102 protein-coding genes, 1 tRNA gene and 1 other RNA gene are annotated in these 113,102 nt (G+C 72.9%); 62 read left to right on the plus strand and 42 right to left on the minus strand.

The window, feature by feature from the left end:
- Positions 1-181 precede the first annotated feature (181 nt).
- The 7 genes from panB to ACIP98_RS20350 all read left to right on the plus strand — a co-directional run bounded on the left by panB (position 182) and on the right by ACIP98_RS20350 (position 6,298).
- Positions 182-1,063: a 3-methyl-2-oxobutanoate hydroxymethyltransferase gene (gene panB / locus ACIP98_RS20320; RefSeq protein ID WP_401977152.1), complete on the plus strand. Its 882-nt coding sequence runs from the start codon at positions 182-184 to the stop codon at positions 1,061-1,063.
- Positions 1,064-1,265: 202 nt separating this feature from the next.
- Positions 1,266-1,814: a hypothetical protein gene (locus ACIP98_RS20325; RefSeq protein WP_401977154.1), complete on the plus strand. Its 549-nt coding sequence runs from the start codon at positions 1,266-1,268 to the stop codon at positions 1,812-1,814.
- On the plus strand, positions 1,814-2,407 hold the full coding sequence (locus ACIP98_RS20330; protein ID WP_319662217.1) for a sigma-70 family RNA polymerase sigma factor: 594 nt from the start codon (positions 1,814-1,816) through the stop codon (positions 2,405-2,407). The genes ACIP98_RS20325 and ACIP98_RS20330 overlap by 1 nt, the downstream gene beginning before the upstream one ends.
- A complete protein-coding gene (locus tag ACIP98_RS20335; protein ID WP_319662218.1) occupies positions 2,404-3,114 on the plus strand; it encodes a zf-HC2 domain-containing protein in 711 nt (236 codons plus the stop codon). Before ACIP98_RS20330 ends, ACIP98_RS20335 begins: the two co-directional genes overlap by 4 nt.
- Positions 3,115-3,424: 310 nt before the next feature.
- A complete protein-coding gene (locus tag ACIP98_RS20340) occupies positions 3,425-4,408 on the plus strand; it encodes an ATP-binding cassette domain-containing protein (RefSeq protein ID WP_319662219.1) in 984 nt (327 codons plus the stop codon).
- Positions 4,405-5,229: an ABC transporter permease gene (locus ACIP98_RS20345; protein ID WP_319662221.1), complete on the plus strand. Its 825-nt coding sequence runs from the start codon at positions 4,405-4,407 to the stop codon at positions 5,227-5,229. The genes ACIP98_RS20340 and ACIP98_RS20345 overlap by 4 nt, the downstream gene beginning before the upstream one ends.
- A 10-nt stretch (positions 5,230-5,239) precedes the next feature.
- Positions 5,240-6,298: a PHP domain-containing protein gene (locus ACIP98_RS20350; protein ID WP_401977157.1), complete on the plus strand. Its 1,059-nt coding sequence runs from the start codon at positions 5,240-5,242 to the stop codon at positions 6,296-6,298.
- Here the strand turns inward: ACIP98_RS20350 and ACIP98_RS20355 are convergent.
- From ACIP98_RS20355 to ligD, 3 genes are all read right to left on the minus strand, one after another.
- Positions 6,289-7,845, minus strand: a complete 1,557-nt coding sequence (locus ACIP98_RS20355) for a M48 family metalloprotease (RefSeq protein ID WP_401977159.1) — start codon at positions 7,843-7,845, stop codon at positions 6,289-6,291. The genes ACIP98_RS20350 and ACIP98_RS20355 overlap by 10 nt on opposite strands.
- Positions 7,846-7,976: 131 nt before the next feature.
- A complete protein-coding gene (locus ACIP98_RS20360) occupies positions 7,977-8,849 on the minus strand; it encodes an ATP-dependent DNA ligase (protein ID WP_401977161.1) in 873 nt (290 codons plus the stop codon).
- Positions 8,846-9,745 carry a non-homologous end-joining DNA ligase gene (gene ligD, locus ACIP98_RS20365; RefSeq protein WP_319662226.1) on the minus strand — a complete coding sequence of 300 codons (900 nt, stop codon included), beginning with the start codon at positions 9,743-9,745 and terminating at the stop codon, positions 8,846-8,848. Before ligD ends, ACIP98_RS20360 begins: the two co-directional genes overlap by 4 nt.
- 32 nt (positions 9,746-9,777) lie before the next feature.
- Here ligD and ACIP98_RS20370 point away from each other — a divergent pair, with 32 nt between their 5' ends.
- Positions 9,778-10,689, plus strand: a complete 912-nt coding sequence (locus ACIP98_RS20370) for a Ku protein (protein WP_401977163.1) — start codon at positions 9,778-9,780, stop codon at positions 10,687-10,689.
- Positions 10,690-10,702: 13 nt separating this feature from the next.
- Here ACIP98_RS20370 and ACIP98_RS20375 read toward each other — a convergent pair whose 3' ends face one another.
- Positions 10,703-14,029: a BTAD domain-containing putative transcriptional regulator gene (locus ACIP98_RS20375; protein WP_401977165.1), complete on the minus strand. Its 3,327-nt coding sequence runs from the start codon at positions 14,027-14,029 to the stop codon at positions 10,703-10,705.
- 752 nt (positions 14,030-14,781) lie between these two features.
- Here ACIP98_RS20375 and ACIP98_RS20380 point away from each other — a divergent pair.
- Positions 14,782-15,567: a site-2 protease family protein gene (locus ACIP98_RS20380; protein WP_401977167.1), complete on the plus strand. Its 786-nt coding sequence runs from the start codon at positions 14,782-14,784 to the stop codon at positions 15,565-15,567.
- Here ACIP98_RS20380 and ACIP98_RS20385 read toward each other — a convergent pair.
- The 6 genes from ACIP98_RS20385 to ACIP98_RS20410 form a co-directional block, all read right to left on the minus strand.
- A complete protein-coding gene (locus tag ACIP98_RS20385) occupies positions 15,564-15,791 on the minus strand; it encodes a hypothetical protein (protein ID WP_401977169.1) in 228 nt (75 codons plus the stop codon). The two genes, ACIP98_RS20380 and ACIP98_RS20385, sit on opposite strands and share 4 nt — an antisense overlap.
- A 69-nt stretch (positions 15,792-15,860) precedes the next feature.
- The gene (npdG, locus tag ACIP98_RS20390) at positions 15,861-16,577 is read right to left on the minus strand and encodes an NADPH-dependent F420 reductase (protein WP_319662230.1); all 717 of its coding nucleotides are present in this window, start codon (positions 16,575-16,577) and stop codon (positions 15,861-15,863) included.
- A 42-nt stretch (positions 16,578-16,619) separates the two neighbouring features.
- A complete protein-coding gene (locus ACIP98_RS20395) occupies positions 16,620-17,462 on the minus strand; it encodes a carbohydrate ABC transporter permease (protein ID WP_401977170.1) in 843 nt (280 codons plus the stop codon).
- Entirely contained in the window at positions 17,459-18,415 is a 957-nt protein-coding gene (locus ACIP98_RS20400) for a carbohydrate ABC transporter permease (protein WP_401977403.1), read from the minus strand. The genes ACIP98_RS20395 and ACIP98_RS20400 overlap by 4 nt, the downstream gene beginning before the upstream one ends.
- Before the next feature lie 47 nt (positions 18,416-18,462).
- The gene (locus tag ACIP98_RS20405) at positions 18,463-19,770 is read right to left on the minus strand and encodes an ABC transporter substrate-binding protein (protein ID WP_401977171.1); all 1,308 of its coding nucleotides are present in this window, start codon (positions 19,768-19,770) and stop codon (positions 18,463-18,465) included.
- Positions 19,767-20,885 (minus strand): exo-alpha-sialidase, encoded by a 1,119-nt coding sequence (locus ACIP98_RS20410; protein ID WP_401977173.1) that lies wholly within the window; start codon positions 20,883-20,885, stop codon positions 19,767-19,769. The genes ACIP98_RS20405 and ACIP98_RS20410 overlap by 4 nt, the downstream gene beginning before the upstream one ends.
- A 125-nt stretch (positions 20,886-21,010) precedes the next feature.
- Here ACIP98_RS20410 and ACIP98_RS20415 point away from each other — a divergent pair, with 125 nt between their 5' ends.
- From ACIP98_RS20415 to ACIP98_RS20430, 4 genes are all read left to right on the plus strand, one after another.
- Positions 21,011-21,685, plus strand: a complete 675-nt coding sequence (locus ACIP98_RS20415; protein WP_319662235.1) for an FCD domain-containing protein — start codon at positions 21,011-21,013, stop codon at positions 21,683-21,685.
- A 67-nt stretch (positions 21,686-21,752) separates the two neighbouring features.
- Positions 21,753-22,346 (plus strand): hypothetical protein, encoded by a 594-nt coding sequence (locus tag ACIP98_RS20420; RefSeq protein ID WP_401977174.1) that lies wholly within the window; start codon positions 21,753-21,755, stop codon positions 22,344-22,346.
- A gap of 20 nt (positions 22,347-22,366) precedes the next feature.
- Complete coding sequence (locus ACIP98_RS20425; protein ID WP_319662281.1) at positions 22,367-23,305, plus strand: dihydrodipicolinate synthase family protein; 939 nt, start codon at positions 22,367-22,369, stop codon at positions 23,303-23,305.
- Positions 23,306-23,396: 91 nt separating this feature from the next.
- Positions 23,397-24,674 carry an MFS transporter gene (locus ACIP98_RS20430; protein WP_401977176.1) on the plus strand — a complete coding sequence of 426 codons (1,278 nt, stop codon included), beginning with the start codon at positions 23,397-23,399 and terminating at the stop codon, positions 24,672-24,674.
- Between the two features lie 49 nt (positions 24,675-24,723).
- Here ACIP98_RS20430 and ACIP98_RS20435 read toward each other — a convergent pair whose 3' ends face one another.
- From ACIP98_RS20435 to ACIP98_RS20445, 3 genes are all read right to left on the minus strand, one after another.
- A complete protein-coding gene (locus tag ACIP98_RS20435; protein ID WP_401977404.1) occupies positions 24,724-26,373 on the minus strand; it encodes a carbohydrate binding domain-containing protein in 1,650 nt (549 codons plus the stop codon).
- Between the two features lie 243 nt (positions 26,374-26,616).
- On the minus strand, positions 26,617-27,261 hold the full coding sequence (locus ACIP98_RS20440) for a hypothetical protein (RefSeq protein ID WP_401977177.1): 645 nt from the start codon (positions 27,259-27,261) through the stop codon (positions 26,617-26,619).
- A gap of 390 nt (positions 27,262-27,651) precedes the next feature.
- Positions 27,652-27,885, minus strand: a complete 234-nt coding sequence (locus ACIP98_RS20445) for a hypothetical protein (protein WP_319662240.1) — start codon at positions 27,883-27,885, stop codon at positions 27,652-27,654.
- Positions 27,886-27,949: 64 nt separating this feature from the next.
- Here ACIP98_RS20445 and map point away from each other — a divergent pair, with 64 nt between their 5' ends.
- The 4 genes from map (at position 27,950) to efeU (ending at position 32,255) form a co-directional block, all read left to right on the plus strand.
- Positions 27,950-28,798, plus strand: a complete 849-nt coding sequence (map, locus tag ACIP98_RS20450; protein ID WP_319662242.1) for a type I methionyl aminopeptidase — start codon at positions 27,950-27,952, stop codon at positions 28,796-28,798.
- A gap of 152 nt (positions 28,799-28,950) precedes the next feature.
- Positions 28,951-30,078 carry an iron uptake system protein EfeO gene (gene efeO, locus ACIP98_RS20455; RefSeq protein ID WP_319662244.1) on the plus strand — a complete coding sequence of 376 codons (1,128 nt, stop codon included), beginning with the start codon at positions 28,951-28,953 and terminating at the stop codon, positions 30,076-30,078.
- A 19-nt stretch (positions 30,079-30,097) separates the two neighbouring features.
- Positions 30,098-31,351, plus strand: coding sequence for an iron uptake transporter deferrochelatase/peroxidase subunit (gene efeB, locus ACIP98_RS20460; RefSeq protein WP_319662245.1), 1,254 nt, complete (start codon positions 30,098-30,100; stop codon positions 31,349-31,351).
- 16 nt (positions 31,352-31,367) lie between these two features.
- The gene (gene efeU, locus ACIP98_RS20465) at positions 31,368-32,255 is read left to right on the plus strand and encodes an iron uptake transporter permease EfeU (protein ID WP_319662246.1); all 888 of its coding nucleotides are present in this window, start codon (positions 31,368-31,370) and stop codon (positions 32,253-32,255) included.
- Positions 32,256-32,536: 281 nt separating this feature from the next.
- On the opposite strand, the gene ACIP98_RS20470 is transcribed toward efeU, so the two are convergent.
- Positions 32,537-33,268: a bifunctional DNA primase/polymerase gene (locus ACIP98_RS20470; protein WP_401977180.1), complete on the minus strand. Its 732-nt coding sequence runs from the start codon at positions 33,266-33,268 to the stop codon at positions 32,537-32,539.
- Between the two features lie 331 nt (positions 33,269-33,599).
- Here ACIP98_RS20470 and ACIP98_RS20475 point away from each other — a divergent pair, with 331 nt between their 5' ends.
- A complete protein-coding gene (locus ACIP98_RS20475) occupies positions 33,600-34,229 on the plus strand; it encodes a biliverdin-producing heme oxygenase (protein ID WP_319662248.1) in 630 nt (209 codons plus the stop codon).
- Positions 34,230-34,243: 14 nt separating this feature from the next.
- Here the strand turns inward: ACIP98_RS20475 and ACIP98_RS20480 are convergent, their stop codons facing one another.
- Entirely contained in the window at positions 34,244-35,638 is a 1,395-nt protein-coding gene (locus ACIP98_RS20480) for a serine hydrolase domain-containing protein (RefSeq protein ID WP_319662249.1), read from the minus strand.
- A 126-nt stretch (positions 35,639-35,764) separates the two neighbouring features.
- Here ACIP98_RS20480 and ddaH point away from each other — a divergent pair, with 126 nt between their 5' ends.
- Together ddaH and ACIP98_RS20490 are read left to right on the plus strand one after the other, a co-directional pair.
- Positions 35,765-36,580, plus strand: a complete 816-nt coding sequence (ddaH, locus tag ACIP98_RS20485; protein WP_401977181.1) for a dimethylargininase — start codon at positions 35,765-35,767, stop codon at positions 36,578-36,580.
- Between the two features lie 19 nt (positions 36,581-36,599).
- On the plus strand, positions 36,600-38,153 hold the full coding sequence (locus ACIP98_RS20490) for a phytoene desaturase family protein (RefSeq protein ID WP_401977182.1): 1,554 nt from the start codon (positions 36,600-36,602) through the stop codon (positions 38,151-38,153).
- Between the two features lie 329 nt (positions 38,154-38,482).
- On the opposite strand, the gene ACIP98_RS20495 is transcribed toward ACIP98_RS20490, so the two are convergent.
- On the minus strand, positions 38,483-39,466 hold the full coding sequence (locus ACIP98_RS20495) for a small ribosomal subunit Rsm22 family protein (RefSeq protein ID WP_401977184.1): 984 nt from the start codon (positions 39,464-39,466) through the stop codon (positions 38,483-38,485).
- 407 nt (positions 39,467-39,873) lie between these two features.
- On the opposite strand from ACIP98_RS20495, the gene ACIP98_RS20500 reads away from it, so the two are divergent.
- Positions 39,874-41,358, plus strand: coding sequence for a sugar transferase (locus ACIP98_RS20500; RefSeq protein WP_401977186.1), 1,485 nt, complete (start codon positions 39,874-39,876; stop codon positions 41,356-41,358).
- Between the two features lie 41 nt (positions 41,359-41,399).
- Here the strand turns inward: ACIP98_RS20500 and ACIP98_RS20505 are convergent, their stop codons facing one another.
- Positions 41,400-42,350 (minus strand): GDP-L-fucose synthase, encoded by a 951-nt coding sequence (locus ACIP98_RS20505; protein WP_319662254.1) that lies wholly within the window; start codon positions 42,348-42,350, stop codon positions 41,400-41,402.
- A 95-nt stretch (positions 42,351-42,445) separates the two neighbouring features.
- On the opposite strand from ACIP98_RS20505, the gene gmd reads away from it, so the two are divergent.
- The 6 genes from gmd to ACIP98_RS20535 all read left to right on the plus strand — a co-directional run bounded on the left by gmd (position 42,446) and on the right by ACIP98_RS20535 (position 53,221).
- Positions 42,446-43,459: a GDP-mannose 4,6-dehydratase gene (gene gmd / locus ACIP98_RS20510; protein ID WP_319662255.1), complete on the plus strand. Its 1,014-nt coding sequence runs from the start codon at positions 42,446-42,448 to the stop codon at positions 43,457-43,459.
- Between the two features lie 203 nt (positions 43,460-43,662).
- The gene (locus ACIP98_RS20515; RefSeq protein ID WP_401977187.1) at positions 43,663-46,389 is read left to right on the plus strand and encodes a LamG-like jellyroll fold domain-containing protein; all 2,727 of its coding nucleotides are present in this window, start codon (positions 43,663-43,665) and stop codon (positions 46,387-46,389) included.
- 129 nt (positions 46,390-46,518) lie between these two features.
- Positions 46,519-49,317 (plus strand): LamG-like jellyroll fold domain-containing protein, encoded by a 2,799-nt coding sequence (locus tag ACIP98_RS20520; protein WP_401977189.1) that lies wholly within the window; start codon positions 46,519-46,521, stop codon positions 49,315-49,317.
- Positions 49,318-49,425: 108 nt separating this feature from the next.
- Complete coding sequence (locus ACIP98_RS20525; protein ID WP_401977191.1) at positions 49,426-51,660, plus strand: LamG-like jellyroll fold domain-containing protein; 2,235 nt, start codon at positions 49,426-49,428, stop codon at positions 51,658-51,660.
- Positions 51,657-52,388, plus strand: coding sequence for a hypothetical protein (locus ACIP98_RS20530; RefSeq protein ID WP_401977192.1), 732 nt, complete (start codon positions 51,657-51,659; stop codon positions 52,386-52,388). The genes ACIP98_RS20525 and ACIP98_RS20530 overlap by 4 nt, the downstream gene beginning before the upstream one ends.
- Positions 52,385-53,221, plus strand: a complete 837-nt coding sequence (locus ACIP98_RS20535) for a glycosyltransferase family 2 protein (protein ID WP_319662261.1) — start codon at positions 52,385-52,387, stop codon at positions 53,219-53,221. The genes ACIP98_RS20530 and ACIP98_RS20535 overlap by 4 nt, the downstream gene beginning before the upstream one ends.
- Here ACIP98_RS20535 and ACIP98_RS20540 read toward each other — a convergent pair.
- Positions 53,166-54,329 (minus strand): glycosyltransferase, encoded by a 1,164-nt coding sequence (locus tag ACIP98_RS20540; RefSeq protein WP_319662262.1) that lies wholly within the window; start codon positions 54,327-54,329, stop codon positions 53,166-53,168. The genes ACIP98_RS20535 and ACIP98_RS20540 overlap by 56 nt on opposite strands.
- A complete protein-coding gene (locus ACIP98_RS20545; protein ID WP_319662263.1) occupies positions 54,326-54,871 on the minus strand; it encodes a WcaF family extracellular polysaccharide biosynthesis acetyltransferase in 546 nt (181 codons plus the stop codon). Before ACIP98_RS20545 ends, ACIP98_RS20540 begins: the two co-directional genes overlap by 4 nt.
- Before the next feature lie 128 nt (positions 54,872-54,999).
- Between ACIP98_RS20545 and ACIP98_RS20550 the strand changes: the two genes are divergently transcribed.
- Positions 55,000-56,490, plus strand: a complete 1,491-nt coding sequence (locus ACIP98_RS20550) for a hypothetical protein (protein WP_319662264.1) — start codon at positions 55,000-55,002, stop codon at positions 56,488-56,490.
- Positions 56,491-56,508: 18 nt separating this feature from the next.
- On the opposite strand, the gene ACIP98_RS20555 is transcribed toward ACIP98_RS20550, so the two are convergent.
- Positions 56,509-56,955 (minus strand): adenylyltransferase/cytidyltransferase family protein, encoded by a 447-nt coding sequence (locus ACIP98_RS20555; protein ID WP_319662265.1) that lies wholly within the window; start codon positions 56,953-56,955, stop codon positions 56,509-56,511.
- A gap of 166 nt (positions 56,956-57,121) precedes the next feature.
- Between ACIP98_RS20555 and ACIP98_RS20560 the strand changes: the two genes are divergently transcribed.
- From ACIP98_RS20560 to ACIP98_RS20575, 4 genes are all read left to right on the plus strand, one after another.
- Positions 57,122-58,378, plus strand: a complete 1,257-nt coding sequence (locus tag ACIP98_RS20560; protein ID WP_401977406.1) for a glycosyltransferase family 4 protein — start codon at positions 57,122-57,124, stop codon at positions 58,376-58,378.
- Between the two features lie 23 nt (positions 58,379-58,401).
- Complete coding sequence (locus tag ACIP98_RS20565; protein WP_401977195.1) at positions 58,402-60,114, plus strand: lipopolysaccharide biosynthesis protein; 1,713 nt, start codon at positions 58,402-58,404, stop codon at positions 60,112-60,114.
- Positions 60,111-61,373 (plus strand): hypothetical protein, encoded by a 1,263-nt coding sequence (locus ACIP98_RS20570; protein WP_319662499.1) that lies wholly within the window; start codon positions 60,111-60,113, stop codon positions 61,371-61,373. The genes ACIP98_RS20565 and ACIP98_RS20570 overlap by 4 nt, the downstream gene beginning before the upstream one ends.
- Before the next feature lie 67 nt (positions 61,374-61,440).
- On the plus strand, positions 61,441-61,905 hold the full coding sequence (locus ACIP98_RS20575) for an N-acetyltransferase (protein WP_319662500.1): 465 nt from the start codon (positions 61,441-61,443) through the stop codon (positions 61,903-61,905).
- Positions 61,906-62,277: 372 nt separating this feature from the next.
- Here the strand turns inward: ACIP98_RS20575 and ACIP98_RS20580 are convergent, their stop codons facing one another.
- The 6 genes from ACIP98_RS20580 to ACIP98_RS20605 form a co-directional block, all read right to left on the minus strand.
- On the minus strand, positions 62,278-63,885 hold the full coding sequence (locus ACIP98_RS20580; RefSeq protein ID WP_401977198.1) for a methionine--tRNA ligase: 1,608 nt from the start codon (positions 63,883-63,885) through the stop codon (positions 62,278-62,280).
- 201 nt (positions 63,886-64,086) lie between these two features.
- On the minus strand, positions 64,087-64,827 hold the full coding sequence (locus ACIP98_RS20585) for a CDP-alcohol phosphatidyltransferase family protein (protein WP_401977199.1): 741 nt from the start codon (positions 64,825-64,827) through the stop codon (positions 64,087-64,089).
- 49 nt (positions 64,828-64,876) lie between these two features.
- On the minus strand, positions 64,877-67,015 hold the full coding sequence (locus ACIP98_RS20590; protein WP_401977201.1) for a SpoIIE family protein phosphatase: 2,139 nt from the start codon (positions 67,013-67,015) through the stop codon (positions 64,877-64,879).
- Positions 67,016-67,121: 106 nt separating this feature from the next.
- Positions 67,122-68,228: a serine hydrolase domain-containing protein gene (locus ACIP98_RS20595; protein ID WP_401977203.1), complete on the minus strand. Its 1,107-nt coding sequence runs from the start codon at positions 68,226-68,228 to the stop codon at positions 67,122-67,124.
- Entirely contained in the window at positions 68,194-68,391 is a 198-nt protein-coding gene (locus tag ACIP98_RS20600) for a hypothetical protein (protein WP_319662505.1), read from the minus strand. Before ACIP98_RS20600 ends, ACIP98_RS20595 begins: the two co-directional genes overlap by 35 nt.
- Before the next feature lie 38 nt (positions 68,392-68,429).
- Positions 68,430-69,722 carry a multidrug effflux MFS transporter gene (locus tag ACIP98_RS20605; protein ID WP_401977407.1) on the minus strand — a complete coding sequence of 431 codons (1,293 nt, stop codon included), beginning with the start codon at positions 69,720-69,722 and terminating at the stop codon, positions 68,430-68,432.
- Positions 69,723-69,870: 148 nt separating this feature from the next.
- Here ACIP98_RS20605 and ACIP98_RS20610 point away from each other — a divergent pair, with 148 nt between their 5' ends.
- The gene (locus ACIP98_RS20610) at positions 69,871-70,863 is read left to right on the plus strand and encodes a Gfo/Idh/MocA family protein (RefSeq protein ID WP_401977409.1); all 993 of its coding nucleotides are present in this window, start codon (positions 69,871-69,873) and stop codon (positions 70,861-70,863) included.
- A gap of 494 nt (positions 70,864-71,357) precedes the next feature.
- Here the strand turns inward: ACIP98_RS20610 and ACIP98_RS20615 are convergent, their stop codons facing one another.
- Positions 71,358-71,672, minus strand: a complete 315-nt coding sequence (locus ACIP98_RS20615; RefSeq protein WP_319662507.1) for a 4a-hydroxytetrahydrobiopterin dehydratase — start codon at positions 71,670-71,672, stop codon at positions 71,358-71,360.
- Here ACIP98_RS20615 and ACIP98_RS20620 point away from each other — a divergent pair.
- The 6 genes from ACIP98_RS20620 to ACIP98_RS20645 all read left to right on the plus strand — a co-directional run bounded on the left by ACIP98_RS20620 (position 71,671) and on the right by ACIP98_RS20645 (position 78,166).
- Positions 71,671-72,468, plus strand: coding sequence for an SDR family oxidoreductase (locus ACIP98_RS20620; protein ID WP_401977205.1), 798 nt, complete (start codon positions 71,671-71,673; stop codon positions 72,466-72,468). The two genes, ACIP98_RS20615 and ACIP98_RS20620, sit on opposite strands and share 2 nt — an antisense overlap.
- Before the next feature lie 134 nt (positions 72,469-72,602).
- Entirely contained in the window at positions 72,603-73,238 is a 636-nt protein-coding gene (locus ACIP98_RS20625) for a hypothetical protein (protein ID WP_401977206.1), read from the plus strand.
- Positions 73,239-75,350, plus strand: coding sequence for a bifunctional polysaccharide deacetylase/glycosyltransferase family 2 protein (locus ACIP98_RS20630; protein WP_319662510.1), 2,112 nt, complete (start codon positions 73,239-73,241; stop codon positions 75,348-75,350).
- Complete coding sequence (locus ACIP98_RS20635) at positions 75,347-76,666, plus strand: acyltransferase (RefSeq protein ID WP_401977207.1); 1,320 nt, start codon at positions 75,347-75,349, stop codon at positions 76,664-76,666. Before ACIP98_RS20630 ends, ACIP98_RS20635 begins: the two co-directional genes overlap by 4 nt.
- A gap of 79 nt (positions 76,667-76,745) precedes the next feature.
- Positions 76,746-77,204, plus strand: coding sequence for a lamin tail domain-containing protein (locus ACIP98_RS20640; RefSeq protein WP_319662512.1), 459 nt, complete (start codon positions 76,746-76,748; stop codon positions 77,202-77,204).
- Between the two features lie 122 nt (positions 77,205-77,326).
- On the plus strand, positions 77,327-78,166 hold the full coding sequence (locus ACIP98_RS20645) for an alpha/beta hydrolase (RefSeq protein ID WP_401977209.1): 840 nt from the start codon (positions 77,327-77,329) through the stop codon (positions 78,164-78,166).
- A 92-nt stretch (positions 78,167-78,258) separates the two neighbouring features.
- On the opposite strand, the gene rnpB is transcribed toward ACIP98_RS20645, so the two are convergent.
- Positions 78,259-78,661: RNase P RNA component class A (rnpB, locus tag ACIP98_RS20650), an RNA gene on the minus strand.
- Between the two features lie 28 nt (positions 78,662-78,689).
- Positions 78,690-80,132: an RNB domain-containing ribonuclease gene (locus tag ACIP98_RS20655; RefSeq protein ID WP_401977210.1), complete on the minus strand. Its 1,443-nt coding sequence runs from the start codon at positions 80,130-80,132 to the stop codon at positions 78,690-78,692.
- Positions 80,133-80,197: 65 nt separating this feature from the next.
- On the opposite strand from ACIP98_RS20655, the gene yaaA reads away from it, so the two are divergent.
- Both yaaA and eda read left to right on the plus strand, forming a co-directional pair.
- Positions 80,198-80,983, plus strand: coding sequence for a peroxide stress protein YaaA (yaaA, locus tag ACIP98_RS20660; protein ID WP_401977212.1), 786 nt, complete (start codon positions 80,198-80,200; stop codon positions 80,981-80,983).
- A gap of 68 nt (positions 80,984-81,051) precedes the next feature.
- Positions 81,052-81,666 carry a bifunctional 4-hydroxy-2-oxoglutarate aldolase/2-dehydro-3-deoxy-phosphogluconate aldolase gene (gene eda, locus ACIP98_RS20665; RefSeq protein ID WP_319662517.1) on the plus strand — a complete coding sequence of 205 codons (615 nt, stop codon included), beginning with the start codon at positions 81,052-81,054 and terminating at the stop codon, positions 81,664-81,666.
- A gap of 14 nt (positions 81,667-81,680) precedes the next feature.
- Here eda and ACIP98_RS20670 read toward each other — a convergent pair whose 3' ends face one another.
- Positions 81,681-81,833 (minus strand): hypothetical protein, encoded by a 153-nt coding sequence (locus tag ACIP98_RS20670; RefSeq protein ID WP_319662518.1) that lies wholly within the window; start codon positions 81,831-81,833, stop codon positions 81,681-81,683.
- Positions 81,834-81,946: 113 nt separating this feature from the next.
- Complete coding sequence (locus ACIP98_RS20675; RefSeq protein WP_401977214.1) at positions 81,947-83,095, minus strand: hypothetical protein; 1,149 nt, start codon at positions 83,093-83,095, stop codon at positions 81,947-81,949.
- A gap of 181 nt (positions 83,096-83,276) precedes the next feature.
- Between ACIP98_RS20675 and ACIP98_RS20680 the strand changes: the two genes are divergently transcribed.
- From ACIP98_RS20680 to ACIP98_RS20730, 11 genes are all read left to right on the plus strand, one after another.
- Positions 83,277-84,161, plus strand: coding sequence for a Nif3-like dinuclear metal center hexameric protein (locus ACIP98_RS20680; RefSeq protein WP_401977216.1), 885 nt, complete (start codon positions 83,277-83,279; stop codon positions 84,159-84,161).
- Positions 84,158-84,901: a C4-type zinc ribbon domain-containing protein gene (locus tag ACIP98_RS20685; protein ID WP_319662700.1), complete on the plus strand. Its 744-nt coding sequence runs from the start codon at positions 84,158-84,160 to the stop codon at positions 84,899-84,901. Before ACIP98_RS20680 ends, ACIP98_RS20685 begins: the two co-directional genes overlap by 4 nt.
- Positions 84,901-86,097, plus strand: a complete 1,197-nt coding sequence (locus tag ACIP98_RS20690) for a bifunctional RNase H/acid phosphatase (protein WP_401977217.1) — start codon at positions 84,901-84,903, stop codon at positions 86,095-86,097. The genes ACIP98_RS20685 and ACIP98_RS20690 overlap by 1 nt, the downstream gene beginning before the upstream one ends.
- A gap of 171 nt (positions 86,098-86,268) precedes the next feature.
- On the plus strand, positions 86,269-87,210 hold the full coding sequence (locus tag ACIP98_RS20695; protein ID WP_319662522.1) for an ABC transporter ATP-binding protein: 942 nt from the start codon (positions 86,269-86,271) through the stop codon (positions 87,208-87,210).
- Complete coding sequence (locus ACIP98_RS20700) at positions 87,210-87,941, plus strand: ABC transporter permease (RefSeq protein WP_319662523.1); 732 nt, start codon at positions 87,210-87,212, stop codon at positions 87,939-87,941. The genes ACIP98_RS20695 and ACIP98_RS20700 overlap by 1 nt, the downstream gene beginning before the upstream one ends.
- Positions 87,941-89,197: a sensor histidine kinase gene (locus tag ACIP98_RS20705; protein ID WP_319662524.1), complete on the plus strand. Its 1,257-nt coding sequence runs from the start codon at positions 87,941-87,943 to the stop codon at positions 89,195-89,197. The genes ACIP98_RS20700 and ACIP98_RS20705 overlap by 1 nt, the downstream gene beginning before the upstream one ends.
- A complete protein-coding gene (locus tag ACIP98_RS20710; RefSeq protein ID WP_319662525.1) occupies positions 89,194-89,808 on the plus strand; it encodes a response regulator transcription factor in 615 nt (204 codons plus the stop codon). The genes ACIP98_RS20705 and ACIP98_RS20710 overlap by 4 nt, the downstream gene beginning before the upstream one ends.
- A 632-nt stretch (positions 89,809-90,440) precedes the next feature.
- Positions 90,441-91,100: a class I SAM-dependent methyltransferase gene (locus ACIP98_RS20715; protein ID WP_319662526.1), complete on the plus strand. Its 660-nt coding sequence runs from the start codon at positions 90,441-90,443 to the stop codon at positions 91,098-91,100.
- Between the two features lie 22 nt (positions 91,101-91,122).
- Positions 91,123-92,001, plus strand: coding sequence for an N-acetylmuramoyl-L-alanine amidase (locus tag ACIP98_RS20720; protein ID WP_401977411.1), 879 nt, complete (start codon positions 91,123-91,125; stop codon positions 91,999-92,001).
- 129 nt (positions 92,002-92,130) lie between these two features.
- Complete coding sequence (locus ACIP98_RS20725) at positions 92,131-92,964, plus strand: hypothetical protein (RefSeq protein ID WP_319662528.1); 834 nt, start codon at positions 92,131-92,133, stop codon at positions 92,962-92,964.
- 164 nt (positions 92,965-93,128) lie between these two features.
- The gene (locus tag ACIP98_RS20730; RefSeq protein WP_401977220.1) at positions 93,129-93,524 is read left to right on the plus strand and encodes a hypothetical protein; all 396 of its coding nucleotides are present in this window, start codon (positions 93,129-93,131) and stop codon (positions 93,522-93,524) included.
- A gap of 98 nt (positions 93,525-93,622) precedes the next feature.
- Here ACIP98_RS20730 and ACIP98_RS20735 read toward each other — a convergent pair whose 3' ends face one another.
- Positions 93,623-94,159 carry a hypothetical protein gene (locus tag ACIP98_RS20735; protein ID WP_319662530.1) on the minus strand — a complete coding sequence of 179 codons (537 nt, stop codon included), beginning with the start codon at positions 94,157-94,159 and terminating at the stop codon, positions 93,623-93,625.
- Positions 94,160-94,304: 145 nt separating this feature from the next.
- On the opposite strand from ACIP98_RS20735, the gene ACIP98_RS20740 reads away from it, so the two are divergent.
- Positions 94,305-94,592: a hypothetical protein gene (locus ACIP98_RS20740; RefSeq protein WP_319662531.1), complete on the plus strand. Its 288-nt coding sequence runs from the start codon at positions 94,305-94,307 to the stop codon at positions 94,590-94,592.
- A gap of 42 nt (positions 94,593-94,634) precedes the next feature.
- Here ACIP98_RS20740 and ACIP98_RS20745 read toward each other — a convergent pair whose 3' ends face one another.
- From ACIP98_RS20745 to ACIP98_RS20755, 3 genes are read right to left on the minus strand one after another with little or no spacing between them, the layout of a single operon-like run.
- Positions 94,635-95,738, minus strand: a complete 1,104-nt coding sequence (locus ACIP98_RS20745; RefSeq protein WP_319662532.1) for a prenyltransferase — start codon at positions 95,736-95,738, stop codon at positions 94,635-94,637.
- Complete coding sequence (locus ACIP98_RS20750; protein ID WP_401977222.1) at positions 95,735-96,472, minus strand: class I SAM-dependent methyltransferase; 738 nt, start codon at positions 96,470-96,472, stop codon at positions 95,735-95,737. Before ACIP98_RS20750 ends, ACIP98_RS20745 begins: the two co-directional genes overlap by 4 nt.
- 43 nt (positions 96,473-96,515) lie before the next feature.
- Positions 96,516-97,847, minus strand: coding sequence for a glycosyltransferase family 4 protein (locus ACIP98_RS20755; protein WP_401977223.1), 1,332 nt, complete (start codon positions 97,845-97,847; stop codon positions 96,516-96,518).
- Positions 97,848-98,218: 371 nt separating this feature from the next.
- On the opposite strand from ACIP98_RS20755, the gene ACIP98_RS20760 reads away from it, so the two are divergent.
- Both ACIP98_RS20760 and ACIP98_RS20765 read left to right on the plus strand, forming a co-directional pair.
- Positions 98,219-98,839, plus strand: coding sequence for a TetR family transcriptional regulator (locus ACIP98_RS20760; protein WP_401977225.1), 621 nt, complete (start codon positions 98,219-98,221; stop codon positions 98,837-98,839).
- A 444-nt stretch (positions 98,840-99,283) separates the two neighbouring features.
- Positions 99,284-100,399 carry a prenyltransferase/squalene oxidase repeat-containing protein gene (locus ACIP98_RS20765; protein ID WP_401977227.1) on the plus strand — a complete coding sequence of 372 codons (1,116 nt, stop codon included), beginning with the start codon at positions 99,284-99,286 and terminating at the stop codon, positions 100,397-100,399.
- A gap of 21 nt (positions 100,400-100,420) precedes the next feature.
- Here the strand turns inward: ACIP98_RS20765 and ACIP98_RS20770 are convergent, their stop codons facing one another.
- Positions 100,421-101,590, minus strand: coding sequence for a steroid 3-ketoacyl-CoA thiolase (locus tag ACIP98_RS20770; RefSeq protein WP_401977228.1), 1,170 nt, complete (start codon positions 101,588-101,590; stop codon positions 100,421-100,423).
- A gap of 150 nt (positions 101,591-101,740) precedes the next feature.
- On the opposite strand from ACIP98_RS20770, the gene ACIP98_RS20775 reads away from it, so the two are divergent.
- The 4 genes from ACIP98_RS20775 to ACIP98_RS20790 all read left to right on the plus strand — a co-directional run bounded on the left by ACIP98_RS20775 (position 101,741) and on the right by ACIP98_RS20790 (position 105,164).
- Positions 101,741-102,355: a dihydrofolate reductase family protein gene (locus ACIP98_RS20775; protein ID WP_401977229.1), complete on the plus strand. Its 615-nt coding sequence runs from the start codon at positions 101,741-101,743 to the stop codon at positions 102,353-102,355.
- A 138-nt stretch (positions 102,356-102,493) separates the two neighbouring features.
- On the plus strand, positions 102,494-103,753 hold the full coding sequence (locus ACIP98_RS20780) for a cytochrome P450 (RefSeq protein WP_401977231.1): 1,260 nt from the start codon (positions 102,494-102,496) through the stop codon (positions 103,751-103,753).
- A gap of 64 nt (positions 103,754-103,817) precedes the next feature.
- Positions 103,818-103,889: transfer RNA gene (locus tag ACIP98_RS20785), tRNA-Val, on the plus strand.
- Positions 103,890-104,555: 666 nt separating this feature from the next.
- A complete protein-coding gene (locus ACIP98_RS20790; protein ID WP_401977232.1) occupies positions 104,556-105,164 on the plus strand; it encodes a GntR family transcriptional regulator in 609 nt (202 codons plus the stop codon).
- Here ACIP98_RS20790 and ACIP98_RS20795 read toward each other — a convergent pair.
- The 4 genes from ACIP98_RS20795 to ACIP98_RS20810 all read right to left on the minus strand — a co-directional run bounded on the left by ACIP98_RS20795 (position 105,154) and on the right by ACIP98_RS20810 (position 107,690).
- The gene (locus tag ACIP98_RS20795; RefSeq protein WP_401977234.1) at positions 105,154-105,957 is read right to left on the minus strand and encodes an aminoglycoside phosphotransferase; all 804 of its coding nucleotides are present in this window, start codon (positions 105,955-105,957) and stop codon (positions 105,154-105,156) included. The genes ACIP98_RS20790 and ACIP98_RS20795 overlap by 11 nt on opposite strands.
- Positions 105,958-106,030: 73 nt before the next feature.
- Positions 106,031-106,207: a hypothetical protein gene (locus ACIP98_RS20800; RefSeq protein WP_401977236.1), complete on the minus strand. Its 177-nt coding sequence runs from the start codon at positions 106,205-106,207 to the stop codon at positions 106,031-106,033.
- Positions 106,204-107,364: a radical SAM protein gene (locus ACIP98_RS20805; RefSeq protein ID WP_401977238.1), complete on the minus strand. Its 1,161-nt coding sequence runs from the start codon at positions 107,362-107,364 to the stop codon at positions 106,204-106,206. The genes ACIP98_RS20800 and ACIP98_RS20805 overlap by 4 nt, the downstream gene beginning before the upstream one ends.
- Positions 107,361-107,690 carry a recombinase family protein gene (locus ACIP98_RS20810; RefSeq protein WP_401977239.1) on the minus strand — a complete coding sequence of 110 codons (330 nt, stop codon included), beginning with the start codon at positions 107,688-107,690 and terminating at the stop codon, positions 107,361-107,363. The genes ACIP98_RS20805 and ACIP98_RS20810 overlap by 4 nt, the downstream gene beginning before the upstream one ends.
- Positions 107,691-107,955: 265 nt before the next feature.
- On the opposite strand from ACIP98_RS20810, the gene ACIP98_RS20815 reads away from it, so the two are divergent.
- Positions 107,956-109,236, plus strand: a complete 1,281-nt coding sequence (locus ACIP98_RS20815; RefSeq protein ID WP_401977240.1) for an XRE family transcriptional regulator — start codon at positions 107,956-107,958, stop codon at positions 109,234-109,236.
- A gap of 1 nt (position 109,237) precedes the next feature.
- Here ACIP98_RS20815 and cutA read toward each other — a convergent pair whose 3' ends face one another.
- Positions 109,238-109,570: a divalent-cation tolerance protein CutA gene (gene cutA / locus ACIP98_RS20820; RefSeq protein ID WP_401977241.1), complete on the minus strand. Its 333-nt coding sequence runs from the start codon at positions 109,568-109,570 to the stop codon at positions 109,238-109,240.
- A 113-nt stretch (positions 109,571-109,683) separates the two neighbouring features.
- Here cutA and ACIP98_RS20825 point away from each other — a divergent pair, with 113 nt between their 5' ends.
- Positions 109,684-111,036: a helix-turn-helix domain-containing protein gene (locus ACIP98_RS20825; protein ID WP_401977243.1), complete on the plus strand. Its 1,353-nt coding sequence runs from the start codon at positions 109,684-109,686 to the stop codon at positions 111,034-111,036.
- Between the two features lie 295 nt (positions 111,037-111,331).
- The gene (locus ACIP98_RS20830) at positions 111,332-111,550 is read left to right on the plus strand and encodes a DUF6233 domain-containing protein (protein WP_401977413.1); all 219 of its coding nucleotides are present in this window, start codon (positions 111,332-111,334) and stop codon (positions 111,548-111,550) included.
- Positions 111,551-111,875: 325 nt separating this feature from the next.
- On the opposite strand, the gene ACIP98_RS20835 is transcribed toward ACIP98_RS20830, so the two are convergent.
- On the minus strand, positions 111,876-112,934 hold the full coding sequence (locus ACIP98_RS20835; protein ID WP_401977245.1) for a hypothetical protein: 1,059 nt from the start codon (positions 112,932-112,934) through the stop codon (positions 111,876-111,878).
- Between the last annotated feature and the right edge of the window lie 168 nt (positions 112,935-113,102).

Below are 113,102 nucleotides of genomic sequence, written 5' to 3' on the forward strand. Positions count from 1 at the left end.
GACGTCATCCCACAGCAGGTCAGGCATCACGCCATGCTGCCTTGCCACTCACCGAAACGCAGCCCGATTCCCTTGACGAAACCCATAGGGGCACCTTTGCGCGGACGGCAGGTCGTGTCAGCATGGAAACGGTCCGGGGACGCCGTCAGGGCGCCTCGAGATGAACACAAGGAGCGTTGCGATGACGCACGCCGTTTCGGCTGCCCAGGCGCCTGCCCAGCCCGCGTCCGACAGCAGCAGGGCGCTGTACGGGGGCAAGGGGACCCGCCGCATCACGGTCCGGGACATCGCCGCCGCCAAGGAGCGCGGCGAGAAGTGGCCCATGCTCACCGCCTACGACGCGATGACCGCCTCCGTCTTCGACGAGGTCGGCATCCCCGTTCTGCTGGTCGGCGACTCGATGGGCAACTGCCACCTCGGCTACGACAGCACCGTCCCGGTCACGCTGGACGAGATGACGATGCTCGCCGCCGCCGTCGTGCGCGGCACCAAGCGCGCGATGGTGATCGGCGACCTGCCCTTCGGCTCGTACCAGGAGGGCCCGACGCAGGCACTGCGCACCGCGACCCGCCTGCTGAAGGAGGCCGGTGTCGGCGCCGTGAAACTGGAGGGCGGCGAGCGTTCCGCCCACCAGATCGAGCTGCTGGTCCAGGCCGGCATCCCCGTGATGGCCCACATCGGCCTCACCCCGCAGTCGGTCAACGCCTTCGGCGGCTACACCGTCCAGGGCCGCGGCGAGGAGGCGGCGCAGCAGCTGCTGCGCGACGCCAAGGCCGTGCAGGACGCGGGCGCCTTCGCCGTCGTCCTGGAGCTGGTCCCGGCGGAGCTGGCCGCGGAGGTCACCCGCAGTCTGCACATCCCGACGGTCGGCATCGGCGCCGGCGCGGAGTGCGACGCCCAGGTGCTGGTGTGGACCGACATGGCGGGGATGACGGGCGGCCGCGTGCCGCGCTTCGTCAAGCAGTACGCCGCCCTGCGCGAGACGCTCGGCGACGCCGCGAAGGCCTTTGCGGAGGACGTGACCGGCGGCGCCTACCCCGCCGCGGAGCACAGCTTCCACTGAGGTCCGCCACCGAGGTCCGGCCCACCGAGGACCCCCCTGTGCGGCGGTGCGCCCTGCCGCCTGCTTCCGCCCCGGGAATCCCCCTCCCCGGGGCGGAAGTTTTTTCCGGGACGGTTGAGTACACCCGGCCCCCCGCGCGTATGAGTGGGCAACCGCCCACCAGGGGGCGGTTGCACCGACCAGGAATGCCGGGGGCCTTGGCATGAGCCTTAGCAAGCTGCACCGATCAGTGATCGCGGGGGCCTTCGCCGCCGCGATGCTGATCGCTGCCACCGCCTGCAACGCGAGCGGCGGCAGCGGCCCCCCGGTGGACGCGGTCCTTCCCCTCCCCTCCGCCCCGCAGTCGGCGGTGGGACTGCGGACCGTGGACAACGCCCAGCTGGGCACCCTCGTCACCGACAACCAGGGTTGGGTCCTCTACCGCTTCGACCAGGACAAGAACGTCCCGCCGACCTCGACCTGCGCCGGCCCGTGCGCGACCCGGTGGCAGCCGGCCGCCGCGGTCTCGGACACCCAGGTGCAGGGCGTGGACCAGAACCTGGTCGGCAGCGTCAAGCGTCCTGACGGTTCCCTCCAGCTCACGCTCAACGGCTGGCCGCTCTACCGCTTCACGGGCGACAAGAACCCGGGCGACACCAGGGGCCAGGGCCTGGACAGGGTCTGGTTCGCGGCCGACATCCAAGGCGGGAAGGCCGTGCCCGGTGCACGGGCGAAGAGCGCCACCACCCAGAACGGGTCGGACGGATACTGATGGGACAGCAGGCATTGCGAGGACTCGACCCGCAGCGATCAGTAGGGCAGGATGCGCTAGTGGCCGACCATCGCTCAGGTGGGGTCCCCGAAGAGGACCTCATGCGGGCGCTCTACCGCGAACACGCGGGCGCGCTCTTCGCATACGTCCTTCGGCTGGTCGGCGGTGACCGATACCTCGCCGAGGACGTCGTGCAGGAAACCCTCCTGCGCGCGTGGAAGAGTGCGTCCCGGCTCGACCCCGGCGCCCGGTCATTGCGGCCCTGGTTGGTGACGGTCGCCCGAAGGATCGTGATAGACGGCCACCGCAGCCGTCAGGCACGGCCCCCGGAGGCCTCCCCGGCCGCCCTCGACCAGCTCCCGGCCGAGGACGAACTCGAACGCTCCCTGAGGCTGATGACGATCTCCGACGCACTGGAAGATCTCACCGAGGCCCACCGCCAGGTGCTGATCGAAACGTACTTCAAGGGCCGGACGGTCAACGAGGCCGCGGCGGCGCTGGGGGTACCGCCCGGCACCGTGCGCTCGCGGGTCTTCTATGCCCTCCGCTCGCTGAAAATCGCTCTTGAGGAAAGGGGTGTGACCACCTCGTGACGGTCTACGGTTACGGTTCCGGGGCGGGTACGCCTCACGACCCGCACGTCGACGTCGGGGCCTACGTCCTCGGCGTGCTCGACGACGCCGACATGGCGCGCTTCGAGGAACATCTCGCCATCTGCCACCAGTGCGGGCAGCAGCTCGACGAGCTGAGCGGGCTCGTGCCCGTGCTCGCCGAACTCGCCCCCGCAGGGGCCGGCGCACCGCTGCCGTCCAGCGACGACGCGGTCCTCGGCAAGCTGCTCGGCAAGGTCTCCGACGAGCGCAGGACCCGCGCCCGGCGCAGGATGTTCGCCCTCGCCGCATCGGTCGCCCTGATCATCGGCGGCCCGACGGTGGCGGTGCTGGCCTCCGGCGGCTCGGACACCCCGGCGACGCACGCCTACGCCCAGGAGTTCAAGAGCTCCGACAGCTCCACGGGCGTCAAGGCCACGGTCGGCGTCAACGAGAAGAAGTGGGGCAGCGAGGTCGGGCTCAACCTCTCCGGCGTCCAGGGCCCGCTCACCTGCCGCCTCGTCGCCATCGGCAAGGACGGCTCCCAGCAGACCGTCTCCACCTGGAGCGTCCCCACGGCGGGCTACGGCACCTCCGCCCAGCCGCAGCCGCTGACGCTCGACGGGTCGGCGGGGATGCAGCCGGACGACATCGCGCGCTTCGACGTCATCACGGCGCAGGGGCAGCGGCTGGTGTCGGTGAACGTCTGAGCCCCACGGGGCCGACGGCCGGAGGGGAACGCGCGGCGCGCGTCCCCCTCCGGCCGTTCGCTGCCCGGGCGCCGGTGAGGACGGGGCGGAGCCGCCGTCGACGACCGCGGGCCGGGCCGAACCCGGCCGCCCTGCCGCGACCGCGAGACCGAAGAGTCCGGCCACACGATCGGGCGGCGGCGCCGGCGGACGCGGGCGCTGCGGCGGGATGCCGACGCCGGCGGACTTCCGGGGTACGCGCCGACCGCCCGTCGGCGCCGCGTCGGCACGATATCGGTGTCATGTCAGCGGACCCGGCGACAGTGGGGGCATGACACAGCGAGACGTGAAGAGCGCGGACGCCGCCGTGAGGGTGCGGGGACTCGTGAAGCGCTACGGGGAGACGAAAGCCCTCGACGGAGTGGACCTGGAGGTGCGGCAGGGGACCGTGCTCGGGGTGCTGGGACCGAACGGGGCCGGGAAGACGACGCTGGTGCGCATCCTGTCCACGCTGATCCGGCCCGACGCGGGCACGGCGATGGTGGCGGGGTACGACGTGTTGACGCAGCCGCGGCAGCTGCGGCGGGTGATCGGGCTCACCGGGCAGTACGCCTCGGTGGACGAGTCGCTGTCGGGCCGCGAGAACCTGTACATGATCGGCCGGCTGCTCGACCTGCCGCGCCGCGAGGCCCGGTCGCGGGCCGACGAGCTGCTGGAGCGGTTCTCGCTCACCGAGGCGGCCCGCAAGCCCGCCAAGGAGTACTCCGGCGGTATGCGCCGCCGCCTGGACCTGGCGGCGTCCATGATCGGCCGCCCGGCCGTGCTCTACCTGGACGAGCCGACGACCGGCCTGGACCCCCGCACCCGCAACGAGGTGTGGGACGAGGTGCAGAACATGGTCGCGGAAGGGTCGACCGTGCTGCTGACCACGCAGTACATGGAGGAGGCCGAGAAGCTCGCCCACGAGCTGACGGTCATCGACCGCGGCCGGGTCATCGCCGGCGGCCGGGTCGAGGAGCTCAAGGCCAAGGTCGGCGGCCGCACCCTGCAGGTGCGGCCGGTCGACCCGGGCACGCTGGACGCCATGGCGACCGCCCTCGGCACGGGGGCGCAGGCCGTCCCGGACCACGCGCGCGGCGTGCTCAACGTGCCGATCATCAGCGACGAGCAGCTGACCGGGATCGTGGCCGCACTCGGCACGCACGGCTTCGCGATCGCCGGCATCGACACCCATCTGCCCAGCCTGGACGAGGTGTTCCTGGCCGTCACGCACGGCAGCGGCACCGCCAAGGACCGAGAGGAACTCGCCGCATGACCGCCATCACCGCCCCCGCCGCGCCCACCGCCGCGGCCGTGGACGCCGATCCGCGGATCGGGCTGCGGGCCAACCTCCGGCACGTCGGCGCCCTCGTGCGGCGCAACGTCCTGCAGATCCGGCAGGACCCGGAGTCGATGTTCGACGCGCTGCTGATGCCGATCGTCTTCACGCTGCTGTTCGTGTACGTCTTCGGCGGCGCGCTGGAGGGCAGCCAGGAGAAGTACGTCAACTACATGGTGCCGGGCCTGATGGCCATGATGGGCATGAACATCGCGATGGCCGTCGGCACGGGCGTCAACTCGGACTTCAAGACCGGGGTCATGGACCGCTTCCGGACCATGCCGATCGCCCGCTCCTCCGTGCTGATAGCGAAGATCGTCGTCGAGATCGGCCGGGCCCTGGTCGCCACGGTCATCCTGCTCGCGATGGGCTTCATTCTGGGCCTGCACGTGGACAACGGCGTCTTCGGCCTGGTGAGCGCGGTGGCGCTCTCCCTGACCTTCGGTGCCTCGCTGATGTGGGTCTTCATCCTCCTGGGTCTGGTCGCCCGGACCCCCCAGTCCGTCCAGGGGCTGTCCATGATCGTCGTCCTGCCGCTGCAGTTCGGAAGCTCGATCTTCGCCAAGCCCACGACCATGCCGGGCTGGCTGGAGGCCTTCACCCGCTACAACCCGCTGTCCAACCTCGCGGACGCCTCCCGCAACCTCATCAACGGGGGCGCGGTGGCGCACTCGGTGATGATGACGCTGATGTGGGCGGTGGGCATCACGGTGATCAGCGCGCCGCTGGCGGTGGCGAGGTTCCGCAACAAGACCTGATCCTGGAGACATGGACCCCGTCGAGGCGCTGGACCGGATCGCCTTCCTGCTGGAGCGGGACGGCGCCCCGACGTACCGGGTACGGGCCTTCAGGGGCGCCGCCGCCGCGGTCGCCGCGTTGCCGCCGGACGAGCTCCGGCGGCGCGCGGCCGTTCCCGGCGGCCTGGAGGAGATCAAGGGGCTCGGCCCGAAGACCGCCGCCGCCGTGCGGGAGGCGCTCGCGGGCGCCCGGCCCGGCTATCTCACCCGGCTGGAGGAGGGCGGCGGAACGGATGCCGTGCCCCGGCCCGAGGGGAACGCGGGGCAGCGGCTGCGGGCGGCGCTGCGCGGCGACTGCCATCTGCACTCCGACTGGTCCGACGGCGGCAGCCCGATCGAGACCATGGCCCGCACGGCGGCCGCGCTCGGCCACGAGTGGGCGGTGCTCACCGACCACTCCCCGCGGCTGACCGTCGCCCGCGGCCTGACCGCGGACCGGCTCCGGGCCCAACTCGCGGTCGTCGCCGAACTGAACGAGCGGCTGCCCCCGCCCTTCCGGCTGCTGACCGGCATCGAGTGCGACATCCTCGCGGACGGATCACTCGACCAGAGCGCGGACCTGCTGGACCGGCTGGACGTGGTGGTCGCCTCCGCCCACTCCAAACTGCGCATGGAACGCGACGAGATGACCCGGCGCCTGGTCTCCGCCGTCAGCAACCCGCTGGTGGACGTGCTCGGCCACTGCACGGGCCGCCTGGTGCGCGGCAAGTCCCGCCCCGAGTCGGAGTTCGACGCGGACCTGGTCTTCGCCGCCTGCGAGCGCTTCGGTGTGGCGGTGGAGATCAACAGCCGCCCCGACCGCCTCGACCCGCCCCGCCGGCTCCTGCGCAAGGCGGTGGACGCCGGCGTCCTGTTCGCCGTCGACAGCGACGCCCACGCGCCCGGCCAGCTCGACTGGCAGATCTTCGGCTGCGCCCGTGCCGAGGAGTGCGGCGTCCCGCCGGAGCGGGTGGTCACCACGTGGGACGCGGACACCCTGTTGCGCTGGACCCGCACCCGGCAGGTGCCGGCCGGGGCGGCTCAGGCCTGAGCCGGGGTCCGCTCGGCGGGGCTCCCGACGAGACCCCGCAGAGCGCTGGTGTCCGGCCCCGCCCCGTCCTGCGGGTCGATGGCGGCGTCCACCGCGCGGTCCAGGGCGGCGTGCAGGCCCTCGTCGAACTCCAGGTGCCTGCCGCGCTCCCAGTCCAGCTCCCAGCGGACCCGGCCGTCCTCGGCCAGCGCCGCGAGGGCGAGGGAGTACAGCGCGTCGGCGGCGTCGGCGCGGGCCCTGGCCCGCAGGGAGTCGTCGAGCAGCATGTGGCCCCCGTAGCCGGGGCGCGGCATGCAGTCGACGATCTCCGGCCACTTCGAGGCGTCGACGGCGTCCAGAAGTGCCCCGAGGTCCGCCGGTCCCCGCAGGGCCGCGCGGGCGGCCCGCAGCAACGGAGCCGTCTCGGCGTCGAGTTCCGCCGATCCCACCGCCACGGCCAGTTCCCGCCAGGGCAGCTGACGCATTCCCACCGCCCAGGGCAGCGCCCGCACCGTCTGCGCGGCGGTGCCGGCGGGATCCACGAGGAGGCCGATCGCCGCGCGCCGCGTCTCCTCGGGGCGTGACCCGCCGAGGTCGGCGGGCAGCGCCTCGATCGCCGCGACCCGTTCGCGCATCGGCGGGTGCGAGTCGTAGGGCGAGCTCTTCTCACGCGGCGGGTCCGCGAGCAGGCGCCCCTCCTCCTCGCGCCAGGTGTCGCTGTCCAGGAACGCGGCGAACCCGGAGTGCACCTCCTCGACCGGGGGGAGGAGCCCGAGCCCCGCGTCGATGCCGATGCCGGCGTACTCGCGGATGTAGCGGGTGTGCGCGGCGGCGAGCAGCGGGATGCGGCGGAGCGCGGCGGCGGTGGTGTCCCGCCCGGCGAAGCGCGCGGCGGCGCGGTCCGCGGCAAGTTCGCCGAGGCGTGCCTCGGCCTGGGTCATCCGCAGGCAGAAGCGCGCGTACCCGGCGAACAGCGAGCCCATCGCGTGGCCGATGGAGTGGCCGTCCTCGGCGTACCGTTCCATGATCCGCAGCAGGCCCACGCGGTTGCGGGCGGCCAGGCCCGACAGGAGGGTGTCACCCCGGGCGAAGTGGCCGAGTTCATGGGCGACGACCGTGTCGAGTTGACGCTCCGTCAAGCCGACCAGGTACGGGACGCCCAGCGCCATACGCCGCTGTCCGGGAACGAGCCCGAGCACCCAGGAACTCTGCCAGACCGCGGCCACCGGCTCCGCCACGAGCCAGAGCTCGACGGGGGCCACCGTGCCCACGGCCGCGGCCACCGCACGGATCCGCGCCCACAGCTCCGGTTGCTCGTCCTCGGTCACCCGCACGCCCGCGGGCCGGTGACGGTTGGCACCCCGGACGGAGGCGACCAGTCCCGACACCACCGGTGAGGCGAAGGCGACGCTGACGCCCAGGAAGACGACCACCGCGTACCCCTGCTTCATCGCGGCCCCGGCGAGGGCGACGTTCACGGTGACGATCGCCGCGAGCAGGCCGAGGCTCATGGCGTAGAAGCCGAGCAGGAACGCGAGCAGCCGGAGGGCGTGCAGGAACGCGCGCATGGCGGAAGGGATCTCCTGAGGAGCGGGGAATCACGGGCGGTGGCGGCCGAGTGGCGACGCGCCATCGTATGCGGGCACCGGCCGCCGCTCAACGGCCTTTCCCCACGGAGTGCCGGTCCTCTTCGGCGAGGTCACGGCGGGCGCAGGCGCAGCACCGTGGTGAGGGCGTGGCGGCCGGCGCCCTGGAGGATCTCGACGGGGAGGGGGGCGGGCAGCGGGCGGTAGGGGGTGCCGTCGTCGAGGGCCGCCGTGGCGGGGCGAGCGGGGGTGAGCAGGGTGGCGAGTTGGGCGCGCAGGGGGGCGTCGAGCGGGGCGGAGGCCAGCGGGCCGTCGCCGAGGTCGAGGACGAGCGCGCGCGGGGTACGGGGGGTGCCGGTGAAGCCGATGGCGACGGCGTCCTGCGGGACGGAGTGCCGGAGCTTGAGCCAGTCGCGGCGGCCGGGCCGGTAGCGCTGGGCACGCCCCTTGACGACCAGGCCCTCGATGCCCGAGTCGGCCAGGGAGGCGTACCAGTGCAGCGCTTCGGCCCGGTCGGTGGTCGCGGGGACGGGCTGCAGCGGCGGGCCGAGCGGGGTGAGCAGGGCGATCAGGGCGGCTCGGCGCTCGTCGTAGGGGCGGCCGCGCAGGTCGGTGCCGGCGGCGGCGAGGAGGTCGAAGGCGGCGTAGTTGGCCGGTGGTGCGGACAGGCGCCGCCGGGTGCTGCCGAGGGCTCGGCGCTGGAGGGCGCCGAAGTCGAGCCGCCCGTCGCGCCAGATGACGACCTCGCCGTCCACGACGGTGCCGGGCGGCAACGCCCGCGCGGCCTGGGCGAGTTCGGGGAAGGTGTCGGTGACGATCCTTCCGGAACGGGTCTGCAGGCGCACCGGGTCGGTGAGGACGACCATGCGGTGGCCGTCGAACTTCGGCTCGTACGCGCAGCCGCCGGGCAGCGCGTCCGCCTCCGGGACGGTCTCCACCCGCCGGGCGAGCATCACCACCACGGGCAGCGGGACGGGGTCGGTCACGGCAGCCGGCCCCGGGCGGCGCCGTCGTCGAGGCCGGCCAGCAGGTCGCCGAACCGGTCGACGCGGCCGAGCACGTCCTCGGGGCCGAAGACCAGGTCCCCCGGCGCGCGGCAGGCGGCGACCTCGTCCCAGGTCACGGGGGCGGCCGCACCGGGGCGGTCCCGCAGCCGCAGGGTGTAGGGGCACGCGGTGGTCTTGGCCGAGGCGTTCTGCGACCAGTCGATGAAGATCTTGCCGGGGCGCAGGCTGCGAGTCATGGAGACCAGGACGAGCCCGGGGTGCTCGTCGCGCATCCGCCCGGCCAGCGCCTTGGCGTAACCGCTGACCGCCCGCCCGCTCGCGCGCTCGATCGGCGCGTACAGGTGCAGCCCCTTGCTGCCGGAGGTGACGGGGAAGGCCGTGAGCCCGTCGTCGTCCATCATCTGGCGGAGCCGTTCGGCGACCCGGCAGCACAGGACGAGGTCGGCGCCCTCCCCGGGGTCGAGGTCGAGCACGAGCCGGTCGTGGGCGTCGCGTCCCGCGGCCGCCGTCCACTGGGGGACGTGCACCTCCCAGCCGCCGAGGTTGGCCATGGTGACCAGGGTGGCGGTGGAGTCGACGACGACGTGCGGCTCCTTCGGGTCGCCGGCCGTGGTCACCCAGGAGGGCGTGCCGGCGGGGGGCCGTTTGGCGAACCACGCCTGCCCGTGCGGCCCCTCCGGGGCCCGGACGAACGAGGCGAGACGGCCGGTGGCGTGCGGCACCATCACCGCGGCGACCTGGGCGTAGTACCGCAGCAACTGCGCCTTGGTGTGACCGGTCGCCGGGAAGACGACCTTGTCCAGGTGGGTGAGGACCACCTGGCGGCCGTCCACCTCGGCCGGCTGCCGGTCGGGCGAGGCTGACGGGGCGGGCATAGTGTGGAAAGTCCCCGGAAAGGGACGAAAGTATGCGATCCATGTGGAAGGGTGCGATCGGCTTCGGGCTGGTCTCCATTCCCGTCAAGCTCTACGCGGCCACCGAGGAGCACGGCGTCTCCCTGCACCAGGTGCACGCCGAGGACGGCGGCCGCATCCGCATGAAGCGGTTCTGCGAGAAGGAGGGCAAGGAGGTCCCCTACTCGGAGATCGCCAAGGGGTACGAGGACGAGAGCGGCCGCACGGCGGTCCTCAGCGACGCGGACCTGGCGGAGCTGCCGCTGCCGAGCCGCAAGCTCATCGACGTCCTCGCCTTCGTCGACACCGACGAGATCGACCCGCTGTCGCTGTCCCGCGCCTACTACGTGGGGGCCGAGGCCGCCGCGTCCAAGCCGTACGTCCTGCTGCGCGAGGCGCTGGCCACCAGCGGCAAGGCAGCCGTGACGAAGATCGCCCTGCGGACCCGCGAGTCGCTGGCGCTGCTGCGCGTCCACGAGGAGCTCCTGGTCCTGCACACCATGTACTGGCCCGACGAGGTACGTGACGCGGGGGGCCTGGCACCGCCGGAGAACGTCGTCGTGCGGCCGCAGGAACTGAAGATGGCGCAGAGCCTGATGGAGACCCTTTCCGAGGACTTCGACCTGGAGTCCCAGCACGACGAGTACCAGAAGGCGCTGGACGCCCTGGTCGCCGCCCGTCTGGAGGGTGAGCCCGTGCCCGAGACGGCCGAGGTGACCTCTGCCCCCGACAACGTGGTGGACCTGATGGCGGCGCTTCAGGCCAGCATCGACGCCCGCGGCGGGAAGTCGCAGTCTCCCAGGAAGACGACCGCGGCGAAGAAGACGGCCGCGAAGAAGGCCCCCGCGAAGAAGGCGGCGGCCAAGAAGACCACCGCGAAGAAGACGGCCGCCAAGAAGACGGCGGCCCGCAAGAAGGCCGGCTGACCACCGGCCGGTGTCACACGGGTTCTCGCAGCAGCCCGACCGCCTCGGGGAAGGTGAGGGTCCCGCCCTCGCGGTAGGCGTCGTCGTACGCCTCCTCCCCCAGGTGCGCGCGCAGCCGGACCGCGTCCTCGTCGAGGCTGTGACGCTCCCACGGGGTGCAGGCGGTCTGCCGCAGGTTGTCGTGGGCGCCGAGCACCACCGCGGCTCGGCGCGCCGGCTCCCGCGCGTCACCGTCGTCGCGCAGTCCGGCGATGCCGGTGAAGAGCGTGACGGCGGGCGGGAAGAGCAGGACGCCCATGCGCGGCCCGATGACCGGGCTCAGCGGATGGGCCTCCATGTAGTCGACCGCCTCGCGCAGATGCGGCAGTCCGCCGTACGGGTCTCCGGCCATGCCGGTCAGCCAGCCGCGGATCGCGGCGAGCAGCCCGAAGATGAACGAGGGCATGCCCCGCGGGGGATCGGCCTGCATGGCGTCGAGCAGCTCGAAGCCCTCGTCCAGTTCGCCGCGCCGGGAGAGCATCGCGACGAGCAGCACCTTGCCGTAGTAGCTCGCGTCGTCGCCGACCGGACGGAACCGCTGGGCGTCGGCGATCCCCTCCCGGACCAGCCGCTCGCCCTCCTCCTCCTGGCCGCTGTTGGCCAGGGCGTCGCCGAGGCGGACCGTCATCATCGGGACCTGCTGGTGGGCACCGAGCTTGAGCGCGAGGCCGATGGCCTCGCGGCAGCTCTCCGCGGCGCGGGCCCAGTCGCCGGAGTTGGCGGTCGCCTCGGCCTCCGCCGCGAGCACTTCCGCCAGGCCCCAGTCGTCGCCGGCCCGGCCGAACAGGGCCCGGGCCTCACGGATGTCCTCCATGGACTGGGCGAACCGGTCCTCGACATCGTTCATGACCTTGGCCCGCAACTGCAGCGCGAACGCCAGCTCCCACGTCCGGCCGTGCTGCCGGCAACTGCTCACCGTGGAGTCGATCAGCTCGGGCATCAGGTCGAAGCGGCCGGTCAGCATGGCGCCCAGCATGCGGAACAGCCCGGGCCGCCGGCTGGACTGCGGCAGCTCCGGCGGGTAGGCCTCGATGATCGCCTCGCCGAGCGCGACGAACCGCGGCTCGCTCCAGGCGTCCGTCTCCTCCATGTGGGCGAACACCTCGGCGGTGCGCACCCAGCGCCGGGCCTCGGTGAGCAGATGGGGCGTCATCGGCAGCGGGTCGTCCAGCGGCCCGCGGTCCAGCGGCGGCAGCGCGTGGGGTCCCGCGAAGGCGTCCACCGGACTCATCTTCGCCACGACGCCGGGCCAGTAGCCCATCTCGCTGCGGTAGTTGCGCATCTCCCAGAACCAGCTGGAGGCCAGGACCAGGCAGAGCGCCTCCTGCTCGTCGTCCGTCTCCACCGCCCGGCGGATGGCCGCCCGCAGATTCTCGTGCTCGCGCTCCAGGCGGTCCAGCCACAGCAGTTGGCGCGAACCGCGCAGTTCGGGGTCGGCGGTGCGGACGTACTCGCGGAAGTACGAGGTGTGGCGGCGCCCCACCGTGCCGCGCTCGCCTGCCTCGTCGAGCCGTTCGGCGGCGTACTCGCCGATGGTCTCCAGCATGCGGTAGCGGGCGCCGTCCTCGGTGAGGTCGGCGACCACCAGCGACTTGTCGACCAGCGAGGCCAGCAGATGCGCGACGTCGCGCGCGTCCACGAAGTCACCGCCGTCCCCGCCGCTCACGGCCTCGGCGGCGGCCAGGTCCCAGCCGCCGGCGAAGACCGCGAGGCGGCGCAGCACGGTCCTTTCGGCCTCGCTGAGCAGGCCCCAGCTCCAGTCCACGACGGCGCGCAGCGTCTGCTGGCGGGGCAGCACGGTGCGGCTGCCCGCGGTCAGGATGCGGAAGCGGTCGTCGAGCCGGTCGGCGAGCTGACGCGGGGTCATCATCCGCAGCCGGGCCGCCGCGAGTTCGATGGCCAGCGGCAGGCCGTCCAGACGGCGGCACAGTTCCGCGCACGCCTCCGGGTCCTCGTCCGGGGTGAAGCCGGGGCGGGCCGCGGCGCCGCGGTCGGCCAGCAGCCGCAGCGCGGGCGACTCGGGCAGCGGGTCCAGCGGCCGGATCGACTCCCCCGGTATGCCCAGCGGTTCACGGCTGGTCGCGAGCACCGCCAGGTCCGGGCAGTGCGCGAGCAGCCGCTCGGCCAGCTCGGCGGCGGCGCCGATCACGTGCTCGCAGTTGTCCATGACCAGCAGCAGCCGGCGATCGGCGCAGTACTCGGTCAACTGGAGCAGCGGGTCCTTGGCGACCGCGCCCTTCGCCTCCGCGGCGAACGCGGCCTCGGCGGCCGAGCCCGGGTGCAGCAGGGTCTCGCGCAGACCCAGCGCGTTGACCACGGCGACGGCCACCGTGCGCGGGTCCTCGACGGGGGCGAGTTCGGCGAACCACACGCCGTCCGGCCACTGACCGGCGACCGCGTCCCCGACCTCCTGCGACAGCCGGGTCTTGCCGGTACCGCCGGGCCCGGTGATCGTCACCAGCCGGGAGGCGGACAGGTCGGACGCCAGCGCCGACAGGTCCGCCTCCCGCCCGACGAAGCTGGTCAGCCGGGCGCGTGCGTTGCCCTGACGCGGCGGCGGGACGGGCGCGGGGGCCGGCGCGGCCGGCATGAGCAGTTCGGCGTGGAGCGCGCGCAATTCCGGGCCCGGATCGGTGCCGAGCGTGTCCGCGAGCTCCCGGCGCACGTCCTCGTACGCGACCAGGGCGTCCGCCGCCCGCCCCGCCCCGCGCAGCGCCCGCAGCCGCAGGGCCTGCACCGGCTCGTTGAGCGGATGGGCGGCCGCCAGCTCCGTGATCTCCGGCAGCACCTGCTCGGCGCGGCCGAGCGCGACCTCGGCCGTGATCCGCAGACGGCGGGCGTCGAGCCGCAGCGCGTCGTAGCGGGACGCGACGGAGGCCCGGTCCGGGAGATCGGCCAGCACGGGTCCGCGCCACAGCGCGAGCGCGCCGTCCAGCGCGTCGGCCGCCTTGGCGGCGTCGCCGTCGGCCAGCGCCCGCCCGCCGTCCTCCACCAGGCGCTCGAACCGGAACAGGTCCACGGCGTCCGGCGCCGCGGCCAGCCGGTAACCGCCGTCCACGGACGCGACCGCCTCGTGCCCGAGCGTCCGGCGCAGCCGCGCCACCAGCGCCTGGAGCGCCCCGGTCGCGTCGGCGGGCGGCTCGCCCTCCCACACCTCGTCGATCAGCGCCTCCGTCGTGCGCACCCGCCCGGGGCGGAGGGCCAGCGCCGCCAGCAGGGCGCGCAGCCGGTTCCCGGCCAGGGGTACGGCGGTGCCGTCGTCGCGGTGGGCCTGTGTGGTCCCGAGGATGCCGTAGCGCACGCCCCCATTGTGTCCGAGTCCCGCGCGCCGCTTGCCCTCCGGGCAGCTTTTGTTCCCCGCCCGCCCTGCCGGGTGCCCCGTGAAGTCAGTGACCCCGGCGCGCGTGCGGGGCGCGTTTCCAGCACCTGCTCATCCCGTCCCTGCCCGGATGGCGCGCACAAATATCCCGCACCGTCCAGAACATCCACCCTCCCCCAGCCTCCGGTGCCCCCACCTCCCCCGCCCCCTCCGTGAGCTGTCCCGCCTGATCCCCAGTGGGGGATGAAGCGGTCCGGGTGACCGCAGTTGCCTGAATCCCCCCGGTGTGTGGGCGGTGACGGCTGCGCCCTTGGACAGCGCCGCGCCAACGGTGGCCCGAGCACGGTGCCGTCTCCACCCCCCACCGGGGATCAGGCGCTCGCAACTACGGAGGGGGCGGGGTCGTAGGGGTGGGCGTTCTGGACTGTGGAGCATATTTGGGTGCATGACCCGGGGTGATCAACAGATCGTGCCCGAGGCACCTAAATGTGCTGTCCAGAATGCCCAGCCCCGGAGGCCCCGCACCCGGCCCACCCCGCACGCGCGTCGGGGCGCCCAGACTTCCTGGGGCACACGGGAGGGCGGGCGGGGGAACAACCCCCACGGCCCCCCATGGAACGTCTCGCGTTCGCAGGACGTTATCGCCCCGATGGGTGTGCCCGGCGCCAGCCGAGTGGCATGATCGGGCGGCCACCACGACCGCCCCCGTACCGCCCTCCGCAGGAGCCCGCACGATGACCACCGCAGCAACCCGCAGTGAGCGGCAGATCAGTCCGATTTTCCTGGGGCTGGTCGCGATCATGGCAGTCTCCGGGTGGGCGGTGTGGACCGGCTTCTCCTCGAACACCGGCTTCGCCGTCTTCCTGTTCGTCGTGTCCGGCTGGATCGTCTCCCTGTGCCTGCACGAGTACGCGCACGCGCGCACCGCCCTGCACGGCGGCGACATCTCGATCGGCGCGAAGGGCTATCTGACCCTCAACCCGCTGAAGTACACGCACGCGCTGCTCAGCATCGTGCTGCCGGTGGTCTTCGTGATCCTGGGCGGCATCGGCCTCCCCGGCGGCGCGGTGTTCATCGAGCGCGGCCGGATCAGCGGCCGATGGAAGCACAGCCTGATCTCGGCGGCGGGCCCGCTGACGAACATCCTCTTCGCGATCGCGCTGATGCTGCCGTTCACGCTCCACCTCGTGGACCCCTTCGACCCGGGGCAGACACCCTTCGCCGCGGCGCTCGCGTTCCTGGCCATGCTCCAGGTGACGGCGGCGATCCTGAACCTGCTGCCGGTGCCGGGGCTGGACGGTTACGGGGTCATCGAGCCCTGGCTCTCGTACAAGGTGCGGCGCCAGATGGAGCCGTTCGCGTCCTTCGGCCTGCTGGCCGTCTTCGGCGTGCTGTGGATCCCGGAGGTCAACGCGGCCTTCTTCGGCTTCATCGACTCCGTGACGCACGCCTTCGGTCTGCCGGACGGCCTGTCGGGCCTGGGCTACCAGCTCTTCCGCTTCTGGGACAGCGCCCTCTAGTCCCCGGAGCCGGCCGCGGAGACGGCCGCCGCCCTCTCGATCCTGGCCTTGCGCGCGTAGTACCAGCACATGTTGCTGGTCAGGCCGGTGATCGCGATCCAGAGGACGCCGAGCCAGCTGCCCTCGACGAAGGAGACGACGGCGGCGACCGCGGACAGGACGCACACGATGAGCGCGTAGACGGCGAGGCGGGGCATGGGGGCGGCTCCTGTCGGATCGGTCACGAACCCGCTCATTGTCCCCCATGCCCTCGCGCGGCCCCACGGCGGCCGCGCGCACCGGTCGGACGCCGGTCAGAGGTCCGTCATGCGCACCCCGGCGTGGGCCTTGTAGCGGCGGTTGACCGAGATCAGGTTGGCGACCAGCGCCTCGACCTGGTGGGCGCCCCGCAGCCGGCCCGCGAAGACCCCGCGGACGCCGGGGATGCGCGCGGCCAGCGCCTGCACCACATCGGTGTCGGCGCGGGACTCGCCGAGGACCAGCACGTCGGTGTCGATCGTCTCGACCTCCGGGTCCTCCAGCGTCACCGCCGACAGGTGGTGGAAGGCGGCGGCGACCCGGGAGTCGGGCAGCAGGACGGCGGCCTGCTCGGCGGCGCTGCCCTCCTCGGGCTTCAGCGCGAAGGCGCCCTTCTTGTCGAAGCCGAGCGGGTTGACGCAGTCGACGACCAGCTTCCCGGCGAGTTCCTCGCGCAGCGACTCCAGCGTCTTGGCGTGGCCCTCCCACGGCACCGCGACGATGACGACGTCGCTGCGCCGGGCGGTCTCCGCGTTGTCCGCGCCCTGGACGCCGTGACCCAGCTCGTCCGCCGTGGCCTGCGCACGCTCGGCGGCGCGGGAGCCGATGATCACCTGCTGGCCCGCCCTGGCGAGCCGGTAGGCCAGGCCGCGGCCCTGCGGCCCGGTGCCGCCGAGGACGCCGACGACGAGGCCGGACACATCGGGCAGGTCCCAGGGGTCCTTGGCGGGAGCCTTCGCGGCGGGGGTGTCATTGCCACTGTCAACAGTCATGTACGTGATCCTGCCAGCAAGCGGCGGCCCGCGGCGTGCCGGTCAGGCTGTGACGCTCCCCTCGCTGAGGCCGCCCCGCCAGTGGCGCTGGAGCACCACCATGAGCAGCATCAGCGGCAGGACGGACAGCAGCGCGCCGCCGACCGTGTACTGGTAGAGCTCGGGCTGCCGGTCGGCGTAGCCCTGCCAGGACGTCAGCCCGAGCGTCACCGGGTACAGGTCGCTGTCGGAGAGCATGACCAGGGGCAGGAAGAAGTTGTTCCAGATGTGGACGAATTGGAACAGGAAGACGGTGACCAGCGCCGGTGACATCAGGCGCAGGCCGAGCCCGTGGAAGATCCGCCACTCCCCCGCCCCGTCGAGCCGGGCGGCCTCCAGCAGGGAGCGCGGGATCGCCGCCGTGGCGTAGATCCGGCACAGGTACACCCCGAACGGGCTGACCATGCCCGGGACGAGGACCGACCAGTAGGTGTTGGCGAATCCGAGGTCGGTGAAGAGCAGGTACAGCGGGAGGGCCAGCGCCGTGGACGGCACGAGGACGCCCGCGACGACGGCGGTCAGCACCGCCTCGCGCCCCGCGAAGCGGTACTGCGCGAGGGCGTAGCCCGCGGCGGCCGACAGCCAGGTCGCCCCGAGGGCGCCGACTCCGGCGTACAGCAGGCTGTTGCCGAACCAGCGGACGTACACGCCGCCGTCGTAGGTCAGCACCCGGCCCAGGTAGTCGACGGGGTGCGGGTGCGCGAACCAGAGGCCGAAGCTGCCGAAGAGGTCGGCGCTGGACTTGGTCGCGGAGACCGCGAGCCAGTAGACGGGGACGAGGAAGTAGACGGCGGCCAGCGTCAGCGCGGTCGCGGTGAGGACGCGGTGGCGGAGGGGGACGGTCATCGCAGCGCCCCGTCCCCGCCGCGCCGGCCGACCAGGCTGAGGAAACCGAAGGACAGCGCGCACGCGACGAGCGCGAGCAGCACGGCCTCGGCGGCGGCCACGTGGTAGTCGTTGGCCGAGAACGCCTCGTTGTAGGCGTGCAGGTTGGGCGTGTAGCCGGAGTCGATGGCCGGGGAGAGCGGACGCAGCACGAGCGGCTCCGAGAACAGTTGCAGCGTGCCGATGATGCTGAAGACGGCGGTCAGCACGAGGGCCGGCCGGATCAGCGGCAGCTTGATGTGCCAGGCGATCCGCGCCGCGTTCGCGCCGTCGAGGCGGGCCGCCTCGTACAGCTCGGCGGGCACGGCCTTGAGCTGGGCGATCAGCACCAGCATGTTGTAGCCGGTGAACTGCCAGGTCACGATGTTGGCGATGGACCACAGCACGGTGGAGCGGGACAGGAAGTCGACCTGCCAGCCGGCCGAGTGCAGGATCTGCACGATGGGGCTGATGCCGGGGACGTACAGGAAGCCCCACAGGATCGACGCGATCACCCCGGGCACGCCGTAGGGCAGGAAGTACGCGGTGCGGAAGAAGCCGATGCCGCGGGCGGAGGCGCTGTCCAGGAGCAGGGCGAGTCCGGCGGCCAGCGCGAGCATGAGCGGCACCTGCACGACCCCGAAGAGCAGCACCCGCCCGAAGCCCGCGAGGAACGAGCCGTCACGCAGCGCGTGGGCGTAGTTGCCGAGGCCCGCGAACACGTCGTGCGAGCCGCCGAAGCCGAGCGGCCCGGTGCGTACGGTCCGCAGCAGGCTCTGCTGCACGGCGTAGCCGATGGGCACGACGAAGCAGAGCAGGAACAGTGCGCAGAACGGCAGGAGGAACGCGGCCGCGGTGCGCGCCTCGCGGGAGCGGGTGCGGGAACGGCTCCGGGGGCGGGTGGGGCCGGCCCGGCCGGGCCGGGCCCCGGGCACCGGGGCGGAACCGGGCACGGCCGGCGGCACGACGTCCGCCCGCGCGGTCACGCGGCCTCCGCCTTCAGGCCCTTGTCGCGCAGGTCGGCGAGGGTGCGGGCCTGGAGGCCCGGCAGGGTGGCGGTGAGCGGGGTGCCGTCGCTGACGGCGCCGCTGAGGGCGTCGGTGAGCCGTTGGAAGAAGGTGTCCATGGTGGGCCCCCAGGTCCAGGCGCGGTCCACCGCGGCGCCGGAGGCGGCGACCACCGCGCCGTAGTCCTGGCCGCCGAAGTAGGCCGCGCGGTTGTCGAGTTCGGCCGGGGTGAAGCCGGAGACCGGGGCGGGGTAGCCGTAGCCGCCCCGGATGAGCAGGCGGACGCTGGCGGGGTCGCTGTTGAGCCACACCGCGAAGTCCAGCGCGGCGCGGGGGTTGCGGGTGCCGGTGAAGACGGCGGTGGTGGAGCCGCCCCAGTTCCCCGAGGACGGGGCGGCGCCGGAGCCGGGGGTGTGCCACTGCGGCATCGGCCGGACCCGCCACTTGCCCGCGCCCCCGGGGGCGTTGCCGGTGAGCAGCGCGTCGCCCCAACTGCCGCCGGTCCAGCTGACGAGGTCGCCGGACTGGAGGCCGGCGTACCAGGCGCTCTGCATCATGGGCTGGGTGGTGACCAGCCGGTCCTTGATGAGCCGGTCCCAGTAGCGGGTGACGCGGCGGGTGGGCTCGTCGTCGACGGAGACCAGCCAGGTGTCGCCGCCGGCCCGGAACCAGCGGGCGCCGGCCTGCCAGGCCAGGGCGGTGAACCAGCCGGGGTTGGACGGCGAGAAGGAGGTGAGGTGCGCTCCGCGGCGGCGTACGACGCGGGCGGCGGCCGCGAAGTCGTCCCAGGTGGCGGGGGTCTCGATGCCCCACCGGTCGAGCAGGTCCTGGCGCTGGAACAGCACCATCGGCCCGGAGTCCTGCGGGATGGCGTAGACGCCGCCGGCGTACACGGTCTGCTGCCAGAGCCAGTCGGCGAACCGGGCGCGGTAGCGGTCGGCGCCGTGCCGGGCCAGGTCCACCAGGCCCTGGTCGAGCAGGAATCCGGGCACCATCTGGTACTCGACCTGGGCGAGGTCGGGCGGGCTGCCGGCCTTGAGCGCGGCGTGCATCTTGGCGTACTGGGCGCCGCCGCTCGCGGCCACCTTCTCCAGTTCGACGCGGACCCCGGGGTGCAGCCGGTTCCACAGCGCGACGTTGCGCTCGATGCCGGGCACCCAGGACCAGAAGGTGAGGGTCGTGGTGCCCTGCCCCGTCGCGCCGGTGGAGGGGGCGCAGCCGGGCAGGGCGAGCGCCGCCGCCGTGCCCCCGGCCGCCGCCAGCACGCCGCGCCGGCCGATCAAGAGACCAGCTCCGCGAGGGGGACGCGGCGGAAGGTGATCGTCTCGTAGGGGCCGAAGTCGCCGGTCTCGTACAGCAGTCCGACGGTGTCCTCGTCCAGCCGCACCAGGTCGGAGTAGGCGGCGGGCAGGCCGTCCACGGTGTGCGCGGTCCGCCAGGTGACGCCGCGGTCGTGGCTGGCCCGGATGGTCATCCCGGCCCGTGCGGTGGGATGCCCGGGGCCGGAGAAGAGCAGTACGTCGGGTGTGCCGAGGTGCAGGACGCTGCACTGCACGACGGGGGCGACCAGGCCGGCCTGCGGGCGGAAGCGGCGCTCCAGCGTGGCGCCGCCGTCGGCCGAGACCGCGTCGGCGCGGTTGCCGGGGCTGCGGGAGTCGGTGCGGGTGTTGAAGTAGACCGTGCCGTCGGGCAGTTCCGCGGCCGTGGTCTCGTTGGGGTTGACGTAGTCGTCGGACGTGTCGTCGACGTAGCCGAGTTGCCAGGTCTCCCCGAGGTCGTCGCTGTACAGGCAGTGACCGCCGTTGTAGCGGGGCTCGGCGCCGGTGTCGGGACCCTCGGGCGGGCAGGTGTGGTTGCCGGCGACGACGATCCGGCCGGCGTGCCGGCCCGCGCGCAACTGGAGTGCGTGGCCCGGGGTGGTGGCGTACCAGCGCCAGCCGGGGCGCTTGACGGCGGCGGTGATCTCGCGCGGCACCGACCAGGTGACCCCGTCGTCGTCGCTGTACTGGACCCAGACCCGGCGGCCGTCCTCGTCGGGCACCTTGCCGCGGATGATGGCCCGTTCCTCGGCGGTCCCGGCGTTGCGCACGTGGACCAGGACGAGCCGGCCCTCCGCGGTGACGACCGGGGCCGGGTTGCCCGCCGTGCCGGAGCCGTTGGACGTCACCACCCGCAGGTCGTCCCAGGTGCGGCCGCCGTCCGCCGACCGCCGCAGGACGAGGTCGATGCGCCCGGTGTCCGCCGCCGACTCGTGCCGGCCCTCGGCGAAGGCGAGCACGGTGCCGGTGCCCGTCACGACGACCGCGGGGATGCGGAAGCTGGCGTAGACGGCCCCCGGGTCTTCCCCGGAGGTTCCCCGGGTACCGGCTCGGTAGGGGACGGATGTGAGGTATGACATCGGTGTTGCCTCCGATGCGCCCTTGCATGGCAGACGTAGGACGTCCCTTGTCGTCAAGGGACGGTAGACAAGACACTGACGGCACGTCAAGAAAGCACGACAGCACGAGGGAAAGGCGGCCACTTGTGACCAGAACCGCCGGCGGGGGCCGCGGCCCGACGCTCCAGGATCGCATCATCGAGCTCATCCACGAGCAGCGACTCGCCCCCGGCGCCACTTTGCCCACCGAGCCCCAGCTGATGGATCTGCTGGGCGCCGGCCGCAACAGCGTGCGCGAGGCGGTGCGCGCGCTGCAGGCGCTGGGCATCGTCGAGATACGCCACGGCACCGGCACCTTCGTGGCCGACGCGCCGCTGCGGGTGCTGCTGCCCTCGCTCACCTTCCACATCCGCTCCCGGGTACGGGCGCTGGCCGACCTGGTGGCGGTGCGCGAACTGCTGGAGGTCGGGCTGATCGGCGAGGTGGCCGGCACGATACCGGCGGAGCGGCTGGACGAACTCGACGCGCTCGCCTCGCGGATGGTCACCGATCCGGACGCCGACCGCACCTTCCACGCGCTGTTGTACGCGACCTGCGACAACGAACTGGTGCTCCAGCTCATCGATCTGTTCTGGAGCGTCTACCAGGACGTCGGCTCCGCCCTCGCGCCCGCCGACGACCCCGTCGAGCGCATCATCGCCAACCACCGCGCGGTCGTCGGCGCCCTGCGCACCGGGGACGCGGGCGCGGCGCGGGCGGCGATGCGCCGGCACTTCACCGACGTGCGGGCCAGGGTCGCGCGGGCCGTTCCCGCGCACTGACCCCCTTCGGGTGAGCCGGGCGGGAAGCCCCGCCGGACGGCGCGGGCCTGCGCCAGGATGCCGTGGCATGGATGCCGTACGGGTCGAGGTCGTCCGTGAACTGCTGGCCGGCAGCGAGTGGCCGGAGCGGGCCCGGACGTTCGCGGGGGCGTTGCGGGGCGCGGTCGGCCGCGGGTCCCCGGGCGGGCTGCTGCTGGTGGGCGGCGGCGGGTACGAACCGTGGCACATGGCCGCCCATCTGGACGACGAGGCGGCCTGGAGCGGGCTGCCGGAGCTCTCCCCCACGCTGGTGCGGCAGCGCGTGCCGCCGGGCGCGCCCGCGCATCTCGCGGTCGGCACGGCGCGGCTGGAGGCCGTGCGGCGCGGCGAGACGGTGCTGGTGGTCACGCCCCAGCGGGCGGAGGCGGCGCTGCTGGAGCGGGTGGACGGCGCCCGCCGGGCCGGGGCGACGGTGCTGGCGATGGACGCGGGCGACCGGGAGCTCGCCGGCCTCGCCCATGAGGCGCTGTCCGTGCCGCCGGAGCCGGGCGAGGTCGGGCTGGATCTGCTGCAGCACCTCGTCAGTGCCGCCGCGGGGCGGCGGGTGCGGCTGCGGGACCGGCTGCCGCGGCTCGCGCGGCTCGCCGAGCAGTTCGTGTCGCCGCCCCCGGCAAGCTGGTAGAAGTGGGCGTTATGACCGTTATGCACGCCCCTCTGCGTGGCGTCGTACCTCCTCTGTGCACTCCTCTCACTCCCGCGGGCGACGTGGACACCGACGGGCTGCGCGCCCTGGTCGGCCATGTGCTGTCGGCGGGCGTCCACGGCGTCTTCGCGCTCGGGTCGAGCGGCGAGACGGCCTATCTGTCCGACGCGCAACGCCGGCTCGCGCTCACCACCGTCGTCGAGGCGGTCGGCGGGCGCGTCCCCGTGCTCGCCGGGGTCGTCGACATGAGCACGGCGCGGGTGCTGGACCATGTCCGCGCGGCCGTCGCGGCGGGCGCGGACGGTCTGGTGGCGACCGCGCCCTTCTACACCACCACGCACCCGGTCGAGATCGCCGACCACTTCCGCCGGGTGCGGGACGGCGCCGACGGCCTGCCGCTGTTCGCGTACGACATCCCCTCCGCCGTGCACACCAAGCTGCCCGCGGCGACGGTACTGGCGCTGGCGGAGAACGGCACGCTGGCCGGTCTCAAGGACAGCAGCGGCGCCGACGGCGGCATGCGGCGGCTGCTCGTGGAGCTCCGCCGGCGCGGTCTGGCCGGCTCCTTCTCGCTGCTCACCGGTTCCGAACTCACCGTCGACGCCGCTCTGCTGGCCGGGGCCCATGGCGTCGTGCCGGGACTCGGCAACGTCGACCCGCACGGCTATGTGCGGCTCTACGAGCACGCGCTGGCCGGGCGCTGGCGGGAGGCCGCCGCGGAGCAGGACCGGCTCGCGGCGCTGTTCTCCATCGTCGACATCGGCGCGGCGGCCGCCCCGATGAGCGCGAGCGCCTCGGCGCTGGGCGCCTTCAAGGCGGCGCTGCACCTGCGGGGTGTCATCCCCTGCCCGGCCACGGCCGCGCCGCAGACCCCGCTGGACGACACCGCGGTGAAGGCCATCGGGGAGCGCCTGGAGGCGGCCGGCCTGATGGCGTGACCCCTGTCCCGGCCGTTCCGGCACGCACCGGAACGGCCGGGAGGGCGGCGGAAAATGCGTTGCGCCCCGGCGCCCGCCCGCCAAACATGCCATGGTGCGCAATCTCCTCCCCGACCTCGCTCCGTGGCGCAGTTCCCGCGACTTCCGCCTGATGTGGTGCGCCGGACTGATCACCAGCTTCGGCAGCTTCCTGACCTTCGTGGCGCTCCCGGTCCAGATCAAGAACCTGACCGGTTCGACCCTGGCGGTCGGCGCCCTGGGCGCGGTGGAACTGGTCCCGCTGGTGGTGTTCGGGCTCTACGGGGGCGCCTTGGCCGACGCCCTCGACCGGCGGAAGCTGATCCTGTGGACGGAGGCGGCGCTCGGCCTGATGTCGGCCCTGCTGCTGGCCAACACCCTGCTCCCGCGTCCGCTGCTCTGGCCGCTGTACGTGGTGGCGGCGCTGACGAGCGCGCTCGGGGGCCTGCAACGCCCCGCGCTGGAGGCGATCGTGCCCCGCATCGTGCCGCACGACCAGCTCACCGCGGCGGCCTCGCTGAACGCGCTGCGCTGGCAGCTCGGCGCCATCGCGGCACCCGCGCTGGCCGGTGTGCTGATCGCCTACGCGGGCCTGCGCTGGGCGTACGCCATCGACACCCTGACCTTCGCCGTGTCGCTGCTGCTGGGCCTGCGGCTGCGACCGTCCCCGCCCTCGCGCGACGCGGAACGCCCGTCGCTGCGCTCGATCGGCGAGGGCGCGCGCTACGCGTGGAGCCGCAAGGAACTGCTGGGCACGTACGTGGTGGACATCGCGGCGATGGGCCTGGCGTTCCCGATCGCCGTGTTCCCCTTCATGGCGGACGACCTCGGCGCCCCGTGGTCACTGGGCCTGATGTACGCGGCGCTGCCGGCCGGGGCGATGCTGATGAGCCTGACGAGCGGCTGGTCCAGCCGGGTGCACCGGCACGGTGTGGCGATCGTGCTGGCCGCGTCGGGCTTCGGGCTGTGCATGGCGGCGGCCGGACTGACCCGCGACGTGTGGCTGGTGCTGCTCTTCCTGGTGCTGGCGGGAGCGCTGGACATGATCAGCGGGGTGTTCCGCTCGACGATCTGGAACCAGACCATCCCCGACACCCTGCGCGGCCGGCTGGCCGGCATCGAGCTGCTGTCGTTCATGACAGGCCCTCAGCTGGGCCAGGTGCGGGCCGGTGGCGCGGCGGCGGCGCTGGGGCTGCGGACCTCGGTGTGGACCGGCGGCCTGGCGTGCGTGGCGGCGGTCGGGACGCTGGCGGTGTGCCTGCCGACCCTGATGGCGTACGACGCGCGGACCAACGAGCACGCGGTGAGCATGCGGACGGCGGCGGAGGACGCGGTGTCCCCCGCCGCCTGACCCGTGGGGCGGTCGCTGGGCCCGGCCGGGTCACCGGCCGGGCCGGGGATCAGCCGGTGAAGCCGGCGGTGATCGAGGTGAACTGCCAGGTGCTCTGGTTGATGCCGGAGCAGTTGCTGGTCACGCCGCCGCCCGCGCAGGGGCGGTCACGGTTGACGGCCCAGTAGGCGAGCCGGGCGATGTGGTGGGAGTTGGCCCAGTCCCGGATCTGGGTCCAGATGGCCGGGGTGGTGTTCTCCTGCTGGTCGCTCAGACCGTTCATGCCGGAGATGCCGATGTGGGCGTAGGCGGTGGCGTCGTCCCAGCCGAAGGCGGACTTCAGCTTGGTCTTCAGCCCCTCGGCGGCGTTCACGGTGTTGCCGTACATGTCGGCGCCGCCGCCGAAGTCGAACGGCATGATCGTGAAGACGTCGATGTTGGCGCCCAGCGCGTTGGCCCGGTCGATGAGCCGGCCGCCCCAGTAGGTCGGGCCGGTCGTCGAGGTGCCGAAGGTGAGGATCGTCCGGATGCCGGGGTTGTTCTGCTTGACGATCTTCAGCGCGTTCAGGACCCGGTCCTGGACGACCTCGCTCTCGAACTCGTCGGTGTTCTCGATGTCGACGTCGATCGCCTTGAGCCCGTACGCGTTGATCACCTGCTGGTAGGCGCCGGCCAGCGCCTCGGGGGTCGCGCAGTTGGGCCCGAGCTTGTTGCCGCTCCAACCGCCGATGGACGGGACGATGTCGCCGCCGGCCGCGCGGATGGCGTTGATGGTGGACTGGTCGGTGCCGCCGGTCAGCGGACGGGAGCCGTCCCAGGCGGGGTTGCAGCCGCCCGAGGAGAGGATGAAGGCCATCGTGAACCACTTGACGCCGGTGGCGCTCATCACCGTGGACGGGCTCGGCGGGTCGCCCCAGCCGAGGTAGAGGTAGGGCGCGGCCTGCTTGAAGCCGGTGCCGCCGCCACCGCCCGCGCTGGTGGTGACGCTCACCGCGTTGGAGGCCGCCGAGGTGTTGCCCGCGGCGTCCCGCGCCTTGACGGTGAAGGTGTACGCGGTGCTGGCGGCCAGGCCGGTGACGGTGGCGGAGGTGCCGGTCACGGTGGTGGCCAGGGTGCTGCCGCGGTAGACGTCGTAGCTGGTGACGCCGACGTTGTCGGAGGAGGCGTTCCAGGACAGCGAGACGCTGGAGGAGGTCTTGCCCGTGGAGGTCAGGCCGCTGGGCGCGGTGGGCGCCTGGGTGTCGCCGCCGCCCCCGCCGCCCGGCCCGTCGAGGCTGATGTCGTCGGCGTTGTAGGTGCCCTGGGCGTACCAGCCGTGGACGTACAGCTGCACGCTGGTCTGCGAGGCACCGGTGGTGAAGGGCACCGTGAGCTGGGTGTACGAGGCGGCGGACGGCGTCCAGGTGGAGGCGCCGCCGGTGACACCGAGGTAGACGTACGCTCCGCGCACCCAACCGGTCAGCGAGTAGGCGGTGTTGGGCTGCACCGAGACGGTCTGGGTGCACTGGGCGGTGTCACTGCTGCTGACGGCTCCGGCCAGCGCCTTGGTGCCGCTGTGCACCGGGCTGCTGACGACGGATCCGCCCGAGCAGGACCAGCCCGACAGGCTGCCGCTCTCGAAGCCGGGGTTGCTGACGAGGTTGGCCGCCTGGGCGGTGCCGGGCAGGGCGATCAGGCTGCCGGCGGCGGCCAGGAAGGCGGCGGTGACGACGGAGAGGATGCGGGATCTGCGCGATCCGGTGCGCGGGACATGACGACGGAAGAGCACGTGACCTCCCAGTGGGGGGCGGGGGGTTCAGACGGTGCCGGGCAAGTGGTCTGGACCGTTGGTCTGGACCATCACGCCGGATTGAAGCGGAGTGTCGTGCCCCCGTCAAGAGGTCCGGGCCACCGCCGCTTCCTGGTTCGGCGGTGGCCCGGACGGCTGGGTGGTCGCCGGAGAGCGGCGCGGGGTGGGCGCCGATCAGCCGACGCGCTCGATGCGCGCCTTCCGGATCAGGAACTTGCCCGGCTCGCGGACCTGCTCGAAGGCCGCGTTGTTGAGCAGTACGCAGCTTCCGGACGTCGATGTCACGGCGACCGTCGTCGACGTGCCGTTGTCCAGGTTCGTCACCTTGAGCCTGGTGCCCATCGGGAACTGGTTGCTGGACGCGGCCGGAGCGCCCGCCTCGCCGGACAGCGTCACCGTCGAACCCGGGCAGACGACCTGGCCGTTCACGGCTCCCGCGGGCGGCGCGGCGGGCGGCTGCGCCGCGTTCTGGCCCTGGTTCTGGCCCGCGGGCGCCGCGGGCGCGGCGGGCGGCGCCGCCGGGGCCGCGGCCGCGGGAGCCCCCGGGGCCGCACCGCATCCCGAGGCCTGGCGCTGCACGTTGATCTGCTGGATGACCGCCTCGCGGTTGGCGATGCGGGCCGCCGACTGCGCGTCGGGATTCGCCCGCTGGCCCGCGATGAAGGCCTGGTTGTTGCGTATCGCCTGGTCGAGGCCGTCGCACACCACGGAGGCGTGGCCGCTGGCCATCGTCGCCGCGGCGAAGCCGCCGGCGAGCGTCGCCGCACCCGTCATCAGCGCGATCTTCTGCTTGGTCCCGAGCCTGCGTTTCCTGGACATGGGGCCCCTTTTCTCGGGTTTCTCGGGTTTCTCGGGTTTCTCGGGTTTCTCGGTTCCTCAGGTTCTCCGGCTTTCCCGGGTCTTCCTGGTCTTCCGGTCTCCTCCGGCTCCGTCCGACCTGTCGTGGTCGGATCCGGTCCGCATGTCCTGAGAAACGGAGCGTCCTCGGTCCGAACCTCAATACGTTCGGAACCTCGGACAGAAAAGGGGGTGGTGTGCTACGCACGGGTAGCCGGCGGACCTCCGGGCCGGCTGCCCGCGACTGGCCAATCGGGTGAAGCGCCGGGCGCGCGGTGGGAACGCGAGGGAACAGGCCGCCGCGCGCCGGCCGGGACCCCGGCCGGCGCGGGCCTCAGCCCCGCGGCGTGCGCCTGGTCACCACCGGGCGGTTCAGCCGCCCTCGCCCTCGCGCGGCTGGTCCTTCCACCGCGGGTCGTTCTCCCACTGCAGGTTGCGCTCGGCGGCGGTCTCCATCGCGCGCTCGGCGTCGGCCCGGCTGGGGTACGGCCCCATGCGGTCCTTGGCCGGGCACTCCGGCCCCTCCTCCACCTTTCTGTGCTCGATGCAGTAGAACCACTCACCGGGCTTGCCCGCCGGCTTGCGGACCCTCCTGAACGGCGCCATCGCTCCTCCTCCTACGACGTCCTGCCGCCATGCTGCCCGACCGGCCGCCGATACACTCGCTGACATGTCTGTCCTGGTGCCCGGCAAGCTCTCCCCCACGCGTCACGTCCCCGCCTCGATCCCGCGGCCCGAGTACGTGGGCCGTCCGGCCCCGCGGCCGTACGACGGGCCGGAGGTGCAGTCGGCGGAGACCGTCGAGAAGATGCGCGTCGCGTCCCGGATCGCCGCGCGGGCGATGGAGGAGGCTGCGAAGGCCATCGCGCCCGGCGTCACCACCGACGAACTGGACCGGATCGCCCACGAGTACATGTGCGACCACCAGGCCTACCCCTCGGACCTGGGCTACCGCGGCTTCCCCAAGTCGCTGTGCGCCTCGATCAACGAGGTGATCTGCCACGGCATCCCCGACTCGACCCTGCTGCGCGACGGCGACATCGTCAACCTCGATGTCACCGCCTTCGTCCACGGCGTGCACGGCGACACCAACGCCACCTACTTCGTCGGAGAAGTCGACGAGACCTCACGGCAGTTGGTGGACCGCACCCGGGAGTCGCTGAATCGCGCGATCAAGGCCGTCAAGCCGGGCCGGCAGATCAATGTGATCGGCCGGGTGATCGAGTCGTACGCCAAGCGCTTCGGGTACGGAGTGGTGCGCGACTTCACCGGCCACGGCATCAACACGGCGTTCCACTCGGGTCTGATCGTTCCGCACTACGACGACCCTCGCGCCACCACGGTAATGAAGCCGGGCATGACCTTCACCATCGAGCCCATGCTGACGCTCGGCACCCACGAGTACGAGATCTGGGACGACGGCTGGACGGTGGTCACCAAGGACCGCAAACGCACGGCGCAGTTCGAGCACACCCTGGTGGTCACCGACACGGGCGCCGAGGTGCTGACCCTGCCGTGACGCCCTGAAGCGCACCGGGCACCGCCACGCCCTTCATTACCTTTTCTTTACCCTAAAGTGGGCAAGGCGAGATGAGGCTCGGATAGGTTAGGCAAGCCTTTCCACAGGAAGGCATGCCTAAGTCCTCGCCGCACCGATCGCCAGGAGCCTGTATGTCCGCCGTCCGCATGTCCGCAGTAGCCGCCGCCGGCATAGTGGTCGCCGTCACCGCCGTGACCGGCTGTGCGAAGAAAGCGGACAGCGCCTCCTCGGACGCGATCACGGTGACCGCCTCGGACACCGCCTGCGACATCTCCAAGGCCACCTTCCCGGCCGGGCACGTGCAGCTCGCCGTGGAGAACAAGGGCTCCAAGGTCACCGAGGTCTACGTCTACACGCCCAGCGACAAGATCGTGACCGAGCGGGAGAACATCGGCCCCGGCACCAAGGCCACCATCACCGCCGAGATCAAGGCCGGCTCGTACGAGATCGCCTGCAAGCCCGGCATGCAGGGCGACGGCATCCGCCAGAAGATCACCGTGACCGGCAAGGGCGCCGTGACGTCCGACCCGCGCCTGGACGCGGCCGTCGCCGCCTACCGCAAGTACGCCCAGGAGCAGGCCGACCAGACCATCCCGGTGGTCCAGCAGTTCGCCGACGCCGTCAAGGCCGGCGACGTGGAGAAGGCCAAGTCGCTCTTCGCGCCCTCGCGCGTCGGCTGGGAGCGCACCGAGCCGGTCGCCGAGTCCTTCGGCGACATCGACCCCCTGACCGACACCCGTGAGGACGGTCTGGAGGACGGCCAGAAGTGGACCGGCTGGCACCGCCTGGAGAAGTCCCTGTGGAAGGACAAGAAGGCCGGCGCCGAGGAGGGCACCCTCGCCGACCAGCTCGTCACCGACCTGAAGGACTGGCAGACCCGGGTCGGCAAGGCCGACATCACCGCCACCAGCATGGCCAACGGCGCCAAGGAGCTGCTGGACGAGGTCGCCACCGGCAAGATCACCGGTGAGGAGGACCGCTACTCCCACACCGACCTGTCGGACTTCCAGGCCAACGTCGAGGGCGCGCAGAAGGCGTACGAGCTGCTGAAGCCGGTCGCCGCCGAGAACGACGCGGCGCTCACCACCGAGCTGGACAAGCAGTTCACCGCCCTGAACGGCCTGCTGGCCAAGTACCGCAAGGGCGACACGTTCGTCTCGTACGACACCGTGGGCAAGGCCGACCGCAAGGACCTCTCGGACAGCGTCAACGCGCTCGCCGAGCCGCTGTCCAAGCTCGCCGCAGCCGTCGCCAAGTAATCGCAGAGGACTGGGGAGCATGTCCGAGGAAACCACCACCTCGCGGCGCACGTTGCTCGGCTGGACCGGCGCCGGGGTCGTTCTCGGCGCCGCCGCGGCCGGCAGCGCCGTGGCCGCCGTGCGCTCCGGGAACGACGCGGTGCCCGCGGCCTCCGCGGGCAGCGCGATCGCCTTCCACGGCGCGCATCAGGCCGGTATCACCACCCCGGTCCAGGACCGGCTGCACTTCGCGGCCTTCGACGTCACGACCGAGGACCGCGAGGAGCTGGTCGCGCTCCTCAAGGAGTGGACCGAGGCCGCGCGCAGGATGACGCAGGGCCGGCCGGTCGGCGAGGGCGCGGTCGGCGGTCTCGCCGAGGCCCCGCCGGACGACACCGGCGAGGCGCTGGGCCTGCAGCCGTCACGGCTCACCCTCACCATCGGGTTCGGGCCCTCGCTCTTCCGGGGCGCGGACGGCAAGGACCGCTTCGGGCTCGCCGGGAAGCGTCCCGAGGCCCTGGTGGACCTGCCGAAGTTCCCCGGCGACAACCTGGACGCGGGCCGCAGCGGCGGGGACCTGTGCGTGCAGGCCTGCGCCGACGACCCGCAGGTGGCGGTGCACGCCATCCGCAACCTGGCCCGCATCGGCTTCGGCAAGGTCGCGATGCGCTGGTCGCAGCTCGGCTTCGGCAAGACCTCCTCGACCACGCCCGACGAGCAGACCCCGCGCAACCTGATGGGCTTCAAGGACGGCACGCACAACGCCGCCGGCTCCGACAAGTCCGTCCAGGACAAGCACGTGTGGGTCGCGTCCGCCGACGGGCCGGCCTGGATGTCCGGCGGCTCGTACCTGGTGGCCCGGCGGATCCGGATGCACATCGAGACCTGGGACCGGACCTCGCTGCGCGAGCAGGAGGACGTCTTCGGCCGGACCAAGGGCGAGGGCGCCCCGCTCGGCAGGAAGCACGAGCGGGACACACCGGACTTCAAGGCGATGAAGCCGGACGCGCACGTCCGGCTCTCGCACCCGGACAACAGCGGCGTCACGATCCTGCGGCGCGGCTACTCCTTCACCGACGGCACCGACGGCCTCGGACGGCTGGACGCCGGGCTGTTCTTCCTCGCCTACCAGCGCGACGTGCGCGACGGCTTCATCCCGCTGCAGATGCGGCTGGCCAAGACCGACGCGCTCAACGAGTACATCCAGCACGTGGGTTCGGCCGTCTACGCCGTGCCGCCGGGCGTCCGGGACACCGGCGACTGGTGGGGCCGCGCGCTCTTCGAGAACAACTGAAAGGAAGTGACGGCGGGTGTTCGGCAACTACCTGATCGGACTCCGTGAGGGCCTGGAGGCCAGCCTGGTCGTCTGCATCCTGGTCGCCTACCTGGTGAAGACCGACCGCAAGGACAAGCTGCCGCCGGTCTGGCTCGGCGTCGGTGCCGCGGTGCTGCTGAGCCTGGGCTTCGGCGCCGCCCTGCAGTTCGGCTCCTCCGAGCTGACCTTCCAGGCGCAGGAGGCCCTCGGCGGCTCGCTGTCGGTCGTCGCGGTCGGCCTGGTGACCTGGATGGTGTTCTGGATGCGGCGCACCGCGCGGCACCTGAGGGCCGAGCTGCACGGCAAGCTGGACGCCGCGGTCGCCATGGGCACCGGCGCCCTGGTCGTCACCTCCTTCCTCGCGGTGGGCCGCGAGGGGCTGGAGACCTCGCTGTTCATCTGGACCGCCGTGCAGGCCACCGACGACGGCGTGCGGCCGCTGGTCGGCGCGGCGCTGGGACTGCTCACGGCCGTGGTGCTGGGCTGGCTGTTCTACCGCGGCGCGGTGCGCATCAACCTGGCCAAGTTCTTCACCTGGACCGGCGCGATGCTGGTCGTCGTCGCGGCGGGCGTGCTCGCCTACGGCTTCCACGACCTCCAGGAGGCCGACTGGCTGCCCGGCCTGGGCGCGCGGGCCTTCGACATCAGCACGACGATCCCGGCCGACTCCTGGTACGGGACGCTGCTCAAGGGCGTGTTCAACTTCCAGCCGGATCCGACCTGGCTCCAGGTCACGGTCTGGGCGGTGTACCTCGTCCCGACGATGTTCTTCTTCCTGCGCCCCGGCAGGGCCGCGGCCCCGGCCGCGAAGGCGCCCGCCGCCGACGCGGTGCGTGACGGTGCGCGGGAAGCGGACGCTCGTCCCGTCGGCGAGAAGGGCTGACACCGCCGAGGCCCGGGCGCGATCCCGGCGTACGCGACTGGTCACCGCCGTGAGACCGGCCCCTCGGCAGTGCCGACGAGGCCGGTCTCACGGCGTATCGCCCGGCCTTGGGTGACGCCGCCCGCGCTGTCCCGGCCTCGGAAGGGGGGCGGGCTGGGCGCCGAGCACGGCGGGGCGCCGGCCGGGGCGGCACGAAGAAGACGCTCACGCCCGACCGGGTGACCCGGCGCGGAAAACGGCGGCGAGGCGCCCACCGCCGCCGGGACCGGGCGGGCGCGGGGTCAGCTGATCCAGCCGGCGGTTTCCGGCTCGTGCTCCACCTGGGCGCAGGCGTCGGTGAGGACCGCGAGCAGCGGCAGGGGGTCGGGCAGCGGCCGGTCGGGGCCGTGGCCCGGCAGCCAGGACACGACCGCGCCCGACGGCAGGCGCGAGGGCGGCATCAGGACGTAACTGGCGCGGCAGTGCCAGCGCAGGCCGGGGTGCTCGTCCAGGGTCTCGGGATGGCAGTCCAGCTCACAGGGCCACCACTCGTCCTCGTCGGCGGTGGCGCGGGTGCCGGTGAAGAAGAGCGTCCGGCCGTCGGATACGGCCACCGGCCCGGTGGCGGCGCCCTCGGCGGCCAGCCGGTCCAGTGCGATCCGGCCGGCCTCGGCGGGGACGTCGAGGACGTCGTGGGCGATGCCGGTGGCGGTGATGAAGTTCGCGAGGGGCTGGGTGCGCAGCCAGCGCTGGATCTTCTCCGGGTCCGTGGTGGCCTGGGTCTGCCAGGCGAAGGAGACCGGGTGGCTGCCCGGGGTGGGACAGCCGATCCGGTCGCAGGAGCAGCGGTAGCCGGACTCGGCGGACGGGTGCGCGGCAGGGGCCAACGGCAGGCCCGCCACGGCGGCCGCCAGCAGCAGGTCGTCCCGGTCGCGGGCGCCCGGGGTCCGCTGGGCGAAGCCGTCCTCGCCCTCGGCGTCCCGCTCTCCCGCCTTCCGGCGCAACCAGCCGGACAACCTGCCCTTGGTGACCATCGAGCCCCTTCCCTCGCCCCGTGAACCCTCGCTCCACCCTACGTAACGAAGGAAAAGCCGTAAGCGGAATCCACGGATGGTGGATTTCCATCCTGCGCCCTGTACGGATCCGGTCCGCACCCGGGGTGCCCGGAAGGTCCCCCGATTGGGGGATGGGAACCCGCAAATGACCCCATACCGCTCCACCCGGACGTAGCCTGGTTTCCGACAGGTTGTCGGCAAGCCCATTGACTTAGGTCAGCCTAAGTCGGCATGATCCCTGCAAGGCGCCCGACGCAGGAGGATCCCCTTGACGCCCGCCAGCCCTGACGGAGCCGCACCCTTCTCGGCGGTGATCCGCACCGCCAGCCACGACCGCCACACCGACGCGGAGAACTCCACCTTCATCGGCGACCTGCTCGGGGGCCGCTTGGCGGTGGCCGCCTACGCCCGCTACACCGAGCAGCTGTGGTTCGTCTACCGGGCTCTGGAGGACGCGGCAGGGATGCTGGCCGGCGACCCCGTCGCGGGCCCCTTCCTGCGGCCGGAGCTGCCGCGGGTCGCCGCCCTCGAACGTGACCTCGGCCACCTGCTCGGGGCAGGCTGGCGGGAGCGGGCGGCGGCACTGCCCGAGACCGCCGCCTACGCCGCCCGCATCACCGAGACCGCCCGTGACTGGCCGGCCGGCTATGTCGCCCACCACTACACCCGCTACCTCGGCGACCTCTCGGGCGGCCAGGCCATCCGGGGCATCGCCGAGCGGACCTGGGGTTTCCCCCGCAAGGGCGACGGCGTGCGCTTCTACGTCTTCGAGACGATCGGCAACCCCGCCGCCTTCAAGCGCGAGTACCGGGCCCTGCTGGACGCCCTGCCGGCCGACGAGCTGGAGAAGCAGCGCGTCGTCGAGGAGTGCCGCCGGGCCTTCGCCCACAACGCGGCGGTCTTCGCCGCGCTCGGGCGGGAGTTCCCGCTCACCGCCTGAGCGCGTCCCCGCCGCTAGGCCCCGTGCGTCCCCCAGCCGGTCGGGTCGACGCCGCCCGGGACCGGGGCGGCGGGGTCGTAGGGGGTGCGGGTGAAGACGAACGAGCCGACGTCGAGGTGGGTGACCGTGCCGTCGGCCGAGCGGACCGCGCGCAGCGTCTCTCCGTCGTAGTAGCCCTCCAGGCCGGTCCAGGTCCCGTCCCGGCCGGCGCGGAAGCGGGCGCCGCGGCCGGCGCCGGGGGTGGCCGGGGCGATTTCGAGGTCACGGCCCGCGGCCAGCCGCAGCACGTGCGGGGAGGTGCCCCAGTACCAGGGGCCGGTCAGCGCCAGCAGTTCCGGGTCGGGGTCGGAGACCGGGCGCCAGGGTTCGGGGATGCGCGGCTCGCGCTCGGTCACGATGGCCAGCAGGTCGCGGGCGATCACCCCGGTCGGGGCGCCGGTGGTGGAGTTGGCAAGGACGGCGGCGCCCAGCCCCTCGGCGACGTCGCACCACAGCGCCGCCACGAAACCGGGCATGGAGCCGCCGTGCCCGACGAACTGCCGCCCGTCGGGCGCCGTCGCCACCTGGAGGCCGAGGCCGTAGTCGCCGGAGGGCGCGGCGGGCCGGCGCATCTCCTCCAACGTGGCTGCGGACAGGACGTGTTCGTCGCCCGCGGCCAGGAAGGCCGCCCAGCGGCACAGGTCGTCCGCCGTCGACCACAGCTCACCGGCCGGGGCCATCAGCCCGGTCTCGTGGACCGCCTCGGGCAGCATCAGCTCTGCATAGGGGTGCACGGCCCAGCCGCCCGCGTGCGGGGCCTGCGGGCGGCGCGAGGTACGGGTCATGCCGAGCGGTTCCAGCACCTGGGACCAGAGCACCTCGTCCCACGGCCGTCCGTCGTGGAGCCGCTCCACGACGGCGCCGAGCAGAGCGAAGCCCGGGTTGGAGTAGTGGTGCCGCTCCCCCGCCGGGTGCAGCCGGGCGCGCTCGCCCAGCACCCCGTCGAGGTCCGGGCGCAGCGCGCCGGGGGTGCGCTCCCACCACGGGCCGGGGCTCTCGGAGGCCAGACCCGCCGTGTGCGCCAGCAGTTGACGGATCGTCACCCCGTCCGCGGCCGTGGCGCCGAGGTATTTGTCGACCGGGTCGTCCAGCCCGAGCCGCCCCGCGTCGCGCGACCGCATCACCAGCACGGCCACGAAGGTCTTGGTGATCGAGCCGATCCGGTACTGCGTGTCCCCGTCCGGCGCGTGCCCGTCCACGCAGGACCGGGCGCCGGTCCACACGGTGCGGCCGTCCCGGACGACGGCCGCCACGAGGGAGGGCGTGCGGGAGGTCGACTGGGCGACCGCGATCCGGTGCATCAGGGCCCGGCGGGTCTCGGGGAACAGGGCGTCGGAGGATGCGTCGGACGCGGGACTGGGTGTCGGCATGCGCTCACCTTAGAGGCCGCCCACAAGGGCCGAACGGGCATTTTTCCGTCCGCAATCCGGTGCGGGATGTCCGCGGGGGGTCCACCATGAGCACAACGGTCTCAACGACACCGCGAGGAGCTTTCATTGAGCGCTGCGCGAACCGCTTCGTTCCGGCGGTACCTGATGTGTCCTCCCACGTACTACCGGGTCACCTACTCCATCAACCCCTGGATGGACCCCGCCAAGCCGGTCGATCCCGCGCTGGCCCTCTTCCAGTGGGAGGACCTCCGCGACCGGTACCGCTCGCTGGGACACGCCGTCGAGATCCTGCAGCCGCTCCCCGGCCTGCCGGACATGGTGTTCGCGGCGAACGGCGCGACCGTGGTGGACGGACGGGTCTTCGGCGCCCGCTTCGCCAACATCGAGCGGAAGGCGGAGGCCCCGGCGCACCGCGAATGGTTCCTCAGCCGCGGCTACACGCACGTCCACGACCCGCAGCACATCAACGAGGGCGAGGGCGACTTCGCGGTCACCGAGAGCTGGCTGCTGGCCGGCAAGGGCTTCCGCAGCAGCCCGCTGTCGCACTCGGAGCTCCAGGAGTACTTCGGCAGGCCCGTGATCGGCCTGGAGCTCACCGATCCGCACTTCTACCACCTGGACACGGCGCTGTGCGTGCTCTCCGGCGACGAGATCATGTACTACCCGGACGCCTTCTCCCCCGGCAGCCGGTCGGTGCTGCGCCGGCTGTTCCCCGACGCGCTGGTCGCCACCCGCGACGACGCGCTCGCCTTCGGCCTGAACTGCGTCAGCGACGGCCTGAACGTCCTGGTCCCGGCCGCGGCCAAGGGGCTGCTCAAGCCGTTGCGGGAACGCGGTTTCGAGCCGCTGCCGGTGGACATGTCCGAACTGCACAAGGCGGGCGGCAGCGTGAAGTGCTGCACCATGGAGCTGCGGGACTGACCGTGATACGAAGAGGCCCATGCCTCAGCAGCCGCAGCCCCACCGGCCCCTCCGGACCACCTACGACGCCGTGATCGTGGGCGGTGGCCACAACGGACTGGTCGCCGCCGCGTACCTCGCCCGCGCGGGCCGCTCGGTGCTGCTGCTGGAGCGGCTGCCCTCGACCGGCGGCGCCGCCGTCTCCACGCGGGCGTTCAGCGGTTTCGACGCGCGGCTGTCGCGCTACTCGTACCTGGTGAGCCTGCTGCCCCGGAAGATCGTCGACGACCTGGGGCTGCGCTTCGCGGTGCGGCGGCGCCGGATCTCCTCGTACACCCCGCACGGGGACGGCGGCCTGCTCGTGGACGCCGGGTCTGCCGCCCGCACCCGGGAGAGCTTCGTGCGGCTCACCGGCTCCGACCGCGACTTCGAGGCGTGGCAGCGCTTCTACGGGATGACCCAGCGGGTCGCCGAGCGGGTCTTCCCCACGCTGACCGGTCCGCTGCCCTCGCGCGGCGAACTGGAGCGGATCGTGGACGACCCGCGGGCCTGGGAGGCGCTGTTCGAGCGCCCGCTGGGCGAGAGCGTCGAGGCGGCGTTCGACGACGACGTGGTGCGGGGCGTGGTGCTCACCGACGCCCTCATCGGCACCTTCACGCACGCCCACGACCCCTCGCTGCTGCAGAACCGCTGCTTCCTGTACCACGTGATCGGCGGCGGCACGGGCGACTGGGACGTGCCCGTCGGCGGCATGGGCGCGCTCACCGACGCCCTCGCGGAGGCGGCGCGGGCGGCCGGGGCGGAGATCGTCACGGGCACTGAGGTGACCGCGATCGCCACCGACGGGACCCGGGCCGAGGTGGACTTCGACGGCGGCCGGGTGTCGGCCCGGCACGTGCTGGTCAACGCCTCGCCGCACGCCCTCGCGGGACTGCTCGGCGAGGCCGTCCCGGACCGGCCCGAGGGCGCCCAGCTCAAGGTCAACATGCTGCTGCGGCGCCTGCCGCGACTGCGGGACGCGGGCGCGGACCCGCGCGAGGCGTTCTCCGGGACCTTCCACATCGCGGAGTCCTACACCCAGCTGCAGACGGCCTACGAGGAGGCCGCGGCCGGTGCGGTGCCCACGGCCCCGCCCTCGGAGATCTACTGCCACTCGCTGACCGACCCGACGATCCTGGCCCCCGGGCTCGTCGCGGACGGCATGCACACCCTCACCCTGTTCGGCCTGCACGCCCCCGCGCGGCTCTTCGCGGCCGACCCCGCGGGGGCGAAGGACGCCCTGCTCAAGGCCACGCTCGCGCAGCTGAACGCGGTGCTCGCGGAGCCGCTGGCGGACTGCCTGGCGGTCGACGCGGACGGGCGGCCGTGCATCGAGGCGAAGTCGCCCCTGGACCTGGAACGCGAGGTCGGTCTCCCCGGGGGGCACATCTTCCACCGGGACCTGTCCTTCCCGTACGCACAGGAGCGCGCCGGCGCCTGGGGCGTCGCGACGGCCCACGCCAACGTGCTGCTCTGCGGCGCGGGCGCGGTGCGGGGTGGCGGCGTCAGCGGCATCCCGGGCCACAACGCGGCCATGGCGGCACTGAGCGCCTGACGGCGCGGCCCGCCCCGGGAGCGCACCCCCGGCCCCGCGCCGAAGCCCGCCGCGCAAGGCGCACGAAACGACCCGGCGCCCCCGGGCGCCCGGCATCCCGGGCCGCAACGCGGCCACGGCGGGACTGAGCTGCGGCGTGGCGTCCGGGCCGGGCCAGACGTCTCCGCACGGCCGCGACCACCGGGCCCGGGGCGGGCGGTCGCACGCCGCGGGCCGGCCGGACACCGTGACGTCCGGCGAAGCGACTCCCCGGCCCAGCGGGACGTGGCCGGAACGGGCCGCCCGGCCGCATCCCTGGGCAACGCGACGACCGGAACCGCGCGGACCGGCTACTCGGCCGGGTCCGGGGGTGGCCAGGCGTCGCCCCAGGCCACGTCGCGGGCCGATCGGTACAAGGAGCCCTGCCGTTTGCTGACCGTGGTGCGGCGCAGGCCGTCCTCCACCGTGCACAGGTCGATCAGCACCTGCCCCTTGCGGATCTGGGGGTGGCGCACCACCCGGTCCGGCGCGGGCCCGGCGGGGAAGCGCGCCGCGGCGACGTAGCTGAACTTCTCGTCCTCGTAGGGCAGCGAGCCGCCCTTGACCTGGCGGTGCAGCGAGGTGCGGGCGACCCGGGCGGCGAAGTGGCACCAGTCGGGGGCCTGCACCGGGCACACCTCGTCGTGCGGGCAGGGCGCGAGCACGTGGAGGCCGGCCGCGACGAAGGCGTCGCGGGCGGCGAGCACGCGGGCGTAGCCGTCGGGTGTGCCGGGCTCGACGACGAGCACCGCGCCGCGCGCGGCCCGCGCGGCTTCGGCGACGACGGCCTCGCGGTCGGCGTCCGGCAGCTCGCCGATGACATAGGAGAGCGTGATCAGGTCGGCCTCGGGCAGCCGCGCCCCGGTGCCGAGCGGCGCCCTGAGCCACCGCGCCTGCCGTACGGCCTCGTGCCCGGCGGAACCGGCCAGGTCGCGGCCGAGTGCGAGGGCGGCCTCCGACCAGTCCAGGACGGTGCTGGTGTGGGTGCCCTCGTCCCAGGCGTCGGCGACCGCCCAGGTCGCGGCGCCCGTGCCGCCGCCCACGTCGAGATGGCTGTCCGGCGCCCACGCGCCCGCCCGGTCGCGGAACTCCGCCAGCGCCGCGCACACGGCCGTGTAGGTCGCGGGCATGCGGTAGGACGCGTAGGCCGCCACGTCGGAGCGGTCGCGGAGGATCGGCGTGCTGCTGGGCGTACGCCCCCGGTACGTGGCGATCAGGCGGTCGACGGCCTGGGCGGCGCGGCCCGGCGGGAGCCCGTCGAGGAGATCGGCGAGGGCGGCATGCAGAGTGGACACAAAGGACAAGGGTAAGGGCCCCCTCCGCGCCACCGGTCCCGTCGGCGGCCCCCGCCGCGCGGTCCGCTCGTCACCCTGACGGCCGAACGGGTGGCCGAATCATTGCCCTCCGCGCCCCGCCGCCGCATTCAGGGCCGTTTGTACACAATGCGGGCCCGTCGCGGGCAAACCCGCAGGTCGATCTCCGCACGCCGCAACATACGCGCAATCAGCCACAAAAAGGCAGACGCTTCACTGGAGTGCGCAGATCCAGCCGAACGTGAACTTCAGGACAACGGACCTCCGAAATTTCGTAAACCGCAGCGAACGTACAACTGTTTGGCATAGCGTTCCGGCTTACTACGGCACACCGCTGCTTGGGGAAGTGGCAGGTGTGCCCACTTTGTCGCGTTGTGCCAGGGGGGTCCATGCGGCGGGTCGGTATACCCAGTTCGGAAGAGACGGATACAACTCCCGCGCCGGGCCGCGTGGTCGCGGCTCCGCCGGGGTCGAGCGACAAGGCGCGCTGGTATCTCCCGGCGGCGCTCGTCACGGATGCCGCAGGCGTCGGCGTACCCGTCGAGCTCGTCTTCGACGCCACGGGCCAGCCGCATCCCGTGCTGTGCGCGGGGACCGCCGCGCTGGCGTGGACGTGCGTCCTGGCGGGCCGGCACCGCTACGCGGCCCGGGTGCTGGGCGAGTCCCGCAGCGCGCGCTCGGTGCTGTACGACTGGCTGATCCTGCTGGGCGTGCTGGCCATGGTCCGCACCGTGGTGGGCGAGGCCTCCGAGCCCCTGGTGGCGCTGCTGGCGCTCACCCCCGGGCTCCTGCTGACCGCCGCCTGCCGGAAACTGACGTACCATCACCTGATCGCCTCGCGGCGCGAGGCCCACGCCGTGCGCCGGGTGCTCGTGGTGGGCGAGCCGAGCGCGGCGGACTACGTGGTCGACCATCTGGCGGCGCGCACCGACCACGAGTACGTGGTCGTCGGCGTCGTGCCGGTCGGCCTCGCGAACCTGGAGTGCGGTGCCCCGGTCGCCACCCGGCTGGAATCGCTGCCGCCGGCCCGTCCGAGCGGCGACTCCGGCGCCGTCCTGGCCTCCGCCCGCGAACTCGGCGCGGACCTGCTGCTGGTGGCGCCCGGCCCGCGCATGGCCGGGGAGCGGCTGCGCAGGCTGTCGTGGGCGGTGCACGACGCGGGGGTGCCGCTGGCCGTCCTGCCCGGCCTGACCGACGTCTCCGAGCGCCGGGTGGAGCTCACCTCCGCCGCCGGGCTCACGCTCCTGCACATCAGCCCACCGGTGCGGCGCGGGGTGCAGGTCACCCTGAAGTCGGCACTGGACCGGGTCGGGGCGGCGGTCGGACTCCTGCTGCTCTCCCCGCTGTTCGGGATCATCGCGGCGGCCATCCGGCTGGGCTCCCAGGGCCCGGTCTTCTACCGGCAGATCCGGCACGGGCTGGACTGCGCGCCCTTCACCATGTGGAAGTTCCGCACGATGGTGGCCGACGCCGACGACCGCAAGCCGGAACTGGCGCCCGCCAACGAGAACGACGGCCTGATGTTCAAGATGCGCCGCGACCCCCGGATCACCCGGGTCGGACGTTTCCTGCGCCGCTGCTCGCTGGACGAACTGCCCCAGCTCTTCAACGTCCTCCGGGGTGACATGTCCCTGGTGGGCCCGCGCCCGCCGCTGCCCGATGAGGTCGCGCGCTACGACGAGGTCGAGCTGCGAAGGCTCGCGGTGAAGCCGGGCCTGACTGGCCTGTGGCAGGTCAGCGGGCGCTCCGAGCTCTCCTGGGACGAGACCCTCCAGCTCGACCTGCGCTACGTGGACAACTGGACCTTCACCAGCGACGTCGACCTGATGGCCCGCACGCTCCGGGCCGTCGTCGACGGCCGCGGAGCGTACTGATGCCCGGCGGGCGGGGGGCGGAGCGGTCGGCGCGGGTGAGGTCAGTCCGCGCCGTGCTCCCGCCACCAGGCGTACGTCGAGGCGATGCCGTCCCGCAGGGCGATCTCCGGCTTCCAGCCGAGGCCGGTCAGCCGCGACACGTCGAGCAGCTTGCGCGGTGTGCCGTCGGGCTTGCCGGTGTCCCAGGCGATGTCGCCCGCGTAGCCGACGACCTCCCGTACGGTCTCGGCGAGTTCGCGGATGGTGAGGTCGCTGCCGCAGCCGACGTTGACCGGCTCGTCTCCGTCGTAGGAGCGCAGCAGGAGGGCGCAGGCGGCGGCGAGGTCGTCCACGTGCAGGAACTCACGGCGCGGTGTGCCGGAGCCCCACAGGACCACCTCGGGGACCCCGGCCCGGCGGGCCTCGTGGAAGCGGCGGATCAGGGCCGGCAGCACGTGCGAGGACGTCAGGTCGAAGTTGTCGCCGGGCCCGTAGAGGTTGGTCGGCATGGCGGAGACGAAGGACGCGCCGTACTGCCGCCGGTAGGACTGGACTTGGACGATGCCCGCGATCTTGGCCAGTGCGTAGGCCTCGTTCGTCGGCTCCAGCGGGCCGGTGAGCAGCGCGTCCTCGCGGATCGGCTGGGGCGCGTGCTTGGGGTAGATGCAGGACGAGCCGAGGAAGAGCAGCCGCCCCACCCCGGCGGCGTGGGAGCCGGCGATCACGCTCAGCTGGATCCGCAGGTTGTCCTCCAGGAACTGCACCGGGTAGGTGCTGTTGGCCATGATGCCGCCCACCTTGGCGGCGGCCAGCACCACCGCGTCCGGGCGTGCCCCGGTCAGGAACGCCTCGGTGCTCGCCGCGTCCCGCAGGTCGAGCTGGTCGCGGCCGCGGGTGATCACCTCGTGCCCGTCGGCCTCCAGCCGGCGCACCAGCGCCGATCCGACCAGTCCGCGGTGGCCCGCGACGAAGATCCGGGCACGCTCCGGCAGGGTTGCGTTCGCTTGGGTCATGACAGCGGATTCTGCCAGCCCGGGTCACCCCATAGGGGCTGAATCCAAACATCAGTACGCAAAGGAAACATATCCGACCCCAGGGGGGACAGCGCATGGGCAAGAGCGCCCTGATCACGGGTGTCACCGGCCAGGACGGCTCCTATCTCGCGGAGCTGCTGCTGAGCAAGGGATACACGGTGCACGGCCTCGTCAGACGGTCGTCCAGCTTCAACACCGAACGGATCGACCACATCTACCAGGGGCCGCAGGAGGCGAATCGTTCCTTCACGCTCCATCACGCCGATCTCTCCGACGGCGTGGCCCTGGTCAACCTGCTGCGCGACCTGCGCCCCGACGAGGTCTACAACCTGGGCGCGCAGTCCCACGTCCGCGTCTCGTTCGACGCCCCGCTCTACACCGGCGACGTCACGGGCCTCGGCTCGATCCGGCTGCTGGAGGCGGTGCGGGCCAGCGGCGTCGACACCCGCGTCTACCAGGCCTCCTCGTCCGAGATGTTCGGCGCGACCCCGCCGCCGCAGAACGAGCGGACCCCCTTCCACCCGCGCAGCCCGTACGGCTGCGCCAAGGTGTACGGCTACTGGGCGACCGTCAACTACCGCGAGGCGTACGACATGTTCGCGGTCAACGGCATCCTCTTCAACCACGAGTCCCCGCGCCGCGGCGAGACCTTCGTGACGCGCAAGATCACCCGCGCCGTCGCCCGCATCAAGGCGGGGCTGCAGGACCGGCTCTACCTGGGCAACCTCGACGCGGTCCGGGACTGGGGCTACGCCCCCGAGTACGTCGAGGCGATGTGGCTGATGCTGCAGCGCGACACCCCGGACGACTACGTGGTGGCCACCGGGGAGGCGGCCACCGTGCGGCAGTTCCTGGAGACCTCCTTCGCGCACGCCGGCCTCGACGCGGCCGAGTACGTCCGCTACGACCCCAAGTACGAGCGCCCGAGCGAGGTGGACGCCCTCATCGGTGACGCGAGCAAGGCCGAGGAACTGCTCGGCTGGAAGCCCTCGGTACGGGTGGACGAGCTGGCCCGGATCATGGTCGACGCCGACTGCGAACAGGTCGAGCAGCAGCTCGCGGGCGCGACGGTACGCATCGACCGCTGACGCGGCCGCCGGGATCCCGGCGGCTCCGCCGGCGACCCGGCGGACCCCGACCCGCCGGAGGCGTCCGGCAGATGACGTCCGGTCGGGTATTCAGTGAACACAAATTCGTCAAACTTTCTACCGGCCCTGTTCACATACCCCTACGCTGCCGTCCACAGGCGGGCGATTGGGCCGCTTGTGCACGAGTGGGCCTTGGGGGGCACATGCGAAGACTTGGGGCAATAACGGCCGCCGGTGCGCTGGTGGCGGGCGCACTGGCCGGGGCGGGCGCGGCGGTGGCACCCGCCGCCACCGCGCTCACCGCGCCGGTGGCCATGACCGCCGACGATCTGCCGACCTGGCAGACCAACGGCATCGTCTGGGCGATGGCCCAGGCACAGGGCGTCGTCTACGCGGGCGGCACCTTCTCCACCGTCCGCCCGCCGGGCTCCGGGGCGGGCAGCAACGAGCAGCCGGCGGTGAACTTCGCCGCCTTCGACACCGCGACCGGGGCACCGACCGGTTGCCGGCTGTCGTTCACCATCGGCGCGGGCAGCACGGCCACCGTGCGCGCGCTGGCGGTCTCGCCGGACGGCGGGACGCTCTACGCGGGCGGGTACTTCAGCGCCGTCAACGGTGTCCAGGTCAACAGCCTGGCCGCCATCGACACCGCCACCTGCACCCCGATCGCCTCCTTCCACCCGGCGGTCTCCGCGACCGTCCGGGCGCTGGACGCGACCGCGGACACCGTCTACGCGGGCGGCGACTTCACCTCCGTCGCCGGCCAGTCCCGCCGCTACTTCGCGGCGCTGACCTCCTCGGGGTCCCTGACCGCGTGGAACCCGACCGGCGACGAGCCCGGGCGGGCGGTGCAGGTCACCCCGGACGGCGCGAACGTCATGATCGGCGGCGACTTCGACACCATCGGGGGCGCCGACTCGCACGCCCTGGCCGTGGTGGACTCCGCCACCGGAGCGCTGACGAAGGCGTACCCGGTGGGGTTCTTCCCCGCGACCTCGGTCGTCAAGGACATCACCGTCGACGCCACCGGCCTCTACACGGGCAACGAGGGCACCGGCGGCGGGGTCTTCGACGGCCGGACCGCCTTCGAGCTGAGCGACTTCGGCCAGCGCTGGCGGGACAACTGCCTGGGAGCCACCCAGTCGGTCGAGGTCTACCAGTCCGTCCTCTACAGCGGCTCGCACGCGCACGACTGCAGCAGCATGGGCGAGTACCCCGACCAGCGGCGCAAGCACCTGCTGGCCGAGCCCGTCAACGACCCGCACCTGCTCGGCTGGTTCCCCGACACCAATGACGGGCTGGGCGAGGGCATCGGCCCGCGCGTGATGGCCGTCTCGTCGAAGAACAGCACCGACTACCTGTGGGTCGGCGGCGAGTTCACCACCGTCGACGGCAGCCCGCAGCAGGGCCTGACCCGCTTCGCGTCCGGCCCGGACACCGGCAACCCGACCACGCCGGAGGCCGGCGCGGCCAGCCTGTCGGCCGGCAAGGCCAAGGTGACCTGGCAGGCGAGCCTGGACAACGACGACAGCGTGCTGACGTACAAGGTCTACCGGGACGGGGGCGCCACCCCCGTGTACACGACCACCGGCACCTCCCTGCCGTGGGTGCGTCCGCAGCTGAGCTTCACCGACACCGGGCTCACCCCCGGATCGGTGCACAGCTACCGGGTGTCCGCGAGCGACGGCACCAACACCAGCCCGCTGTCCTCCACCGCCACGGTGACCGTGGCATCGGGCAGCAACAGCTACGCGGCGGCGGTGCTGGACGACGGCGCCACCCTGTACTGGCGCTACGACGAGGCGGGCGGCACCTACGCCGCCGACGCCTCCAGCACGGACGACAACGGCGACTACGTCGGCGGGCCGTCCTACCGGCAGACCCCGGCCGCGGTGACCGGGCCCAGCACCGCGATCGGCTTCAACGGCTCCAACCAGTGGGTCTACAGCGACCGCAGCCACGGCCGGCCGGCCACCTTCAGCGTGGAGACCTGGTTCAGGACCACCACGACGGCGGGCGGCAAGATCGTCGGCTTCGGCAACTCGACGACCGGCACCAGCGGTCAGTACGACAAGCACGTCTACATGACCAACGACGGCCGGCTGGTCTTCGGCGTCTACACCGGTGCCACCAACACCATCACCAGCAGCACGTCCTACAACGACGGCACCTGGCACCACGTGGTGGCCACCCAGGACGGCGGCGGCATGAAGCTCTACGTCGACGGCGCCCTGACCGGCACCAACCCGCAGACCAGTAACGAGAACTACACCGGTTACTGGCGCGCGGGCGGGGACAACCTCAACGGCTGGCCCCTGCAACCGTCCAGCAACTACTTCAACGGGCAGATCGACGAGACGGCGGTCTACCCGGCGGCGCTCACCGCCGCCCAGGTCGCGCACCACTACGACCTGGCCAGCGCGCCCGCCGACACGGTGACCACGCTGACCGCGGCCGAGGACACGTACGTCAACGCCGGGGCGCCGTCCACCAACTACGGCACCTCCGGGTCGCTCGCCGTGCGCGGCAGCTCGGCGTACCTGACCTACCTGCGCTTCAGCCTGCCGTCGGCCCCGGCCGGCCAGACCCTGAAGAGCGCGGTCCTGCGGCTGACCACCAGCAGCGACCCCACGGCCGGCACCAACGACACCGCCAACGTGGTGCCGGTGACCGGGACGTGGACGGAGACCGGCACCACGTACACCAGCCGTCCCGCGCTGTCCTCGACGGTGCTCGGCAGCCTGACCGGTGCCACGGCCGTCTCCACGGCCTACACGGTGCCGCTGGACGCCGCACAGCTCAGCGGATCGCTCGGCGGCTCGTACGGCATGGCGGTGACCAGCACCGGGACCGACGCGCTGTGGCTGTGGTCGAGGCAGGCGCCGTCCTCCGCGAACACCCCGAAGCTGGTGCTCACCTTCGGGTCCTAGCAGGGCATTCCGGAGACCCCGGCGGAAAGTACGCGTCGGGGTCTCCTCCGGGCCGCCTGTCACGGCGTACGCTGCCGTGCCAGGCGGTTCGTTTCTGCGCCGCCGGGGGTCGCGAGGGCTGGGGGGCTCATGCGCACTGCGGGAACTGCCGAAACGACCAGCACGACCAGCGCGGCGAGAACGGCGAGAACGGCGAGAACGCTGTCGGCCGCGCTCGCACTGACGGCGGCGTCGCTCGCCGGGGCGGCGGTCGCGACCGCGCCGCCCGCCGCGGCCCTTACAGCGCCGGTCGCGATGACCGCCGACCCGCTGCCCACCTGGCAGACCAACGGCGTGGTGTGGGCGATGGCCCAGCAGGGCGGCACCGTCTTCGCCGGCGGCACGTTCTCCGTCATCCGCTCCTCCGGCGCGGGCACGACCACGCAGCCCGCCGTCAACTTCGCCGCCTTCGACGCGGCGACCGGCGCGCCCACCGGCTGCCGGCTCTCCTTCACCATCGGCTCGGGCACCGCGACCGTGCGCGCCCTGGAGGTCTCGCCGGACGGGCGGACGCTCTACGCGGGCGGCTGGTTCAACGCCGTCAACGGCGTCACCGTCAGCAGCCTGGCCGCGATCGACATCGCCACCTGCACCCCGGTCGCCTCCTTCCGGCCGACGTTCTCGGCGACGGTGCGGGCGCTGGCGGTCACCGGGGACACGGTCTACGCGGGCGGCGACTTCACCTCCGTCGCCGGCCAGTCCCGACCGCGTTTCGCCGCCCTGTCCGCAGCCGGGGCGCTGCGCGCCTGGAACCCGGACGCCGACAAGCCCGGCCGGGCGATCCAGCTCACCCCGGACGGCGCGCACGCCGTCATCGGCGGCGACTTCGACACCGTCGGCGGCACCGGCTCGCACGCGCTGGCCGTGGTCGACACCGCGGGCGGCGCCCTGACCCGGGCCTACCCGGTGGGCTTCATACCGCCCACGTCGGTGGTCAAGGACCTCACCGCCGACGCCACGGCGGTCTTCACCGCCAACGAGGGCACCGGCGGCGGGGTCTTCGACGGCCGCATCGCCCTGAACACCACCGACTTCGGGCAGCGCTGGCGGGACAACTGCCTGGGCGCCACCCAGTCCGTCGTCGTGTACCGCACGGTGCTCTACAGCGGCTCGCACGCGCACGACTGCAGCAGCATGGGCGAGTACCCCAACCAGCGGCGCAAGCACCTGCTGGCCGAGTCGGTGGACGACCCGACGCTGCTGCCCTGGTTCCCCGACACCAACGACGGCATCGGCGAGGGCCTGGGGCCGCGGGTGATGACGGTGGCCTCATCCGGCGGCACCGACTACCTGTGGGTGGGCGGCGAGTTCACCACCGTCGCCGGGGCGGCCCAGCAGGGTCTGACCCGCTTCGCCTCCGGCCCCGACACCGGGGCGCCGAGCGTGCCCGAGGTGAACGTCTCCAGCGTGCGGGCCGGCGAGGTCGCGGTGCGCTGGCGGTCCGGCCTGGACCTGGACGACGGGCCGCTGACGTACCGCGTCTACCGCAACGGGTCGAGCACTCCGGTGTACACCACGACCGGCCCCTCGCTGCCCTGGTCGCGCCCGCAGCTCACCTTCACCGACACCTCGGTCACCCCGGGCACCACGTACTCCTACCGGGTCAGCGCGAGCGACGGCACCAACACCAGCGCCCAGTCCGCCGCTCAGTCGGTGACGGCGGCAGGCGGCACGCAGGCCTACCCGGCGCGGGTGGTCGCCGACGGCGCGACGCTGTACTGGCGCTACGAGGAGGCCTCCGGCCAGTTCGGCGCCGACTCCTCGCCGGGCGACGACAACGCGGTCTACCTCAACGGCCCGCTGTACCGGCAGGCCCCGGGCGCGGTGCCCGGCGGCGGCACGGCCATGGGCTTCAACGGGACCAACGACTACGCCTACAGCGACGCCCGGCACCCGCGCCCGGCCGCGTACAGCATCGAGACCTGGTTCCGGACCACGACCACCTCCGGCGGCAAGCTGATCGGCTTCGGCGACCGGAACGTGGACGACAACCTCAGCGCCAGCTACGACAAGCACCTCTACATGACCAACAACGGCCGGCTGGTCTTCGGCGTCTACAACGGCGGCACCCGCACGGTCACCACCACCGCCGCCTACAACGACGGCGCCTGGCACCACGTGGTGGCCACCCAGGGCGGCGGCGGCATGCGGCTGTACGTCGACGGGGCCCCGGCGGGCAGCGGCACGACCACCACCAGCCAGGACTACGCGGGCTACTGGCGGGTCGGCGGCGACAACCTCAGCGGCTGGCCCGAGCAGCCGGCGAGCAACTTCTTCGCCGGACAGCTGGACGAGACCGCCGTGTACCCGCTCGTGCTGACCGCCGCCCAAGTCGCCGAGCACCACGCCCTGGGCACCGGTGGCGGCGGCACACCGCCGCCGCAGGACACCCAGGTCACCGTGGCAGCCGACGCGGACACCTACGTCAACGCCGGGGCGCCCTCCACCAATTACGGCACCTCCGGGTCGCTGGCCGTGCGCGGCGGCTCGGCGTACGTCACCTACCTGCACTTCGCACTGCCGTCCGCGCCCGCCGGCACGGTGCTGAAGTCCGCGACGCTGCGGGTGCGCACCAACTCCGACCCCACCGCGGGCTCCGCCGACAGCCAGAACGTCGTCCCGGTCACCGGGGCCTGGACCGAGACCGGCGCGACGTACGGCAACCGCCCGGCCCTGTCCTCCACCGTGCTGGGCACGCTGAGCGGCGCGACCGCCTCCCAGACCACGTACACGGCGGCGCTGAGTCCCTCGGGGCCGAGCGGGGCGCTGGGCGGCTCCTACGACCTCGCGCTCACCGGCGCGGGCACGGACGCCTTGTGGCTGTGGTCGAGCGAGGCCGCGGGCACCGGGAACCACCCGGAACTCGTTCTGACGTTCGGCGCACCTTAGTGCTCACTTTTTCTTCAAAGCACGTCCATCGGACGTATGCCACGCCCTACCCTGCGGTGCACGGGCACCGCAGGGGGCGCCCGGGCTCTGGGGGCCTTTGGGGGGCACATGAGAAAGCGCAAGCTCAGATCCATATCCGCCGCCTTGACCGTGGCGGCGGGCTCGCTGGCGGCCGGCGCGGTGGCACCGCAGCCGGCCGGCGCGCTGACCGCGCCGGTGGCGATCACCGCCGACAACCTGCCGACCTGGCAGACCAACGGCATCGTCTTCGCGATGGCACAGGCGAACGGGACCGTCTTCGCGGGCGGCACCTTCTCGTCGGTGCGGCCGTCGGGGGAGGCGGCGGGGGGCGCCGGTGAGCAGGAGGCGGTCAACTTCGCCGCCTTCGACGCGGCGACCGGCGCGCCGACGGACTGCAAGCTGTCCTTCACCGTCGGCTCGGGTACCGCGACCGTCAGGGCGCTGGCCGTCTCGCCGGACGGCACGACCCTGTACGCGGGCGGCTTCTTCGGGGCGGTCAACGGGACGCCGGTGAGCAGCCTGGCCGCGATCGACATCGCGACCTGCGCCGTGAAGTCCGGGTTCGGGGTGTCGGTCAACGCCACCGTGCGCGCCCTGGCCGTCAGCGGCGACACCGTCTACCTGGGCGGCGACTTCTCCTCCGTCGGAGGCCAGCCCCGCAGCGACTTCGCGGCCGTGAGCACCTCCGGCGCCGTCACCCCCTTCACCGCCGACGGCGACGCGCCCGGCCGCGCGCTCGCGCTCACCCCGGACGGGAGCAAGGCGATCCTGGGCGGCGACTTCGACCGGGTCAACGGGACCGCCTCGCACGCGCTGGCCGTCGTGGACGCCGGCACCGGCGCGGTGGTCAAGGGCTACGGCTCCTCCTTCATCCCGTCGACCTCGGTCGTCAAGGACATCGCCACCGACGCGACCGGCTTCTACACCGGCAACGAGGGCACCGGCGGCGGCGTGTTCGACGGCCGTATCGCGATCAACCTCAGCGACCTCAACCAGCGCTGGCGGGACACCTGCCTGGGAGCCACCCAGTCGGTCGAGGTCTACAAGACCGTGCTGTACAGCGGCTCGCACGCGCACGACTGCAGCACCATGAACGAGTACCCCAACCAGCGGCGCAAGCACCTGCTCGCGCAGGGCGTCGACAACCCGGCGAAGCTGGGCTGGTTCCCCGACACCAACGACGGCCTGGGCGAGGGCATCGGCCCGCGCGCCATGAGCCTGGCCTCCTCCGGCGGCACCGACTACCTGTGGGTGGGCGGTGAGTTCACCACGGTCAACGGGGTGGCCCAGCAGGGCCTGACCCGCTTCGCCTCCGGTCCCGACACGGGGGTCCCGACGACGCCGAACGTCAACGTCTCCAGCGTGACGCCGGGTTCGGTCGCGGTGCGCGTGCAGACCAGCCTGGACCTCGACGACAGCTCGCTGACCTACCGCGTGTACAAGAACGGCGGCGCGACGCCGGTGTACACCACGACCGCGTCGTCGCTCCCGTGGGTCCGCCCGCAGTTCACCTGGACCGACACCGACGTGACCGCGGGCGCCACGTACACCTACCGCGTGACCGCGAGCGACGGCACCAACACCACTGTCAAGTCCCCGACCCAGACGGTGACCGCGGCGACCGTGCCCGAGGCCTACCCGACCCAGGTCCTCGCCGACGGCGCGACGCTGTACTGGCGCTACAACGAGACCGCCAACACCTTCGTCGCCGACAACTCCCCGGCGGACGACGGCGGCAACCACGTCGGCGGCCCGACCCGCGGCGTCAGCCCGGGCGCGCTGACCGGTTCGGCCAGTACGGCCGTGACGTACAACGGCACGACGCAGTGGTCGTACAGCGACGCCAAGCACAGCCGGCCGTCCTCGTACAGCATCGAGACCTGGTTCAGAACGACGACCACCGCCGGCGGGAAGCTCGTCGGCTTCGGCGACCGGACCTCCGAGATCAGCGCCACCACGGACAAGCACGTCTACATGACCAACGCGGGCCGGCTGATCTTCGGTGTGCGCAGCGGCAGCAACCGCACCGTCACCACCTCCGCGGCCTACAACGACGGCCAGTGGCACCACGTCGTCGCCACGCAGGGCTCGACGGGGATGCGGCTGTACGTCGACGGCGCGCTGCAGGCATCCAGTCCGTTCACCACCGGGGGCACCGACTACACCGGCTACTGGCACGTCGGCGGGGACAATCTGTCGGGCTGGACCAGCCGCCCGACCAGCAACTACTTCGCCGGCTCCCTCGACGAGACCGCGATCTACCCGAGCGTCCTGTCGCCCGCGCAGATCGCCCTTCACTACTCCCTGGGGACGAACGGATGACCCGTACGCACCGCCGGGTCCGCCTCGCCGCCGCCGTCCTCGTGACGGCGGCGGCGGTGCTGCTCACCGGCTGCTCCAGCGGTTCGGACGGCCCCGGCGGGTCCGGCGGCTCCGGCACGAAGGACGCCGCGCGGGGCGGATCCGCCCCCGCCGCGACCGCACCCGCCACGGCGTCCACCGGGTCCGCCGGTGCCACCTCCGCGCCCTCCGCGCCGGCGGACCCCGCCTCCGACACCGTCCCCAGCGGGCCCAAGGTCCCCCAGGGCGAACTGACCCCGGTCACCGGCTCCTTCACCAAGAAGGAGAAGGCCTATCTGACCGGACGGGTTCCCAAGGGCACCGATCCGGCGGCCGTGCTCCAGCTCGGCCAGGAGACCTGCGACCGCATCGCCTCGGTCGCCCGGATCGACCGGGACGCCGCCATCGGCGGCATCATCACCGGCCAGATCGGCGGCGCCAACGGCGCGGTCACCCATCTGTGCCCGAAGCAGGAGGACATCCTGCGGGCCGCCGAGACCGGCTTCGCCGACGGCTCCTACACCGTCGGCGCCAAGGCGAAGGCGGGCAGCGTCATCACGCCCGGCACCTACCGCGCCCTGACCCCCACCAAGGACTGCACGTGGACGGTGGGGACGAAGTCCGGCACCGCCCGCAAGGTCACCGTCACCGCCGCCGCCAGGACCTTCGGCTCCCGCGGCTGCTTCGCGTGGGCGAAGGAGGACCGATGACCGAACTCGTCAGCAGACTGCCCGTGGTGGTGGCGATCCCCACCAAGAACGAGGCCGAGAACATCGCCACGACCGTCGACGCGGTCGCCGGCCACTTCGAGGCGGTCGTGGTCGTCGACTCCGGCAGCACCGACGACACGCAGGCGATCGCCGTGGCGCACGGCGCCGAGGTCGTCCCGTACACCTGGGACGGCGGCTACCCGAAGAAGAAGCAGTGGTGCCTGGAGAACGTGTACCCGGACGTGCCCTGGCTGCTCTTCCTGGACGGCGACGAGGTGCCGACGCCGGAGCTCATCGCCGAGCTGCGGGAGCTCTTCGCCCGGCCGGTCACGGCGGCCGCCTTCGACATCCCGCTGCTGTACTGGTTCGCCGGACGCCCGCTGCGGCGCGGCCACACCGTGGTCAAGCGCTCGCTGCTGGACCGCACCCGGGTCTCCTACCCCGAGGTCGACGACCTGGCCGCGCCCGGCATGGGCGAGCAGGAGGGCCACTACCAGCCGACGGCGGACGGCCCGGTCGGGCGGCTGCGGGGGCGCATCGAGCACCGCGACCTGGACCCGGTGCGCACCTGGTTCGACCGGCACAACCGCTACTCCGACTGGGAGGCGTGGCTGGAGCACCACCCGGGCGCCAAGGAGCAGGTGCGCGGGCTGAAGACCCGGCAGGGTCGGCTGTTCCAGAAGGTGCCGTTCAAGCCGCTGCTCTTCTTCGGCTACACCTACGTCGCCCGACGGGGCTTCCTCGACGGCCGCGCCGGGTTCGACTACGCGCTGGCGCTCAGTTTCTACCGCTGGCAGATCGGGCTGAAGACGCGCGAGCGGGCGCCTTCATAGCCGTCTCGTACACCTCCTGGAGGGTGTCGAGCACGGCGTCCAGCGACAGTTCGTCCCTGATGAGGCGCCAGGCGGCCTGCGAGGCCGCCTGGTTGGCCTCCGGCCGGAGCAGGTCCAGGACCGCCGCGCCGACGTCGCCGGGGCGGTGCACGACACGGCCTGCGCCGGCCCGATCGATGTCGGGGGCGAGGCCGTTGGACTCCCGAACGACGACGGGCGTGCCCACCGACATCGACTCCAGCAGCGACATCGCGAACGGCTCGTCCACGGAGGGCAGGACGTAGACGTCGGCGGCGCGGAAGGCCTCCAGCGCCTCGGCGTGGCTGAGCGGCCCGACGTGCCGCACCGCATCCGTCACGCCGAGCTCGCGGACGGCCTCCAGGGTGCCGGCCAGCTCGCCCGAGTCGGGTCCGGCCAGGACGAAGCGCGCGTCGGGGTACCGCCCCAGCACCTCCGGGATCGCGGCGGCGAAGTCGCGCGGACGCTTGCGGGTCTGGAACCGCGCCAGGTAGAGGACGGTCGGCGGGCCGCTGCGGGTGCGCGGCTGGTGCAGCGCGGTGCCGTTGGGCAGCCGTACGGGACGGGCCGGTCCGCCGGGGCCGGCGACGGCCTCCAGGTCGCCGCGCTCCCACTCGGTGAGGTGCAGGACGGCGTCCGCGCGGCGCAGCAGGCGCTTGGTGGCGAGGGCGTCCAGCACCTTGGCGAGCGGCTTGTCGCTGGGGTCGATCATGCCGTGGGTCTGCAGCACCAGCGGCCGGCCGCACTGGAGCGCCGCCACCGCCACCGGCAGCGTGATCAGGTCGCGCATCAGGTGGACGTGGACGACGTCGGCCGAGCGCACCAGGCGCCGGGCGCCGGCCAGCAGCGAGGGCGAGGTGATCCCGGAGACCTCGAAGCGCGGCAGGACGTGCCGGGCCTGGAAGACCCGCGCGGGCACGCCCTCCACCTCGTCCGGCAACCGCCCCGGCGGGAACCCGTCGCCCAGGGTGACGAGTTCGGCGTCGACGCCGCGGCCGCGCAGGCCCGCGGCCAGGTTGAGGGCGACCCGGGTGGGACCGCCGAAGGCGTTGGTGGGCGTGTGCAGGGTGACGACGTGCAGGACCTTCACCGTTGCGGCTCCTTGAGCGGGCGCGTGCCGTCGGCCGCGTGCAGGGTGAGCTCGGGCAGGTCCCTGGCGAGCACGGTGCCGGCGGCGACGACCGCGTGCCGGCCGACGGTCACCCCGGCGAGCACGACGGCGCGGGCGGCGACCCAGGCGCCGTCCTCGACGGTGATGGGCGCGTTGCGGTAGCGGAAGTCCACCGCGCGGTGGTCGTGGCTGCCGGTGCAGAGCAGCGCCTCCTGCGAGACGCAGACATGGGCGCCGAGGGTGATGGGCTCCAGGTTGAGCAGCCAGGCGCCCTCGCCGATCCAGGTGTGGTCGCCGACCGTCAGTTTCCAGGGCCACAGCACCCGCACCCGGTGGCGCACGAGCACGCCCTCGCCGATCGTGGCGCCGAAGGCGCGCAGCAGGGCGACCCGCAGCCGCGCCGGGCAGAACCAGGCGGCGAAGACGGTGTTCATCACGGCGAACCACAGGGCCTGGACCACCTTGCCCCGCCCCTTGTCGTACCCGGCCAGTGTGAAGGCCGTCAGATCACGTGCCGTCACGGCGCACCCCCCTGTGTCCCCCGTACCCGTGCCCTCCCCGGCACCGTCCGCACAGATTATCGGCGTACACGGTTGCGGGGCAGCCGGATCTATAGACTGCCCGAGGGGAATCGTTGGGGGGCTGTTGCATGGCGGTTCAGACGCACGAAATCCGGTCACCGGGCCTGCCGCCGGGCAAGGTTGAGGTCCCGGCCGTCTCGCCGCGGGCGCTGCTGTCCCGGGCACTGGCGGTGCCGCTGATCCTCGGTCTGGGACTGTTCCTGCCCGCGCTGGTCGCCGTGCAGCCGGGGCCGGGCGTACGGGACAGCGTCTTCTGGGTGCAGATGGTGCTGACCAGCTATGCGGGCATCCGGCTCGCGGTGATGGCGCTGACGGCCCATCGCAAGCTGATCCAGGGCTCGTTCTGGCTCTTCGTGTACGTGGCGATGGGCGTCGCCCCGCTCGCCCAGGACGTCCTGGACCAGACGCCCACGCCGGTGGTCGGCACCCGGGCGGACCTGCTGGTGGCGGTCGCCCTGGTGCTGATCGGCTGCGCCGCGTTCGACGTGGGCACGCTGCTGTCGCGGCACCGCCCCATCCGGCGGGCCCGGCGGCGGGAGCGCTCGGCGTCCTTCCACCGCAAGCGGGTGTTCCTGCTGGCGGCGGTCGCCTTCGCGGGCAGCGCGCTGCTGGTCGTCAAGCTCGGCGGCCCCGCGGTCTTCTTCAGCAGCCGGCAGGCGATCACCGACACCATCCGCGCCGACGGCGCCGCCTCCGCCGAGTCCAATGTGGGCTCCGCCTTCCTGCGCGGCTTCGGCACCGTGCCGGCGCTGGTGGCCCTGCTGATCTTCACGCGCTGGCTGGTGACCTCGCGGCGGGCCCGGCGCCGGCCGCTGGTCATCGCGACCTGGGGCGCCCTGCTGCTGCTCAACGCGGTGGTGAACAACCCCGTCTCCAACCCGCGTTACTGGTTCCTGACGGTTCTGTTCTCCTTCCTGTTCACGGCCTTCCCGAGAAGCCCCGCGATGTACCGGGCGGCGCTGGCCCTCGGCGTCATCGGCGCCCTGGTGGTCTTCCCCTTCGCCGACCGCTTCCGGTACGACGACGGCGGCTACAAACCGGTGGAGACCACGTCGGTCTTCGAACCGCTCGCCGTCAAGGACTACGACCAGGTGGGCATGTTCGCCAACACCGTCACCTTCGCCGACAGCGGACCCGGCCACTTCTACGGGCGGCAGATCGCGGGTTCCGTGTTCTTCTTCGTGCCGCGCTCGGTGTGGCCGGGCAAACCGCGCGACACCGGCGTCATGATCGGCCAGTGGATGGGCATGAAGAACGTCAACCTCTCCTCCCCCATGTGGGCGGAGCTGTGGATCGACTTCGGCGCGGGGGGCGTCGTCGCGGGCTTCCTGGGCCTGGGCTACCTGTCCGCGCGCGGCGACCGCCTCTATGCCCGGCGGACCGCCGTCGACCGGCGCCCCGGCAATGTCATGGCGATCGTCATCCCGCTGATCGCCGGGTACTCCTTCATCCTGCTGCGCGGCCCGCTGCTGCAGGCCTCGGGCCGCATCGGCGTGGCGCTGATCTGCTTCGCGCTGGTGACCACCCTGCGCTCGGACCCGCGCAGGCTGCTGCGCTGACCGCCGGCCGCGCACCGCCTACTGCGCGGAGGCCCCGGCGGCGGGCGTGGTCAGCGCGTCCAGGGCGCGGCGCAGTTGCGTGCTGGAGGTGTGCACGGTGTACGGGAAGTAGACGACCTCGACGCCGACGGTGGCGAAGTCCCGTTCCAGCCGCAGCCCCTTGTCGGTGCCGCGCCAGTCGTCGCCCTTGAAGATGACGTCGAAGCGGACCTGCTGCCAGGTCTCCAGCTTGTCGGGAACGGTCTCGACGAAGGCGGCGTCCACGAAGCGCACGCTGCGGACGATCTCCAGGCGCTCGATGAGCGGCACAACCGGGGTGCGCCCCTTGGCGAGGGCGGCCATCTCGTCGGAGACCACCCCGGCGACGAGGTAGTCGCACTGACTGCGGGCGTGCCGCAGGATGTTCAGATGCCCGACGTGGAACAGGTCGTAGACGCCGGGAGCGTAGCCCACTCGGTGCGACATGTTGTCAATCCCCCCCACAGGAACACAACCTTCTCGCGAGTTGCGGAGTCTCAGACATTAGCGTGAAGGCGGCATGTTTCTCTGGTGAACGGTTAAGGTGAGCATCTGGTCACTTCTGGGGGGAAGGGGTCCGTCCGTGCCCGAGTTCCAGGGCCGCACTCTGCTGCTGGTCTCCACCAACTACGCGCCCGAGCACGCGGGTATCGGCCCGTACGCCACGCAGATCGCCGAGCACTGGGCGGCGCCCGACGGCGGCGGGGCCGAGGTCCATGTGCTCGCCGGGATGCCGCACTACCCGTCGTGGCGGCTCGACCCGGCCTACCGCGGGGTGTGGCGTGCCGAGGAGCACCGCGCGGGCGTCACGGTGCACCGGCGCCGGCACACCGTGCCGCCGCGTCAGACCGCGCTGCGGCGCGGCCTGTTCGAGGCGTCGGTCCTGGCGCACGGCCTGGTGGCGGCACCGCGGATCCGTCCCGACGCGGTGGTGGCGCAGATGCCGAGCCTGGCGGGCGGTGTGATCGGCGCCCGGGTCGCGGCCCGGCACAAGGTGCCGTACATACCCGTGGTGCAGGACCTCATGGGTGCGGCGGCGGCGCAGAGCGGCATCCGCGGCGGGGACCGGGCGGCGGCCATCGCGGGAGCGGCGGAGGCGTACGCGCTGAAGCGGGCGACGCTGGTCGGCGTCATCCACGAGACCTTCGTCGACAAGGTCGCCGCGATGGGCATCGACCGCGGCCGCATCCGCCTGGTGCCCAACTGGTCGCACGTGGCCCGTCCTTCGCGCCCGCGCGAGGAGACCCGGGCCCGGCTGGGCTGGGCCCCGGAGCGGACGGTGGTGCTGCACTCCGGCAACATGGGGCTCAAGCAGGGCCTGGACGTGCTGGTGGAGGCGGCCCGCCGTGACCCGTCGGTGCGGATCGTGCTCATGGGCGACGGCAACCAGCGCGATCACCTGCGACTGCTGGCCGCGGACGTGCCGAACCTGGAGTTCGCCCCGCCCGCCGGGGACGCGGAGTTCCCCGACGTGCTGGCCGCCGCCGACGTGCTGGCGGTCACGCAGCGCGCCTCGGTGCTGGACATGAGCATCCCCTCCAAGCTCACCTCGTACTTCGCCTCCGGTCGCCCGGTCATCGCCTCCGTCGCCGCCGAGGGGGGCACCGCCCAGGAGGTGGTGCGCTCCGAGGCCGGGCTGCTGGTGGCGCCGGAGGACCCGGAGGCGTTCTTGAAGGCGGTCCGGGCACTGGCCCAGGACCCGGAGGCAGCCGACGAACTGGGCGCCCGCGGCCCGGCGTACGTGGCGGCTCATCTCAGCCGCGAAGCGGGACTGTCACGGATGAGCGCGCTGCTCGCCGAGGCACTGGACACAACGACGCGAGGTGCCGATCCTGTGGGGTCGGACGCATGGGGGGTTCCACGCACGTGAGTGATCAACCGCACGGTTCGCAGATGTCCGAGGCACAGGACGAACCCGATCTCCTCCGGGACCAGTTCCGGCAGCTCATCCGCTACCGCGCGCTGCTCGTGGCGGGTGTGCTGCTCGGCCTGCTGGGCGGCGGCTACCTGGCGCTGACCGGCAGCGACAGCTACGTGGCCACCAGCGAGGTGGTGCTGCGCGCCGCCACGACCGACCCGTTCGCCGCGGGTGCGTCCTCGCCCGACAAGTCGATCAACATCGGCTCGGAGCGGCAGACCGCGATGAGCAACGAGATCGCCAAGCGCGCCGCCAAGCGGCTCGGGCTGTCCTCGCGGGCGGTGCCCGAGCTCCAGTCCGACCTGCAGGTCACCAACCCGCCCAACACCGTGGTGCTGCGCTTCGCGTACACCTGGACCGACGCGGACGAGGCGGCCCGCCGCGCCAACGCCCTGGCCACGGCCTTCATGGACGCGCGCAAGGAGAGCACCGAGAACACCATCAAGAACACCGTGCACGGCCTGCAGAAGCAGCTCGACCCGGTCGTCAAGCAGCGCAAGGAGCTCGACGCCCAGATCGCCGGCCTCGGCGAGGGACCCACCCTGGACGCGGCCACCACCGTGCAGGCCACGCTCGTCGGCCGTATCTCCGAACTCAGCAGCCGCATCACCGAGTTGCAGTCACTGGACACCACCCCCGGCAGCTGGAACCGCGTCGCGACCCCGCCGGACGCGCCCTCCGGCCCCGGACTGGCGATGATGCTCGGGCTCGGCGCGCTCGTCGGCGTCGCCGTCGGCCTGCTCGCCGCCTGGGTACGGCTGGTCTTCGACCCCACCGCGCGTTCCGAGGGCGACGTGGTGCGGGCGCTGCGCGCGCCCGTGCTGGGCACGCTGCCGCGCACCAGGAGCGGCCCGCTGCTCGCCGTCGACCACGCCGACCCGCGCCTGGCCGAGGAGTACCGCTCCGTCGCCTTCCGGCTCGCCTACGACCAGCGCTTCGCCGACCGGCGGCGGCTGCTGGTGGTCGCCCCGCGCGGCACCGGGGACACGGCCGCCGCGGTGGCGGTCAACCTGGCCGCGTCCTTCGCCGAGATGGGCATGGACGTCCTGCTGGTCGAGGCCGACCTGCGCACCCCCGGACTGTCGGCGCGGCTGCGCGCGGCGGACGGCTCCCGGCCCGGCTGGGCGCGCTCCCCGCAGCTCAGCGAGGGCGGCTGGCCGGCCGGCATCCAGGTGCCCGTCGACGCGGGCGAGTCCGGCTCCTTCGACCTCGTGCCGGGACGCCGGGTGCGCAATGTGGCCCGCGCGCTCACCTCGGCCGCTGCCGGGCGGCTGTTCGCGGAGGCCGACGAGCCGGGGTCGGCCGTCGTCGTCCTGGCCCCGGCGGTCCTGACGTACGCGGACGCGCTGGCGCTGGCCGACCGCATCGACGGCGTCCTGGTCGTCGCCGACCCGCACGCGGTGCACCGCGCCGACCTGGACCGGGTGCGGCAGCTGATCAGCGGCGCGGGCAGCACCGTGCTCGGCTCCGTGCTGCACAGCCCGCCGGGCGGCCGCTGGTGGTCACGGCGGCGGCTCGCCCGGCGCAACCGCAAGGCCGCCGCGCCGCGCGCCGCGGCGGCGGCGGGCGCGGGTGCCACGGGCGGGGCGGGCGCGGAGACGCCGGCCGCGGACACGGCCCCGGCCCCCGCCCTGACGGCCGAGGACAAGACCACGGACACCATCCCGCTGCGCACGGTGACCCGGTGACGGAGCGGCCGGCGCCCGGCGCCAAGGCCGCCATCGTCTGCTCCGTCCTCGACCAGGGTGTCGCCGCGCTCACGAACATCCTCGTGCTCGTGGTCGCCGCCCGGCTGTCCAGCGCGGCCGGATTCTCGGTCTTCTCGATGGTCTACGCCGTCTTCTCCGTGCTGCTCGGCGTCAACGTCTCCTACGTCGGCCAGGCGCTGGTGCTGGAACGCGGCGAGGACTCCGCGGTGCGCGCCGCGTGCCGCTCGGCGGCCGGATTCGTCGCCGTCGCGTCGGCGGTCGTCGGCGTCACGATGGCGGCGGTCCTCGTCCTGGTACCGGGTACGACCGCACGGGCACTGGCGGTCCTCGGGCTGGTACTGCCCCTGGTCCTCACGCAGGACGGGCTGCGCTACTGCTTCTCCACCCTCCGCCTGCCGCATCTCGCCCTGGTCGGGGACGTGCTGCGGCTCGCCGTCGCGCTGCCCGCGCTCGCCCTGCAGCCGCACGGCGCCGGGCCCGCGCGCCTGGTGGCCGTGTGGGGGCTGTCGGCGGTGCCCGCCCTGCTCGCCGGCATCGCGCTGCTCGCGCCCCGGCTGCGCGGCGCGCCCTCGGACGTGCGGCGCTTCCTGCGCAAGGGGCACCTGGGGCGCCGCTTCGTGGTCGAGTACGGGGTCGGCAACGCCTCCAGCCAGCTCGCGGTCGTCGGACTCGGCCTGTTCGCCAGCCCGTTGGCGGTCGGCGCACTGCGCGGCACGACCACCCTCTTCGGGCCGATGAACGTGCTCTTCAACTCCGCCACCGCCTTCGGGCCGCCGCTGCTGGGCCGGGTACCCGGCATGCGCGGCCAGGTCCGGGCCACGGCCGTGCTCGCCGGGATCCTGGCCGCCGTCGCCGCCGTGTGGACGGCGGTACTGACGGCCCTGCCCGACCGGTTCGGCCGCCAGCTCCTCGGCGCCACCTGGCCGGCCGCGGAGGGCCTGCTCCCCGCCACCGGCACGCAGTACGCCGCCATCGCGGCGGGCACCAGCGCCCTGCTCACCCTGCGCGTCCTCCAGCCCCGCGCGACCCTGCCCATCCAGGTCGTCTTCTCCCTCGCCTCCATCGCCTTCATGGTCTGCGGTTACGCGCTGGCCGCCGTCCCCGGCGCGGCCTGGGGCCTCGCCCTCGGCTCCGCCCTCAAGGCCGCCGTCCTGTGGACCCGCGTCACCCTCGTCCGCCGCGCGCCCGCCACCGCGGGCCAGGACCCCCACCCCGAACCCACCCCAGCGGGCGCCTGACGCGCCGCGCGCCAACCGCGCCGGCCACGGAACGCGCCCGCCCCCGCGAAGGATGAGCATCGGCCCCATGACCTCCGACCGTGCCCTCGTACCCGACGACTTCGCCGTACCGGCGGAGCTGATCACCCCGCGGTTCCGTCTGGAACCCCTGGGGCCCCGGCACAACGCCGCCGACCACGCCGCGTGGACCTCCAGCATCGAGCACATCCGTGCCACCCCGGGCTTCCAGGACCGGGGATGGCCTCCCGCGGAGGGGATGACCCTGGAGGCCAACCTCGTCGACCTGCGGCGTCACGCGGACGACTTCGCCCAGCGCCGTGGATTCACCTACACCGTCATCGAGACCGCCGGCGGGGAGGTGATCGGGTGCGTCTACATCTATCCCTCCCGCAGCGACGACCACGACACCGACGTCCGCTCCTGGGTCCGTGCCGACAGGGCCGAGCTGGACGCGCCCGTGCACGAGGCCGTCACGACCTGGCTGTCCGCGCACTGGCCCCTCGGGACCATCGACCACCACCCCCGCGGTTGACCTTCCCGGTCGGAGGCCAGGCCCCTGCTCAGCAGGTGATCGGCGGCGCTGTGGTCGATGCCCCGGTCGGCGCCAACCCGCACGGCTGCGAACGCGACGGCTCCCTCGAACGCCCCGCCTCCGCAGGGGCAACCGGACGCGGCCGGGTCCGCGTCCGCCCAGTGCTCCTCGATGCCCGCGATGACGGCACGGCCACCGCAACCGGGGCCGTCGCATTCGGCTCCGCCCTCGACGCCGTCGCCGAGCACGCGGACCACGCGCCCGCCGCACACGCAGAAGGCGATCACCTGCGATCAGCGTGACCGCCCGTCCAGGACGCCGCAGCCCGGCCTCCTGGCCTCCTGGACGGGCCGGTGGCCCCGCACCCACGGCTCACGGCGCCTGGGGCGCCCCCGGTGCCGGGGCGAGACGGGGGAAGAGGGGGACGGGCACCGGGAGGGTGCCGTCGGGGGCGGGAGCGCACTGGGCGGAGATGCGGGACGCGGCGTGCGGGAGGAAGGGGGCGAGTTCGTCGCCGAGGGTGCGGCAGGCGTGGAGGAGGGCGGACAGGACCGCGTCGAGGCGCCGGCCCGCGGAGGCGTTGCGATGCCGGCGTTCGGCGCGGGCCAGTTCCCAGGGGCGGGTCTCGTCGATGCAGCGGTTGGCCTCGTCGACGATCCGCCACACAGCCGCGGCGGCGCCCCGGAAGTCGACCTCGTGCAGGGCCCGCGCGACGTCCGCCGCGGCGCCGTCGCAGGCCGCCCACAGGTGCTCCGTACCGGGCTCCGGGACCCCGCCCCCGCCCGCGCCCGCGCCCGCGCCCGCGCCCGCGGGCACCGTGCCGCCGCGGAAGCGATGGACCATGGTGACCACCCGGTTGACGAGGTTGCCGAAGCCGCCCGCGAGGTCCGCGTCGGCGCGGGTCACGAGCCGTTCGCGGGTGAAGTCCGCGTCCCCGGTCCTGGGTACCTCGCGCAGCAGCCACCAGCGCACGGCGTCGGTGCCGTAGGCGGCGGTCAGTTCGACCGGGTCGACGGTCGTGCCCGCGGACTTGCTGATCTTCCGGCCGTCGACGGTGAGGTAGTCGTGGACCAGGATGTCCGTGGGCAGCGGCAGTCCGGCCGACAGCAGCATGGCCGGCCAGTAGACGGCGTGGAAGCGCAGCACGCCCTTGCCCACCAGGTGCACGCGGCGCCCTTCGCCGGCCCACCACCGTTCGTACTCCGGCGCCCCCGCGCCGTCCTCGCCGCCGTAGCCCAGGCTGGTGACGTAGTTGCCCAGCGCGTCCCACCACACGTAGACGACCTGGCCGGGGTCGCCGGGCACGGGGATGCCCCAGCCGCGGGCCCGGTGCTGCGAGCGGGAGACGGAGAAGTCGCGGAGCCCCCGGCCGAGGAGGGCGAGCACCTCGTTGCGGCGGGCGGCAGGCTCGATCCGCAGCCGGCCGTCCTCGATCAGCTCGCGCAGCACACCGGTCCAACGGGACAGCCGGAAGAACCAGTTCTCCTCCGCGACGGCCTGCGGCTCGGTGCCGTGCTCGGCGCAGCGCCCGTCGACGAGTTCGCCGGGCGTCCAGAACTGCTCGCAGCCCACGCAGTACAGGCCCTCGTAGTGCGTGCGGTACAGGTCGCCGGCCGCCGCGCAGCGGTGCCACAGCCGCTCCACGCCCGCGCGGTGCCGGGGGTCGCGGCTGGTGCGGATGAAGTCGTCGAGCGACAGCGCGAGCGGCCCGTCGAGCGCGGCGAAGGCGGCGGCGTTGCGGTCGACGAACTGCTGCACGGGGACGCCCTCGGCCTCCGCGGCGAGCACGTTCTTCAGGGAGTTGTCGTCCGTGCCGCTCAGGAAGCGCACCGGCTCCCCCGCACGGCGGTGGTGCCGGGCCAGCACGTCGGCCTGCACCAGTTCCAGCGCGAAGCCGAGGTGGGGGCGGGCGTTGACGTACGGAATGGTGGTCGTGACGTAGAACGGGGCCGGTGCGGGACCCGGGGAATGCGTGGTCATCGGAACCTCCTGCGAAAGGGGGCGGGGCTCCGACGCGCACAACAGCCGAGGCCCCGGTCCAGGGCCTCGGAAAACGCGACGCGTCCGACTCAGCAGCCCCGGCAGCGGGGCATCATGCGGCGGGACGAGGCAGTCGCGATCATGCCCCGATGGTAACGGAGCACCGGCCGGAGGTCGCCGCCTTTTCCGGCGGAACGGCCCTCAGCGCAGCTCGCGGAACCACTTCACCAGGAAGGCGGCCAGGTAGAGCGCGTACACCGCGAACAGCGCGGTGTAGGCGGCCAGGAAGACCCGTGGCGCGCCCAGGGTGAGGAAGAGCAGGCAGAAGACGCCGTAGTCGACGGGGAGCAGAGCGACCGCGCGCAGCCGGGACGGCGCGGGCGCGGCGGCCGCCGCACCGGAGGCGGGCGGCGCCTTGGGCTTCAGCTTGTCCGCCAGCAGGCCCCCGCAGAAGAGCAGGACCGCGGCGAGCTGGAAGCCCAGGGGAACCAGCAGCCAGCCGGCGGAGGGCAGTTCGAAGAAGCGGTAGAAGGAGACGAGCACCGCGGAGTGGACCGCGGTGATCTTGGCCGCGTCCACGACGTGGTCCAGCCACTCCCCCGCCGGGCTGCCCCGGCCCAGCAGGCGGGCCAGTTGACCGTCCGCGGAGTCGAAGGCGAAGCCGACGACCAGGCCCAGCCAGACCGCGACGGCCAGCGGCCAGGACGGCCCGGCCAGGGCGAGCGCGGCCACCGCGCCCAGGCTGAACGCCGCGCTGACCAGAGTGACCTGATTGGGCGTCAGCCCCACTCGGTAGGCTCCCGCGGCGAGCACCCGCCCGGTCGGCCGGTTGACGTACCGCGAGTAGAGCGACACGCCCTTGGCGGACTTCTGTGCGGTGCGCAGCTCGCGCAGCGCCCCGGCCATCGTCAGCGTCACGTATCCCCCCACGCCATGCGTCATTCGTGCGCTTCACATCATGTCAGGGTCCGGTCGGATCAGGGGCCGGATGTCAGGTCACGCGGGTGAGCAGCAGGGCGATGTCGTCGCTGCGGGGCGCGGAGCTGCGGGCCTGCCCGACCAGGGCGTCGGCGAGCTCGTCCAGCGAGAGGTCGCCGGCGCGGTCGACGTGGTCGGCGAGGGCTGCGGTCGCCTCGTCGAGGTCGACGCCGCGGGCCTCGACCAAGCCGTCGGTGTACAGGACGAGCAGCGTGCCCGGCGGCAGCGGGATCTCGATCGTCGGGTAGCGCGCGTCGCGGTCGACGCCGAGCAGCGGCCCCGGCGGCACCCGCAGCAGCTCGGAGCCGCCGCCGGGACGCCGCAGGAGCACCGGCGGGTGACCCGCGGTGGCCAGGTGGGCGCGGTTCCGGGCCAGGTCGAGGTGGGCGTAGACGCAGCTGGTGAGCAGCCCGGGGTCGAGGTCGACCAGGAGGCGGTTGGAGCGGGCCAGGACTTCGCTGGGGGACGCCCCGGCGGTGGCGCGGACGGCGGTGCGGACCTCTCCCATCAGGGCGGCGGCGTTGACGTTGTGGCCCTGGACGTCGCCGATGGTCAGGGCGGTCATCTGCGCGCCCAGGCTGATGACGTCGTAGAAGTCGCCGCCGATGTCGATGCCCTGAGTGGCCGGTACGTAGCGGGCGGCCACGTCCAGGCCGGGGATCTCGGGCAGGGCCCGGGGCAGCAGGCGCGCCTGCAGGGTGATGGCGAGGTCGTGCTCGGCGTCGTAGAGCCGGGCGCGGTCCAGCGCCTGCGCGATCAGGCCGGCGATGGAGGTCAGGACGCTGCGTTCGCCCGGCGGGAAGGGGTGCGGCCGGTCGTAGGCGAGCACCATCGTGCCGACCGGGCGGCCGGAGGCGATCAGCGGCAGGAACGCCCAGGCGGCCTTGGTGTCGCGGACCTCGACGGCCGGGTAGAAGCGGCGCAGTTCCGCGACGGTGGCGAAGAAGCCGGGGACGCCGGTCCGCATGACCCGGACGGCGGGATGTCCCATGGTCAGCGGGGACATGTCCAGCTCCGCCATGAGCTCCTCGGTGTACCCGCGGTAGCCGATGATCCGCAGCCGGTCCCCCTCCGCGGTCAGCAGGGAGACGCCCTGCACCCCGAAGACGGCCAGCATCTGCTCCATGACCTGGTCGATGACGTCCTGCACGCCCACGGCCTCGGTGAGCGTCGCGGCCAGGTGCAGCAGGTGGTACAGCGCCACGGCACGATCCTTCGCGGCGGCCTCGGGCAGCCGCGCGGCCGGGGTGTCGGCGTCCACGGGAGCGGGCGCCGCGGTGACGCGGGCGCTGATGCCGGAGGTGTCCGGGTACAGCTCGAAGGACAGCCAGTGGTCGGGCGGCCGCAGCGTGGTGAGGGAAGACGGCCGCAGGCTGATCAGCGCGCCGCGGCAGCTGTCCTCGAAGAGCGGGTCGCCGAGCCACGGCAGGGCGTTCCAGGGCCGGGAGCCCAGGAGTACGGGGATCTCCGCCCCGAGCAGGCGGGCGGCGGCCCGGGTGACGAAGGTGAAGCGCCCGTCCAGGTCCAGCGCGAAGGACGCCTCCGGGAGCCGTTCGGCGAGGCCGGCCGCCGCCAGCGCCTCACCGGGCCCGTGGAGGCGCGCCCGCAGCGGGGAGAGCTTCCTGGGCTCGCGCTCCCAGGGCAGCGGGCACCCCTGGTCGGCGGCCTCCCGCAGCAGCACACCGATGCGGTGGCAGGTGGCCCGTACGGTGCTGCGCTCCCGCAGCGACAGCTGCGGGTCGCGGGCGCCGGGCAGGAAGAGCACGAGTCCGCCCCAGGACCTGCCGCCGGAGGTGATCGGGGCGGCGGCCAGCGCGAAATCGTAGGGGAGCACCAGGGCGAGCCGGGGGTAGGTCCGTGCGGTGTCCTCGGGGCCGCCGAGCCAGACCAGGCGGTCGTCGCGGACCGCGTCGGAGACGGGGGTGCGGTAGGCCATGGCTATGCGGGCCCACAGACCGGCGAACGACTGCGGACCGCCGACGAGCGTCGTCAGGCGCAGTGTCTCGTCGGCGGGGTCCAGCACGTAGAGCAGCCCCATGGACGCGCCCGTCTCGCGCGTCACCTGGAGCAGTGGGGGGTCGATCAGCTCCGGGCCCGGACCCACGGCACCCATGCCGTCGGCGTCCGTGGCGACTCCGGCGGGGTTCCGCATGCTTTCCCCTTCCGGCTGCGGACCTCACCCCCCGAACAATCGAACCGCCCCCTTACTGACGATATTCCTCTTTTGCCAGGTCGGCGGCACCACACGGGCGCCGGGCTCACACGACCCCGAGCGCACGCGCGAACCGGGTCCCCACGGCCGCCCGCGGGGCGCTCCCGTCGCGCCAAAGGCGGCAGGGGTGAACGGAGTTGGCGAGCAGCACCAGGAAGGAGTCGGTCGCCGGGTCGATCACCAGGCTGGTCCCGGTGAATCCGGTGTGCCCGGCCGCGCCGCGCCCGGCGAGGGCCCCCATGAACCATGCCGCGTCGGTCTCGAACCCGGGATAGCCGCGGTGGCCGGGACGGGGGCCGCCGGCGTCGAGCAGGGAGCGGCACAGCAGGGCCAGGTCCCAGGCCGTGGAGAACAGGCCCGCGTGGCCGGCGACGCCGCCCATGGCGTACGCGTTCTCGTCGTGCACGGAGCCGCGGAGCATGCCGCGGTCCAGCCGGCCCCAGGGGCGGCGCTGGTCCTCGGTGGCAGCGATGCGGGGGAGCCAGGAGGCGGGCGGGTTGTAGCGGGTGTCGTGCATGCCGAGGGGGCCGGTGATCTCCTCGCGCACCAGGGCGTCGACGGATTCCCCGGTCTCGCGTTCCAGGGCGTGCTGGAGGGCGATGAGGTTGAGGTCGGAGTAGATGCGCGTGCCGCCCGGCGCGGCGACCGGCTCCTCCTCCCACAGCAGGCGGGCCCGGTCCCGCGCGTCGGCATGGTCGTGGAAGGGGAGTTCGGGGCGGAGCCCGGAGGTGTGGTCGAGCAGTTGGCGCACGGTGATGCGCCGCTTGCCCGCGGCGGCGAACTCCGGCACGTAGGCGGCCACCTCGCGGTCCGGCTCCAGCCGGCGCACGGCGACGACGGCGGTGAACAGCTTGGTCAGCGACGCCAGGTCGAAGACCGTGTCGGGCCGCATCGGCACCCATTGCCCGCGGGGCAGTTCGACACCGCGGTCGGCCCGCTCGTCGTACCCGCGGTACCGCACCGCCCAGCCCACGGCCTCGTGCAGGGCGACGGTACCGCCCCGCCCGGCGAGGACAACGGCCCCTGCGCACCACGGGTGCGCGGAGGCGGGCGAGGATTCCAGAAAGGGGGTGAGCTCCCCGACGAGCCGGTTCAACTCGTCCGCGCGCAGCTCCGCGTCAGGGCAGGTACCTCTCGACAGCCGCGGGGCCATGCTCCTCCAGCAACTTGCGGGCCTGTTCGAGCCGGGCCGGGGTCGGCTCGCGGCCGGAGGCCATGACCAGGTCCTCCGGATCGATCATGTGTTCGGACCCGGTGTGCAGGCAACTGTCCGCGGTCTTCCAGGCCCACTTGCTCTCGTCGATCGGCTCGGTCATCACTGCCTCCTGACTCGGCACGGCAATGATCGCAGGGATCACCGTGCATCCACAGTACGCCGCCAGGGGCGGCACAGCCCGACGAAACAGGCCGCCGCGGCCAGCACGCTGCCCAGCTGCACCAGGGCCATCGGCACGGCCGAGTCCTCGCCCGCGACGCCCACGAGCGGCGAGGCCACGGCGCCCACGAGGAAGGAGGTCGTGCCGAGCAGCGCGGAGGCGGAACCGGCCGCGTGCCGGGTGCGCATCAGCGCCAGGGCGTTGGTGTTGGGCATGACCAGGCCCATCGCCGACATCAGTACGAACAGGCCCGCCGCCACCGGCAGCAGCCCGGCCCTGCCGAACAGGCCGGAGGTCATCGCCAGCAGCGCAAGCGCGGCCAGCGTGATCACCACCAGCCCCACGGCGACCACCTTGTCCATGCTCACCCGCCCCACCAGCACCTTGCCGTTGACCTGGCCCAGCGCGACCAGGCCGACCGAGTTGACGCCGAAGAGCAGGCTGTAGGTCTGCGCGGACGCCCCGTAGATCTCCTGCACCACGAAGGAGGAGGCCGAGACGTAGGCGAACAGGGCGGCGAAGGTGAAGCCGGCGGTGAGCATGTAGCCGGTGAACACCCGGTCGGCCAGCAGCCCGCGCATCGTGTGCAGGGTCTCCCCCAGGCCGCCGCGGTGCCGGTCGGCCGGGTCCAGGGTCTCCGGGAGACAGCGCCACACCAGCAGGATCAGCAGCGCACCGACCACGGTGAGCACGACGAAGACCCCCCGCCAGTCGGTGATCCGCAGCACCTGGCCGCCGATGAGGGGGGCCACGATCGGGGCCACCCCGGAGATCAGCATCAGCGTGGAGAAGAAGCGGGCCATGGCGACCCCGTCGTACAGGTCACGGACCACGGCCCGCGCGATGACGATGCCAGCGGCGCCGGTCAGCCCCTGGAGCAGCCGGAACGCGATCAGCAGCCCGGCGCTCGGGGCGAACGCGCACACGGCGGTCGCCAGCACGTACAGGACCATGCCGGCCAGCAGCGGCCGACGGCGCCCCCAGCGGTCGCTCATCGGGCCGACGACCATCTGGCCGAGGGCCAGTCCGGCCAGGCACGCGGTCAAGGTCAGCTGCACCGTGACGGCCGGGCTCCGCAGCGCCTCCGTGACCTGCGGCAGCGCCGGCAGATACATGTCCATCGACAGCGCGGGAAGCGCGGTGAGGCCGCCGAGCACGAACGTCACCAGCAGTCCGGTACGGCCTCCTGGGCGCTCTGCGGCGCGTCGTACCGGGGTTGACGCCTCCGGTGTGGATATCTGGTCGGGCGGGATCGGGCCGGCTTCCGGCATCTGCGTCTCCGTGGTCGGTGAATCGTTCTCTATGCTCTCAGCCATCACAAGGTGGGTGAGACCAGGTGGGGGCAGATCCGTGAGTGATTCAGTCGGTGGTTTCGGCGGCGGTTCCGGCGGTGCTACCTCCGCCGGGTCCGGGCGCAGGATCCGGTGGGGCATCATCGCGACCGGCGGCATCGCGTCGGCGTTCGCGAGCGACCTGCGGGAGCTCAAGGACGACGCGGAGCTCGTCGCCGTCGGCTCGCGCAGTACCGGGGCGGCGCGCGCCTTCGCCGACCGCTTCGACGTACCCCGCGCGTACGGCAGCTGGACCGCGCTCGCCGACGACGAGGACGTGGACGTGGTGTACATCGCCACCCCGCACTCGGCGCACCGCGTCGCCGCGGGGCTGTGCCTGCGGGCCGGGCGGGCGGTGCTGTGCGAGAAGCCGCTCACCGTGAACGCGGTGGAGGCGCGCGAGCTGGCCGACCTCGCGCGCGGGCACGGCCGCTTCCTGATGGAGGCGGTGTGGATGTACTGCAGCCCGGTGATCCGCCGGCTCACCGCGCTGGTGGCGGACGGGGCGATCGGCGAGGTCCGCGCGGTGCACGCGGACTTCGGCCTGGCCGGGCCCTTCGAGCCCGGCCACCGGCTGCGCGACCCGGCCCAGGCCGGCGGCGCCGTGCTCGACATGGGCGTCTACCCGGTGTCCTTCGCCCACCTGCTGCTCGGCGAACCGGACGAGGTCCAGGCCTGGGGGCACCTCACCCCCGAGGGCGTCGACGACGCCACCGGGATGGTGCTCGGCTACGACAGCGGCGCGATGGCGGTGCTGAGCTGCTCACTGGCGGCCGACACGGCCCGCACGGCGGTGGTGACCGGCACGACCGGACGGATCGAGTTCCCGCGCGGCTTCTTCTACCCCGAGCATTTCGTGCTGCACCGCGAGGGCAGCGAGCCGGAGGTCTTCGGCCCGCCGGCCGCCCCGGCGGGCGGGCGCCTGCACGGGCTGCAGTACGAGGCGATGGAGGTCATGCGCTGCCTGCGGGCGGGCGAGACCCAGTCGCCGCTGGTGCCCGTGGAGGGCAGCCTCGCCGTGATGCGGACCCTCGACACGGTCCGCGACCGCATCGGCGTCCGCTACCCCGGCGAGGCCTGAGCGACGGGGCCGCCGAGCGGCCCCGTCCGGCAGGTCTTCCGCCCGCCGCCCAGCCGCCCCGGCGGGGCTGCGACCGACGTCGCCGGCGACGTCAGGGCGCGGGACGCGCGTCCCCGCGCCTCCGGCCGCGGGAAGGCGGCCGCACTCCCCGCACGCCGAGCCGGGCGCCCGTCGCAGCCCGAGGACCCCGAGGCGAAACGGCCGCGGGGGGAACGTCCGCACACGGGCCGGACGCCCTGCTCGCCGTCCGGCAGCAGCACCGAGGCACGGGACACACCCTCGCGCCGCCCACGCCCACCCGAAGCCCCCCGGGGCGCCGGAACGAAACCCCCTCACCACCGCGCCCGGCGTGCGAGCCACGCGCTGCCGCTGACCGGACGACGCAGCCCCGAAGAGGACATCGCCGGCACCGTGCCCGGACGGGCGAGCCGCCATCGCCGTCGGCGACCGGGAAGGGCGGCCTCCCGCCCGCCGCCCGCCGCTGTCGGAGAGCGCTACGCGGCCCCGTGCGCCGGGGCGATGTCCTCGATGCGGCGGGCGAGGTCGAAGTCCTTGGCCGTGAGCCGGCCGCCGGCCGCGTGCGTGGTGACGGAGACGTCGACCGCGTTGTAACGCAGCGTCAGATCGCTGTGGTGATTGACCTCGTCCTGGATCTGCGCGATGTGCACCACGAATACCGCCCCCGGCAGATGCGGGAGCCGGTAGGTGCGCTGGAGGGTCGCGCCGTCGTCGGTCAGGGACCAGCCCGGCAGTTCGGCGAGGCGGTCCTCGATCTCCTTGTGCGACAGGGGTTCGGCGTAGGGCGGCATGTCGTCATGGTCGCACCGCCTACGCTGCGGGGCCATGGACGTGAACAAGGCCGTGGACAGGAAGATCGCCGTCGTCACCGGCGCCGGCTCGGGCATCGGGCGCGCGGTGGCGCACGAACTGTCGGCCGCCGGCTGGACGGTGGCGCTGGCGGGACGGCGCCAGGAGGCGCTGCGGGAGACCGCGGCGGCGGCGGCCGGTGAGACCGCCGTCATCCCGACGGACGTCACCCGGCCGGAGGCCGTGGAGGCGTTGTTCGGCGCCGTCGCCGCGCGCTGGGGCCGGGTGGACCTGCTCTTCAACAACGCGGGGCGGGGCGCTCCCGCCGTCGGTCCGGACGAGCTGTCGTACGACGACTGGCGGGCGGTCGTGGATGTCAACCTGCATGGCGCCTTCCTCTGCGCGCGGGCCGCGTTCGCCGCGATGCGGGCCCAGGACCCGCAGGGCGGCCGGATCATCAACAACGGGTCCCTTTCCGCACACGTACCGCGTCCGCTGAGCATCGCGTACACCGCCACGAAGCACGCCGTGACCGGACTGACCAGGTCCCTGTCGCTGGACGGCCGCCCGTACCGGATCTCCTGCGGTCAGATCGACATCGGCAACGCCGCGACCGACATGACCGAACGCATGGCGGACGGAATCCTGCAGGCGAACGGCACCCTCGTGCCCGAACCGCGCATGGACGTGATCGACGTGGCGCGCACGGTCGTGCACATGGCATCTCTGCCGCCGGAGGCGAACGTGCAGTTCGCGACGGTGATGGCGTCGGCGATGCCGTACATCGGACGCGGCTGAGCCTGGCAGAGAACGACCAATTCGCCTATGGAATCGGTCAAGTGCGAAATACGTCCCATAGGACCGCTTGCGTCGCGTTACGTTGCGGCATGCTCTCCAAGCACCACCGTGACGTATGGTCAGAACCACCGCCCGTGGACGATCCGGAGGCCGGCGCCAGGATCGACGATCCCGAGACCGAGCTCATATCGCTGCCCGGCCCGGTGTTCGTCGACTCCAGCGGGCGACGGGCCCGTGTGGTCCGCAGGGCCGGCTGGGCGATCGGGGCCGCCTGCTCGCTCTACACGGCCGCCCTCGTACTCAGCCTCTCCGGCGCGACGCCGATCGCGCCGAAGACGCTGTTGCCACTGCCGGGAGTACCGAGCACGGCGCCGGACGACGCCGGCTCCTCGGGGACGGGAGAAATCGACGTACCGGCCGACCAGGCCGCTCCCCCGGCACCGGCAGGGCTGTTCCGGGCGGGGACGGACCCGGCTCCGTCCCCGTCCGGCGGCGTCCGGCCGCGGGCGAGCGCCTCCTCCAGCCCGCGCACCACGCCCACCGGCCGCGCCACCGGCAGCACCGGCGGCACCGGCCCCAAAGCCAGCACCTCGCCCACACCGCGCACCACCAGGACCGCCCCGCCCGCGGCGTCGCCGACGCCCAGCGCCTCGGTGAGCCAGTCGGCCGGCCCGTCGGCCTCGTCGTCGCCGCAGCCCTCCGGCTCCTCCGCGCCCGGCCCCGAGGTACCGCCCGCCGGCGGCTCCGACCAGCAACCGCAGGGTGGCTAGGTGATACCCCTGCGGCCCCGGCTCGTCATTCCCGTCCTCGCCCTCGTCGTGCTCGTCTGCGTGCTGCTGCTCGGCGGCTACGTGCGCGGCGACTTCGAGGCCGACCACCGGGTGCACCCGCCGGTGGCCACGGACAAGGTCCCCGAGGCGGTGCTGGACGGCGGTCCGGTGGTGGACTCCACCGGCGACCGCACGCGCTCCTACCGCACGCCGGACCACACCATCGCCCTCACCTTCGACGACGGACCGGACCCGGTCTGGACGCCGGAGGTGCTCGACGTGCTGCGGCGGCAGAAGGTGCACGCCACCTTCTTCGTCACCGGCAGCAACGCCGCCCGCCACCCGGACCTGATCCGCCGGATGGTGCACGAGGGGCACGAGATCGGCGTGCACACCTTCGCCCACCCGGACCTGGTGTACCAGTCCCCGGGCCGGGTCGACCGCGAGCTGTCGCAGACGCAGCTGGCGCTCGCGGGGGCGGCCGGTATCCACAGCTCGCTGTTCCGCCCGCCGTACTCCTCTACCGCCGACGCCCTGGACGACCTGTCGTGGCCGGTCGTCCAGCAGGTCGGCCGCAAGGGCTACGTCACCGCTTTCATCGACCAGGACGCCGAGGACTGGCGCCGGCCCGGCGTCCAGGCGATCGTCGACGGCTCCCTGCCCAAGAAGCCGGGCAAGGGCGCGATCGTGCTGATGCACGACGCGGGCGGCGACCGCTCGCAGACGGTGGCGGCGCTGGACCGGCTGATCCCGCTGCTCAAGGAGCGCGGCTACCGCTTCGAGACGGTCGGCGAGGCGGTCGGCGCCAGCTCCACCAACCACCCGGTCGGCGGGGCGGAGTTGTGGCAGGGACGGATCTTCGTGGCCGCCGTCGAGCTGTCCGAGGCGGCCGTGCCGGCGCTCGCCGTCCTGCTGGCCGCCGTGGGCGTGCTCGTCCTGGCGCGGTTCGCCGCGATGCTGCTGCTGGCCCGCCGGCACGCCCGGCAGCGCCGCAGGCGCGGCTTCCGCTGGGGGCCGGCCGTCACCGAACCGGTCAGCGTCATCGTCCCGGCGTACAACGAGAAGGAGTGCATCGCCCACACGGTCAACTCGCTCGCGGCCGGGGAGCATCCGATCGAGATCGTGGTCGTGGACGACGGGTCGAGCGACGGCACCGCCGACATCGTGGAGGCCATGGGCCTGCCCGACGTCACGGTGGTGCGGCAGCCCAACGGCGGCAAGCCGGCCGCGCTCAACAACGGCGTCGCGCACGCCCGGCACGACCTGATCGTGATGATGGACGGCGACACGGTCTTCGAGCCGGCCACCGTCCGCGAACTCGTCCAGCCCTTCGCCGACCCCCGGGTCGGCGCGGTCGCCGGCAACGCCAAGGTCGGCAACCGCAACCGGATGATCGGCCGCTGGCAGCACATCGAGTACGTGATGGGCTTCAACCTCGACCGCCGCATGTACGACCTGATGCGCTGCATGCCGACCATCCCCGGCGCCTGCGGGGCCTTCCGGCGCGACGCGCTGCGCGACGTGGGCGGCATGAGCGACGAGACCCTCGCCGAGGACACCGACGTCACCATGGCCCTGCACCGGGCCGGCTGGCACGTCGTCTACGCGGAGCGGGCCCGCGCCTGGACCGAGGCCCCCTCCACGGTGCGGCAGTTGTGGAAGCAGCGCTACCGCTGGAGCTACGGCACCATGCAGGCCATGTGGAAACACCGCGGGGCGGTGCTGGACCGCGGGCACTCGGGCCGGTTCGGCCGGGTCGGACTGCCGCTGGTGGTGCTCTTCCAGGTGCTCGCCCCGCTGCTGGCGCCGCTGATCGACGTCTTCGCGGTGTACGGGCTGGTGTTCATGGATCCGTTTCGCACCGCGGTCGCGTGGGCCGCGGTGCTGGGTGTGCAGGCCGCGTGCGCCGCGTACGCGTTCCGGCTCGACGGCGAGCGGCTGCGGGACCTGTGGCCGCTGCCGCTCCAGCAGGTCCTGTACCGGCAGTTGATGTACCTGGTGCTGCTGCAGAGTTGCATCACCGCGATCAACGGCGGCCGGCTCGGCTGGCACAAACTGCGGCGCACCGGCGAGGTCGGCACCCCGCCCGTGGCCGCCGGGACCCAGCGGTGACAGTGCGTCCGCCCGCCCACCCCTTCCCGGAGGACCCCATGCACGTCCACGACCCCCGCGGCGTCCGCCCGACGGGACCGGTGCCGGTGCCGGTGCCCGGCCCCGGGGGCGGGCGGCGGCGCGCCCGCGTCGCGGCGGACCACGGCGCCACCGTCACCGTCGACGCGCCGGAGCGGGACGCCGCGGTCGCGCCGCCGACCCGGGCCGACGCGGGCTCCGGCGCCGCGGCGGGTCCGTCCGCGGGAGGCGGCGGGGGCCGGGACCGCTACCTCGACCTGCTCCGGGCGCTGGCCCTGGTCCGGGTGGTGGTCTTCCACACCTTCAACTGGGCGTGGCTGACCTTCGCCTTCCCGTCCATCGGCGTGATGTTCGCGCTCGCCGGCTCGCTGATGGCCCACTCGCTCAAACGGCCGGCGGGATCGGTGCTGCGCAGCAGGGCACGGCGGCTGCTCGTGCCGTACTGGCTCTTCGCGTCGGTCGTCGTGGGTGCGATGCTCGTGCACGGCTGGCACATCCGCTCCTGGCCGCGGATGCTGCTGTGGATCCTGCCGCTGGCGGATCCGCCGCGTATCGCGTGGGCCGAGCAGATGACGGACCCGCTGTGGTACATCCGCACCTACCTGTGGCTGGTCCTGCTCTCCCCGTGGCTGCTGAAGGCCTTCCGTGCCGCGCCGAAGGCGTGCCTGGCCGCGTGCGGGCTGCTGGTCGTCCTGGCCCAGTACGACAGGCTCCCGCTGACCGAGCCAGCGCTCACCCCGGCCGTCGACCTGGCGACCTTCGCGGCCTGCTGGCTGCTCGGCTTCGCGCACCGGGACGGCCGGCTGGACGCGCTGCGGGCCCGTACCGTCCTGGGCCTGGCCGCGCTGTGCCTGGCCGCGGGCGGCTGGTTCGCCCTCACACACCCCACCGACGAGGGCTTCGACCTCGGCGAGATCCCGCTCGCGCAGGCGCTGTGGTCGGTCGGCTTCGTCCTGGTGCTGCTCCGCTTCCGCCCGCGTCGGCTGAGCCGCGTCCCGGTGGCGGACGGATTGGTGGGGCTGCTCAACGCCCGTGCGGTGACGGTCTACCTGTGGCACGAGGTCGCGCTGTTCCTCAGCGTCCCGCTGATCGACCGCATGTGGGACGTGCCCTTCTTCGAGGCCCATCTGCCGCTGGACGCCACCTGGTTCCAGTTCGTCATGGCCTGGCCGCTGATCGGCGCGGCCATCGTGCTGACCGGCTGGGCCGAGGACGTCGCCGCCCGGCGCAGACCGCACCCGTGGCCGACCGGCGGCGGAGGGCGCCGCGACCGCGCACGCGCCCGCCGTCGCATGTGAAGGTTCCGTGCGCTGATCGCGCACAGCCTGTGTACGCTAACCGTTCGTATTCGCACCGTCCTTGGGGGGAACCCGCACCATGCGCACCCGTACGACCCTGACCTGCCTGCTCACGGCGATATCCGCGACCGCCGCCACGCTCACCCTCGCGGCCCCGGCCGCCGAGGCCGCCGGCTCCGTCCACCTGGCCAAGATCTACTACGACAGCCCCGGGGCCGACCGCGGCTCCGACGCGAGCCTCAACGCCGAGTGGGTCACGATCACCAACTCCACGTCCCGCGCGGTCAGCCTGAAGGGCTGGACGCTCACCGACGCGTCCAACCACAAGTACACCTTCGGTGCCTACTCGCTCGGCGCCGGCAAGACCGTCAAGGTCCACACCGGCCCGGGCCGCAACACCTCCGGCAACCGCTACCAGAACCGCGGCTGGTACGTCTGGAACAACGACAAGGACACCGCGACCCTGCGCAAGGCGGGCGGCGCGAAGGCCGACACCTGCAGCTACAACAGCACGCGCTCGGACTACAAGAACTGCTGATCTGCTCCCGCGGTGCCGGGATCTGTTCCCACACTGCACATCCACGCCGCCGGACCCCCCGGGTCCGGCGGCGTTTGCGAGGGTGGGGCCGTCCCCCCCCCTCGCCAGGAGGAGTAGTTCCCGTGACCGCTGCACACGACGCCGAGCGGATCGAGCAGGCCAACGCCTCGGGCCTGCAGCCTGTCGTCTTCGTCCACGGGCTCTGGCTGCTGCCCAGCAGCTGGGACCGCTGGGCCGCGGTGTTCGAGGAGGCCGGGTACGCCCCGGTCACCCCCGGATGGCCCGACGACCCGGAGACCGTGGAGGAGGCCAACGCCCACCCGGAGGTCTTCGCCGGCAAGGGCGTCGCCGAGGTGGTCGACCACTTCGCCGACCTCATCGGCAGGCTGGAGCGCAAGCCGGCCGTCGTGGGCCACTCGTTCGGCGGCCTGATCACCCAGATCCTCGCCGGACGCGGCCTGTCCGCCGCCTCGGTCGCCATCGACCCCGCGCCCTTCCAGGGCGTGCTGCCGCTGCCCGTCTCCTCGTTGCGCTCGGCGGCCCCAGTCCTCGGCAACCCGGCCAACTTCCACCGCGCGGTGCCGCTGACCTACGACCAGTTCCGGTACTCCTTCGCCAACGCGGTGAGCGAGGAGGAGGCCCGGGAGCTGTACGGGACCTTCGCCGTGCCCGCCCCCGGTGAGCCGCTGTTCCAGGCAGCCGTCGCCAACTTCAACCCGTGGAGCGAGACCAAGGTCGACACCGAGAACCCGGACCGCGGGCCGCTGCTGCTGATATCCGGCGAGAAGGACCACACGGTGCCCTGGGCGCTCACCAACGCCGCGTACAAGAAGCAGCACCGCAACGAGCACGCCGTCACGGAGATCACCGAGATCGCCGGCCGAGGTCACGCGCTGACCATCGACAGCGGCTGGCGGGAAGTCGCCGACACCGCGCTGGCGTTCGTCAAGCGCTTCCACTGAGCCGTCCGCCGGGGCGCTCCGGCCGGGGCGGAGGCCATCGCCCTCCGTCCCGGCAGCGGTCACTGACAGGGCGAGGGCCAGGGCTCGAGCGGCAGACGAGCCGAGCCGTACGCCGGGTTCTGTGTCCCGGTCGGCCTCGCGGCCGGCCGGGCGACGGCCATCCATCTAGGACCGGCGTTGCCGCCGGCCTCGTGCGGTCTACCCGCGGACTCGGGCGGGCAGCCCTCGAACGTCCGCGCAGAGCACCTGTTACGGCGCTCCTCTTGACCTTGCTCCAGGTGGGGTTTACCTAGCTGCCCAGGTCACCCTGGGCACTGGTGGTCTCTTACACCACCGTTTCACCCTTACCGGACGCCTTGCGGCCCCCGGCGGTCTGTTTTCTGTGGCACTGTCCCGCGGGTCACCCCGGGTGGGCGTTACCCACCACCTTGCCCTGTGGAGCCCGGACGTTCCTCGGCAGGACCGTGGTCCTGACGCGGCCGTCCACTCGGCTCGTCTGCCGTGCCGCCATGTTACCCGTCGATCATGCGGGGGCGAAAAGCAGCGTGTGCCGCTCCACGTCCGCTTCGGTCAGGCGTACGCGCAGCGGCTCGCCGAGCGCGAGGGGCGTGCCGCCGCCCCTGACCCGGGCGACGACGGCGGGGTCGCACAGATGGACGGTGCCGGCGGTGGGGTCGCTCTCGCGGACGTCGATGACGTAAGCGTCGAAGACCTCGCCCACCCGGTCCCGGAGGAGGGCGGCCTCGACGATCGAGACCGAGGCGCCCTCGATGCGGGAGGCCAGCTGGGAGCCGGTGCGCATCCGCTGCGGCAGCTCGCGGTAGGCGTCGGTGACCCACTCCGGCGGGGTGCGGCCGGCGGAGGCGGCGAGGCAGAACTCCCCGGCGTAGCGGTCGACCAGCCGGCGCAGCGGCGCCGTGCAGTGGGTGTAGGCGTCGGCGACGGCGGCGTGCAGCAGCGGCGAGGCCGGGTGGCCGGGCCAGAACGGGGTGTAGCCGGCGCCCCGGAAGAGGCTGGTGGCCTCGTGCAGGAAGGCGGCGTGCCCGGTGCGGCCCGGGTCCAGCGAGCGGATCAGCTCCGCGTACGAGGTCATGTGCGGCCACTCGATGTGCAGGGCCTGGGCGATCCTCCTGAGCCGGGCGACCTCGCCGTGCGGGGCGAGCGGGAGGGTGCGCAGGATGCCGGTGCCCGCGGCGATCATCAGGTCGGCGGCGGCCATGCCGGCGAGCAGCGAGATCTGGGCGTTCCAGGACTCGGCGGGCAGCGGCGCGCGGTACTCCAGGGCGTAGCCGTCGCCGCGTTCGACGACCTCCTGCTCGGGCACGTCCAGGGAGATGCCGCCGCGCCGCCGTTCCTGTTCCTGGCGCAGCCGGCCGATGGTGCGCAGCAGGGCCAGCGGTTCCTCGGCGCCGCCGCCGTCGAGGTCGCGCTGCACGCCCGCGTAGTCGAGCCGGGCACGGCTGCGCACCCGGGCGCGGCGGACGTCGACGCCGGTGACGCCGCCGTCCGCGTCCAGGTCGATGCGCCACAGCACGGCGAGCCGGTCCCGGCCGGGCAGCAGGCTGGCGGCGTCCTCGCTGAGCACGGTGGGGTGCAGCGGGACCCGGACGTCGGGGAAGTAGAGCGTGGTGACCCGGCGTTGGGCCTCGGTGTCGATGGCACCGCCGGGTGCGACGAAGGCGGCCACGTCGGCGATCGCGTAGTGCACGCGGTAGCCGCCGTCGCGGCGGGCCAGGTGCATCGCCTGGTCCAGGTCGCGCGAGCCGGGCGGGTCGATGGTGAACAGCGGCAGGCCGGTGGCGTCCTCGTGGCCGTCGAGGCCCGGCGTCCGGGCCACCTGCTCGGCCTCGGCGAGCACGGCGGGCGGGAAGGCGGCGGGCACGTGGAGTTCGGTGCGCAGGGCGCTGAGCGCGGTCCGCAGCGGCTCGCCGTCGGCGGCCTTCACGCGCAGGGGGCGACGAGGCATGGAGCGAGCGTAATTCCGGCCGCCGTAGGCTGCACGAACACAGGTGAACGTGAAGGAGAACCACCGTGCTCGTCCTGCTGCCGCCGTCCGAGGGCAAGGCCGCTCCCGCCACCGGGAAGGCCGTGGACCTGGGGGCCCTGTCGCTGCCCGGCCTGGCCGCCGCGCGTCGCACGGTGCTGGACGAGCTGGTGGGACTGTGCGCGAGCGAGGACGCCGACGCCGTCACCAAGGCCGCCGACGTGCTGGGGCTCAGCCCCGGCCTGCGCGGTGAGGTGGCCCGCAACGCCGGGCTGCACGGCGCTCCGGCCCGCCCGGCCGGGCAGATCTACACCGGGGTGCTGTACGACGCCCTGGGCCTGGCCACGCTGAGCCCGGCGGCGAAGCGGCGGGCGGCGCGCTCGCTGCTGATCTTCTCCGGGCTGTGGGGCGCGGTCGGCGTCAAGGACGCGATCCCCGCCTACCGCTGCTCGATGGGCGTCCGGCTGCCCGCGACAGGGGCGCTCGGCACGTTCTGGCGGGACGCGATGGCGGACGTGCTGCCGGAGGCGGCCGGGGCCGCCGGTGGCGGTCTGGTGCTGGACCTGCGCTCGGCGGCGTACGCGGCGGCGTGGAAGCCGAAGGGGGCCCTGGCGGGGCGGACCGCGACCGTGCGGGTCGTGCAGGCCGAGACCCGCAAGGTCGTCAGCCACTTCAACAAGGCGACGAAGGGCCGGATGGTGCGCGCCCTGCTGGAGTCGGGGGCCCGGCCGGGCGGTCCGGACGAACTGGTCGACGTGCTGCGGGAGCTGGGCTTCCGGGTGGAGGTGCAGGGTCCGGGGCGGATCGGCGTGCTGGTGACGGACGTGCACTGAAACGGCCGTCGTTGCGCGGGTCGCAACGGCCGTTGCGCCCACCGCGTGACCCCGGCAGCATCCGGGGCATGCTGCTCGACCGCGCCCCCGTGATCCCCGTCGTCGTGCTGGAGGACGCCGCCGACGCGGTGCCCCTGGCCAAGGCCCTCGTGGAGGGCGGACTGCCGGTGGTGGAGATCACCCTGCGGACGCCTGCCGCCCTGGACGGGATCTCGGCCGTCGCCCGCGAGGTGCCGGAGGCCTTCGTCGGGGCCGGGACCGTGGTGCGGCAGGAGCAGGCCGCCGCGGCGGTGGGCGCCGGGGCGCGGTTCCTGGTCAGTCCCGGCTGGACGCCGCGGCTGCTCGAGGCCGCGCGGGCGACGGGGGTGCCGTACCTGCCGGGGGCGTCGACCGCGTCCGAGGTGGTGGCACTGGCCGAACTCGGCGTGAGCGAGCTGAAGTTCTTCCCGGCCGAGGCGGCGGGCGGCACCGCGTACCTCAGGGCGCTGGCCTCGCCGCTGCCGGACGTGCGCTTCTGCCCCACCGGGGGCATCGACCAGGCCCGGGCGCCGGAGTACCTGGCGCTGCCGAACGTGGCCTGCGTCGGCGGGAGCTGGATGGTCCCGCGGGACGCGCTCCGGTCCCGGGACTGGCCCCGCGTCCGCGCGCTGGCGCGGACGGCGGCCGGTCTCCGGGGAGCCTGAACGTTCCGTCCGGCTCAGTCGTCGTCGCCGGATCCCTCCGTGCGGCGGTGCCGGCCGTGCGGCGCGGCGGGTGCTTCCTCGGAGGAGGCGGGGCCGCGGTGGCGGCCATGGAGATCCGCCGCGTCCTCGTGGCTCGCGGCGGTGGTCTCGATTCGGGAGTCTGACATGCGAGGACTCTCTGTCGGTGGCTTACGGGTCACAGGAACCGTGCTGCCGACGCGCCGTCGTACTACCACCGCACGCCGAAACGGCAGCGCAGCCCCCGGCGGGAGTTTACCCGTCATGATCCAGCCGCCAGCGGCGCCTTCTGCAGAGGAAGGACCGGGCTGCTCCTGGACTCCTCCGGCGCGGGCTCCAGGGCCCCCTCCGGGACGACGGCCAGGGGCGGCGGGAACGGCGCCGGGGCGTCGTAGTCGACGATCCCGCAGGGGCAGTGCACGCACGCGTACGGCAGCCGCAGCACACCCTGCGGCGTCCACATGCCGGTCCCGGCGAGCCAGCCCTCCGGGCCGGCCAGCCAGGTGGCGCGGCGCTCCCCCGGCCGCCAGACGGCCAGCGACGTGCCGTGCGGGCCGTCGGCGCGCAGCGCCACCGCGCAGGACTCCGGCATCAGCACCTGACCCGGCTGCGCGGCGAACGGGGTGAGGACGGCGTCGGGCACCCGAAGGCACTCGGCGAACCGCATGGGCTGCCGGCTGCCGAGCACGCCCCAGCCGATGCGGTCCTCGCCGGTGGCGTCGCTGCGGACTATGAGGAGCCCGCTGTCGGGTTCGGCGAGCAGCAGCCGGTCGTTGCTGTCGTCGGTGATCTGCAGCAGCGGGCTGACCGCGCCGCCGCCCCGCAGGTCCACGGCGACGGTCTTGACCGTCCCGTCCGTCTCGCGGTCCAGGGCCAGGACGCCGCCCGCCCGGTCGAGCCACGCGCCGCCCCCGCAGCGGCCGTGGATCTCCGCGAGCCGGCGCGGCGGGCCGTCGCGGCCGTCGTGGACCAGCCACACCGAGGTGCGGGTGGTCGCCGCGTCGTACGCGAGGGCGAACGCGAGCCCGGACGCGGACGGCGGCAGCAGGCGCACCTCGGTGCCGGAACCGTCCGGATCGCCCGGCACCGAGCCGAGCGGCAGTTCGCCGGTGCCGGGGCCGGCCGGGTAGAGCAGGGCGAAGTCGTGCCGGTCGGCGACCCGGCGGCGGATGAGGACGCGGCCGTCGGGCAGCGGCAGCACCTCGGAGCACTCCTCCTCGGGCTGGTTGCCGGGCAGCGGCACGGTGTACGGCTCCGGCCCGCCGAGCGTCCAGCGCTCGGGGTACCAGCCGTCCCCGCCGTCCGGCGTCCGGGCCAGGCACGCGGCGTACGAGCCGTCCGCGGCGATCGTGAACCCGGCCCGCGGCACGGCCCCGGTGCCGGTGGCGGTCTCGGTTGCGCAGGCTGTCATGGTGTCGCTCACCTCCTGACGACGACGCTAGTTTTCGTACGCGCAACCGCCCGACACGAGTCGGTGTGCTTCACACATAAGGGTGGCTCTCGTCCGGTTCCGTCGGACTTCGTGCGGTCGGTGTGCTCATGACCAGCCGGGAATTCCAGCCGCCCGGTACCGGCGCGGTAACCTCGACCCCGTGCCGAAACTGTCCGACGTCATCGCCGCCCTCGAAGTCCTCTGGCCGCCGGAGTGGGCCGAGCAGTTGGACGCCGTCGGCCTGGTCTGCGGGGACCCGGACGCCGAGGTCGGGCAGGTGCTCTTCGCCGTCGACCCGGTCCAGGAGGTCGCCGACGAGGCGATCCGCCTCGGCGCCGGCCTGCTGGTCACCCACCACCCGCTCTGGCTGCGCGGCACCACGACGGTGGCCGCCACCGGCTTCAAGGGCCGGGTCGTGCACTCCCTGATCAAGAACGACGTCGCGCTGCACGTCGCCCACACCAACGCCGACCGCGCCGACCCCGGGGTCTCCGACGCCCTCGCGGCCGCTGTCGGACTGCGCGTCACCGGCCCGCTGGTGCCCGACCCGTCCGACCCCGCCGGACGCCGCGGCGCGGGCCGGCTCGGCGAACTGCCGGAGCCGATGACGCTGGCGGAGTTCGCCGACCGGGCGGCCCGCGGCCTGCCGGCGACGGCGACCGGGCTGCGCGTCGCCGGCGACCCCCGGCGGCAGGTGCGCACCGTCGCGGTGTGCGGCGGCAGCGGCGACAGCTTCTTCGACGACGTGCGCAGGGCCGGGGCCGACGTCTACCTGACGGCCGACCTGCGCCACCACCCCGCCTCGGAGGCGCAGCAGGCAGGCCCCCCGGCGCTCGTCGACGCCGCCCACTGGGCCACCGAGTGGCCCTGGTGCGCGCAGGCCGCGCGCCGGCTCGACGAGGTCGCCGAACGCAACGGCTGGTCGCTGCGCACCCATGTGTCGCACACCGTCACCGACCCGTGGACGGCCCACGCCCGCGCCGCCACCCCTCCTCACGTCCCGCACGTTCCTCACGAACCCACCACCTCAGGAGCCCCCCGCTGAACGCCGCGCCCGCAGACCAGATCCGACTCCTTGAGGTCCAGGCACTCGACGCGCGCGTCGCGCAGTTGGACCACAAGCGGCAGACCCTTCCCGAGCACGCGGAGATCGAGCGCCTCTCCTCCGACGTGACGCAGCTGCGCGACCTGCTGGTCGCGGCCCAGACCGAGGAGAGCGACACCGCCCGCGAGCAGACCAAGGCCGAGCAGGACGTGGACCAGGTGCGCAAGCGCGCGGTCCGCGACCAGGAGCGGCTCGACTCCGGCGCCGTCTCCTCGCCGAGGGACCTGGAGAACCTCCAGCACGAGATCGGCTCGCTGGCCAAGCGGCAGAGCGACCTGGAGGACGTCGTCCTGGAGGTCATGGAGCGCCGCGAGTCCCTGCAGGAGCGGGTCCAGGAGCTGACCGAGCGCCTGGACTCGGTGCAGGGCAAGGCCCGCGAGGCCGAGACCCGGCGGGACGAGGCCCTGCGGGACATCGACGCCGAGGGCATGTCCGTCACCAAGGAGCGGGAGATCATGGCCGGTTCGGTCCCGGCCGACCTGCTGAAGCTCTACGACAAGCTGCGCGCGCAGTCCGGCGGCGTCGGCGCGGCCCGGCTCTACCAGAAGCGCTGCGAGGGCTGCCGGCTGGAGCTGAACATCACCGAGCTGAACGAGGTGCGGGCGGCCGCGGCCGACGCGGTCGTGCGCTGCGAGAACTGCCGGCGCATCCTGGTCCGCACGCCCGAGTCGGGCCTGTAATGGCCCGGACGTTCACCGTCGAGGCCGACGGCGGGTCCCGGGGCAACCCGGGACCCGCCGGGTACGGCGCCGTGGTGTGCGACTCGGCCACCGGCGAAGTGCTCGCCGAGGCGGCCGAGTTCATCGGGACGCACACCAACAACGTGGCCGAGTACCGGGGTCTGATCGCCGGCCTGCGGGCCGCGCGGGCGCTCGACCCCGAGGCGCGGGTGCGGGTGCGGATGGACTCCAAGCTCGTCGTGGAGCAGATGTCGGGCCGCTGGAAGATCAAGCACCCGGACATGCGCCCGCTCGCCGCCGAGGCCCGCTCGATCCTGCCGCCCGGGCAGGTGACGTACGAGTGGATCCCGCGCGAGAAGAACAAGCACGCCGACCGGCTGGCCAACGAGGCGATGGACGCGGGCAAGCGGGGCCGGCAGTGGGAGCCCGGCCGGTCCACGGCCGCCCTGGCGACGGCCGCTGCCCCCGCGGCCTCGGCCGCGGTCTCGGTCCCGGTCGCGGAGACGGCGGTGGACGACGACCCCGAGCCGTCCGGGGAGTCGGAGACCGCGGTCGGCTGGGGCGACGCCGACATGGGCACCCCGACCACCTTCGTACTGCTGCGGCACGGCGAGACCCCGCTCACCCCGGAGAAGCGGTTCTCCGGCAGCGGCGGCACCGACCCGGAGCTGTCGGAGAAGGGGCTGTGGCAGGCCCGCCGGGCGGCGGACCTGCTGGCCGAGCGCGGTACCGTCCAGGCCGTCGTGTCCTCCCCGCTCAAGCGCACCCGGCAGACCGCGGAGATCGTCGCGCAACGGCTCGGCCTCGACGTGCGCGTCGAGGAGGGCGTGCGCGAGACGGACTTCGGCGCCTGGGAAGGGCTGACCTTCGGCGAGGTCAAGGAGCGCTTCCCGGAGGAACTGACCGCCTGGCTGGCCTCCCCCAAGGTCGCGCCGCCCGGCGGCGAGAGCTTCGCCGCCACCGCGCGACGGGTCGCGCTGGCCCGCGACAAGATGATCGCGCGCTACGCGGGCCGCACGGTCCTGGTCGTCACGCACGTCACTCCGGTCAAGACCCTGCTGCGACTCGCGCTGGGCGCGCCGCCGGAGTCGCTGTTCCGCATGGAGCTGTCGGCGGCGGCGTTCTCCGCCGTGGCGTACTTCGCGGACGGGAACGCGTCGGTGCGGCTGTTCAACGACACCTCCCACCTGCGCTGAGGGAGCCGATCCGGCGCCCCGCACCGCCGGGGGCGCCGGATGCCCGAACGGCCGCGGTCCGCCGCCGGTTGACGTGACGTCAGGCGCCGCCGCACCCATGACATTTGTCCTGGGGAACCGCGTACTTTCCCCTCTGCCCCGGCCCTGCCCTCCCCCCGTACCGTCGTGGGCATGACGACGACTGTGAGCTTCACCCGGGCGGTCAAGACCTTCGGCGCGGTACGCGCCGTGGACACGGTGGACCTGGAGATCCGGCGCGGTGAGTCGGTGGCCCTGCTCGGTCGCAACGGGGCGGGCAAGTCCACCTCGATCGGCCTGCTGCTGGGGCTCGACGTCCCCGACAGCGGCGAGGTCCGGCTCTTCGGCGGCAGCCCGCAGGAGGCGGTGCGGGCCGGACGGGTCGGCGCGATGCTCCAGGACGGCCGGCCGATCCCCCGGGTCACCGTGCGGGAGCTGCTCACCTTCGTGGCCCGCACCTACCCCGACCCGCTGCCCGTCGCCGAGTCCCTGGAGCTGGCCGGGCTCACCGACTTCGCCGACCGCCGGGCCGACCGGCTCTCCGGCGGCCAGTCCCAGCGTGTGCGCTTCGCGGTGGCGCTGGCCGGCAACCCCGAACTGATCGTGCTGGACGAGCCGACCGCCGCCCTCGACGTCGAGGCCCGCCGCTCCTTCTGGGACTCCATGCGGGCCTACGCCGCCCGCGGCAACACCGTGCTGTTCTCCACGCACTACCTGGAGGAGGCCGACGAGAACGCCGACCGCATCGTCGTCATCGACCGCGGCCGGATCGTCGCCGACGACAGCGGCGAGCGCATCAAGCGCGCGGTCGGCGGCAACCTGGTCGCCTTCGACCTGGCCGGCGCCGCCACCGAGGGCCTGCGGCAACTGCCCGGCGTGGTCTCCGTGGAGGTCCGCGGCGACCGCGCCCACCTGCGCAGCTCGGACTCCGACGCCACCGTGGTCGCACTCGCCGAACGCGGCATGATCCGCGGCCTGGAGGTCAGCGCGGCCAGCCTGGAGGACGCGTTCCTCAGCCTCACCTCGCGCGACGCCGACGACGCCCCGGCCGGCTCCGCCGCCACCCCGACCGCCCTGAAGAAGGAGAACGTCTGATGCTGTTCGCCTACGTCACGCTGGAGATCCGCCGCACCCTGCGGGACACCGGCTTCGTGATCTTCGGCATCGGCATGCCGGTCATGATGTACCTGCTCTTCACCAACCTCGGCGTCTCCGGCTCCGAGGAGGACAAGGCCGCCGCGCTGACCGCGATGATCGGCATGGCCGCGTACGGGGCGCTGGGCTCGGCCCTGGCCGCCGGCACCGGCGTCGCCGAGGACAAGGGGCACGGCTGGCTGCGCCAGCTGCGCATCACCCCGATGTCGCCGTTCCAGGTGGTCGTCGGGCGCTGCCTCAGCGGCTCGGTCACCGTACTCCCCTCCATCGTCGCCGTCCTGCTGGCCGGGGGCCTCGTCAACGGCGTCGAGCTGCGGCCGTGGCAGTGGGCGGCGATCGCGGTCCTGCTGTGGGCCGGCACCGCGCCCTTCACCCTGCTCGGGCTCGGCAACGGCTACCGGCTGACCGCGCAGACCACCGGAGTCGTCAACGTCGCCTGCAACCTGGGCCTGTCCGTGATCGGCGGCCTGTGGTTCCCCACCTCGCTCTTCCCCGGCTGGCTCCGGGCGGTCTCCCGGTGGACCCCGTCCCACCGCTTCGGGGAGCTCGGCTGGAGCGTCACCGGCGGATCGGCGCCGCACCCGGGCACCGTCGCGGTGCTGGCGGGCTGGACGGCACTGTTCGCCGTGTACGCGATGTACGCCTACCGGCGCTCGGCACGCACCGTGTGATGAACCCCCTGCAGAGCACCCACGAGGAAGGCGGACCGGTCATGACCGTGTCGGAGGAGTGCGAGGCGGCACGGGAGCCGTGGACGTCCCGGGCCTGGCGCGCGTGGGAGCGTCGCCGCCCGCGCGGTCCGCGGGACATCTCGGAGGCGATCGAGGACCTCAAGGCCCCCACCCCCTTGAGCTTCCTGCCCTGGCTGCTCATGGGGGTGGGGGCGCTGTCCCACCTCCTCCAGGGCGACGCGTCCAACCCCTGGCTCGGCGGACTCGGCCTACTGACCTTCAACTCCCTCTACGTGGGCGTCGCGTTCACCGCCTTCAACCCCCGGGCCGTGGAGCGCGGGGTGCCGCGGCTGCTGCTGCTCCCGCTGGGCGCCCTCACCTATGCGCTCGCCATCGGCTACGGCGGGAGCTGGCTGCTGTTCTTCCCGCTGCTGTCGCTGGCCGTCGGGATCGTCGTACGCGGCCGGCACATGGGTCTCGTCCTGGTCGGACTGGCCCTGTCCGCGGGCGTGCTCTCCGGCTGGCGCAGCGACGACCTGTGGAACGGCGTCTCCATGGGCTACGGGTCGCTCATCTCCGGCCTGGTGACCGCCGCGATGCTCCGGCTCTTCGACGCCGTCGCGCAACTGCGGGCCACCCGGCAGGAGCTGGCCCGGCACGCCGTCGCCGAGGAGCGGCTGCGCTTCTCCCGCGACCTGCACGACCTGCTGGGCCACACCCTCTCGGTGGTCGTCGTGAAGTCCGAGGCGGCGCGCCGGCTCGCCCCGCGCGACATCGACGCCGCCCTGGCCCAGGTCGCCGACATCGAGGCGGTCGGCCGGCAGGCCCTCACCGAGATCCGCGAGGCCGTCACCGGCTACCGCGAGGGGAGCCTGTCCACCGAGCTGGACCGGGCCCGCTCGGCGCTCACCGCGGCCGGCGTCGAGGCGGTCGTCGTGGAGACCGGCCCGCCCCTGCCGCCGCAGGCCGAGGCCCTGCTCGGCTGGGTCGTACGGGAGGGGGTCACCAACGTCGTCCGGCACAGCGGTGCCGGCTCCTGCCGCATCGAACTGGCGAGCGGCGGCGGGCAGGTGCGGCTGGAGATCACCGACGACGGGCAGGGCGTAGGCTCGGAGCCGATCACCTCCGGTTCGGGTCTGAAGGGCCTCACCGAGCGGCTGGCCGCGGCGGGCGGCTCCCTGCGGGCGGGCCCGGCGCCGCGCGCCGGGTTCCGGGTGGTCGCGGAGCTTCCGGTGGAGGAGGAACAGGCCGCATGAGCAGCGTCGTGAAGGTCCTGCTGGCGGAGGACCAGGGCATGATGCGCGGGGCCCTCGCGCTGCTGCTCAACCTGGAGGACGACATGGAGGTCGTCGCGCAGGTCTCCGCGGGCGACGAGATCGTGGCCGCGGCGCTGGAGGCCCGGCCGGACGTCGCGCTGCTCGACATCGAGCTCCCCGGGCGCAGCGGGCTCGACGCGGCGGCGGACCTGCGCGAGCGGCTGCCCTCCTGCAAGGTCCTCATCCTCACCACCTTCGGCCGGCCCGGCTACCTGCGCCGCGCGATGGAGGCCGGTGCGGCGGGCTTCCTCGTCAAGGACGGCCCCGTCGAGGAGCTGGCCGCGGCCGTCCGCCGCGTCCTGGCCGGCCACCAGGTCATCGACCCCGCGCTGGCGGTCGCCGCCCTCAGCACGGGGCCGAGCCCGCTGACCGCGCGGGAGCAGGACGTCCTCAACGCGGCGGTCGACGGGGCGACGGTCGCGGACATCGCGACGCGGGTGCGGCTCTCGGAGTCGACGGTGCGGAATTATTTGTCCTCCGCGATCGGGAAGACGGGGACGCGGAATCGTATGGAGGCGGTTCGGGCGGCCCGCCACAATGGGTGGCTCTGACGTCACCCACCCACCCTCCCGAGCGCCCGGCGCGGTCAGTCACCCCGACGCGCGTGTCGTGGGTGCCGGGTGCGGGGCCTCCGGGGCCGGCCATTCTGGACAGCACATTTAGGTGCCTCACGCACCCTCAACTGATCACCCCGGGTTGTGCACCCAAATATGCTCCACAGTCCAGAACACCCACCCCTACGACCCCGCCCCCTCCGTAGTTGCGAGCGCCTGATCCCCGGTGGGGGGTATTGACGGCACCGTGCTCGGGCCACCGTTGGCGCAACGCAATCCAGGGCGCAGCCGTCACCGCCCACACCCCGGTGGGGGGGGACCCAGGCAACCGGGGTCACCCGGACCGCCCCCATACCCCCACCGGGGATCAGGCGCGAACACAACGGAGGGGGCGGGGTCGGAGGGGTGGATGTTCTGGACGCTGCGGGATATTTGTGCGCGCCATCCGGGCAGGGACGGGATGAGCAGGTGCTGGAAACGCGCGTAAATATCCCAGTCCAGGACGTGCAGCCCCGGAGGCCCCGCACCCGGTCCACCCCGCACGCGCGTCGGGGCGCCCAGACCTTGCCGGGCACACGGGCGGGCGGGCGGGGAAAAGACCTCACCCGGGATGCGGGACGATAGTCCCCATGCGCACGCCCCCCGCCGACGCCCTGGCCTCCTTCACCGCCGCCAAGGGATTCATGCCCCCGCACGAGGGCCTCGCCCTGTACGCCGCCGCCGCGGACGCGGCCACGCGGCTGCCCGGTCTGCCCCTGCTGGAGGTCGGCACATACTGCGGCCGGTCGACGATCCTGCTGGCCGCCGCCGCGCGGGAGGCGAAGACCGTCGCCGTGACCGTCGACCACCACCGCGGCAGCGAGGAGCAGCAGCCCGGCTGGGAGTACCACGACCCGACGCTGGTGGACCCGGAGGTCGGCCGGATGGACACGCTGCCGGCGTTCCGGCGGACGCTGCACGCGGCCGGCCTGGAGGAGTACGTGATCGCGGTCGTGGGCCGCTCCCCGCAGGTGGCCGCGGTGTGGGGGAAGCCGCTGAGCCTGGTCTTCGTCGACGGCGGGCACACCGACGAGCACGCCACGAACGACTACGAGGGCTGGGTGCCGCACCTCGCCGAGGACGGCCTGCTGGTGATCCACGACGTGTTCGAGGACCCCGCGGACGGCGGTCAGGCGCCGTGGCGGATCTACCGCAGGGCGTTGGACTCGGGGGCGTTCACGGAACTCTCCGTGACCGGTTCGCTGCATGTCCTGCGCCGTACGGGCCCGGGGATCCGGCCCGGCCGATAGCATCGCGGACGTGTTCAAGACGATGGGCAGCACCGCCGCGGTCGTGACCGCGGCGCTGGTACCGACATGTACGGCGGCGTGGCTGGTGTGGGGTGCGGCGAGCGACCCCGCGGACCAGGGGCGCGACAGGGACGCCCCCCGGAGTGCGGCCGCGCCGCCCTCGGGGCGGATGTCCGCGCCCGCGAGCGGGATGTCGGACGCCAAGGCCCCGATGAGCACGAAGCCGCTGGCGGGCCGGGTCGTCGTGCTCGATCCCGGCCACAACCCGACCAACAACCGGCACACGAGCGCGATCGCCCGCAAGGTGGACATCGGCACCGCCCGCAAGGAGTGCGACACCACCGGTACGGCCACCAACGCCGGATACCCGGAGGCGTCCTACACCCTGGACGTGTCACGCCGGGTCCGCAAGATCCTCGCGGCGCGCGGGGCGACGGTGAAGTTCACCCAGGACGGCAACCGCGCCTACGGCCCGTGCATCGACGAGCGGGCCCGGATCGGCAACAACGCAAAGGCGGACGCGGTGGTGTCCGTGCACGCCGACGGTTCGGCGGCCGGCAACCGCGGCTTCCACGTCATCCTGCCCGCCTCCGTCCACAAGGGCGTCGCGGACACCCGGGCGATCACCAAGCCCTCCAGGGCGCTCGGCATCGCCCTGCGGGACCACTTCAAGAAGGCGACCGGCACAAAGCCGTCCAACTACATCGGCGGCGGGACCGGCCTGGACGTCCGCAACGACCTGGGCGGGCTGAACCTCAGCAGGGTGCCGAAGGTGTTCATCGAGTGCGGCAACATGCGCGACCCCAAGGACGCGGCCCTGGTCACCAGCGCGGCGTGGCGCCAGAAGGCCGCGCAGGGCATCGCGGACGGCATCACGGCCTACTTGGAGGGCCGTGGGTGAGCGGCAGGTGAGCGTTGGGTCCCGATCCTGTCACCGGAGCCCCTACCGGGCGCACCCGCCGGCAACACCCCCCATACGATGGGGAACACGTGGCTAGAGCGACGACGAGACGACTGAGAAGGACCCCTAGTGAATAACCGCTCCCTCACCCGAGGAGACGGCGCGGCGATCGGCGCGGCGCTCCTGCTGCTGATCGCCTCGTTCCTGAACTTCTACACGCTCAAGGGATGCAGCTCCTCCGAGTGCGGGGCCAGTGCGTGGAAGAGCGAGCTGTTCCCGCTGCTGCCGTCGGTGCACCTGCTGGGCCTGATCGCCGCGGGTCTGTTCGTCACCGCGCGCTTCCAGCCCGAGGGCCGCAAGGTGCTCGGCATCGGCCTGGAGCACTGGGCCGCGGTGCTCGCGGTCGCCGCGGCGTGGGACGCGCTGTGGGCGCTGTTCAACGGCCAGGAGGCGTGGGAGCTGGGCGCCGGTGCCTACCTGTCGTTCATCGCCGCCGCCGTGCTGGCCGCGGTGATCCTGCTCTCGCTGCAGGGTCTGCCGGCCCTCAAGGCGGGTCTGCTGCCGGCGCCGCGCCCGCAGCAGCCGCAGCCGCAGCCGTACGGGCAGCCGGGCCAGCCCTACCCGGGCGCCCAGCAGACGGGGCAGACCGGCTACGGCTACCCCGGGCAGCAGTCCGCCCCCGACCAGTCCTTCGGCAGCGGTACGCCGCAGTACGGCTACCCGCAGCAGCAGCCTTCGCAGCCGCAGCACCAGCAGCCGGCGGCGGAGTTCGCGGCCTTCTGGTTCGCGGTGCCGGTGGCCCGCCCGCTGTACGCCGAGGACGGCTCCGGCTCCCCGATCGCCGAACTCACCCCGGGCACCTGGTACCTGGCGGTGGACCAGCACGGCCAGTCCCTGGTCGCCCAGACCCAGGACGGCCGCCGCGGCGTCCTCCAGGACACCAGCGGCATCCAGCGCGGCTGACCCGTTCCGGCACGCTTCATCCCCTTCGCCCCACCGGCCCGCCGGTGGGGCGAAGTTCTTTCCCAAGCGCAGGTAAATAAAACATAGGAATTTTGACAGGGACAGGTAAGGTACGCGTCTGTCCCGCGATCACAGGATCGCCACAACTGCACACGGGAAACACAGTGAATCTCGACTTCAGCGCCGAACCGCTCTTCTCCTGGTACGTCGTACTCCTGATGGTGAGCGGCATCGCGATGATCGTCATCGGCGCGGTCAACTCCGGGAGCCTCAGCCGCGGCTGGCGCGCCTTCAACGTGCTCGCCGGCCTCGCCTTCACCGGCTACGGCATCTACCTCGGGTTCATCTTCCACGGCGGCGAGTACGTCATCTTCTTCAAGGCGTTCCTCCTGCCCGTCTTCATGGTGATCAACTTCTTCCGCGCGCTGGCCGCCCGGACCAGGGTTCCCGCCGCCCCGCAGCAGATGACGGCGCCCCCGACGCCGGCCGCCCACGACGCTGCGGGCACGGTGCCCGCGCCGGCCACCGCCCCCGTGGCGAGCCCCGCGCAGCAGGCCTGACGCGCGGCACACGGAAGCCGTGGCCCGGACCGCACCTGCGGTCCGGGCCACGGCTTCCGTCGCTTCCGGAGCGGTCGGCCCGCAGGGCCGACGCGGGCTCAGCCGCCCGCGAGCTGGGTCAGGGACGGGATCTGGTCGGTGACCTTGGCGCCGCCCTGCTGGCCGGCCGACTTCACGTTGCTGATGGTGTCCTGGAAGGTGCTGACGACGTCGTCCGTGCCCTCGCCCTTGCGCAGCTTGGACGGCAGGTCCTTCAGCGCGTCGATGCCGGACGTGAGCGGCGCGACCAGCTTGGACAGGGTGGGGTCGGCCTTGGCGTTGTCGGAGGCGGCCTTGAGGCGGTTGTAGGCGAACGCGCCGGCCAGGGCCGCCTTGACCATCGCGGTCTTGCGGCCGTCGGCGCCCTTCTTGAACTTGCCGGCCCGGTAGGGCTTGACGATCCACTGGTAGGTGGCGCCGGCGGCGAGGCCGGCGTTGGCGACGAAGCGGGTCTTGGCCAGCTTCTGCTTCTGCACCGAGGCCGTCGGGCTCGCGGTGCCGGCGCTGCCGGTCGTGTCGGAGTCGCCGCCGCAGGCGGGAACGAGAAGGAGCAGACCCGCCATCAGAAAGGCGGTCAGGACGCGGCGCAGGGGCATGAAGGACTCTCCGGTGGGGGATGCGGTGCGTGATCGCATCCTCACCCGAGGTCCGGAGGCCGGCCAGCGCAGCGGTCCGTACGGGGAGTCATGCACTGGCCGGGGAACCACGTTTCAGTCACCCGATCGGGGCAAGACGGCAGGTATGTCCAGACGATATCGCGGCAATCTCGCCGCCACCATCATCATGGTCGTGGCGGATGTGGCGGCATTCATCCTGATCCTGTGGATCGTCCTGTGGATGCTCGACGCCAACCGGGCGAACGATCTCGTGGAGTGGATCCACGACATGGCGACCTGGCTCGGCGGTTGGGCCCACAACATCTTCTCCCCCGACTCGGCGTGGGCGCGCACCCTGCTGAACTACGGTCTGCCGGCGGCGGTCTACCTGATCATCGGGCACGCCGTGGCAGGGCGCGTCAACCGGGCCTGACCACCCCAGGCACACCGACGACGGCGCCGGCCCCGGCCGGGCTCAGCCTCCGGAGCAGCAGCCCGCGGCCTCCGGGACGAGCCCCAGGGGAAGCCGGTCGCCCCCGAAGACCGCCGTCGTCGCCTCGTCCCCTCCCAGGGCGGCGACGGCCAGCAGCACGGCGCCCGCGGTCCAGGTCGTCCGCTCCTGCGGCCAGAAGGCCGGGGCGCCGCCCGTTCCGGCATCCCCTTCGAAGACGTACCCGGTCCAGTACATGCCGTCCTCGGCCCGCAGGTGCTGGATCGCGGCGAGGATCTCCACCGCTCGGTCGGACTCGCCCATCGCCCACAGGGCGAGGGCGAGTTCGGCGCTCTCGCCGCCGGTCACCCACGGGTTGGGGACGACACAGCGCACCCCGAGGCCGGGCACGACGAAGTCGTCCCACCGGGACTCCAGGCGCTCCTTGGCGCGCGCTCCGCGCAGCACGCCGCCGAGGATCGGGTAGTACCAGTCCATCGAGTAGCGGTCCTTGTCCAGGAACCGCTCGGGGTGGCTCAGCACGGCGTGCCCGAGCGCGCCGGCGGCCAGCTCCCAGTCCGGCTGAGGGTCCTCGCGGTGCTCGGCGACCGCCAGCGCGCAGCGCAGCGCCTGGTACATCGACGAGCAGCCGGTCAGCAGCGCCTCGCGCGGGTACGTCCCGTCCGCCTCCCGCTTCCAGGCGATCGCACCGCCCGGCAGCTGGAGCTCCAGCACGTACTCGATCGCCGCGTACAGCACCGGCCAGATCCGCTCCAGGAACGCGTCGTCCCCGGTGGACAGGTAGTGGTGCCAGATACCGACCGCGACGTAGGCGCAGAAGTTGCTCTCCCGGCCCCGGTCGGTGGGCTCGCCCTCGGCGCCGTCGGCGTAGCCGTAGGCCGCGTACCAGGAGCCGTCCTGGTTCTGCCGGCGGGCGAGCCATGTGTAGGCGGCGTCGGCGCGCTCGTGCTCGCCGGCGGCGTCCAGCGCCATGGCGGCCTCGACGTGGTCCCACGGGTCGAGGTGGCCGCCGTCGAACCACGGTATGGCGCCGTCGGGGCGCTGCACGGCGACGATGCCGGCGACGGTGTCCGCTGCCTGCTCCGAGGTCAGGACGCCGGGCAGGACGAGGTGTTCGGTCCGCCTCACGCGTCGACGCCCGCCTTCGGGGCGTGCGGCTTGGTGGCGTAGGCGACGAAGCTCTTGCCGATCAGCGGGTTGAGCGCGTTCTCGGCGAGCCGGGTGGCCAGCGGCTTCTTCATGATGTCCCACACCAGCAGCTTGTGGTAGAGCTTCACCGGCAGGGCCTTGTCGTTGTCCACGCCGACCGCGCACTTGATCCACCAGTACGGGGAGTGCAGCGCGTGCGCGTGGTGGCTGCCGTAGGGGCGCAGGCCCGCCTCGCGGATCTTGCCGAGCAGCTCGTCGGCCCGGTAGATGCGGATGTGGCCGCCCTCGACCTCGTGGTACGCGTCCGACAGCGCCCAGCAGACCTTCTCCGGCCCGTAGCGCGGCACCGTCACCGCGAGCAGGCCGCCGGGCTTGAGGACCCTGACCATCTCGGCGAGCACGCCCTTGTCGTCCGGGATGTGCTCCATGACCTCGGAGATGATGACCCGGTCGAAGGTGTCGTCGGGGAAGGGCAGGTTGAGCGCGTCGCCCTCCATCGCGGTGGCGGTCGCGCCGGCCGGGGCCTCACCGGCCTCCTTCATGGCGGCGAACCACTTGGCGACCTCGCGGATCTCCTCGCCGTTGCGGTCCAGGGCGACCACGTCCGCACCGCGCCGGTAGCACTCGAAGGCATGGCGGCCCGCGCCGCACCCGAGGTCCAGGACGCGGTCCCCCGCGGCGAGGGGGAACCGGGAAAAATCGACGGTCAGCACGGAGCGTCGCCTTTCTCTTGCGGCGGTCGTGTGCGGCGCGGCATCAGATCCGTGCCGCCTGCGGGGCGGGGGTGCGTGCGGCCCGCGGCCGCGGGCCGCCGGCGGCCTCGATGACCGCGCGGTAGTGCTCCGCGGTGCCGATGGCGGCCCGTTCCCAGGTGAAGCGGGCCAGGACGCGTTCCCGGCCGGCGCGGCCGAGGCGGTGGCGCAGCGCGGAGTCCGCCAGCAGCCGGCCGACCGCGGCGGCCAGCGCGCCGGAGTCGCCCGGCGGGACGGCCAGGCAGGTCTCGCCGTCGGGGCCCGCCACCTCGGGGATGGCACCGCCGGTGGTGGCGACCAGCGGCGTGCCGGTCGCCATGGCCTCGGCTGCGGGCAGCGAGAACCCCTCGTACAGCGAGGGCACACAGGCGACCTGCGCGCTGCGCACCAGGTCGACGAGTTCCGCGTCGCTGATGCCCTTCACGAACCGCACGGCGCCGGACAGGCCGAGGCGTTCGATGGCCGCGGCGACCGGGCCGTCGTCGGCGCGCCTGCCGACCACGACCAGGTGCGCGTCGGGCTGCTCGGCGCGGACCTTCGCGAGCGCCTCCACAAGGTGGATCAGTCCCTTGAGCGGAACGTCCGCGCTGGAGGTGGTGACGATCCTGCCGGACACCTCGGGCACCGACGGGTCGGGAGAGAACAGCCCGGTGTCGGCGCCGATGGGGACCACGTGCACCCGGTCCTCGCGCACCCCGAGGTGGTCGACGATCTCCTGACGGGAGCTGCCGGAGACGGTGAGCACCGAGGGCAGCCGGCGGGAGACCCGCTTCTGCATCCGCGTGAAGCCGTACCAGCGGCGCACCGAGGCGCGGCGCTTCCAGCCCTGCGCGGCGTCGAGTTCCAGCTGCCGGTCGACGGTGATCGGGTGGTGGATGGTCGTCACCAGCGGCGCGCCGAGCGCGCCGGGCCCTCCGAGCAGGCCGTAACCGAGCGTCTGGTTGTCGTGGACGACGTCGAAGGCACCGCGCCGGGCGGCCAGATGACGGCGGGCCCGCAGGCTGAAGGTGAGCGGCTCGGGGAAGCCGCCGGTCCACATGGTGGCGACCTCGAGGGCGTCCACCCAGTCGCGGTACTCACCGCGCCCCGGTGTGCGGAAGGGGTCCGGCTGCCGGTAGAGGTCGAGGCTCGGAAGTTCGGTGAGGGTCACTGCGCCATCGGGGTCGTCCACGATGTCCAGGACGGGGTACGGCTGGGCGCCGATCACCTCGACGCTGTGGCCCAGCCGGGCGAGTTCGCGGGACAGATGGCGGACGTAGACGCCCTGACCCCCGCAGAACGGGTTCCCCTTGTAGGTGAGCAGCGCGATCCGGAGCGGCCTGGCCTCTGCGGTCACTCACGGCCCCCTTCTCGCTGCACGTCGGCCGGAGCGTAGCCGCCCGCGCCTTGCTAGAACAAGTTCCAGATTCGGTTACCCGGGAGTTGCCCGAGAGCTTGAAGATACCTGCCCCGGCGCGGGCGCCCTGGGCCGGGACAGGTGATTCGCGCCACTGTGCGCGAGCCCGCCGGGAAATCCCCCGGCGCACCGCTCGCGACCGCCCGGCACCACGGCCGCGGGAGCCCGGGACGGGGCCCTGGCAGGCCGCCTGACGGAGCCCCGGGTGGAGCTGAAGGCGCGGCCGCCGGGGGCCCCGGACAGCCCGCCGCGGGTGGGCGGGGCGCGCTAATCTGGGAGGAATCTCCGCGCCGCACACCGGATTGGGCCAGATGACCGCAGCTCCCCAGCCGTCCCCGGTGCCGCTGACCGAGCGTCAGGAAGCCCGTCGCCGCCGCATCCTGCAGGCCGGCGCGGCGCTCGCGGGCCGGGGCGGCTTCGACGCGGTGCAGATGCGCGAGGTGGCCGAGCGGTCGGACGTCGCGCTGGGAACGCTCTACCGGTACTTCCCGTCCAAGATCCACCTGCTGGTGGCCACGATGCAGGATCAGCTGGAACACCTCCACGAGGCGCTGCGCAAGCGCCCGCCCGCGGCGGCAGGGCCCGCGGAACGGGTGGCCGAGACGCTGATGCGGGCGTTCCGCGCGATGCAGCGGGATCCGTACCTGGCGGACGCGATGGTGCGGGCCCTGAACTTCGCGGACCGCTCGGTCAGTCCCGAGGTGGACGCGGTGTCACGGCTGACGACGGCGATCATCCTCGACGCGATGCGGCTGGACGGGCCGCCGGGCGCCGAGTTGCTGTCCGCCGTCCGGGTCATCGAGCACACCTGGCACTCCGCGCTGGTCACCTGGCTCTCGGGCCGGGCCTCGATCGCCCAGGTCAAGGTCGACCTCGAGACGGTGTGCCGGCTGATCGACCTCACCGCTCCCCCGGAGCCGGGGGCCCGCTGAGCCGGTCGGGCGGGAGCGGCCGCGGTGTGCGGCGGGCGGGCCCAATGGCGGCCCGGCCCCCGTTCGCCGGGGGCGGGGCCGGCCGAGCGGACCCGGGCCCGGGGCCGACCGGGTCCGGGGCGTGCCCCGTTCCGCTGGCGCATCGCCGGAAGGGAGCGCGCCGCCGGACTGATACCCGTTCCAGTCACGTGGGTCCTCCCGGCAGGCGCGCCCGCCGCCTTCCCCGCTCTCGCGTCCGCAACGACGCCGGGCCGGGGCCGGTCGCATACGCGGCGGTATGAGCCGTTCCGGTAAGGGCGTTGTGAGGGTCATGTGAGCATCGCCCCACGGGGTGGCCACAAAGCGGTAGGCGCACCTGGTTAAGGTGTGCTCGAACGACCCGTACGGTGCCGTGTCCCGCGCCCTCCCGCCGCGCGTGACCGCTCGACCGAAAGGCACCCGCCGATGCTTCTGCGCCGCACCGCGGCGGCGGCCCTGGCCGCCTTCAGCGCCCTGGCGATCGCCGCCTCGCCGGCCCCCGCGACCCGCCCCGCCGCGCTGTACGGCACGGCGGACCCCACGTACGACGGCGTCTGGCGCCAGTCGTACGCGCTGCTCGCGCTGCACGCCGCGGACACCCCGCCGGCCGAGGGCGCGGTGGCCTGGCTGGCCGGGCAGCAGTGCGCGGACGGCGGCTTCGCCTCGTACCGCGCGGACCCGACCGTGCCCTGCGACGCCGGGGCCGAGGACACCAACGCCACCGGCATAGCCGTGCAGGCCCTGGCCGCCCACGGCGAGGACTTCGCCGCCAAGCGGGGCGCCGACTGGCTCGCCAAGGTGCAGAACCCGGACGGCGGTTGGTCCTACAACCCCGGAGGCACCACCGACGCGGACTCCACCGGCGTCGCCGTCGGCGCGCTCAAGGCCGCCGGGACCGACGTGAAGTCCGTGACCACCGACGGCATGAGCCCGTACGACGCGCTGCGCTCGCTGCAGATACCCTGCGGGCACCAGGACGGCGGTGCCTTCACCCACCAGCGGCCGGGCGGCGCCGGCGCACCGGCGGCGAACGCCAAGGCCACCGCGGACGCGGTGCGCGCCGCCGAGGGCGCCGGCTTCGTGGTCGAGGCCCCCGCCCAGGACATGCCGCCGCGCCCGGCCTGCGAGGGCAGCGCCGCCGACGCGGGCGCCGCCTGGCTGGTCCGGCAACTGGGCGCGGGAGGCGGCTACTTCAGCTCCGGACCGCAGGCACCCGACTTCGGGACCACCGCCGACGCGGTCGTCGCGCTCGCCGCGGGCGGCCACCTCGACGCCGCCCGGGACACCTACAACTGGCTGGCCGGCCACGCCGAGGGCTGGTCGCAGGACAACCCCGCCGCGCTGGCCCAGCTGGCCCTGGCCGCGTACGCCACCGACAACCCCACCCGGGATCCCATCACCCGGCTCAGCGCCCTCCTCCCCCCGCCGCGGCAGCGCGCCGAGTCCTCCGGCGGCGACTCGGCGTGGTGGCTGGCCGGCGCGGGCCTGGTCGCCGTCCTCTGCCTGGGTGTGCTGCTCGCGGGCCGCAAGACCCGTATCTGACGGTCCGGTTCGGGGCCGCGCTCAGATCCGCTGGATGATCGTGCCGGTCGCCAGCGCACCGCCCGCGCACATGGCGATCAGGGCGAACTCCTTGTCGGTGCGCTCCAGTTCGTGCAACGCCGTGGTGATCAGGCGCGCGCCGGTCGCGCCCACCGGATGTCCCAGCGCGATCGCTCCGCCGTTGACGTTGACCTTCGCCAGGTCCTGGCCGAAGACCCGCGCCCAGGACAGCACCACCGAGGCGAACGCCTCGTTGATCTCGACGAGGTCGATGTCGTCCAGGGTCATGCCCGCCTTGCCGAGCACGGCCCGCGTCGCGTCGACCGGTCCGTCGAGCAGGAAGCGGGGGTCCGCGCCGACCAGTGCCTGGGCCACGATGCGGGCCCGCGGGCGCAGCCTCAGCGCCCGCGCCGTCCGCTTCGACGCCCACATCACCGCCGCCGCGCCGTCGGAGATCTGCGAGGAGTTCCCGGCGGTGTGCACGGCGGCCGGCATGACCGGCCGCAGCCCGGCCAGCGCCTCCATACCGGTGTCGCGCGGGCCCTCGTCCCGGTCGACCGGCCGTCCCATGACCTGCCCGCCGAGTCGCTCCTCCTCGGTGGCGGGCACCTGCACCGCGAAGGTCTCCCGCTTGAAGCGCTCCTCGGCCCATGCGCGCGCCGCCCGCTCCTGGGAGATCAGCCCCAGCCCGTCCACGTGCTCCCGGGTCAGCCCGCGGCGCCGGGCGATGCGCTCGGCGGCCTCGAACTGCCCCGGCAGGTCCACGTTCCACTCGTCCGGCAGGGGCTTGCCCGGTCCGTGCCGGGAGTCGCTGCCCAGCGGCACCCGCGACATGGCCTCCACGCCGCAGCCGATACCGATGTCGATCACCCCGGCCGCGATCATGTTGGCGACCATGTGATTGGCCTGCTGCGAGGAACCGCACTGGCAGTCGACGGTCGTCGCCGCGGTCTCGTACGGCAGTCCGCAGGCCAGCCAGGCGGTGCGCACCGGATTCGCCGCCTGCTCCCCGGCCTGCGTGACCGTGCCGCCGACGATCTGCTCCACGGCGTCGGGCTGGACACGTGTGCGGGCCAGCAGTTCGCGGTACGTCTGTCCGAGCAGGTGGGCGGGATGGAGGCCGGCGAGCGCGCCACCGCGCCGGCCGATGGGGGTGCGTACGGCTTCGACGATGACGGCTTCGGCGGCCATGTACCTCGCCCTTCCACGGCGGCAACCAGTACGCGTTCCGGTTTCGTCAGGCAGTCTGCTTACCGCCGGTACAGGGGCGCAAGAGCCGTGCACGCGGCGGAGTGCCGGCTCGGGCGATGAGTTCGGGCGGCGGACCGGGTCTGCCCTCACATGACACGTGTCATCGCCGACATCTCGGTCTCCCTCGACGGCTTCGTCACCGGGCCCGGCGCCGGCCCGGACAACGGTCTGGGCACCGGCGGCAGTGCCCTGCACACCTGGGCGTTCTCCGACGACCCCGACGACCGCCGGTTCCTGCGCGAGACGACCGCCCGCTCCGGCGCCGTCGTCCTCGGCCGCCGGCTCTTCGACGTGGTCGACGGGCCGAAAGGCTGGAGCGACGAGATCGGCTACGGCGCAGGCGAGGTCGGCAGGCCCGCGTTCGTCGTCGTGACGAGCTCGCCTCCGGAGTCCGTGCGGCTCACCGGCCTCGACTGGACGTTCGTCACCACGGGCCTGCCCGACGCCGTCGCCGTCGCACGTGAGCGGGCCGAGGCGGCCTCGTCGCGGCAGGGCCGGGACCTCGACGTCGTCCTCATGGGCGGTGGCGCCACCGTCGGCTCGGCGCTCGAGGCGGGGCTGGCCGACGCGCTGACGCTGCACCTCGCGCCCGTCGTGCTGGGCGCCGGGACGCCGCTGTTCAGCGGAGGAACACCGCGCCCGCTGGTACGGCGGAGCGTGACCGCGACGCCGAACGCCACGCACCTGACCTACGACATCGTCTGACGGCGCGGCCTGACACGGCCGTCCACGAGGTCCTTGCCACGCGGCGGGCCCGCAACTAGCGTCGGCGTCCATGACTGACGGACCGTCATGTGACGGCGGCCCGTCGACCTCCCCGTCACCCGCCGGAGGCTGCCGCCGTTGCCCGCCACCACCGGCCACGCCCGTTCCGGCTGCCCCGCCCTGCCGGACGGCTTCGACTTCACCGACCCGGACCTCAACCAGGAGCGCGTCCCGCTCCCCGAGTTCGCCGCCCTCCGGGAGACCGCCCCCGTCGTCTGGGTCCCGCAGCCGCACGGCCTCGCCGGCTTCGGCGACGACGGGTACTGGGCGGTCACCCGGCACGCCGACGTGCGGACGGTGTCCACCGACCCCGGGACCTTCTCCTCACGGGCCAACACCGCGATCATCCGCTTCCACGAGCACATGCGGCGCGACCGCATCGACGCCCAGCGGCTGATCCTGCTGAACATGGACCCGCCCGAACACACCCGGCTGCGCCGGATCGTGCAGCGCGGCTTCACCCCGCGCGCCGTCCGCGCCCTGGAGGACGCCCTGCGCGAGCGCGCCGGCCGCATCGTCGCCGGGGCCGCCGAGCGGGGCGGCGGGGACTTCGTCACCGACATCGCGTGCGAGCTGCCGCTGCAGGCCATCGCCGAACTCATCGGCGTCCCGCAGGAGGACCGGGCCAGGATCTTCGCGTGGTCCAACCGGATGACCGGCTACGACGACCCCGAACTCGCCGTCACGGAGGAGACCGCCGCCCTGGCCTCCGTCGAGCTCATCTCGTACGCCATGGCCATGGCCGCGGAACGCAAGGCGCGCCCCGCCGACGACATCGTCACCACGCTCGTCGCCGCCGAGGACGAGGGCAATCTGACCGGCGACGAGTTCGGCTTCTTCGTGCTCGTCCTGGCGGTCGCGGGCAGCGAGACCACCCGCAACGCCATCACCCACGGCATGCACGCCCTCCTCTCCCACCCGGAGCAGTGGGAGCTCTTCCGCGCCGAGCGCCCGCGCACCACGGCGGACGAGATCGTCCGCTGGGCCACCCCGGTCACGTCCTTCCAGCGCACCGCCACCCGCGACACGGAACTCGGCGGCACCGAGATCGCCGCCGGCGAGCGCGTCGGGCTCTTCTACGCCTCCGCCAACCACGACCCGGAGGTCTTCGCCGACCCGGGCACCTTCGACATCACCCGCGACCCCAACCCCCACCTCGCCTTCGGCGGCGGCGGCCCCCACTACTGCCTCGGCGCCGGCCTCGCCCGGCTCGAGATCGACCTGATCCTCCACGCCATCGCCGACACCGCCCCCGCCATCCGCCTCGCCGGCGCCCCCCGCCGCCTCCGCTCCCCCTGGCTGAACGGCGTAAAGGAACTCCCCGTGACCTATTCCTGACGGCGCGCGTGCGATTGCTGGGCAGGGGGTATGGCAGGGTAGGGTGTGCTTTCGCGTGTCCAGCGGGCGTGTAGCTCAGCGGTAGAGCGCTGCCCTTACAAGGCAGATGTCGGCGGTTCGAAACCGTCCACGCCCACCCCAGTGAACAGGGCTTTTTAGCCCAACGGCCCAGGTCGCACCGTGAATCGGCGCCCTGGGCCGCTGCATTTGCTGCATGCCCCGGAGACCTTTGGAATCCCTCGGAGACCCCTGGAGTACAGGGTCTCATCGCCCGAATATCGCCCAGATGATCAAGGGGTTTACGCACGTCAGCGGTGCCAACTCGCGACTCCGCCGCCCGCATGAACGCCCCCGGCCTCGCCGGGGCTGGTCGCCAGTTACGCGGAGCGGCACGTTAGGGTGCCGGGCACCCCTGCCGGTTGGATGTGGTGAATCGGGCACGCCGTGCGTGCGTACTCACGTTGAGAACGGCGTCAGCCCCCTCCCGCGTAGGACGGGAGGGGGCTGCGCTTCGCGGCCGGGCCACCGCCATCGGGGGCCTGTTCCTGAGACGGTGCCCGGCGCGTCTATGCCTCCCGTTTCGAGAGGTCCACCAGTCCACCGCATGGGCCCGTGGGGTGTCGATCACCCATACGCGTGAACGGTTGTTCGTTTATCTCCAGCATCAATGGCCCCGCGACACTTCCCGCGAGGCTTGAGCACCTTTGACGATTCAACATATCTGCTACGTAGCAGAAATCGCCAGCATCACTAGCGTGACGGTCCCTGCCATCAAGATCGTCCATGCCCAGAGGTGCCGCCGATGCCCCCCGGCTACCAGCACGTCGCTGCGGACATGCGCCGCCGCATCGACGCTGGCGAATGGCCGCCGGGCACGCAACTACCCTCGTGGCGGGACCTCTCGGGCCAGTACGCCGTCGGCCTGGGCGTCATCCGCCTCGCCATCGAACGGCTCCGGGCGGATGAACTCGTCGAGGGTCGCGCGCGCAGCAGGCTCCAGGTTGCATACCGTCCGGCTGTGCGCACCCTCGTCCGGCCGGACGCCCGCTGGCCACACGGCCGGGGCGACACCGAGATGTCGACCGTTCGCGCTGATGCCGACCTCGCCCGCCGCCTGGAGGTCGCCGAGCGGGCACCGCTGCACCGCGAGCGCGTCGAGCTCTTGGACCCCGACGGCCGGCCCGCGATGGTGCAGACGACCTGGCGACGCGGTTCCGTCGCCAGGCCGCATGTCTCGCACCAACTGCATGTGACCGGCGGCACGTTAGACCGCGCCGCGGCCACTCTCCTCGGCCTCGGGGTCGGGATGGTCGTGCTGGTCATCGAGCGCACCCGGTACGACGAGCGGGGCCTGCCGGTGGAAACCGCGGACCTGGTGCTGCCTGCGGACCGGTGGCGCATCAAGATGTGAGGCGGCCGCTGCGGTGTCGGTGCCATGCGGCGGCGGCCGTCTGCATCGCGGCTGTCCACTCGTCGGGGGCGTCGCCGGCGATCTCGTCCCACATCCGGTTCTGCGCGTGGGCGAACGCGTCAAGACTGGGGACCGGGGCGTCGGCGAGCGTTGTGCGCTCGGCGGCCAGGCGCTCGGCCTGCTCCGGGGTGTGGCCGGAGGCGATGAGCCAGATGACCCAGAGGGCAGGATCGACCCACGCTGCGCCGCGCGCGGCCCAGGCCCAGTCGACGAGCCGGGCACGGCCGTCGGCGATGAGGACGTTGTGCGGGTTCCAGTCGGTGTGGAGCAGTCGGTCCCCGGCGAACAGGTCGGCGTCGTCGGTGTAGGAGCGCATCCGGTCCGGCATGGTCTTGAGCGGGAGGTCTGGCGTGGGCAGCCCGGCGAGGGTCTGCATTGCCTCGGCGACGAGGTCCAGGTGCGGGGAGCCGGGCGCGTAGGTGGCGTGAGGGCCGTCGATCTCCTCGAAGCACAGCAGGTCCCATCCGCCGTGCTGGACGCGCCACAGCATCGCGGGGGCCAGCGGCCGCACGTGGGGGTTGATGACGGCCTCGCGTTCCTGCGTCCACACCCGGGGATGATCGACCCGCATGCCCTTCACGAACACGATGTCGTCGGCGTGGTTGTAGATGCGGGCAGCGATCTCGCTGTTCAGGCCGGTGGAGACCGTCACGGCCTTGAGGACGGGTCCGGCGAGCGTCTCGATGATGCTGAGGGCGTCGGCGGGGATCTCGGTGAAGCGGTGCGTCGCCATGGTCAGAGGGTTCCAGAGTGAGGAGGCCGAGGGGGCCGCGGCGTGTGCCGTGGCCCCCTCGGTGTGCGGTCGGTTACTGGTACGGGTTGTCGTTGCCGCAGCCCGGGAGGCTGCTGGCGAAGAGCGCCTCGACGTCGTCGACCAGGACGACGGCGTCCGGGTCCGGGGCCGTGCGGGTCGGCGACAGCCCGACGAGGACCGGCGCGGCCGGGGCGGCGGGGCGCTCGGCGAGAGCGAGGGCAGGGGTCATGGAGTACCTCCGTGTTGGCAGTAGTTCTGCAGTGGTGCCTTCGCCTCCTGGAAGACCTTCGCCATCGGCCGGCAGACCCGGCAGGTGGCGGACAGCGTGCAGCCGCTGCATCCTCCGGTGCGAAGCATGAGGGAATCGGCGATGTCGCCGAGTCGGGCGAGGCCTTCCACGCCCTCGGTGAGCAGGTCGATGCTCGGGTCACGGCCGACCTTGCAGATCGAGGCGCGCCCGTGCGGGTCGACGTGGAAGAACGTGTGCCCTGCCGGGCAGCCCGTGAAGGGCGCCCGCTGGGTGAGGTGTTCGGGCGACTGGGTCGGCAGCGTCTCGCCCGTGCCGTAGATGGTCGGGCTGATGTTGGCGTACTCGCGGTACGGGACGCCGAGGTCGACCGCCCACTGCCGCATATCGCCCTGCTCGTGAGCGTTGCGGCTGGTGATGATCAGGCTCATGTCTACGTTCAGCCGGGCGCCGACCGCCCGGGACAGGCCCTCGGTGAAGCGTTCGTACGCGCCGCGCCTGCGGGTGAGGCCGTCGTAGGTCTCGGCGCTCGCGCCGTACACGCTCAGGGACAGCTTCGTCGGCGGGTACTTGGCCAGCAGGTTGAACATGCGGTCGGTGCGCAGGCGGGAGCCGTTGGACAGGATCTCGACCTGCATGCCGAGCTCGTGGGCGCGCTCGTACACGAACGGGAAGTGCGGGTCGATGAGGGGCTCACCGCCGGTGATCTGCAGCCAGATCACACCCGCGTCCCGCAGAGTGAGGAGCAGCCGCTCTTTGCCGGCCAGGTCGACGCCCTCGAACTTCTTCTCGCCGAGGTAGCAGTGTTCGCAGTCGAAGTCGCAGCCCAAATTGATCTCGTAGGTGGCGCGGCTGAATTCGTACGGGCCCGCCTCGCGGACCAGCACGGTGCCGGCCGCGGGCCGGTCCGTGAGGTCGATACCCCAGGAGCGGGCGACGGGATCGACGAGCCACGACGGGACCGCCTCGGCGGCCTGGACCGCGCTCTGCAGCTCGGTGAACTTGGCAGCGCCGAGCTTGACGGCCTTCGGGCTGCCAGGGCGCAGGAGCAGGTGGGCGTCCCCGACTGGGGCAGCGATCAGCGCGTGCATGGGGTGCTCTCCGGGTTCGTCGAGGGTCGGAGCGAGCTGGCCGGTCACGTGCTGGCCATCTCGCGGGGCCGCCACGCGGTGCAGACCTCGGCGCCGTGGCTGGCGAGCCATCGCTCGAAGTCGGGGGCCTCGGTGGCCTCGCCTGCGCAGAGGCCAAGCATCGTGGGGTATTTGGTCAGGAAGACCTCGGCGTGACCCGCGGCGATGGCGGCCCGGGCCAAGTGGAACTGGGGCCGCTCGGCCTCGTTCGCGGCGAGGCCTTTGCGGTCGGCGTACTCGCCGACGACTTCCCAGCCGCGTTGCTGGGCGTAGTCGCGGAGTTCGACCATGACGCGGTGGACTTCCCCGTACTGCGTAGTGCAGACGTAGATCAAGGCCCGACGCGGCTCCCTCGTGCGGCCGGTCATCGCGGCCGCTTCCCGAATGCCGCGAACGCAGCCGGATCGGGATGTCTACGCTGTGCCATGGCTACCTGCTTCCGCGTCAGGTGGTCCGCCCCGGGGCCCGTGTGAGGCGGCCGCCGGGGACTGATCGCTTTACCATCCGCGTGCAGCGCGTTCTTCGCTTCCCACTGGCGGGTACCCATCGTGGGGATACGCTTACTTCGGGTTACAAACGCCAAGCGCACGGGGCCATTTCATGAGCGATTACGTACCGCCGACCGTGCTGCCTCGGGAGCTCCTGGAACGGCCCGAGATGCAAGCCGCGCTCAGCCAGCACGACTTCGGTACGGTCTTCCTCCTGGCGCGCAGGGAGGCCGGCATCAGCTACTCGCGGATCGCCGCGGCCTGCGACATCAAACCGGAGAGGGTTGGGACCTTGGCGCGTGGCCGTGGTCGCATCACGACGTTCGAGAAGATCGCGCTCATCGCCGACGTGTTCCGTATCCCGGGGCGCGTGGTGGGCCTGGCCCCGCGCCCGTGGGAGGCCGACGAGGACATCAAGCGCCGGGAGTTCTTGGTGAAAGCCTCGGCCGTGGCCGGCGCCGGACTCGCTGCCGGGCTCCCGGAGCCGGTCCACATCGCAGCCGGGCGCCGCGTCGGCGCGGACGCTCCCGAGCAGCTACGCCGGCGGACCGCACGCCTGCGGGGCTTGGACGAGATCCTCGGCGGCGGGGACACGTACCGGGTCTACCTCGACGAGTACCAGCGGACGCGCGCAACGGTCCGGCACGCCGTGTGCACCGAGGCCGTCCGGCGTGAGCTGCTCTCCGTCCTCGCCGAGCAGGCACAGCAGGCCGGATGGGCGGCATTCGACGGCGGCCGCCACGCCGAGGCGCGCGGCCTGTACGAGGCCAGCCACAGGGCGGCGGGGGAAGCCGGTGACGCGGGCCTGGCCGGTAATGCGCTGGCCTTCCTGGCGTATCAGGCTCTCGGCAACGACCGCCAGGCGGCCATCGAGATCGCCGCCCGGTCGTGCGCGACCGCCGGACCGGACGCTGCGCCGGGTGTGCGTGCTCTCCTCTTCGAGCGGCTCGCCTGGGCCTACGCGGTCGCGGGCAACGCGTCCCTCGCGGAGAGTTCGCTGGAGACCGCGCGCGCCGCCCTCGACGAGGTCACCGGTCCGCAGCCGGACTGGTCGGCGTGGGTCGACAGCACCGAGCTCGCCATCATGACCGGCCGGTGCTGGGCCGAGCTCCGCAGGCCGCTGCGCGCCGTGCCCGTCCTGGAGAAGGCGCTCGAGGCGTACGACGACCGGCACGCCCGGGACAAGGCGCTGTACCTGTCGTGGCTCGCGGACTCCTACCTCGCCGCCGGCGAGGTCGAGCAGGCGGCCGCGGTGACCGGCCGCGCCCTTGACCTGTCCGCCGGGGTGGCGTCGGTCCGGCCGCGGCAGCGCCTCGCGCCTGTCCTGCAGCAGCTCGGCGGCCACAGGACGCTGCCGGTGGTCGCCGAGGTGCTGGAGAAGGCGCTCGCCTGACCTACTCGCCGGGGCGCGGCGTGGTGCTGTCGTCGATCCAGCGCAGGTAGCCATCCGAGCCGGCGACGATCGCGGTCGCCGAGACCTGGGGGTTGCCCCAGGGGTGGTTCTTCAACAGGTGGGCCTCGAGGGCCGGGTACCGCTCCGCCGAGGTCGTCATGAGGAGCTTCCACTCCGCGCCGGTGCCGAACTGGCCGTCGTGCCAGAACGCGGAGATCACGGGGCCGATGATCTGGGCGCCGGCCGCCAGGCGCTCTCCGACTGCCGACCGCGCCAACTCCACCGCCTGGTCGCGGGTCTCCGTCGCCGTGCTCACTTCGAGGTAGTCAGCCATGGTCGGGAGCGTATCCGCCGTGCCGCGCCCCTCGGGGCGCCGAGTGGGCCAGAGTTCTGCAGGCCGGGGGAAATTCCGCCCACGGCGGGAACCTTTCCGCCAAGATCTAACGCATGGTGACATACCGTTCCGCTCGGCTCGAGCGCCTGCTCGGCGCGCCCGTGGCCGAGGCACAGCACTCTCACGTCCTCGGCCTCATAGCCGGCGCCGTCCCGGAAGACTTCGATCTGGACTACAAGCGCGAGCTCTACGGCAATGGCGGCAGCGACAGGCGCTCCCTGTGCTCCGATGTGGCAGCCATGGCGAACACGGCCGGCGGCTTGATCATCCTCGGCATGGACGAGGACGCGCACGGCGTGGCGGCCACGGCGCCGGAGGTCGACCTCAGTGACGACGAGAAGCGGCGCATGCTGCAGATCATCGCCTCGGGTGTCTCCCCGCTTCCTCAGTTCGACGTGATCCCGATCCCCGGGGGCAATCCAGACCGCGGCTTCTACCTCATCTCTGTCCTGCGGAGCCCCGAGGCTCCTCACGCGGTGATCGTCAACAACGAGACCCTCCGCTTCCCGCGGCGCAACGGCTCGACCACGGTCTATCTGACCCAGGCCGAGGTGCGCGCGGCGTACCTCGCCCAGTTCACCGCAGACGGCGACCGGGCCGGGCGGATCGTCGGTCTCGACAGTGCGTTGACTGTGGATCTCGACGTGAGTGAGCAGACCTACCTCGTCGTCAGCCTTCTGCCCGATCTCGGAGGCTCGATGAACATCGACACCGCGGCCCTGCAGACGTTCCAGCAGCAGGTCGCCGGTCGGTCGCCCTTCATCGTCGGTTACAACGGAAGCCGGTGGACGCGCGGGCAGGTCGGGCCGGGTTGTCTCACAGCCAATGGCTCCTCGAATCCGGGCGACAAGGCGAAGTGGCTGGCCTGCCATCTACACAAGTCGGGTGCGGGAGTCTTCGCCTCCGCTTTCGACCGAGGCATGCCCAACCCTATGAGTTCGGCCTACGCAGACGGCCCCCTCACCAACGTGGGAGACGAGCTCCTTGCTGAAAGCCTCCTCGCAGGCCTCCGCTTCCTGGCGGCCCATGCCCGCGATCGGTCTGGCGCCTCGGGGAACGCACTGCTCCGGGCAAGCATCTTCCCGGTCGCTGACGAGGTGCCTGCGCGCCTCATCCAGTACCGCGCATACAGCGGTGGGGACGAGTACGGTACGCGGCGCGTCACAGTGCCGCCATCGGCTACCACCGTCGCTGACATCGACGATCTTGCAGCAGAGGGGCCCGAACTCGTCGCGGCCGCATACAGACTCGGCTCTGAGCTGTTCCAAGCATTCGGGATCGCGGAAATTCCCCAGATGACCGCGGCTGGCGAGTTCCGGCAGCGGTACTGGCTGTCGCAAGCTCGACCGACGGTGGAAGCGTGGGCCAAAAAGAACGGCGTCTCGATGATCGACGAGAAGATCTAGTCGACCGGCGCCTGCTGCCGGATACCCGTTCGGGTGGTCGGCGCGCTTCCGGTCTTGGGGGTCGCGCCACCCCCCGACTACAGTCGAATGCGTGTACGAGTTGCCGCCGGATTTGGAGCGCTTGCAGGTGCTCCGTACGTACCTGCGCCTGCAGCTAGCCGCGGTGGACGCCGAAATCGCCAAGGTCCAGCGCGGCCCTGCGCGGCACCCGGCGCCCAGGCCTGCGGGACGCCCCGCGCGGCGGCCCGCAGACCGGTCTGGGACGCTCGCGGAGCGCACCGACCGCACCGCGGCGGTGAACCCATCCGGGACGCCCAACACCAGGGGCCTCCGCTGGCGCCTGCAAAGCGTCCCAGACCCGAGCGGCGACGGATACGGCCGCGGCGTACTGCACCGCGGCGACTGCGACGTGCCGGGCGGCGGGTGGCTGGGCCGGCGGGAGCTCGAGATCGCTCTCGACATGGAGAACGTCACGCCCTGCCGCCGCTGCCGCCCGGACCAAGACGCTCTATAGATGGCGGCCTCGCCACGGGGGCGGCGGGATCGATTCCTGACGGTACCGACAGGCTCAGTCCGGGGACCTAGCGACCGTCCTACGGATTTGCGTCGACAAGCACGCCTCCCTTGCTCTTTCTGCAAGACGCGCCCACCCCACTTACGGGACCACTTTGGCCTTGCCGACCCGTGCAGGGGTGCGGTGGAAATCGCGCGGAGCGCCGACACCCATCTGCGCCAATACCGCCAAATCGCCTGTACTGGACCAGAGCCTCATAGAACAGCGCAGACGCTTCTTTGTCCTGGCGAGGCCCCCCCCAGCGCCACGGTTTCGCATCAGGGGATTAGTAACTACCCGATTGCTTGTAGTAGACCGGATTCCACGGATAGTTATTGGTGGCCGAAAGGATCATGTAGACGGCGTACCCTACGATCGTGACCCACGGGTCTCCATAGGTCACCCAGGAGGTACTCTCCTGGTGCCACACGTTAGTAGACATACCCGGCGCGAAGTCCGCAGCTACGTCCGCGTACGAGATTTGCACGTGCCCACTGTTGTCCCTTACGACGACCTGACCCTGTCCGTTAGGGTTGAACGCCATAGCTGGCGGACTCACGAATTCGGGAGAGTGGTTGCCACCAACCAACGTTGCCTGACTCCAAGTAGAGCTGCCGTACGCCTGCCAGGCGCTATACACCTGACCATTCCGGCCGGTCCAGGCAACATAGATGCAGCCATTTCTAGCCCATGGGGTACTGAGCGAGGTGTAGGCGATGGCTGGGCCAAGGTTGGAGGTGGCATTGGAGACACGTTGCGGGGTGTTGAAATTCCCCGGGAACGCCATGGAGGCGGTGCGCTGGTGGTACTGCGCGTAGATGTTGTTGTCCAGGCCCCTCCAGGACAGCATCCACTCCTCACCGCTATTAGTGTTGAGGTTGGTCACCGCAGGAGGCGAGTACTCGCTCGAAGTGACATTTCCTGGGACCTGCTGCCAATTTCCTAGGCTGAGGTTCCCGGTGGAGCCGACGGTGAAGCCCGCATAGTAGATGTGCTGATCCCTGCCGGTATGAAATACCCGCCACCCGTACGCAGTCCAGATTATTCGCGGAGTGGCGTACGACGAGGAGTTAGGCCAGACGGCCAACGCGCCACCATTGTACGTCACCTGCACTTGGTCGTTGCCATTAATGGACACCAAAGCATGGTTACCACTCGGGTCGCGGGCTTCGGAAACGCCGACGTTCGATGTCACCTGCCGACCGTCGCCGTACTCAGCCGACCATGAGCTGCTCTCACCGGGCTCCGCTGCAAAGGCCGGAGCGCCCACCAAGGCGGTAACGGAAAACGCAGTCGTGACTGCAACGACACCCAGAAGAGATTTGGCTCTCCATTTTTTCAGCACGAAAACACACCTCTCGCTTTACCATGATTCGCTGGACCCTGAGCGCCACGGATGCCTCGGCACGCAGGAGTGCTTGCTCGCCGCATATCGCCGCTTCGCAAGTCAAGCCCCCCGGATGGATTCCGCACCGATCCCTGCCCCGCCTCGCACGGGGCACAGCCACCAATA

Origin of the sequence: Streptomyces sp. NPDC088354, assembly GCF_044753585.1 — a bacterium.
Classification (GTDB): Bacteria; Actinomycetota; Actinomycetes; order Streptomycetales; family Streptomycetaceae; genus Actinacidiphila.

Excerpts from the sequence above, each read along its gene's own strand:
- panB (WP_401977152.1), top strand. The coding sequence starts at position 182 with ATGACGCACGCCGTTTCGGCTGCCCAGGCGCCTGCCCAGCCCGCGTCC.
- ACIP98_RS20325 (WP_401977154.1), top strand. The coding sequence starts at position 1,266 with ATGAGCCTTAGCAAGCTGCACCGATCAGTGATCGCGGGGGCCTTCGCC.
- ACIP98_RS20330 (WP_319662217.1), top strand. The coding sequence starts at position 1,814 with ATGGGACAGCAGGCATTGCGAGGACTCGACCCGCAGCGATCAGTAGGG.
- ACIP98_RS20340 (WP_319662219.1), top strand. The coding sequence starts at position 3,425 with ATGACACAGCGAGACGTGAAGAGCGCGGACGCCGCCGTGAGGGTGCGG.
- ACIP98_RS20345 (WP_319662221.1), top strand. The coding sequence starts at position 4,405 with ATGACCGCCATCACCGCCCCCGCCGCGCCCACCGCCGCGGCCGTGGAC.
- ACIP98_RS20350 (WP_401977157.1), top strand. The coding sequence starts at position 5,240 with ATGGACCCCGTCGAGGCGCTGGACCGGATCGCCTTCCTGCTGGAGCGG.
- ACIP98_RS20355 (WP_401977159.1), bottom strand. The coding sequence starts at position 7,845 with ATGCGCGCGTTCCTGCACGCCCTCCGGCTGCTCGCGTTCCTGCTCGGC.
- ligD (WP_319662226.1), bottom strand. The coding sequence starts at position 9,745 with ATGCCCGCCCCGTCAGCCTCGCCCGACCGGCAGCCGGCCGAGGTGGAC.
- ACIP98_RS20370 (WP_401977163.1), top strand. The coding sequence starts at position 9,778 with ATGCGATCCATGTGGAAGGGTGCGATCGGCTTCGGGCTGGTCTCCATT.
- ACIP98_RS20380 (WP_401977167.1), top strand. The coding sequence starts at position 14,782 with ATGACCACCGCAGCAACCCGCAGTGAGCGGCAGATCAGTCCGATTTTC.
- npdG (WP_319662230.1), bottom strand. The coding sequence starts at position 16,577 with ATGACTGTTGACAGTGGCAATGACACCCCCGCCGCGAAGGCTCCCGCC.
- ACIP98_RS20395 (WP_401977170.1), bottom strand. The coding sequence starts at position 17,462 with ATGACCGTCCCCCTCCGCCACCGCGTCCTCACCGCGACCGCGCTGACG.
- ACIP98_RS20410 (WP_401977173.1), bottom strand. The coding sequence starts at position 20,885 with ATGTCATACCTCACATCCGTCCCCTACCGAGCCGGTACCCGGGGAACC.
- ACIP98_RS20420 (WP_401977174.1), top strand. The coding sequence starts at position 21,753 with ATGGATGCCGTACGGGTCGAGGTCGTCCGTGAACTGCTGGCCGGCAGC.
- ACIP98_RS20425 (WP_319662281.1), top strand. The coding sequence starts at position 22,367 with ATGCACGCCCCTCTGCGTGGCGTCGTACCTCCTCTGTGCACTCCTCTC.
- ACIP98_RS20430 (WP_401977176.1), top strand. The coding sequence starts at position 23,397 with ATGGTGCGCAATCTCCTCCCCGACCTCGCTCCGTGGCGCAGTTCCCGC.
- ACIP98_RS20440 (WP_401977177.1), bottom strand. The coding sequence starts at position 27,261 with ATGTCCAGGAAACGCAGGCTCGGGACCAAGCAGAAGATCGCGCTGATG.
- ACIP98_RS20445 (WP_319662240.1), bottom strand. The coding sequence starts at position 27,885 with ATGGCGCCGTTCAGGAGGGTCCGCAAGCCGGCGGGCAAGCCCGGTGAG.
- map (WP_319662242.1), top strand. The coding sequence starts at position 27,950 with ATGTCTGTCCTGGTGCCCGGCAAGCTCTCCCCCACGCGTCACGTCCCC.
- efeO (WP_319662244.1), top strand. The coding sequence starts at position 28,951 with ATGTCCGCCGTCCGCATGTCCGCAGTAGCCGCCGCCGGCATAGTGGTC.
- efeB (WP_319662245.1), top strand. The coding sequence starts at position 30,098 with ATGTCCGAGGAAACCACCACCTCGCGGCGCACGTTGCTCGGCTGGACC.
- ACIP98_RS20470 (WP_401977180.1), bottom strand. The coding sequence starts at position 33,268 with ATGGTCACCAAGGGCAGGTTGTCCGGCTGGTTGCGCCGGAAGGCGGGA.
- ACIP98_RS20480 (WP_319662249.1), bottom strand. The coding sequence starts at position 35,638 with ATGCCGACACCCAGTCCCGCGTCCGACGCATCCTCCGACGCCCTGTTC.
- ACIP98_RS20490 (WP_401977182.1), top strand. The coding sequence starts at position 36,600 with ATGCCTCAGCAGCCGCAGCCCCACCGGCCCCTCCGGACCACCTACGAC.
- ACIP98_RS20500 (WP_401977186.1), top strand. The coding sequence starts at position 39,874 with ATGCGGCGGGTCGGTATACCCAGTTCGGAAGAGACGGATACAACTCCC.
- ACIP98_RS20505 (WP_319662254.1), bottom strand. The coding sequence starts at position 42,350 with ATGACCCAAGCGAACGCAACCCTGCCGGAGCGTGCCCGGATCTTCGTC.
- gmd (WP_319662255.1), top strand. The coding sequence starts at position 42,446 with ATGGGCAAGAGCGCCCTGATCACGGGTGTCACCGGCCAGGACGGCTCC.
- ACIP98_RS20515 (WP_401977187.1), top strand. The coding sequence starts at position 43,663 with ATGCGAAGACTTGGGGCAATAACGGCCGCCGGTGCGCTGGTGGCGGGC.
- ACIP98_RS20520 (WP_401977189.1), top strand. The coding sequence starts at position 46,519 with ATGCGCACTGCGGGAACTGCCGAAACGACCAGCACGACCAGCGCGGCG.
- ACIP98_RS20525 (WP_401977191.1), top strand. The coding sequence starts at position 49,426 with ATGAGAAAGCGCAAGCTCAGATCCATATCCGCCGCCTTGACCGTGGCG.
- ACIP98_RS20530 (WP_401977192.1), top strand. The coding sequence starts at position 51,657 with ATGACCCGTACGCACCGCCGGGTCCGCCTCGCCGCCGCCGTCCTCGTG.
- ACIP98_RS20535 (WP_319662261.1), top strand. The coding sequence starts at position 52,385 with ATGACCGAACTCGTCAGCAGACTGCCCGTGGTGGTGGCGATCCCCACC.
- ACIP98_RS20550 (WP_319662264.1), top strand. The coding sequence starts at position 55,000 with ATGGCGGTTCAGACGCACGAAATCCGGTCACCGGGCCTGCCGCCGGGC.
- ACIP98_RS20555 (WP_319662265.1), bottom strand. The coding sequence starts at position 56,955 with ATGTCGCACCGAGTGGGCTACGCTCCCGGCGTCTACGACCTGTTCCAC.
- ACIP98_RS20565 (WP_401977195.1), top strand. The coding sequence starts at position 58,402 with ATGTCCGAGGCACAGGACGAACCCGATCTCCTCCGGGACCAGTTCCGG.
- ACIP98_RS20575 (WP_319662500.1), top strand. The coding sequence starts at position 61,441 with ATGACCTCCGACCGTGCCCTCGTACCCGACGACTTCGCCGTACCGGCG.
- ACIP98_RS20580 (WP_401977198.1), bottom strand. The coding sequence starts at position 63,885 with ATGACCACGCATTCCCCGGGTCCCGCACCGGCCCCGTTCTACGTCACG.
- ACIP98_RS20585 (WP_401977199.1), bottom strand. The coding sequence starts at position 64,827 with ATGACGCATGGCGTGGGGGGATACGTGACGCTGACGATGGCCGGGGCG.
- ACIP98_RS20590 (WP_401977201.1), bottom strand. The coding sequence starts at position 67,015 with ATGCGGAACCCCGCCGGAGTCGCCACGGACGCCGACGGCATGGGTGCC.
- ACIP98_RS20595 (WP_401977203.1), bottom strand. The coding sequence starts at position 68,228 with ATGGCCCCGCGGCTGTCGAGAGGTACCTGCCCTGACGCGGAGCTGCGC.
- ACIP98_RS20600 (WP_319662505.1), bottom strand. The coding sequence starts at position 68,391 with ATGACCGAGCCGATCGACGAGAGCAAGTGGGCCTGGAAGACCGCGGAC.
- ACIP98_RS20605 (WP_401977407.1), bottom strand. The coding sequence starts at position 69,722 with ATGCCGGAAGCCGGCCCGATCCCGCCCGACCAGATATCCACACCGGAG.
- ACIP98_RS20620 (WP_401977205.1), top strand. The coding sequence starts at position 71,671 with ATGTCGTCATGGTCGCACCGCCTACGCTGCGGGGCCATGGACGTGAAC.
- ACIP98_RS20615 (WP_319662507.1), bottom strand. The coding sequence starts at position 71,672 with ATGCCGCCCTACGCCGAACCCCTGTCGCACAAGGAGATCGAGGACCGC.
- ACIP98_RS20640 (WP_319662512.1), top strand. The coding sequence starts at position 76,746 with ATGCGCACCCGTACGACCCTGACCTGCCTGCTCACGGCGATATCCGCG.
- ACIP98_RS20655 (WP_401977210.1), bottom strand. The coding sequence starts at position 80,132 with ATGCCTCGTCGCCCCCTGCGCGTGAAGGCCGCCGACGGCGAGCCGCTG.
- eda (WP_319662517.1), top strand. The coding sequence starts at position 81,052 with ATGCTGCTCGACCGCGCCCCCGTGATCCCCGTCGTCGTGCTGGAGGAC.
- ACIP98_RS20670 (WP_319662518.1), bottom strand. The coding sequence starts at position 81,833 with ATGTCAGACTCCCGAATCGAGACCACCGCCGCGAGCCACGAGGACGCG.
- ACIP98_RS20675 (WP_401977214.1), bottom strand. The coding sequence starts at position 83,095 with ATGACAGCCTGCGCAACCGAGACCGCCACCGGCACCGGGGCCGTGCCG.
- ACIP98_RS20690 (WP_401977217.1), top strand. The coding sequence starts at position 84,901 with ATGGCCCGGACGTTCACCGTCGAGGCCGACGGCGGGTCCCGGGGCAAC.
- ACIP98_RS20695 (WP_319662522.1), top strand. The coding sequence starts at position 86,269 with ATGACGACGACTGTGAGCTTCACCCGGGCGGTCAAGACCTTCGGCGCG.
- ACIP98_RS20700 (WP_319662523.1), top strand. The coding sequence starts at position 87,210 with ATGCTGTTCGCCTACGTCACGCTGGAGATCCGCCGCACCCTGCGGGAC.
- ACIP98_RS20705 (WP_319662524.1), top strand. The coding sequence starts at position 87,941 with ATGAACCCCCTGCAGAGCACCCACGAGGAAGGCGGACCGGTCATGACC.
- ACIP98_RS20710 (WP_319662525.1), top strand. The coding sequence starts at position 89,194 with ATGAGCAGCGTCGTGAAGGTCCTGCTGGCGGAGGACCAGGGCATGATG.
- ACIP98_RS20715 (WP_319662526.1), top strand. The coding sequence starts at position 90,441 with ATGCGCACGCCCCCCGCCGACGCCCTGGCCTCCTTCACCGCCGCCAAG.
- ACIP98_RS20720 (WP_401977411.1), top strand. The coding sequence starts at position 91,123 with ATGGGCAGCACCGCCGCGGTCGTGACCGCGGCGCTGGTACCGACATGT.
- ACIP98_RS20735 (WP_319662530.1), bottom strand. The coding sequence starts at position 94,159 with ATGCCCCTGCGCCGCGTCCTGACCGCCTTTCTGATGGCGGGTCTGCTC.
- ACIP98_RS20740 (WP_319662531.1), top strand. The coding sequence starts at position 94,305 with ATGTCCAGACGATATCGCGGCAATCTCGCCGCCACCATCATCATGGTC.
- ACIP98_RS20760 (WP_401977225.1), top strand. The coding sequence starts at position 98,219 with ATGACCGCAGCTCCCCAGCCGTCCCCGGTGCCGCTGACCGAGCGTCAG.
- ACIP98_RS20765 (WP_401977227.1), top strand. The coding sequence starts at position 99,284 with ATGCTTCTGCGCCGCACCGCGGCGGCGGCCCTGGCCGCCTTCAGCGCC.
- ACIP98_RS20770 (WP_401977228.1), bottom strand. The coding sequence starts at position 101,590 with ATGGCCGCCGAAGCCGTCATCGTCGAAGCCGTACGCACCCCCATCGGC.
- ACIP98_RS20775 (WP_401977229.1), top strand. The coding sequence starts at position 101,741 with ATGACACGTGTCATCGCCGACATCTCGGTCTCCCTCGACGGCTTCGTC.
- ACIP98_RS20790 (WP_401977232.1), top strand. The coding sequence starts at position 104,556 with ATGCCCCCCGGCTACCAGCACGTCGCTGCGGACATGCGCCGCCGCATC.
- ACIP98_RS20795 (WP_401977234.1), bottom strand. The coding sequence starts at position 105,957 with ATGGCGACGCACCGCTTCACCGAGATCCCCGCCGACGCCCTCAGCATC.
- ACIP98_RS20800 (WP_401977236.1), bottom strand. The coding sequence starts at position 106,207 with ATGACCCCTGCCCTCGCTCTCGCCGAGCGCCCCGCCGCCCCGGCCGCG.
- ACIP98_RS20815 (WP_401977240.1), top strand. The coding sequence starts at position 107,956 with ATGAGCGATTACGTACCGCCGACCGTGCTGCCTCGGGAGCTCCTGGAA.
- cutA (WP_401977241.1), bottom strand. The coding sequence starts at position 109,570 with ATGGCTGACTACCTCGAAGTGAGCACGGCGACGGAGACCCGCGACCAG.
- ACIP98_RS20825 (WP_401977243.1), top strand. The coding sequence starts at position 109,684 with ATGGTGACATACCGTTCCGCTCGGCTCGAGCGCCTGCTCGGCGCGCCC.